The sequence below is a fragment of the Methylobacterium sp. E-045 genome (assembly GCF_022829685.1).
GTDB lineage: Bacteria > Pseudomonadota > Alphaproteobacteria > Rhizobiales > Beijerinckiaceae > Methylobacterium.
Window position 1 is genome coordinate 57525 of record NZ_JAKSYE010000094.1, and the last position, 96784, is coordinate 154308.

Below are 96784 nucleotides of genomic sequence, written 5' to 3' on the forward strand. Positions count from 1 at the left end.
GCCGCCTCCGAGGCTCCGGCGAGCCAGACGGCGCTGCCGCTCTGGCTGCTGCTGGTGGGGCGGGACGCGGTCCACCGGCGCTGGGGCCTCGTCACCGGGGCGGGTCTCGTCTGGACGGGGTTCGGCGCCGCCCTCGTGATCGACGCCCTCGACGGGGCCCTCCACATTCCCGACCGCTGGTTCGGCCTCCTCCTCGTGTTCGAGGCTTTGGGCTCCTTCGTCCGCGGCCTCGTCGCCAGCGGCGCCGCGCGCCGGCTGCGCCTCCTCAAGGCGGCGCTCCTCCTCGTGGTGGCGGTGCTGACGATGCTGGCCTCGTCCTCGAGCACGTTCCTGCTGGCCATGCTGTTCGGGACCGCCTTCCTGTTCGACGGCCTGTCGCGCTTCGCGCTTTCCTATGTGCTCCGCTTCCCGGGCTGGCGCCTGTCGGCGGCGCATGGGGTGCTGGGGGTGGCCCTCGGCATCATCACCCTGCAGCCCTGGCCCACCTGGTACGCCGGCACGGTCGGGTTCTGCATCGGCGCCTTCCTGATCCTGGCCGGAATCAAGCTGGCGATCCTCGGGCTGCGGTTGCGGCGCCCCCCGGCGGCCGCCGGACCGCGCGCGGCCGGGACCGGCACGGAGGTGCTGACGGTCTATGTCTGGACGCCCACCGGAACGGCGTCGATCCCGGTCCGGCAGCGTCTGGTCCACCGCTACGTCATCTCGGTGAACGGGCGCGGACACATCTCCACCGGACACGCGGCCCTGGAACTGGGCGACGGGGGCGGGGAGGGGGCGCTCTATGTGAGCCACTACCCCGCCGTGGAGATCGACCGCTCCCCCGACAACCTGCGCGCCAGTCTCCGCGCCGGCCCGGAGAACAACGTGCCCGGCCGCTTCCTGCCGAGCTACCGCGCGGAGGCGGACGATTGGTGCGAGGCCACCGTGAAGGTCACCCTTCACGGCATCGACGGGGCGCGCCTGACGCGCTTCTGGGCCGCCTATCGCCGCGACGCGACCTACAACCTCGTGGGCCGGAACTGCTCGACGGCGGTGGCCTGCGCCCTGGACGCCGCCGTGGAGGGCGCGTTCAGCCGGGCCGGCAAGCCGTGGCGCAAGCTCGCCCAGGCCGCGATGAGCCCGGAATTCTGGGCGGCCGCCCTCCTGCGCAACGGGGCCGGCGCGATGACGTGGACGCCGGGTCTCGTGCTCGACTACTCTCGGGCGCTCAGCGCCCTCATCGATCCCGTCTCGCCGGTCCCGGCCATCAGCTGGGACGGCGTGAGGCGGCGGCTCCTGCGCAACTGGCGGGCGGAGGCGGTGGCGCGGATGCGGAGCCTCGCCCGGCGGCGGTCTCCGGCCGCGTGACGGGAGCGGGCCGGTCCGAGATCCGGTGTGCGTACGGTCACAGCTACGCTGGGCCTCAATGAGGGGATTGCCTTCCTCGTTGGCGGAGTGCGGATTTCGCAACGGCCGACCGATAGGGCGACGCTGCCGGCCGGCTGTCTGGTCGGCAGGCCGCGTCACTCGCCCAGCCGGTCCCAGAGGCGGACGACGGCATGTCGGGCATCGATCGCGCTTCTGAAAGCGACCGTCTGGATGGGCAGGCTGTACGAGCCGTCGTCGACAGGGATGAGGCGGTCCTTGGACAGGTGCTCCACGGCGCTGTCCGGCAGCCACGCGATCCCGTGACCCGCCACAGCCATGTCGCGGAGAACGTCCGCCATATCGCTCTCGATGACCCGCCGGCCGATCAGCTTGCGCGGCGCAGCCTCGAGGATGAGCTCGACCAAACGGCTGAAATAGACATCCGAGGAGTACATCAGCAGCGGCAAGGGTTTGGTTGCGCTGCCGGGGAGCTCCATACCCCCACGCTTGAGAAGTTTCGGCGAGGCGTAGGGGCGCAGTTCCTCCTGGTGGATCACTCTCTGTATGTATTGATCGGGATCAAGCTGAATCGGCTGCTGAGCAGTGGTAAAGCAGATGAGAATGTCGACGCTGCCGGCGATGAGCGCGGTAATCATGTCATGGACGTTGCCGGATACGAGGCTGCAACTCAGTGCGCGGTCGCGCGACCATGAATGCCACCACTTTGGTAGGCTCGCCGTCGCGATGGCATAGGGGAGCGCGAGCCGCACATGATCGCGGGTCGGTGTACCGGCGAGTTCCCCGCGCGCATCGGCGACCTGTCCCAGGATTTCGGTCGCATAGGTACTGAACCGTCGACCGGCCGGGGTCAGCCGGGTTGGAAAAGCCGTCCGGTCAATGAGGGTCGTGCCCAGCCAATGCTCCAGTGACTGGATGCGACGACTAAACGCCGCCTGCGATGAATGCCGAACCTCGGCGGCACGAGTAAAATTTCCGATTTCAGCCAAAGCAACAAAGTCTTGAAGCCAGCGAACATCCACAACCGTCAATCCTCAGCGTTTATCTCTCGCTTATTGTCATCCATCTAGCACTAGAGAACCGCAATGCAAAATTTGCATTGGACGGACGCTCTTGCCTCCGACAGATTGCCGGCGACCCCACGGGAACAAAGCGCGTCAGAGGCGCCGCCGAGCACAGAGTTTCTATCATGAGAGTTTGCATCTTAGGCGCTGGGGTGATCGGTCTGACGACCGCGTGGGAGTTGGCCGAGCGGGGCTATCAGGTGACGATCGTGGACCGCCGTCGCGAGCCGGCAGCGGAAACGAGCTTCGCCAATGGGGCGCAGCTTTCCTACGCCTTCGTTGCTCCGCTCGCTTCGCCGGAAACCCTCGCCAAGCTGCCGGGTCTCCTGCTTTCATCCGCTGCTCCGATTCGTATTCGCCCGACTTGCGATCCGGCTTTCATCCGGTGGGGACTCGAGTTCCTCGCCGCCTGCAACACCCGCAGCGTCGATGCCACGACCCGCGCCCAGCTCGCGCTGGGGGCGTTGAGCCGGACCGTGCTGGCCGACCTGACGCAGCAGGAAGCGCTGTCTTTCGGTCTGCGGACAGCCGGCAAGTTGGTGGTGTACCGGAAGGCCAAAGGCTTCGAAGCCGCCAAGGCACAGGCCGAGCGCCAAGCCCGAGTCGCTGAGGGCGGTCAGGAGGTGTTGTCGGCAGCGGCGTGCCTGGCCCTCGAACCCTCGCTCAAGCTGAGGCCCGACGAATTGGCGGGCGGCATCTATACCCCGAGCGAGCAGGTGGGCGACTGCCGTCTGTTTTGCGACGACCTTGCGGTGCGGTTGAGGCGGCGCAACAACGTCTCTTGGCAGCTTGGCACTCACGTGCGCGGACTCGTGGTCCGGGAAGGTCTCGTGAAGGGGGTCGAGACGAGCCAAGGCTTGATCGACACCGACCTGGTCGTGCTGGCGCTCGGCGCCGGAGCACCGCATCTGGCCCGGCAGATGGGCTTTCGCCTGCCCATCTATCCGATGAAGGGGTACTCGATCACGGCGCGGCCCAGCCTGGGCGCGGCACCGCTACGCCATTCCGTGACCGACCTCGATCGCAAGATCGTCTATGCGCCTCTTCGCGAGGACGGGAACGATGTGGTTCGCGTGGCCGGGATTGCGGACATGGTCGGGTTCGATCGCCGTGTGGATGAGCGACGGCTGGCCGATATGACGCGGCAGGCGGCCGACACCGTGAACATCGATCTCGAGAGCGATGTGCTGCCATGGGCCGGTCTGCGTCCGGCGACGCCGGATAGCCGACCGATCATCGGGTGGTCTCCGGTGCCGAACCTTTTCCTCAATACCGGTCACGGCGCTCTCGGCTGGACGCTGGCCTGTGGATCGGCCCGCCTCGCGGCGCAGATGATCGGCAAGGAGGGGCCGGGGGGCGATCCCGCCTGGTTTGCCCTCGGCCGCAGCAATAAGGCGCCTTGAGTGGTACGGCTCGCCATCCGGCGGCCGGGCAGCCTCCCCCCAACCCAGACGGAGACCTCTTCGATGAGTGACTTGGTTCGTTATCCTTCGCCGCTGCCGGCCCCCCTCTCCAAGGCGGTGCGTGCGGGGCCGTTTCTGTTTCTCTCGGGTCAGACCCCGAAGAACCCTGATCTCACGCCCCTGCGCGGTGACATCAAGGCTCAGACCGCGAATACGCTCGATGCCATCAAGGCGACTCTCAATGAGTTTGGACTGGACCTCGGGGCTGTCATCCGTTGCACGGTATGGCTATCCGACATCGGTTTGATAAAAGATTTCAATGAAATCTACATGGATTACTTTCGAGATTCACTGCCGGTGCGCAGCACGGTGGAGGCCAAGCTGGTGAACGGCGTGGATGTGGAGATCGAAGTTACTGCGATCATGCCGTGATTCAGCTCTCGGAGCGTCGGCTGCTTGTGAAGCGGGCCGCCTTGCGAGAGGTGCGGGATGCTCGCTCTCCTCCTTGGGCACGACTTTCCGAACGGCCGACGGATCGCTGCTTCCGGATCACGCCGAGGGCTGTCCGCGCGGGTGTCATACCAGACCTCGATGAGTCTGACTCATCGAGGTCTGCCCGCGCGACTGCGCGGCGGCGGTCGTCCGCCGGATCTCACTGACCCTGACCTATGGGTCAGAGTCAGTGAGACTTGGTATCATGGAGTGAAAGCAACCCGGCAGCGGGTCCCCAACGTCGGAAAGTCACCACGCGATCGGTGTCGCCCCGTCTGAGCTGTTTTCCAACGCTTCGCCTCATTCCGAGGTGCCGCGCGGCGGCCTCGGACGAGCCCTCCGGGGATCGGGCGACGCTTGGAGGGTTCCTTCGAAGTCCCTTGCTCAAGCAAAGGGCGCCTCAGGATGAGGAGGTCCGATAGGATGATCGGCTTTAGAGCATTTTCCGTAATCTCTGGATCACGGAAAATGCTCTAACATACTGTGTGGGCGCATTTTCTTCACGCGAGCCGGCATCCACCTCGCTTGAAAATGCTCTAGTATGAAGATCCACCGATAAATTCGATTGAACACTCCATCGGCACATGCATCAAGGCCGAAGATACCTGTGTGCCGTTCCGGACGGAGCGGCTGAGACGGCGCGTCATCGGCCTATACCCTCGGCTCCGATGACGGAGACAGCCGCGTGTTGCCGCCGCCCGGCGCTTCGCGTCAACGTGCCGGGCGCGACGCCGCTAGGGCGCGGGAGAGGGCCAGCATCACGGCGAGGGTGTCCGCCTCGTCCTGCTCGGCGCCGTGATCGCTGAGCTTGACGATCACCGTGCCGGTGTCGCGGTTGATGTAGACGTACTGCCCGTAGACGCCGATGGCGGAAATGTCGTCGTCGCCCTCCGGCACGTGCCACCATTGCGCCGAGTAGGGCCAGCCGTCGACCTCCCGGCGGGCGGGGGTCTCGATCCGCTCGATCCAGCGTGCCGGAACGATGCTCGCGCCGCCGACGCGGCCACGGTCGGCCACCATCAGCCCCAGGCGGATGAAATCCCGGGCCACGGCGTTGAGGCAGCAGAAGGCCTTCTCCGTCCCGCCCGGCCGGTCGAGATTCCAGGTCGCGTTCGCCTGCGCGCCCATGGGCTTCCAGATCCTCTCCGAGAGGAGGTCGGCCAGGGGCTTCTTCTCGACCTCCGCGAGGATCAGGCCGAGGATCTCGGTGTCGATGCTGCGGTACTGGCCCGTGCTGCCGGGCTTCGACGACAGGGTGGCGTGGTCGCGCACGAAGGCCCGGATGTCGCGGGTGAGGTATAGGCCGGCGGTGCCCGTGAGCGGGTCCCACGGGTCGTAATTCTCCGGCACCGCGAGCCCGCTCGTCATGTCGAGGAGGTCGCGGACGGTGATGCGGCCGAAGGCCGGCTCGGCCCGCAGATACGGCAGCAGGGTCGCCACAGGGTCGGTCTCGGCGAGTTTCCCCGCGGCGATCGTCTGGCCGACCAGGAGCGAGACCACCGATTTCGCCACCGACCAGGACGGGAACAGCGTCGCCGGCCCCGCGCCGGGGCGGTACCATTCATGGATGAGGATTCCGTCCTGGGTCACCAGCAGGGCGTTGGTGTGGGTCGCCTCCAGCATCTCCGCCAGGGGAACGCTGCGTCCCTTCCAGGAGACCCGGGGGGGAAGCGCGGCGGACCGGACGGGCAGGGCGCGGGACGAGGCCGCCGCCGCCACCTTCCGGCTCGAGAACCACGTGCCCACGGAGGAGGGGTCGACGATGGCGAGGGCCGCCAGGGTGATCGGGTTCGGCACGCCGAGCAGCGGGCCGATGGCGGCAGCCAGCCCGCCGAGCGCCAGGGCGCCGATCAGCGCCCCGGCGAGCCAGGGGCGGCGAAAGCGGGGCCGGAGGCGGACGAATCTCGACATCACCGCTCAGTGAGGCGCGGTCTGGCCCGAGGCGAGGATCGTCACGCCGACGGCGATCACCGCGATCCCGATCATCATCGGCAGGGTGATCGGCTCCTGGAACAGCAGCGCGCCGCCGAGCGCCGCGCCGACCATGCCGACCCCGGCCCAGATCGCGTAGACGATCCCGATGGGCAGCATGTTCATGCTGTTCGACATCAGCCAGAACGCCGTGCCGTAGCCCAGCACCACGACGATCGTCGGCAGGGGCTTGGTCAGGCCGTCGGCGGCCTTGAGGGCGAGGGTCGCCGTGACCTCGGCGCTGATGGCGAAGGCGAGGAGGAGATAGGGGTTCATCGGCGAGGCGTCCGTGCGGTCGGCGGGCTGAAAGGCGGGGTCGGCGGCCATCCGCATGGCGATGTCCGCGTCGTGTCCGAGGCCGGAATCCACCGGTACGGCACAGGTCGTCCAAGAACACGAAGGCCGTTAATGTCACGTGTGGATGGCGCATGAAACGCCGCCCGATGGCGGTCGAAGCCGGGGCCGCGTGGCGGTGGCGGTCCGCCGATCCAGCACAGGCGGTCCGGGGGGCGCGCGCCGAAAGCGGGGTCCGTCCGTCGATGGCGTCTTGCTCCGATCGGGGTCTCACGGCACAGATCGGGATCGCCTGCGCGCGATTTCCCCGGCTTACCCGAGCCGGCGTGTCCACGGGGGAGCATCCCGGCACGATCCTCGTCGCCACCGAGACCATTCCCCTCGCCATGTCCCTCTCCCCGCTGCGGAATCCGACACCATGCGCATGACCCTGACCGCCTTCCTCCTCATCGCCCTCACCGGTGCCGCCCTCGCGCAGCAGGTGGACGAGCCGCCGATCCAGAGCCCGCAGGACGCCGCCTGTCGCGAACAGGCCAGAGCGCAGGTGTTCAGCGCCGCCAACCCGAGCAATCTCAGCCTCTACGACCTCGGCTCGCAGATCTATCACGCCTGCATGGCCAGCTATCACGGCGCCGGCCCGAACCCGGACCGCAAGGATCGCCGTTTCTGAGGTTGGCTAAGCCCTTCCGCCTCAACGATAATCGGTGGGCGTCAGGCTGTGCCGGGCGATCTTGTCGTAGAGGGTCTTGCGCGGCGTGCCCAGCGATTCGGCGGCGGTGCGGACGTCCCCGCCGGCCATGATCAGCTCCTCGCGGATGAGGCCGCGTTCGAACCGGTCGACCTGTTCGGCCAGGGTTCCGGCGGTGGCGGCTTCGGGCGGCGAGACCTCGTGCTGCCCGAGGCCCAGGGCGTGACGCTCGGCGAAATGGCCGAGTTCGCGCACGTTGCCGGGCCAGTCGTGCCGGCGCAGATGCTCCCGCACGGCCGGTGTGATCGGCGCCGGCTCGCGGCCGAAGCGCGTCGCCGCGCGGGTCAGGAATTCCTGGAACAGCAGCATCACGTCCTCGCGCCGGTCGCGCAGGGGCGGGATCGCGATCGTGATGACGTTGAGGCGGTGGTAGAGGTCGTCGCGGAAGGTGCCCTGCGCGGCGGCCTGGCCGAGATCGACCTTGGTGGCGGCCACCACGCGCATGTCGATGGGGCGGATCTCGTTGGTGCCCAACGGCTCCACCGCCCGTTCCTGCAGCACCCGCAGGAGCTTGACCTGGAGACCGAGGGGCATGCTTTCGATCTCGTCGAGGAACAGCGTGCCGCCCTGCGCGTGCTCGATCCGGCCGACCCGGCGCTTGAGGGCACCGGTGAAGGCGCCGGCCTCATGGCCGAAGAGCTCGCTCTCCACGACGCTGTCGGGCAGCGCCCCGCAATTCATGGCGACGAAGTTCCGGCCGGCCCGCCGGCTCCAGCGATGCAGGGCGCTCGCCACCACCTCCTTGCCCGAACCGGTCTCGCCGAAGACGAGCACGTCCACATCGGCCTGGGCGACCTCCCGCACGAGGCGGCGCAGGCGCACCATCTCGGGTGAGATGCCGAGGAAGGCCGGGTCCTCCTCCACCGCCGCCTCGAGCCGGGCGCGCAGGCTGCGGTTCTCGAGGACGAGGCGCCGCCGCTCCAGGGCGCGGCGCGCCGAGACGACGAGGGATTCGGCCGGATAGGGCTTGGCCAGGAAGTCGTAGGCCCCGTCGCGCATGGCGCCCACCGCCATGCGGATGTCGCCGTGGCCGGTGATCAGGATGACCGGCAGTTCCGGATCGATCGCCTTGATCCGCCCGAACAGGGCGATGCCGTCGAGATCGGGAAGGCGCACGTCCGTGACGACGAGGCCGGGTGGGTCGGCGAGGATCGCGGCCAGCGCCGGTTCGGCGGCTCCGAAGGTCTCCACCATGAACCCGTCGAGTTCCAGGCTCTGGCGGTTGGCGCGGCAGACATCCGCTTCGTCGTCGATGAAGACGACCCGTTCTGCCGACCCGCCCGCACCCTCTTGAACGCTCACGGGGTCGTCTCCAAAGGGGCTTTCGCCAGTTCCATCCGAAACACCGCGCCGCCGGCCGGATCATCCAGGGCGTTCAGGCTGCCGCCGCAATCCTCGACGATTCCGCGTGCGATGGCGAGCCCGAGCCCGAGCCCATCGGATTTGGTGGTGAAGAAGGCATCGAAGACCTGAGCCCGGATGGTCTCGGGCAGGCCCGGCCCGGTATCGCGCACCTCGATGGCCACACGATTCTCAGGCGCGTCCCGCACCAGGATGGAGACCTGTGGATCGCTGCTCCCCGCCGCCGCGTCGAGGCCGTTCTGCAGCAGGTTCACCACGACCTGTTCCAGGCGCGGACCGTCGCCGAGGACGCGCAGGCTCGGCGACGGACTCTCTGCCGACAGCGCGATCCCGGTCGCCCTTGCCCGTGCCTCCACCAGTTCCAGACTGTTGGCGAGGATGTCCGCCAGGGCCACGGGCTCGCGCCGGGGCGACGAGCGCCGGGCGAATCCCTTGAGCTGCCGCGTCAGCCCGCCGATGCGGTCGGTGAGGCGGCCGATGGCGAAGGCGTTCTCCGCCGCCTCCTCGCCCCGGCCCCGCCTGACGAGGATCGCCGCGTTGTCGGCGTAGGAGCGGATGGCGGCCAGCGGCTGGTTGATCTCATGCGCCATGCTCGCGGCGAACTGGCCCAATGCCGCGAGCCGACCGGCCTGTGCGAGTTCGCGGCCGAGGCGCTCGCGCTCGGCTTCCGCCTGCCGTCGTTCCTCCTCCGCCCGCCGTCGTTCCTCGATCTCCAGCCGGAGCATCCTGTTGGCGTCGGTGAGCTCCAGCGTGCGCTCGCGGACGCTCTTTTCCAACTCCTCCCGGCGCGCCGCGGCCTGGGCGAGGTGCTGGCGGGTCCGCCGCCGACGGCCCGAAAGGGTCGCGATCCCGATGCAGGCGAGTCCGGTGCCGAGGGCGGCGATGATCCAGGCCTGCACCCGCTCGCGGTCGACGGCGGAGCCCACGGGCGTCAGGGTATGGAGTCGCCAGTCGGTGCCCGGAATGGCGGCGTCCAGGGCCAGGGCGGTCCGCGCCGGCCGCGATCCCCGGCCGACGCGGACGAGGTCCTGCATCCCCCCGACGGGATGGAGCGGGAGCGCCGAGAGCGGCGCTTCGCCGAATTCCAGCGCTGCGCGGATGCGCTTCCGCTCGTCGTCGCCGACCTCGCGCAGGGTGGCGAAGCTCCAGGCGGGATCGCTCGCCACGAGGACGATGCCCCTCGCATCGGCCACGAACACTCCGTCTCCCGATTGCCGCCACGCGGCCTCGACCCCGTCGAACTCGATCTTCACCACGACGACGCCGCCGGCTTCTCCGATCCGTCGCGACAGGTAGAGCCCCGCTCGGCCGCTGACCGTGCCCAAGGCGAACTGCGACCCGGCGCCATCGGCCATGGCCTGCCGGAAATAGGGTCTGAACGCGTAGTCCCGGCCGACGAAGCTGCGCTCGGCCTCCGCGTTGCTCGCCGCCACGGTGATCCCGTCGGGGCGAATGACGTAGATCACCGCCGAGCCCGTGGCGGCCGCCACCTGGGCGAGGCGCTTGCTGACCTGCTCGACCATGGCCGGCGTCGGCGCCGGCCCCGCCACGGCGGCGATCTCCGGGTCCGCCGCGAGAGCCAGGGGGAGCGAGGCCTGTTTCTGCATTTCGGACCGCAGGGCGCCGACCTGCAGAGCCAGAGTCGACTGTGCCGTGCGGCGCAGGTCGGCCAGCGCCCAGCGTTCGGCGGCCCGTCCGGCCAGCCACGCTGCGACCAATACCAGGACGAGGCTGGCGGCGAGGACGAGGCTCCGTCGCGCGTGTTTCAGGAGGCCGCGATCGGTTCCCTCGCGAGGCGGGACATTCGACGTCAACAGGCATGCTCCAGTGCGAAATCCCGGACGGCATTTCGCGACCGTGTGCGGAATTTCGCATTCGACGGGACGAAGAGGTCGGTGGCCATCTGAAAAATATGTCTCAAATCAATATCTTAACGAATTATTTCGGGCGTTCCCGATCTGGCACGGCGGTTGCCATTCTCAAATCGAAACGCAGGCCTGCGTTCATCGCAGGCCTGCGAGCCGAAGGGATCCAATCCCGGACGCCAAGACCAAGAGACGACGAAGCCCGGACACGCCGGCCCTTCGATCCGAACCGATCGATTCCCAAGGGAGAAACCCGCCATGGTCGCCATACCGTCACCGCTCACCGCGCCGCATGCGCCGGCAAAGCCGAAGCCCCTCTATCGCACCCTGTATTTCCAGGTGCTCGTCGCCGTGGCGATCGGCATCACCCTCGGCCATTTCTACCCTCAGGTCGGCGCGGACATGAAGCCGCTCGGCGATGCCTTCATCAAGCTCGTCAAGATGATCATCGCGCCGGTGATCTTCCTCACCGTCGTCTCCGGCATCGCCGGCATGACCAATCTCGAGAAGGTCGGCCGCGTCGGCGGCAAGGCACTGATCTACTTCCTCACTTTCTCGACGCTGGCCCTGATCGTCGGCCTGATCGTGGCGAACCTCGTCCAGCCGGGCGCCGGCATGCACATCGATCCGAAGTCCCTCGATCCGAAGTCGATCGCGATGTACGCCGACAAGGCGAAGACGCAGTCGATCACCGACTTCCTCATGAACATCATCCCGACCACGGCGGTGGGCGCCTTTTCGGGCGGCGAGATCCTTCAGGTCCTGTTCTTCTCGGTGCTGTTCGGCTTCGGTCTCGCCTTCCTGGGTGATCGCGGCAAGCCGGTTCTCGACATCATCAAGGTGCTCTCGGAAGCCATCTTCGGCGTCGTCAACATCATCATGAAGGTCGCTCCCATCGGTGCCTTCGGCGCCATGGCCTTCACCATCGGCAAGTACGGCATCGCCTCGCTCGCCAACCTCGCCTACCTCGTCGGCGCCTTCTACCTGACCTCGGCGATCTTCGTGCTCGGCGTCCTCGGTCTGGTGGCCCGCTACAACGGCTTCTCGATCATCAAGCTTATCCGCTACATCAAGGAAGAGCTGATGCTCGTCCTCGGGACCTCGTCCTCCGAGTCGGCCCTGCCCTCGCTGCTGGAGAAGATGGAGCGTGCCGGCTGCTCGAAGCCCGTCGTCGGCCTCGTGGTTCCCACCGGCTACTCGTTCAACCTCGACGGCACCAACATCTACATGACCATGGCGGCGCTCTTCATCGCCCAGGCGACGGACACCCCGCTGACCTACGGCGAGCAGGGTCTGCTCCTCCTCGTGGCGATGCTGTCCTCGAAGGGCGCGGCGGGCGTCACCGGCTCCGGCTTCATCACCCTCGCCGCGACCCTCGCGGTGGTCCCCTCGGTGCCCGTCGTCGGCATGGCGCTGATCCTCGGCGTCGACCGGTTCATGTCCGAGTGCCGCGCGCTCACCAACTTCATCGGCAACGCGGTCGCCTGCATCGTCGTCGCCCGCTGGGAAGGTGAGGTCGACGACGTCAGGCTCGCGGCCGCCCTCGGGGGCAGCCCGATCCCTCTGGCGAGCGAAACGCCGGTCTACCAACCGGCCCTCCAGCCGGCCGAGTAACGGTCCCCGATCACCGCCCGGCGGAGGGGGCACCCCCTGTCCCGGGCCGATGCGGGACGCAAGGATATGGCGGCGCCGTCGTCGATCATCGGACCCATGCCGCAGCCGTTCTGGCTGCGGCATGGGTCGGGGACGCTCAGGGGGCGGGCGTCAGGGTGAAGACGTGGTCCGCCCCCGCGATGGTGGCTGGGCGGTGGGCGACGATGATCCGGGTCATGCGCAGGTCGCGCAATGCCTCGGCGATGACGGCCTCGGTGGCCTCGTCGAGGTGGCTCGTCGCCTCGTCGAGGAACAGGATTTCGGGCCGGCGATAGAGGGCGCGAGCCAGGATGACCCGCTGTTTCTGGCCGCCCGAGAGGGTGGAACCCATGTCCCCCACCAGAGTCTCGAACCCCATCGGGGTGCGCTTGATGTCGGTGAGGATCGCTGCACGCGCGGCACATTCCTCGATCCATCCCGGATCGGGCCGCTCGTCGAAACTGGCGATGTTCTCGGCGATGGATCCGGCGAAAAGTCCGTCGTTCTGCATCACGCCCGCGATCCGGCGACGGTAGCTGGCCGCCCCCAGGGTACGGATCTCCTGATTGTCGACGAGAATCCTCCCCTCGCTCGCGGGCAGGAGGCCCATCATGATCTTCATCAGCGAGGTCTTGCCCGAGCCCGACGGACCGGTGATGGCGAAGCTCGTCCCTGCCGGCACGTCGAGGCCGAGTTCGCGGAAGATCCAGGGCTCGTCCGCGCCGTAGCGGAGGGCGAGATCCCTCACCGAAACGGACCCCGGCCGGTCCGTTGCCGGCGCCAGGGCGGGGGAGGCCGGTTCCAACGCGGAGCCGGAGCCCTCCTCGGGCTCGCTCATGACGATGTCCGAGAGCCGGTCGGTCTGGACGTTGAGCATGCGCAGCTGGAAGCCCGACTGGATCAGGTTGCCGATCCGTTGCGAGAACTGGTCGCGATAGGCGAGGAAGGCCACCAGCATGCCCAGCGTCATCGACTGGTCGATCACGGCCCGCGCCCCGAGAACCAGGAGCAGCAGCCGGTCGATGCCGAACAGCAGCTCGTTGGCCCGGCCGAAGACGAGGTCGAGGCGCTGGAGCCGCAGCCGGGCGTTCAGCGACGTGACGAAGTGGTTCATCCAGGTGCCGCGGCGGCGCTCGCGCAGGTCGAGGAGTTTCACGCTCGCCATGCCGCGCACGGTCTCGATGAAGTGGCTCTGCTGGCGCGCCTCCGCGACGATCGCCTCCTCGGTGCCCTCGCGGTAGGAGGCGTAGGCGGCGATCCGCAGCGCCGCGGTGAGCGCTGTCGAGGCGACGACGACGAGGGAGAGCCAGCCGCCATAGACCACCAGCATGGCGAGCATGCCGATGGACATGATGCCGTCGAGCACCGCCTGGACGAGGTCGGTGGTGAGCCCCTTCTGGATCGTCGCCAGGGAGCCGAAGCGCGAGATCACGTCGCCGACGTGCCGCTTCTCGAAATAGTCCAGGGGCAGGCGCGAGAGGTGGTCGAACAGGCTCCCCGACCATTGGTAGTTCAGCTTGGTCCCGGTGAGCATGATCGCCCAGGTCCGCGCCACCGAGAGGACGAGTTGGACGACGAGCAGCAGGGCGAGGCCCACCGCGACCACCAGCAGCAGGTCGAGGTCGGCATTGACGATGACTTCGTCGATGACGATCTGGGAGGCGATCGGCATCAGGATCGCCACGAGTTCGATGCCGAGGGACAGGGCCAGGATCTGGGCGAGGGCCGGGCGAATGCCGCCGATCGTCCGGAACAGGTCGCCCAGCCCCAGGCCGCGCTGCCGCTTCTCGCGCACGAAGCTGGTGGTCGGGCCCGCCTCCAGGGCGACGCCCGTGAACTCCCGCGAAGCCTCCGCGAAGGTGACCTTGCGGCGCCCGCGGGCGGGATCGTGGATGACGATTCCCTTTCCGTTCACGGCCGTGAGCACGACGAAGTGGTTGAGCCCCCAATGCAGGATGCAGGGCGTCTTGAGCCTGGGCAGATCCTTCAGTTCCGCCCGCAGCGCCCGGGTGGCGAGCCCCATCGAGCCCGCCAGGTCGATGAGATTGCGCAGGGTCATGCCCTTGAGGGACAGAGCGTGGCGGCGGCGCAGGGCGCCGAGATCGACGTGGCGGCCGTGATAGCCGAGCACCATGCCGAGGCAGGCCATGCCGCATTCGGCGGCCTCCGCTTGAAGCAGCACGGGTACGCGCCGGCCGAAGCCGAACTGGAGGGTGTTGAGCAGGCTCACGCTTTCATCCGCCCCGGGTTACGAGATCGACGCTGCGCTTGACCCGGTAGAGCGGGTCGAGCAGCCAGCGGTAGAGGGGGCGCTTCTCAAGGGCGATATCGGCCTCGACCCGCATTCCGGCTTCCAGGCGGCGGCTCTCGCCATAGGCGATCACGCTGTTCTCGTCCGGCCGCACGATGATGCGGTAGATGCCGTCGCCGTTCTTCGCCTTGGCACCGGCGGCTTCCGGCAGGTCCGCGGCCTCCAGGGGCGCCCGGGTCACCTCGGTGACCGTGCCGCGATAGAGGCCGAAGCGTTGGAAGGGGAAGGCGGCGTAGCGCAGCATCACGGCCTCCCCCGTATCGATGAAGCCGATGGCCGACGATTCCACGAACAGGTTCGCCTGCAGCCGGCCGTCGCTCGGCAGCAGCGTGAGCAGGGTGGCGCCCGCCGCCACGCCCTGCCCGGCCTGGACCCGGATCGAGGTGAGGATGCCCTTCTCCGGCGCCCGCACCTCGATGGCCCGGCGCGCCTCGCTCTCGGCCCGCTGCTGCTCCAACTGGGCGGCGGTGCGGTCCATCTCGGCAAGGTCGCGGGCGAGCTTGTCGTCGAAAGTGGCGAGCGTCGCCTGCAATTCACCGACCTTGCCGATGAGCTGCAGGCGCGAATTGCGGAACTGGGCGAGCTGCGAACTCGCCTGCAGGTAGAGATAGTTCTGGTTCTGGAGATCGGCCGAGCGGGCAAAGCCGTCTGTCACCGCCTTGGCGAGGACATCGACCCGCTCCTTAAGGGGCGGTATCAGCTTCTCCTGCAACTGGACCTGTTCCTCCAGTTGCCGCGACTGGGACTGGAGATTGTCGATCTGCTCGGCAAGCGAACGCTTCTCCGTCTCGGCCATGGCGGAGCGCAGGCGGGCTTGCGCCTCGATCGTCTCCTTCTGCTTGGCCAACTGGTCGATGATGCGCTGCTGGGTCGGGCCGTTGGCCGACACGGCATCGAGGTCGAGGGTGTAGAGCAACTGGCCTTGGACGACCCGCTCGCCCTCCTTCACCCCCGAGGCGCTGACGCGTCCGGCGACGGGACTCGCCACCGTGATGAGGCCGACATCCGGCGTGAGCATGCCGAAGGCGTGGATGCGGCGCGTATAGGTGCCGAAGACGACGTAGAGGAGCGTGGCGATCGTGATCAGGATCGTGATCCCGGTCATCAGCCGGATCGAGAGCGGCTGCACGATCTGCGTCTCGCCCAACCAGGAATCCCGTCGTGCCTGGGTGACTTCTGCGCGAAAAAGCGGCGACGTCATCGGATTCGGCGGTCCTCCTCGCCCGAGGGCGGCGTTCTTCGACGGTCAGGCGTCTTTGCACGAGAAGCGCGGCGGGCCTACTGGCCCGCCGCGCTTATTCACCGATCAAGATTGATGCGGACAGAGGGTTCAGTGGCCGCCGAGAAGTCCGCCCACCGCGCCGAGAAGGCCGCCGACGAGGCCGGTTACCAAGCCGCCCACCTGACCGAGCACGCCGGAGACGGCACCCAGTTCGGCGGACAAGTCGAGGTTGAGGCCGAGGGAGAGGCCGCCGCCGACGGCGTCGAGTTCGGTGGCGTCGAGTTCGCGGATGGTATCGAGCTTCTGTGTCATGTCACATCTCCGGGATCAGGCGGCGCAGTCGTTTCGCGCCATGCCGAGAAAATCAGGAAAACCGGGTTTGGACGCTGGCTACTTGCCGCCGAGAAGTCCGCCGACGAGGCCGCCAACGGCACCGAGGAGACCACCGACGAGACCGCTGACCAAACCGCCGACTTGGCCGACCACGCCGGAGACGGCACCGAGTTCGCTCGAAAGGTCGAGATCAAGACCGAGGGAGAGACCGCCGCCGACCGCATCGAGCTCGGATGCATCGAGGGGGCGGATGGTGTCATTCGTGTTAGACATTGTTTCTCTCCAAAATAGATTCGATATATCGATCGTTTTTCTCAGTTCTGTGTTCGAAAGCAATCGAACTTGCTTTCTGTTATCCAGACTACACGTCCAGAGCCATCCATCAAGCCTCATCGTGGGCCGTCATTCCTAGGGCTGAACTGCGAACATTCTTTTTGTCGATTGATGACGGAATTGCGGCCCCTCTTGCGGCGGTGAGAGAACGACCGTCTCTTATGGTCAGATCTGCCTGAACTTGGCGATTCTTGCTGAGAATGAGACGAAAGCCGGAATTCTATATTATATCGGCTAATCCTTTGTTACAGCTGGCTTTTTCGAAGTTGATTGACTTTTTGTCGCACCCATAGGGTCCGGAGCGTCGAGGCTTGACTGTGTGGAATTTGTTTCTCTGCTGGCGGGTCGGAGCGAAAGCAATGATCTGCGGCCCTGCGGCGCGAGGCGTGTACGGAATGATGAATTTCGTTATAGAATGAACAAACAGCGGTCGCGCGACCCCGCGTCGGCGTGGCAATCATGGTCGGCAGGCCGGGCCGGACGACAAACATAAGACGTTTCACAATAGGCCTCGTCTCGCAGAATGCAGATTCGATGTATTGCATCCTTGCGTGCCGCATCGCTTTGCGGAAGGATGCGTGTCGATAGGCATTCGGTGGCGGTTGTCCGCCGAGTCGGTCTATCGTCGATTGCCGGTCGGATGCGCGGACGCATGGCTTGCATCGGAGCTTTAGGAACAAGTCCGGGGGCGGTCTGCAAAGGGAGGTTTTCGCATGCACCATGAACCCGTGAATGCGGATTGATCAGAGCGAATTCGGCTGCACCATCGAGCTCGACGGCGAGATCGAGGCGGTGCTCCAGACCAGCACGGGCCTCGGCTGGTCCGGGATCGGCTTCAGCGACATCATGCTTGGCAGCCAGGGGACGGTGTCCATGGTCCAGCAGGGCATACATTTCGCCCTCTCGCTGGCGCCGTCGAGTCAGCGCTTCCTCTGGTCGGGCCAGACTTACCATTTCTCGGAGGACAACATCATCGTTCTCGAGCCGGGGGCTGCCGTGGTCGAGAACTGGACCGGGCCGTTCCGTACGCTGACGCTGAGACTGGCTCCCGAAGCCGTCGAGCGTATCACCGACGTCTCCCTCACCAAGTCACGGGTCCGGACCCAGTTCGTTCCGTCGCGGTCAAAGATCGCGGTGAGCCACCTGTTGCAGGCCGTATCGGCCGACCTGGAGACGGGATGCTCCAGCGGGCCACTGTTGGTGGAAAGCGTATCGGCGACGTTGCTGCAGCTGTTCTCGGACTCGGAGGCGACTCCCCGCCGCGCCGGCCCTACGCTGACTTCGGCGCAGGCCTCGACCCTTCGCGAACTGATCCTCGCAAACCTCACCGAACCGCTGAGCCTGCAGCACCTGGCGGACGCCGTCGGCACCAGCGTCGGCCATCTGGTTCGCGCCTTCAAGACATCCTTCGGCGTGACGCCCTATCAGTTCATCCTGCGCGAGCGGGTCAACCGGGCGCAGGACCTCATCGCCAGCGGAACGCTGAGCCTCAGCGAGATCGTGCCCCTGGCGGGATTCAACGATGCGAGCCAGATGTCGAAGACCTTCCGCCGGCTCACTGGTCAGCCGCCTCGCGCCTTCCTGCGCCGTGCACGGAAGGCCCGGTCCGCCGGCTCGTCGGACGATTAGGCCCCGCCTGCCAGGAGTTCTGGTCGTCCCCCCATTCCACGGCGATCGGTGCCGATCCCGCCACCGCGCACGCCCCTGCGATGGCCCTTCACCGATGCGATCCGGTTGCAGGGCGTGAGCGTCGACCGCGCACTGAACTGCCCTGCGCTGCGGGGTATCGATCTCACCATCGCGAGCGACACTACGGCGGGATTCGTCGGCCGTACCGGGTCGGGACGTCGATGCCGATCCTCGCGGGCGCCCCCGAGATCATCCTGCCGAGGATGGCCGCTGGAACAACTTTGCCCGACTGGGTGCCTCCGGCTCGCCATCGCGCATCCGGAATGCGGGACCGCATGGCCTGTCCGGCCCGACGCTGCGGATCCTCACCTGTCGTCATCGCATCCCGGTCCATCAATCCCCGCTTCGGGCCCACGAGGCCGAAGCGTTCACCGGGCCTTCAGCACCACCCGGCAGGCGGCGGGAAGGGCCGCCATGGTCATCGGCGGCTTGGGCCTCACCGGCTTCGTCGATTTCGGCGGGTTCAGCACCGCATCGCTGAACCAATAGGCGAGTTCCTCGCCGCAGCCATCGCCGGGGGGCGGCGGAGCCTGGTCCCCGCACTGATCGTCCCCGGCCGGGCAGGAGAGGCGGATATGGTAGTGGTAGTTGTGCCCGTACATCGGGCGCACCTTGTTGAGCCAGGAGCGGTCGCCACCCGCTTCCCGGCACAGGGCTTTCTTGATTGCCGGGTTGACGAAGAGGCGCGCGACCTCCGGCTGCTGGGCCGTGAGGCGGATCAGCTTGAGGTGCTCCGGCGTCCAGACCTGCTGATCGATGTCGAGACGGTCCGTGCGCACCACGTTGGTGGCCGAGGTCTCCTCGCGCTCCGCGCGGGTCATGCGGTGGTCCGGCATCGGTGTCAGCCAGATATCGGCGTCGAGGCCGAGCTGGTGGGAGGCGTGGCCCGTCAGCATCGGTCCGCCGCGGGGCTGGGACATGTCGCCCACGAGAAGGCCGTTCCAGCCGACGCGGGGAGCCTTGGCGGCCAGCCGCTCGATGAAATCCACCAGATGCGGCGTGCCCCACATCCGGTTGCGCGAGAGGCGCATCACCTGCCAGGTCGGCCCGTCATTGGGCAGGGCCTCGCCGCCGGAGAAGCATCCCTTGGCATAGGAGCCGTAGGGCCGGGCCGGGCCGGGAGCCGGTGTCGTCACCCGTCCGAACAGGGCTTTGGCCGGCGTCGACGGCGCATCGGGATCGGCCAGGGGCGGAAGCGGCTTGGGGTTCACGCTGCCCCTGTCCTGGGCCTGTGCAGCCCCTCCGCAGACGAGGAAGGCAAGGGCCGCGAGGCGGAACGAACGTGAGGTCAGGTGCATGGCGCCAACCTAGTCCATCGGCCGTCGGCCCGTCGAGAGCTCTCCGCTACTCCGCGGGCGAGACCGCGATCCGGATCGAGTCCGATTTCGCACCGCTGACGACGATGAGGATGGGGGTGGTGCCGAATTGGAACCGGACGCTCTTCGAGACGCCCGGACATCCGGGCCGCATCGTGCTCGCCACGGGTTTGCGCGTCGTCGTGGCGTCCTGGCTCACGTCGATCCAGGCATTGTCCGACAGGGTCACCTGATACAGGCCGGGCGTGACGACGGGCGGTATCTTCAGGCTGCCGCCGAAGGTGCCGGGCTTCGGTTCCCGCGAGGGGGGCAGGGGAAGATCGGCCTCCGCGGTCGGCTTGAGCGCCAGGACGGCGCCCGGCATCTCGGCGGAGAGGGTCGAGCCGGATTCGAGCCGGGGCAGGGAGGGCGCTTCGAACCAGGCCTGCTCCCGCAGGATCGGCCAGTCGAACGCGGTGCAGGCGGCGGGATCGGAACCCGTCTGCGCCCGCGCCTGATCGGGTGCGAGGCCCGCACCGGATACGAGCACAAGTGCGGCGATGATCGGGAGCATTCTGCGCATGGCCACTGTCCTGTGAACGGTCGCGGCCCCCTCGACCGTGAAACGGTCTCCCGGCCGGAATGGTTTCCCTCGGCGGGCCGCTCCTCGCAAGCGACGAGCCGGTCGCCGCGACACCGCCGCAGCGGTGCGGACCCGGCCATCACCCATCGTCCGGCTCCTCCACATCCTCGGAGACCGTGCGGCGCACGCCCCAGCCGCGCAACGTCTCGTTGAGCTCGTCGAGGACGAAATGGCGGGCGCTGTCGCGGTCGTAGCCCTCTTCGAGATAGGACTCGTATTCGGTGAAGACGTGACGAGCGAAGGCGACGAGGGCGAGCCATGCCGCGTTCTCGGGGCTCGCATTCCGCAGGCCCGGACTGGCCAGCGCCCGCGCGAGGACGGAATCCGTCTCGAAGGCGGGCAGGCGTGGAGCAAGGATGCGAAGCGCTTCGCCGACGGCTTCCGCGCGGGTCATCGCGGGGTCACCCGGTAAGTCCCCCCTTGACGTGGTGCCCGGCGGCGATCCGATCCGTGAGAGCCGTCAGGGTTCCGGAGACAACGTACACCATGTGGAGACCGACGAGGCAGTCCAGCTCTCGGTCCGGCGAAGAGCCCGCGTTCGAAAACCTGTTCGACCATCCGTCCCGAATCCCCCGTCCGACTGGACGGGGGTGGCACGTACCGCCAAGCTCGACAAGCGATGAGCTTGGCGGGCGAGGCACTTCAGGCGGCGACGCCGGTTCCGATCGGACAGGTCACGCCGGTGCCGCCGACACCGCAATAGCCCGCAGGGTTCTTGGCGAGGTATTGCTGATGGTAGCCCTCGGCGAAATAGAACGCATCGAGCGGCTTGATCTCGGTGGTGATCTCGCCAAAACCCCGGTCCTTCAGGGCCTCTCCGTAGGCCGCACGAACTTGTCCGGCCGTCTCGGCCTGCGCCTCGTTCGCCGTGTAGATTCCCGAGCGGTACTGCGTGCCGACATCGTTGCCCTGGCGCATGCCCTGGGTCGGGTCATGGCTCTCGAAGAACGTCTTGAGGACCGCCTCCAGGGGGCGCACGGTCGGATCGTAGACGACGAGGACCACCTCGTTATGCCCGGTCATACCCGAACAGACCTCCTCGTAGGTCGGGTTGGGCGTAAACCCGCCCGCGTAACCCACCGCCGTCACGACGATTCCATCCGGCAATTGCCAGAACTTGCGCTCGGTGCCCCAGAAGCAGCCGAGCCCGAGGACGATCTGCTCGCTTCCCTCGGGATAGGGACCCTTCAGTGGATGGCCATTGACGAAATGAGTGTCCGTGGTGGGGAGCGGCGTCGAGCGGCCGGGCAGCGCGTCGGCGGCGTTCGGCATTTCGGGACGTTTGCGGAAGAACTGGAGCATCGGGGCCTCCGTGAGAGGGCGGGATGTCCTCTATATGGGGTATCGGACTCCCTTCCTGAATGCCCCGTGTCGAAACGGCCATGCCTCACGGTCGAGGTGTCAGGGCCGGCTGAGAAAGCCGATCGGCTCGCGGGGCGGCTGGCCGAGCCAGAGCAGGAAGGCCCCGAGGCCGAGGCCGAGGAGGCAGGCGGGGGCCAGGGTCAGCGGCAGGACGAGGGCCTGCCACAGCCAGGGCGCCACGCTCTCCACAGAGCTCTGGAGCGCGCTTCCGCGCTCCTGGAACAGGGTCATCAGTAGGTCGCTCAGGCTGGTGACGCGGAGGCCGTTATTGGCGACCGAGCGCGCGCCATCGTAGACGAGGCCGACGAAGCCTGCCGCGAGGACGACATATCCGAGGAGGCGGCTGAGAAAGCGGAGCATCGCGGCTTGCACATACGCCGGCTCCCGTGCCGGCCCTGCCGGGTTAGGGGGCTTCGCTGCGTGGCGCAAGGTCTCCGGGAGTCTCGCGCGCAATGGCCGCCACGGCCCGCCATTGCGCCGTGCGATGGCTCCATGGCACAGCCCACCGCAGCCACCTCCAGCGGATCATCGCCTTGCCGACCGAACCCGAAACCACCACCGGACTGGTGATCTTCGATTGCGACGGGGTGCTGGTCGACAGCGAGCCGCTGAGCCTTGCGACCCTGACCGCTGGGCTCAACCGGATCGGCGTCGTCATCGACGTGGATACGGTGAGGGAGCGCTTCGCCGGCACGTCGATGACGTCGATCATGGGGCATATCGAGCGCGATTTCGGGATCGTTGCCCCGGACGGCTTCGTCGAGGCGGTGAAGGCCGAAACCCTTCGCGCCTTCGACCGCGATCTCAGCGCCATGGACGGGATCGCCCGGGTGGTGCGGGCGCTGGAGCTTCCGAGTTGCGTCGCCTCCAGCAGCGATCCGGCGCGGCTCGCCCATTCGCTCGGCCTCACCGGCCTGCTGCCCCTGTTCGAGGGCCGCATCTTCTCGGCGACCATGGTCTCGCGCGGCAAGCCGGCACCCGACCTCTTCCTCCATGCCGCCGCCGAGATGGGTGTCCCTCCCGGTCGTTGCCTCGTGGTGGAGGACAGCGTGCCGGGCGTCACGGCGGCGCGTGCCGCCGGGATGCGCGTCCTCGGCTTCACCGGCGGGGGCCATTGGCTGCACGACGCCACGGGGGCGGACCTGATCGCGGCCGGCGCCGAACGGGTGTATGGCCATCATCGCGACCTCGCCGGTCTGATCGGGCGCGCGACCGCATCCGCCTGATCCCGGCTCCTTCCGAAGAAACCGCCTGCGCTCCGTAGATCTGCGCGTCATTCATGCCATGTGGGTGCACGCATTCGGAAGATGCATCCGTTGACGAGGCGGTGGGCTGCTATCATTCTAGAGGTGTGGTTCCGGGGCGGATGGCTTGGGCCACCGCGGTGATTTGAAGTGTGTAGCTTGCGCCGCGTCATCAAACGCTAAAGCACTACGGAGCGTTCGCGCCTCGTGGTCCTTCATAGAAAGGATGACTTGCCGTGATTGATCGATCGTCGTTCCAAGTTCTTCTGCATGCCTGCTCTCGCTGTCGATGCTGACCGACCCGTCAGATCGAACCGCTTTCAGCAACTGGCCCCCAGGCCGCGTCAGGAGTTCACGACATCATGCCCCACTTCCACCAGCACGACGCTCATCGGGCGTTGAACCGATTGCACACGCCTGATGCCCAGGCGGATCATCTCCAGGCCCGAGCCCGCAACCGGCTTCATGCCGCCCCGCCGCCACGGGTGATCGAAGTCGGCGAAGTGACGGCCGGCATCGCCGTACCCGAACGGGGCGGCGTGCGATTCTTCTCGTCAGGACGCGATTTCGATCCCCTCGACGGGCTCGTCTTCCGCAGCGTCGAGCAGGCCGCAAAGGCGGCCCGGGCCCGTTTCGCGGCCCGTCGCGCGCCGCGCAGGCAGGGCGCCTCGCCCCGCCCCGATCACGTCCCGCCCAACGTGGTCCTCGACTTCCATCGGGCGGCGTACGGGCGCTGAGCCTTCGTGTCCCGTCAAAGGCGGGCGTCCCCCCGGAGCAACTCGTTCATTCGTTGCCGGCGGTGTCCGGCAGGGCCGTGCCCTTCTGCCGCCGCCGGCGCTCGGCTCGGGCGAGTTCGGCCGCGTTGGTAAATCCTGTTGCCAGGGCGATATCGGCCGAGCTCAGCGCGCTCTCGCGACGGAGCCGATGGGCCCGGTCGAGGCGCAAGGCGAGATAATGCTGGTGAAGACTGATACCGATCCGGTTCCTGAAGAGCAGTTCGAGCTGCCGGATCGAGACGCGGGCGAGATCGGCCAGGGCCTGCCGCGATAGCGGCGCCTCCAGATTGGCCTCCATGGCGGCGAGGACCCGGAGCAGGCGCGGGTCGCGCACCCCGAGCCGCAGGCGCAGGTCCATCCTCTGCGGGCTCAGACCTTCCCGGATCTGATTGTGGAGGAACCAGTCGCTGACGCCGTTGGCGAGGCCCGGACCGTGGTCGCGTTCGATCAAGTTGAGCATCAGGTCGAGGGCCGCGATGCCCCCCGAACAGGTGATCCGATCGTCCTGGATTTCGAACAGGGAGCGCACGACCTCGATATCCGGGTAGCGTTCCTCGAAGGCGGGAACATGCTCCCAGTGGAGCGTGCAGCGGCGCCCCGTCAGCAGACCGGCGCGAGCGAGCAAGTAAGGCCCTCCGGAAATTCCGCCGAGCGTGATCCCGCGCCGGGCGAGATGGCGAAGCCAGGCGGTCAAGGCCGGATCGTCGAAGGCGGCGGGATTTCCCCCCGCACAGACGAAGACCCGGTCGGCGTCGAGGTTGGTGTCACCGACATCGACATCCGGCAGGATCGCAATCCCGTTGGAGGCCTGGACGGCGCCTCCGCCCGGTGCCGCATGCCACCAGCGATAGACTTCGCTGTCCAGGAGGGTGTTGGCCGCCCGCATGGGCTCGACCGCGGCCGCGTAGGACATGAGCGGAAAGCCGGGCAACAGGATGAAGCCGACCGTCATCGTCGCCGGCTTTTCCGGCGCGCCGGCGTTCCGATTCGATTTCGAAAGATGGGGCGTTGGGGGCCGGCTGCTCATTTCTGCGCGAATTGTCCGAATGACGTCGCAAAATGCAAGGGGTACCGGCCGGCGATACGCTACCCAGGGGTTCACACGCCGCAGCCAGCCCCGGAGCATGTCCCGCCATGCGCTATTCCCTCCTCAGCGTCATGGGTCAGGCCCTGCGCGGCCAGCGCGATTGGAAGCCCCAATGGCGCGATGCCACTCCCAAGGCCGAGTATGACGCCGTCATCGTCGGCGGCGGCGGCCACGGCTTGGCGACCGCCTACTACCTCGCCAAGGAACACGGCATCACCAACGTGGCCGTGCTGGAGAAGAGCCATGTCGGCTCCGGCAATGTCGGGCGCAACACCACCATCGTCCGCTCCAATTACGGGCTCGCCGGCAATATCCCGTTCTACGAACGGTCGATGAAGCTCTGGGAGGGCCTGGAGCAGGACATCAACTACAATGCCATGGTGAGCCAGCGCGGCGTCCTGAACCTCTACCATTCGGACGCGCAGCGCGATGCCTATGCCCGGCGCGGCAACGCCATGCGGATGGCGGGCATCGACGCCGAGCTCCTCGACCGCGAGGGCGTCCGGGGAATGGTGCCGTTCATCGATTTCGACAATGCGCGCTTTCCGGTGAAGGGCGGTCTCCTTCAGCGCCGGGGCGGCACGGTGCGCCACGACGCCGTGGCCTGGGGCTATGCCCGCGCGGCCAGCGACCGGGGCGTCGACATCGTTCAGAACTGCGCCGTCAGCGGCATCCGCCGCGAGAACGGCCGGGTGGTGGGGGTCGAGACGAGCCGCGGCTTCATCCGGGCGAAGAAGGTCGCCCTCTCGGTGGCGGGCTCGACATCGCTGCTGGCCGCCATGGCCGACCTGCGCCTGCCGATCGAGAGCCACCTGCTCCAGGCCTTCGTCAGCGAGGGTGTGAAGCCCCTCATCGACACGGTGATGACCTTCGGGGCCGGACATTTCTACGTCAGCCAGTCGGACAAGGGCGGCCTCGTCTTCGGCGGCGATATCGACGGGTACAATTCCTACGCCCAGCGCGGCAACCTCGCCACGATCGAGGACGTGATGGAGGGCGGCATGGCCCTGTGGCCGGGCCTCGGGCGCCTGCGCCTGCTGCGGCACTGGGGCGGGATCATGGACATGTCCATGGACGGCAGCCCGATCATCGACCGTACGCCGATCGACGGGCTCTATCTGAATGCGGGCTGGTGCTACGGCGGCTTCAAGGCGACCCCAGCGGCGGGGTTCTGCTTTGCCCATCTCATCGCCCGCGACACGTCCCATGAGGACGCCGCCGCCTATCGTCTCGACCGTTTCGCCACCGGCCATCTCATCGACGAGAAGGGCATGGGCGCCCAGCCCAACCTGCATTGAGGGAGAACGATCATGCGTATCCGATGCCCCCATTGCGGGACACGCGACAACGGCGAGTTCAGTTATCTCGGCGACGCCGCGCCGGTCAGGCCCGACGGCATGGAGGCGGATCCCGCCGCCATGCACGACTACGTCTACCTGCGCGACAACCCGGCGGGCCCCCATCGCGAGCTCTGGTATCACGCCGCCGGCTGCCGCTCCTGGCTGGTGGTCGATCGGGATACGCGAACCCATGAGATCACCGGGGTGTCCTCCGCCCGCGACGTGGCGCTGAGCCGCCGGACAGGAGAGGTCGCATGAGCACGATCACCCTTCGGGACGCCGCCTCCCCGAGCGGCGCGCCCCCGGCGACGGCTGCCGGCCAGGGCTTTCGCACAGCGACCGGCGGCACGATCGACCGGCGCCGTGCCCTGGACTTCACCTTCGACGGCCACCGCTACAGCGGTTTCCAGGGCGATACTCTGGCCTCGGCGCTGTTGGCCAACGGCGTGCGGCTTGTCGGCCGGTCGTTCAAGTATCACCGCCCGCGCGGCATCCTCACCGCCGGTTCGGAGGAGCCGAACGCCCTCGTCGAACTGCGCTCGGGCGCGCGCCGGGAGCCGAACACCCGCGCCACCGTGGCCGAACTGTACGAGGGACTGGAGGCGTCGAGCCAGAATCGCTGGCCGTCGTTGAAATACGACGCCCTTTCGGTCAACGCCCTCGCGGCGCCGGTCTTCGCGGCGGGCTTCTACTACAAGACCTTCATGTGGCCGGCCGCTCTGTGGGAGAAGCTCTACGAGCCGATGATCCGCCGCGCTGCCGGCCTCGGTCGGGCCGCCCATGCGCCGGATCCCGACACCTACGACAAGGCCTTCGCCTTCTGCGACGTGCTGGTCATCGGCGCCGGACCGGCCGGGCTCGCCGCGGCCCTGGCCGCCGGACGCTCGGGTGCGCGCGTGATCCTCGTTGACGAGGATCACCGGATGGGGGGGCGCCTGCTCGCCGACCGGCGCGAGATCGCCGGCCGATCCGGGGCGGATTGGGCGGCGGAGGCCCTCGCCGAACTGGCAAGCATGCCGGAGGTCCGCCTTCTCAGCCGGACCACCCTGTTCGGGGTCTACGATCACGGCGCCTACGGGGCGGTCGAGCGCGTCGGCGATCACCTCGCCGTGCCCGCCGCCCATGCGCCGCGACAGCGCATGTGGCGGATCACGGCAAGGCAGGCCATCCTCGCCGCCGGAGCCATCGAACGCCCGCATGTCTTCGGCGGCAACGACCGGCCCGGCGTGATGCTGGCCGGTGCGGTGCGGACCTACCTCAACCGCTACGGCGTGCTCCCTGGCAGAACCATCGCGATCTTCACGTCGGGCGACGACGGCTGGCGCACTGTGGCCGATGTCGTGGCGGCGGGCGGACGGGTGGCGGCGATGATCGATTCCCGCGCCTCGGTGCCGGCCGAATTGCGCCGGGTCGCCGAGGCCGTCGGCGCTCAGGTGATCTGCGACGGATATGTCACCGGCACGAAGGGGCATCTCGGCCTCGAGGCGATCGAGGTGGTGGACACCTATGCCAGTCGCCAGACCATCGCCTGCGACTGCCTCGCCATGGCCAATGGCTGGAACCCGATCGTGCATCTCGATTCCCACCTGTCGCGGCGCCCGGTCTGGGACGAGGCGATCCATGCCTTCGTGCCGGGCGCGCTTCCCTCCGGCATGGTGGCCGTCGGGGCGGCGGGCGGTGCCTTCACCCTGGCCTCCTGCCTCGAGACAGGCGGCCGGGCCGGGGCGGAGGCCGCCTCCGCCTGTGGATTCGCCGGCACCGCGCCCGAGACCCCGAAGACCGATCCCGACAGCGTCGCCCATACACCGCTCTGGCGGGTGCCGGTCTCGAAGGGCAAGGCCTTCGTCGATTTCCAGAACGACGTGGCGGCGTCCGATGTGGAACTCGCCCATCGCGAGGGCTTCCGCGCGGTGGAGCTCCTGAAGCGCTACACCACCCTCGGCATGGCCACCGACCAGGGCAAGACCTCGAACCTCGCCGGGCTCGGCATCATGGCGGAGCTCACCGGCCAGCCGGTCGCGAGCGTCGGCACCACGATGTTCCGGCCGCCCTTCACCCCCGTCGCCATCGGCGCCTTCGCCGGGCATCACCGGGGCAAGGATTTCCGGGCGACCCGGCACGTCCCCTCCCATGCCTGGTGCGAGGAGCAGGGGGCGGTCTTCGTGGAGACCGGCCTGTGGCTCCGCCCGGCCTACTTCCCGAAGACCGGCGAGAGCGACTGGCTGGAAACGGTCAATCGCGAGGTGAACACCGTGCGCGCCCATGTGGGCGTTTGCGACGTGACGACGTTGGGCAAGATCGACATCCAGGGCCGGGATGCCCTCGCCCTCATCGAGCGGGTCTGCGCCAATCCGTTCGGTACGCTGCCCGTGGGCAAGGCGCGCTACGCCGTGCTCCTGCGCGAGGACGGCTTCGTCCTGGACGACGGCACCGTCGCGCGGTTGGGGGAGACCCATTTCGTGATGACGGCCTCCACGGCCAATGCCGCCAAGGTCATGCAGCACCTCGAATTCTGCCACCAATGGCTGTGGCCGGAACTCGACGTGCAGATGGTCTCGGTGAGCGAGCAATGGGCGCAATACGCCGTGGCCGGCCCGCGCGCCCGCGACACGTTGCGGGGCGTCGTCGATCCCGGTTTCGACCTGTCGAACGAGGCCTTTCCCTTCCTGGCCTGCGCCGACATTACGGTCGGCGGAGGCATTCCCGCACGGCTGTTCCGCATCTCGTTCTCCGGCGAACTGGCCTACGAACTCGCCGTGCCGGCGGCCTATGGCGATGCCGCCTGGCGGGCGATCATGGCGGCCGGCTCGGCCCACGGCATCACGGCCTACGGCGCGGAGGCGCTCTCGGTGATGCGCATCGAGAAGGGCCACGCGGCCGGCGCCGAGATCAACGGCCAGACCACCGCGCGCGATATCGGCCTCGGCGGCATGCTCGCCAAGAAGAAGGATTATGTCGGCCGCCTGATGAAGGAGCGGCCGGCCCTGGTCGATCCCGAACGGCCGATCCTCGTGGGGTTCCGCCCGGTCGACCGCAGCCAGCGCCTGCGCGCGGGGGCACGTTTCCTCGCCATCGGTGCCGCCCCGAGCCTCGCGGCCGATGAGGGCACCATGACGTCCGTGGCCTATTCACCGAGCCTCGGCCGCTGGATCGGGCTCGGCCTGATCCGGCGCGGCCCCGAGCGCCACGGGACACGGGTCCGCGCCTACGATCCGGTGCGTGACGGGGACATCGAAGTCGAGATCTGCTCACCGGTCTTCGTCGACCCGAAAGAGGAGAAGCTGCGTGTCTGACGGTATCGAGACGACATGGCGGCCGAGAAGCGCCTGGGCGGGGATCGCACCGGTCGGCCGGCACGGACGTCCGGGCGGTGAGCCCGGCATCACCCTGACCCTGCGCGAGGACTTCGGGCTCGCCACCCTGATCGCGGTGAAGGGCCGGACCGACGCCCTGCGGCAGGTCTTGGACGAGCGCTACGGTTTGTCCCTGCCCGATACGGGGACGGCCGGCCTGACAGGAGAGCGCGGATTGGTCTGGTCCGGACCGGACCAATGGCTCGCGCTGTTCGAGACCCGTCGTGAGATGGTGGGCCTCGTTCAGGCCTTGCAGGGGCTCGCTGCGGTCACCGACCAGAGCGACGCCCGCGCGATCGTCCGCGTGTCCGGGCCGGACGCCCGGGCTTTCCTCGCCAAGGGCCTCGCCATCGACCTTCATCCCCGTGCCTTCCAGCCGGGGCAAGTCGCCGTCACGGCCCTTGCGCATATGGGTGCACAGGTCTGGCAGCGGGACGCCTCCCCCACCTACGATCTTGCCGTGGCACGCAGCTTTGCCGGCAGCGTCTGGTCGTGGCTGAGCCATGCCGCGGTGGAGTTCGGCTACGATGTGCGCAACGCCGCGCCGTAAACCGGCGCGATGGCTCAGCCGCGCGGGTAGACGATGATGGACAGGTAGGTCATCGGCGTCTTGATCAGTTTGGCCGGCCCGTGGGACGCCGCCGAGTCGAACAGGAGCGAGTCTCCCGGCTGCAGGGTGTAGTCGTGCTTGTCGTGGCGATAGACGACTTCGCCGGTCAGCATATAGATGAACTCGGTCCCGGCATGGCGAAACCCGGTATAGGATTCGGCATCGTTTTCCAGGGTGATGAGGTAGGGCTCGACGACGATCTCACCGCGCAGGCCCGCCCCGAGAAGCTCGTAGAGATGGCCGGCCTTCGTCCCGCGCCGCTCGATGACGACACCCTGCCCGCGCCTGACGAAGGAGCAGTCACGGCTCTCCTCGAAGGCCGAGAACAGCACGGTGATGGGCACGTTCAACGCCTTCGCCACGGCGTTGATCGACGACAGCGACGGTGAAATCTGACCGTTCTCCATCTTGGAGATCATGCCGGGCGAGATCCCGGCCGCCGTTCCGAGATCGGCCACCGAGAGGTCGCGCTCGCGCCGGAACAGGCGGATCTGGTGGCCAAGCGCCCGCTCGAGTGTCCGCTTGTCGTCGACCGGTGCGTTCGAGGCGGTGTTCAGCATCCGGTTTCTGATCTCGTCCTGATCGCGACACGCATCGAGCACGAGGCAGCATGTCGGCATACGCTTCTCGTCTAGCACCGGAATATCGCACCGAACAGATTGCGCGATTGCCGGTGAGGCGATCCGACTCAATCCTTGTCGATGACAGGATGTGCGCACGTCGTTCACCGGTCCTGACAACTCCGGCCAGGCCCGCCCGTCGAACGGCGAAACCCGTCCCGGTGAAGAACACGGTGCGCATCCTTGGCGCGCCAGCGGACGGGGGCTTCAGATGTCAGTTCCAGTGCACCTCACGCTGAGGCGGACGAGCGTTTCGGCCTCGCCGTCCCCGGAGGTCGGGGGTCAAGGTGTCGAAATGGTTGGGCGTGGGGCGGAGCCGTAGGACATCACGGCACGCAGGCGCGCGATCCGGTAAGCATCGGGGATCGACAGGGCCCAGACGAACACGCCGGCGGCGTGGCGACCGATCACATCTATATCCGGCGAAGCGAATTTCGTGGTCAGCCACGCTCCCACGAGGGTGAAGAACGCGAATCCCAGGCCGCGTTGCGCCTGCCCGACCAGCACATGGCCCATACCGGGAAGCACGATGGCGGCCGCGAGGACGTGATAAGGGTTAGGCTGCGGCGCGCGCACAGGTGTCGTCGGATCCATGGACTGTGCCTTCTCCGGTGAGGCTCCGGACGAGGTCGGTGGCCCGGGCGAGCAGGGGCCGTAGCTGCTCTGGACCGATCCGCGTCACGGGAAAGCGATTCTCGCGCAGGAGCAGGTAGGCACCGCGATCGCCCTGGCAGAGCTGGCTCACGATCCGGATTCCCCGGGGCGTGAGCAGCACTTCCTTCACGCGTGGCTCGGCGAGGATGGTCGCGACCGCCGCGCAGGCGCGGTCGAGGATTGGTCCGGCACCGGGCGATCCCCGCACCAGCGTCTCACCCGGCCAGCCCTCCGGCACGTCATAGCGCGCCGGGAGGCTGTCCGCAGGGGCGTAGAATTCGGCACCCACCACGCGCCTGAGGACGTCGACCGTGCCGCGAACGCCCGTCGCATGGTGCACCGAGACGCTGAGCCAGAGTTGCGGCAGGCGACGGAAGGCCAGGGCTTCGGGGATGACCCGAATCTCGACCGGCAAATCCAGGAACCGGCCCCCGAGGGTCCCGAAGCCCGTCGGGTCGCGGCCATGGACCGGCTCCGCCAGAAGCTCTTCGCAGGGCCGGAGCATCCCGGCCCGTTCCGCCGAGGCCGTCCGGCTGCGACGGCAGAGTGCGTAGCTGGCGGCACCGAGGATCGGAAGGACGAGGAGGTCGATCATGCTGGCCTCAATAGCCGCGCGGCTTCGGCCAGTGCATCGTGAACTGGTCGCCGCGACGGACATACTTGTAGCGGTGCAGCACGAACCAGGCCGAGGCGATGATGTAGAAGGTCATCATCGCGACGAGCTGCGTCCCGTAGCCGAGGAAGACTGCCACATAGGTTACGCTGCACAGGAGCAGCAGCAGCAGGCACGGCAGCGGGTGAAGCGGATGGACGTAGCCCCTCTGAATGGTGCCGAGGGGCCATTTCCGCCGGAACAGGACGATGGAGAGCGCCATCAGCGTGTAGCCGAGCAGCCCGGACAGGATCGAGAAGGTGATGGTCTGGTCGAGCGGCGTCGAGACCGCGAACATGATCGCCACCGGCACGAAGAAGACGATCGACCGGTAGGGGGTGTGGTAGGCGGGGTGCACCGCACCGAACCAGGCCGGCATGTAACGGTCGCGTCCCATGGCGAACCAGGCCCGTGAGGCGTCGTTGATGCAGCCATTGGCCGAGGCGACGGTGGCGAACAGGGTGCCGAAGAACAGAAACACTTCGAGCCAGCGATTCCCCGTGAGACGCCCCGCATCGTAGAGCGGCGTCACGGCCTGGCCGAGATATTCCCAGGGCATCAGCCCCGAGCAGACGTACCAGGTCGCCGTGGCGGCGATCAGCAGGGTCATCATCCCCGTCATGGTACCCAGCGGCAGGGCGCGGGCGGGCGAGCGCACCTCCTCGGCGGCCTGCGTCGTGCCCTCGATGCCGAGATAGAACCACAGGCCGAAATGCATGGCGGCGAGGATGCCGAGATTCCCGTATGGCAGGCCGACCAGGAGGGCATCGTGCTGCAGCACGGCGCCCGGCGCCCAGGGCTGGGTCGCCACGAAGAGCACCACGATGGCGAGGAAGGCCGCGGCCGTGATCAGCAGGTTCATCGTCAGCGATGCGAGCACGCCGCGATAATTCAGGAAGGCGAGGGCCACGATGGTGAGCACCATGTACGCGCGCTTGTCGACGGTGCCCGCGACACCGAGATTGGCCATGAACGCTTCGAGCAGATCCCCGGTCACGATGGCGTTCGAGACCTCGAGCATGGTGTAGGCCATCACGAGGTAGAGGCCGACATTGAAGGCCGCGAGCGGCCCGATGATGTGCTTGGCCTGCGCGTACTGGCCGCCGGCGGCGGCCACCGTGGAGGTGATCTCGGAATCGATCATGGCCACGCAGGTGTAGAGGATCCCGGCGAGCCAGCAGGCGGTCAGCGCCGCGATCGGCCCGCCCTTCCCCACGGCGAAGTTCCAGCCCATGAACTCGCCCACCAGCACGATCCCGACGCCGAGCGCCCAGACGTGGCCGGGCCCGAGCACGCGCAGGAGCGCGATCTTCCGGGCGGGTGCCGCGCCCGCCACCGACGACACGTCGGGCAGCGAGACCTTCGGGGTCTGGAAGCCCGGCTGAGAGGCGGCCTGAACATCCTGCATCACGACCTCGCTGCCTGTTCGCCGACATCGGCATCCACGATCTCGCCCTCTTCGGACGAGAGGAGGTAATCCTCTCCGAAAGCTCGGTTGGTGCGCACCAGATCGACGGCCATCCAGAGCGACAGGGCTCCGGCGATCGCCCAGGCGCTCCAGTTCATGATCTCGACCATGACGAATATCCTCGCAGGACAGGAACGGGCCGACCGTGACCGCGGCCGATGAGGCTCAGCGCGGTTCGACGGTCTTGGTCGGGGCATCGTCGCCGAAGCGCTCGGCGATGACGTCGCGGTACTCGTGGTCGGAGTAGCGGAATATGAAGACGAAATAGGCGACGATGATCAGCGCCGTGAATGCCAGTGCCGTCCAGTTGAAGTTGTAGTCGAAGCGCGTGCCGATGATCGTGGCGGCCTTCTCCGGTGCGATGCCCAGCTTCTCCCATTGCGCCGCCATCACCGCGTTCTGGCCCAGGGATTCCCAGGATGGGTTCGGATACTCCGTCGTGGTCGTGCCGCCGCCGGCCAGTTTGAGCCAAAGCGGCAGGTAGAGCGTGATGAAGACGAGGACGAGCATCAGGATCGCGTCGAAGATCTGCCCGACGATCGGCTGACTCGGCGGCTCGTAGGGACCCTTCTTCATTCGGTCGCTCCTTTGTGCTGCCGCGCTGTGCGGATCTGATCGAGGTAGTAGATGTCGGTGCCGTAGATCGCGGCCTTGTCTTCGCTATAGTGGCGGATCATCGCGAAGGTGGATGCTGTATTGAGGAAGAGGACGATGGCGCCGAGGATCGCCATCGGAATCAGCAGATCAGCGCCGTCGAAGGCCTTCCACATGCTCCAGAACGTGAAACCATAGATCAGCCAGACGGCGACCACCGCGACGATCGCGGCCGCGCCGTCGCGTCGGAACATGGCTGAGATGCGGGGATCCTGACTCACGGCACGTCCTCCCGGGATTTTCTTTTTGAGAACCGAGGGTTCCTTTCCGGAAAGATCCTGCTGGAAATGGGCCCTTGTCAATGCCTAAAATGATGTCGCATTGCACAAGAAATGCATTTTTATGCTTGTTTCTTGGTAGTGCCGATCGCGTTCAGCCGGGTCTCCGATGGCGCGGAGGGGAGGGCATTGGCCCGCTCTCGTCCCGCTCCGTGCCGGCGCGACGTCGCCGCGTCCTTCGTCCCATGGGACTTGACGGCCCCGGGATTTTCGCGAAACCCTATTTCCTGACGGGAATTGATGATTGTCCCGTCGAGCCGCCGCTCTCGTCGCGACGGTCTGCATGGCCCGCCTTTGTCGGCGAATGAGCGCGTCACGGCGAAGACTGACGCCTGGCACCTCAGTCTTGCAGGTCAGACCGCTTGCTGGTCATCGGTTTGGTCAGGCGAATTTTCCTCCGACCCACGCTTTGTCAACGACCTTTCCCAATCCGAAGGGGCTCACGCACGAGCATCTGACTGACGCACGAGACAAAACTTTCTCAGGAAGAATTTTTTGTGACCGTCAGTTGACGTCCTCGTGGGAATGTGAGAGCAACGATCAAGGTGCTCGATGGAAGCGGGAAAGTGCGATGTGCGGTATAGTCGGGTTGTACTTGAAGAACTCAAAGCTTGAGCCGCAGCTCGGCTCGCTTCTGTCCAAGATGCTCGCGACCATGACGGACCGCGGTCCCGACAGCGCCGGCTTCGCCGTTTACGGATCGGACGGTGACGGCGTGAAGCTCACCCTGCGTGGTCCGGATCAGGCGGCGCTGAAGAAGGCGATCTCCGGACTGGAAGACGTCTTCGCCCTCACCTTCGAGAAGACGGAACGCGACACCCACACGGTCCTCTCGGTGCCGGCCGAGCGCGAGGAGCGGATCCGCGCGTGGCTCAAGGACGAGGCGCCGGGCATCGACGTGGTCAGCGCCGGTCGGCGGATGGAGATCTACAAGGAGGTCGGGCTGCCGGCCGCCGTCGCCGAGCGGTTCGATCTCGCCGGCATGACCGGCACCCATGGCATCGGCCATACCCGCATGGCCACCGAGAGCGCGGTCACCACCAACGGTGCGCACCCGTTCTCCACCGGCATTGACGAATGCCTGGTCCATAACGGCTCACTGTCGAACCACAACGACATGCGCCGCCGCCTCGAGCGCGAGGGCCTCACCTTCGCCACCAAGAACGACACCGAGGTCGCGGCCGGCTACCTGAGCTGGCGCATGCGCGAAGGCGCGTCCCTCAAGGAGGCCCTGGAATCGAGCCTGTCGGATCTCGACGGGTTCTTCACCTTCGTGGTCGGCACCGAGACGGGCTTTGCCGTCGTGCGCGATCCCATCGCCTGCAAGCCTGCGGTGATGGCCGAGACCGACGATTACGTGGCGTTCGGCTCCGAGTACCGGGCCCTCGTCGGTCTGCCCGGCATCGCCTCCGCCCGCGTCTTCGAACCCGAACCCGCCAAGGTCTACGCCTGGGAGCGTCACTGATGTCGTCCTACGATCTCAACCAGGCGCCCCTGCGCGACCTCAACCGGGCGCTGCACGCCCTGCGCCCCGACACCAACGAGACCCACTGGACCATCACCGGCCCGGATGGCCGCCACGCCATCGCGGTGGGCCTCGATGCGCCGATCTCCGTCGAGATCGAGGGGAATGTCGGCTATTACTGCGCCGGCATGAACAAGCTCGCGAGCGTCGTGATCAACGGCAATGCGGGCGTGGGTGTCGCCGAGAACATGATGTCGGGCTTCGTCCATGTGCGCGGCGACGTCAGCCAGTCGGCCGGCGCCACGGCGCATGGCGGCCTCCTCGTGGTCGACGGCAATGCGGGCGCGCGCTGCGGCATCTCGATGAAGGGCATCGACATCGTCGTGAAGGGCTCGATCGGCCACATGTCGGCCTTCATGGCCCAGGCCGGGACCCTGACCGTGCTCGGCGATGCCGGCGAGGCTCTGGGCGATTCCCTCTACGAGGCGCGGCTCTACGTGCGCGGCTCGGTCAAGAGCCTGGGCGCCGATTGCATCGAGAAGGAGATGCGCGACGAGCACCGCGAGCAGCTCTACGCCAAGCTCCAGGCCGCTGGCCTCGCCGGTGAGGTCAATCCGTCGGAGTTCCGGCGCTACGGCTCCGCCCGCCGCCTCTATCATTTCAACGTCGACAACGCCGGAGCCTACTGATGGCCGAGACTCCCAAGGACCCGACCCTCAAGGATGCGCGTCCTTTGCCGCGCACCAAGCCCCGCTTCTCGGCGACCTTCACTCCCGACGTCATGTCGGAGATCCGCCGCGCCGCCGCCACCGGCATCTACGACATCCGGGGCGCGGGGGCGAAGCGCAAGCTGCCGCATTTCGACGACCTCCTGTTCCTCGGCGCCTCCATCAGCCGCTACCCGCTGGAGGGGTACCGTGAGCGCTGCGGCACCGAGGTTGTGCTGGGCGCCCGCTTCGCCTCGAAGCCGATCCACCTCAAGACCCCGATCACCATCGCGGGGATGAGCTTCGGCTCGCTCTCGGCCCAGGCCAAGGAGGCGCTCGGGCGCGGGGCGACGCTCGCCGGCACCTCGACCACCACCGGCGACGGCGGCATGACGCAGGAGGAGCGCGGGCATTCGCAGACGCTGGTCTACCAGTACCTGCCCTCGCGCTACGGCATGAACCCGGACGACCTGCGGAAAGCGGACGCGATCGAGATCGTGATCGGCCAGGGCGCCAAGCCCGGCGGCGGCGGCATGCTGCTCGGCCAGAAGATCACCGAGCGTGTCGCCGGCATGCGCTGCCTGCCGCCGGGCGTCGACCAGCGCTCGGCCTGCCGCCACCCGGACTGGACCGGGCCGGACGATCTCGAGATCAAGATCGAGGAGCTGCGTGAGATCACCGACGGCGAGAAGCCGATCTACGTGAAGGTCGGCGCCTCGCGGCCCTATTACGACACCGCGCTGGCGGCCAAGTCGGGCGCCGACGTGGTGGTGCTGGACGGCATGCAGGGCGGCACGGCCGCCACGCAGGACGTGTTCATCGAGCATGTCGGCATCCCGATCCTGGCGGCGATCCGCCCCGCTGTGCAGGCGCTGCAGGATCTCGGCCTGCACCGGAAGGTGCAGCTCATCGTCTCGGGCGGCATCCGCTCGGGGGCCGATGTGGCCAAGGCCCTGGCGCTCGGTGCCGATGCCGTCGCCATCGGCACGGCGGCGCTCATCGCCCTCGGCGACAACGACCCGCGTTGGGAAGCCGATTATCAGGCCCTCGGCACCACCGCCGGCGCCTATGACGACTGGCACGAGGGCAAGGATCCCGCCGGCATCACCACGCAGGATCCGGAACTGGCCAAGCGCCTCGACCCCGTCCTGGCCGGACGGCGGCTGGCCAACTACCTCGCCGTGATGACCCTGGAGGCGCAGACCATCGCGCGCGCCTGCGGCAAGAGCCACCTGCACAACCTCGAACCCGAGGACCTCGTGGCGCTCACCATCGAGGCCGCCGCCATGGCCCAGGTGCCGATGGCCGGCACGGGCTGGATTCCGGGCAAGACCGGCTTCTGAGCACAACGAAGGGCCGTCCCACGGGGGCGGCCTTTCCCTTCGACAGCACGGCCGAGCGGGCCGCCCGATTCAACGCAGGGTGACGCCATGAACACGGATCTCGAAACCGTCGCGAAAGAGCGCGGCATCAAGTACTTCCTCGTCTCCTACACGGACCTGTTCGGCACGCAGCGCGCCAAGCTCGTCCCGGCTGCGGCCATCGCCAGCACCTGTCGAAACGGCGCCGGGTTCGCAGGCTTCGCCACATGGCTCGACATGAGCCCGGCGGATGCCGACCTCCTCGCCGTACCCGATGCCGCCGGTCTGATCCAGCTGCCCTGGAAGCCGGAGGTCGGCTGGCTGCCCGCCGACCTCGTGATGGGCGGCAAGCCGGTGGAACAGGGGCCACGCAACATCCTCAAGCGCCTGATCGCCGAAGCGGCCCGCGACGGATTGCAGATGAAGACCGGCGTCGAGTGCGAGTTCTTCCTGATCACGCCGGACGGGTCCGAGCCCGCGGACATGGCCGACCGGCAGATGAAGCCGTGTTACGACCAGTCGGCCCTGATGCGCCGCTACGACGTGATCACCGAGATCTGCGACGCCATGCTGGACCTCGGCTGGAAGCCGTACCAGAACGACCACGAGGACGCGAACGGACAGTTCGAGATGAACTGGGACTACGACGACGCTCTCGTCACCGCCGACAGGCACGCCTTCTTCAAGTACATGACCCGCTCGATCGCCGAGAAGCACGGCCTGCGCGCGACCTTCATGCCCAAGCCCTTCATGGACCTGACCGGCTCCGGCTGCCACGCCCACGTCTCGCTCTGGCGGGGCGAACGCAACATCTTCGCCGATGCGTCGGACGAGATCGGAATGTCGCGGGAGGGCTATCACTTCATCGGCGGGCTCATTCACTCAGCCGATGCGCTCGCCGCCATCACCAACCCGTGCGTGAATTCCTACAAGCGCATTAACGCCCCGCGCACCACATCCGGCGCGACCTGGGCTCCCAACACCGTGACCTATACGGGCAACAACCGCACCCACATGATCCGTATCCCCGATGGCGGCCGCTTCGAGTTCCGCCTCGCCGACGGGGCGGCCAATCCCTACCTGCTCCAGGCGGGCCTCCTCGCCGCCGGCCTCGACGGCCTGCGCAACCGGCGCGATCCGGGCCAGCGCCTCGACATCAACATGTACACGGACGGCCATACGGTGGAGGGCGTCAAGCGTCTGCCGCTCAACATGCTCGACGCCATGCGGGCGCTCGAGAAATGCGACGTGCTCAACGAGGCCTTGGGCTCGTTCGTGCCGAGCTATCTCAAGCTCAAGACCGAGGAGTGGAACGCCTATTCGCGTCACCTCACCCAGTGGGAGCGCGACACCACGCTCGACTGCTGAAGCCCGGACCGCCCGCCGGTCCCGGCGAAGGAATTCGCACGAGCCGCCCCCGCCCCCCGCGCGAAAGCGGTTCCCGGCCGGACGGATTCCGGCGGGATCACGCTTGATAAGAACCGCAGTCAAGGACATACCGCTTCCGGTTGCCGGCCCCGAGATTTGGGCGCATGAACCGGCTGATCTCGGCTTTTCGGTCCGAAATAGGCGACGGCGGGCGGGAAGAGCTCTGTGGACCAGGACGATAGCAGCGCGGGAATCGAGTCCGATCGTCGTGCAGCCCTCGCGCGCTACGGCATCCTCGATACGGAGGCCGAGGCGGATTTCGACGATATCGTGAAGGCTGCGTCGGCGGCCTGCGATATGCCGATCTCCCTGATCTCCCTGCTCGACGGGGACCGGCAATGGTTCAAGGCCGAGACGGGTTTCGGTCAGCGGGAGACCCCGATCTCCTCGTCGATCTGTCGCCACGCCGTCCAGGAGCCGGACGCGGTGTTCGTGATTGCCGACACGACCCGCGACGAACGGACCTCCGCGAACCCGTTGGTCACCGGCGACGCGCATGTGCGCTTCTATGCCGGCGTGCCGCTGCAGACGCCGAAGGGCGTCAACCTCGGCACGCTCTGCGTCCTCGACACCAAACCGAACAGCCTGAGCGCGGCGCAGAGGCTGATCCTGCAGACGCTGGCCAAGCAGGTGATGGCCCTGCTCGAACTGCGTCGCGCGTTGCAGGACCGGCGCGAGAGCGACCGCCTCAACAAGGCGATCCTGGAGAGCGCCGTCGATTACGGCATCATCTCCATGGATCTGTCCGGCCGGGTGACGAGCTGGAACACCGGCGCTGAGCGCGTCATCGGCTGGAACGAGGCCGAGATGCTCGGTGAGCCCGCCCATGTGTTCTTCACGCCCGAGGATATCGAGATCGGCGCGCCCGAGCAGGAGATGGGCGCCGCGCTGCTGCACGGGCGGGCCAGCGACGAGCGCTGGCACAGGCGCAAGGACGGGACCCTGTTCTGGGGGCTCGGCGAGATGATGCCGCTGAGGAACGAGGACGGGCATCCGGAGGGATTCATCAAGATCCTGCGCGACCGCACGGAACAGCGCCTCGCGAACCAGAAGCAGCGGGACGACGCGGAGTTCATGCGCAGCGTCCTCGCCTCGTCGGCCGATTGCATCAAGGTGATCGACCTCGACAACCGCCTGACCTTCATGAGTGAGGGCGGAATGCGGGTGATGGAGGTGAGCGACTTCAACGCGATCCAGAACTGTCCCTGGCCGGATTTCTGGCAGAACGAGGGCAATGCCGACGCTCGCGCGGCCCTCGCCGCCGCCAAGGCCGGGGGGACCGGTCATTTCCAGGGGCAGGCCAACACCATGGCGGGCAATCCCCGCTGGTGGGACGTGCAGGTCACCCCGATCCTCGATGCCGAAGGCCGCCCCGAGCGGCTGCTCTCGGTCTCCCGCGACATCACCGTCCAGAAGACCGCCGAGCAGCGGATCAGCGCCAGCGAGGCGCGCTGGCGGGGATTGTTCACCAGCATGCAGGAAGGGTTCTTTCTCGGCGAACTCGTCCGTGATGCGGCCGGGCAGGCCTGCGATTACCGCCTCCTGGAGATCAACCCGGCCTTTGCTAAGCAATCGGGCCTTTCGCAGCAGAGCGTCGGCCGTACCATTCGAGACTTCGTTCCCGAGATCGACCAGGGGCTGATCGACCGCTATGCAAGCGTGGTCGATACCGGCGAACCGAGCCTGTTCGAGATCACCGTGCCCCGCCTCGGTCGGACCTTCGAGGTCCGCGCAGGGCATGAAAGCGGCCAGCGGTTCAGCTGCCTCTTCCTCGACGTCACCGAACGCAAGCAGGGCGAAACCCGCCGCCTTGCCATCGCAGAGCTCGGCGACCGCCTGCGTGACCTGAGCGACCCGGTGGCGATCGCGTCTGTCGCGGCGGAGATCACGGGCCGGACCCTGGGACTGTCCCATTCCGGCTACGGAGCCGTGGACCCGGAGCGCGAGACGATCCTCGTCGGTCGGGGGTGGTCGACCCCCGGCCTTCCTCGGCTCGACGGAACCCGCGAGTTCCGTGACTTCGGCTCGTGTATCGACGTGTTGAAGGCCGGAACGGCTTTTGTGATCGAGGATGCCGCATCGGATCCGCGCACCGCGTCGGATGCAGCTTCGCTGACCGATATCGGCATCCGTTCGCTCGTCGACCTTCCGGTGATGGAGCACGGACGGGTCGTTGCCGTATTCTACGCGGCCAAGGACGTTCCGCACGCCTGGACCACCGAAGAGACCGGCTTCATTCGCAACATCGCCGACCGGACGCGCGCCGCCATCGCACGGATCGAGGCCGAGGCGCAGCAGCGCGTGCTCAACCTCGAACTCAGCCACCGCATGAAGAACATGCTGGCGATGGTGCAATCCATCGCCACCCAGACCATGCGGAACGCTACCGATGTCGTGAGCGCCAAGGATGTGCTGGCGGGGCGCCTGATCGCGCTGGGCAAGTCCCATGACCTGCTGCTGGGCGGGTCGCTCGGCGATACGCCCTTGAAGACGCTGATCGAGAGTGCCCTGGAGGCTCACAAGGACAAGCCCGACCGTTTCTCCATTCGCGGACCGGCCCTGAACGTGGGCGCCAAGGCCGCGATGTCGCTGGCCCTCATCCTCCATGAACTCGCGACCAACGCCGCCAAGTACGGCGCCCTCTCCACCGCGAGAGGCAGCGTCGCCATCGTCTGGGAGATATGCCGGAGCAAGGGCGACGGCGGCGATCAGGTGCTGATGCGCTGGGTCGAAGCCGGAGGGCCGCCGGTCAGTCCGCCCACCCGCACGGGGTTCGGCACACGGTTGATCGGGCGGGGCCTCGCCGGCAATTTCGGCGGCGAGGTCTCGCTCGATTATCGCACGGCCGGTGTGGTCTGTACGCTCGAGGCGTCGCTCAAAGGTTTGCAGGCCGTGGATACGCCGCCCGACTTTCGTTAGGGACCCGCGAGAACCGGAAGGCCGCTTTCCCGAAAAGCCGACTGCCGGTCAGGCAGGGAGCCGGGTTCAATCCGCCCGGATCTGGGCTACGCCGGAATCCTTGGAATTGAGCGCACAGCCGCAGGTGAACACCCTGGTGCCGCTGTCGGATCCCCGCGAGACCGGCTCGCAGGTGAGGAGATGCCGGAGCTGCGCCTCCAATTGATCCTTCTGATACGGCTTCTGCATCACCGGCACCGTCCGGTAGGCCGGCTCCAGTCCTGCGGAACCGTAGCCCGTGGCGAACAGGAACGGAATGCAACGCTCGAACAGCTGATCGGCCACGGGATAGCTGCGCGTCTCGCCGAGATTGACATCGAGGACGGCCACATCGAAATCGCCGGCCTGAAGTTGCCGCAACGCCTGGTCGAGGCGCATGGCAACCACGACCTCGCAGCTGAGATCCAGCAGCATGTCCTCGACGAGCATCGCCACCAGACTTTCGTCCTCCACCAGCAGGACGCGGCGCCCCTCCAGAATGCTCATGAGGCCGAACGCCCCGTCACGATATCCTGTCCATGCCACCCCAGCGCGGTCAGCGGGATATCCAGTCGGCAGACGAGTCCGGCCGGTGCGAGATCGAGTACGGCACGACCGTCGAATTCCAGCGGCAATTGCCGCTCGATCAGCCGGGAGCCGAAACCCTTGCGCGCCGGAGGGACCACGTCCGGGCCGCCCGTCTCCGTCCAGGTGAGAGACAGGTGATCGCGTGAGCCGTCGGACGTCAGCGTCCATGTCACCGCGACCCGGCCTTCGGGAACCGAAAGGGCGCCGTATTTTGCGGCATTGGTCATCAGCTCGTGCAACGCCATCGCCAACGTCACGGCGACCTTGGGATGGAGGCGGGTATCCGGACCGGTGATTCTGAACCGCGTCCCGTCGGTCTCCGCGACCGCATGGGGAGCGATCGCCCGCTCGACGACGCCGACGAGGCTGGCGCTCTCCCAGTTGGATTCCGTCAGGACATTGTGGGCGTTCGACAAGGCCGTGACACGGGCGTCGAACACGGCACGGGCCGGCTGGTCGGCGACGTTGCGGAAGGTCTGCGTCGCGATCGACTGGACGGTGGCCAGGGTGTTCTTTACCCGGTGGTTCAACTCGTTCGTCAGCAATTTCTGCCGCTCGGCCGCCGCCTTCTCCTCCGTGATGTCCCGGACCTCGATGATCGTGCCGATGATCTTGGCGGCATCGTCGCGGATGGGGCTTGCGGTAAAGCCGACGGGATAGAAATGCCCGTCCTTGTGGACGAACACCTCCTCGCCGCGTTCCTGGTTGTTCTCGGGGAAGGCCCGGTCGATGGCGCATTCCTCCAAGGGGAACGGACGGCCATCGGGATAGGTATGGTGGACGATGTCGTGCAGCGGGCAGTCTCGCGCGAGTACCTCTCCGACGCTGAAGCCCGTGAGCAGTTCGGCCGCGCGGTTCATGTAGACGCAGTGCTGCCGGTCATCCATCAGGAAGATCGCCACCGACGCGTTGTTGAGCACGGCATTCAGGCGGCGCTCGGTCTCGTGGAGCTGCGACCCGCGGCGCAGGGTCGGCAGGGACATCGAGGCTTCGGCGGAGGAAACGAGTGGCGGCCGGATCGGCACGAGGCAGGCTCTCTGCGAGGATGGGCAGGCACCCGGTGGTGCGATGCAAGATCTTAGCGGCTTCGATCAGGTCCGGCGAGGAAAGATCGGGCGATCCCCGATATCCTCGAACACCGCCAGGCGAAAGCGTGAGGGGCGAAGGTTTGTTCCGCGTCACGGACTTCGACGGTTGATCCGGCACCGGATCTGGCGATGGAGCGGGTGCGACGGCGGGACTTTTCCGGGACGTCACAGCGCCGTCGTCCCGGACGATCGCGTCGCGACGGTTCCACGTGTCTCATTGAGAGTGGGGTCGATGGACGGATCGGCCTCGCAACGCAGGCCGGGTGGGGGTCGCATCCGGACGGTCGGACGCCATGCCGCAAGCGGGGATGAGGATTAGACTCTTGATCGGCATGGGATCCGCCCGAGTTCCGGGCACATGCCAAATTCTCCCGCCCCCCACACGACGATTCCCGACCCATGCACGGTGGTCTGCCTGCATTTCCTTGGGGGAAGCGCTCGGGAATGGGAGCCCGTCGCGGCGTTTCTCGACGGCGTCGCTCGCGTTGTGGCCCTCGACCTGCCGGGTTTCGGCGATGCGGCCGGCGTATCCGGCTACTCGGTGGAGGCGATGGCGGATCATGTGGCGGCCGGGATCGCCGCTGCCGATCCCGGCCGCCGCTGGTATCTTGCCGGCCATAGCATGGGTGCGAAGGTCGCCCTGGCCCTCGCCCGGCGCGCCGAGGACGGTGAGCCGGATCTGGCGGGGCTCGCCGGGTTGGTACTGCTCGGCGGCTCACCGCCGAGCCCCGAGCCGATGTCCGACGACAAGCGGCGGGAGATGATGGAATGGATCTCCGCCGATGCGGAGACCCGCCGTCGCAAAGCTGGAGAGTTCATCGACCAGAACACCGGTGCTCCCCTCGGCGAACCGCTTCGGACCCGCGCGGTGGAGGATGTCCTGCGCGCCGCTCCCGCCGCCTGGACGGCGTGGCTGCGCGACGGCTCCCGCGAGGATTGGAAGCGCCGGATCGGCATCCTGCGCATACCGGCCGTGGTCGTCGGCGGAACCGAGGATGCCGATCTCGGCACCCCCGCGCTGAAGGCCCTGACCCTTCCCCACTTGGCCCATGGCCGGCTTGTGACCCTGGACGGTGCGGGACATCTCTTGCCCCTGGAGCGGCCGGAGGCCGTTGCCCGCCTCATCGGGGGCTTCGTCTCCGAGGAGCCGTTTCAGAAGTCCGAGGCGCCGACTCTGCCGGAGCCCTATCGCGCGCTGATCGAATCCGACCGGGTGAACGCACGCCTGCGCGCGGCGCTCCTCGCCCGCGCCGAGCCCGACGACCCGGCTTACCAGCCCGGATGTCTCGATTCGGTCGAGCTCGCGCAGCTTCGCGCCGTCGTGGACAGGGTGTTGCCGCAGGACGGACGGGGCCGGATCGATATCGCGGCGCGGATCGAGAAGCGGCTCGCTGCCGGAACCGGAGACGGATGGCGCTTCGCCATGCTGCCGGCGGATGGCGCTGCCTACCGCGCTGCCCTGCGGACCCTGGATGCCGCTGCGCGATCCGTCCACGGAATGCGCTTCCTGTCCCTCGACGGCGCCGGTCAGGACGCGGTCCTGGAGGCGGTGGCCGCCGGCGAGCCGGGGTCGCACGAGGTGCCGGAGGGGGGACTCGATGCCGAGGGGATGACCCTGTGGTTTGAGGATCTGCGCAGCGACGCGGTGCGGCTCTATCTCGCCCACCCCGCCAGCCTCGCCCGGATCGGGTTTTCCGGGATCGGCGCGGGCGGCGACGATGCGCAAACCCTGCCGGGCTTCCTGCGCGTCGGCATCGCCGACCCGGAACCCTGGGAACCCACCGCTCTCGGGGAGACCGGACGATGAAGCTCGATGCGATGCGTCGCTACGCAACCACCGACACCGTCGATGTCGTCGTCATCGGCACGGGCGCGGGCGGCGCGCCGGTGCTCGCCCGCCTCGCGGCGGCCGGGCTGAAGGTCGTCGCCCTGGAGGCGGGGCCGAACTTCGATCCCGCGCGGTTCGCCTTCGACGAGACCCTCGCCGACGAGATCTACTGGACCGAGGAGCGCCTCAGTGGCGGCTCGACGCCGGAGGCGTTCGGCGCAAACAACAGCGGAACCGGTGTCGGCGGCTCCACCCTGCATTGGGGCGCGTTCACGCCCCGAGCCGACGAGCGCGACCTGCGCCTCTACTCCGAGACCGGGATGGGGGTGGATTGGCCCCTCGATTACGACGACCTGCTGCCGTTCTACGAGCGCGTCGAGGCGTTCATCGGCGTGTCCGGCCCCGCCGAGTACCCCTGGGATGCGAGCCGGCGCTATCCGCTCTCCCCGGTCCCGCGCAACGCGCCGGCGATGGCGATGGCGACGGCCTGCGACCGGCTCGGCCTGCGCACCGCGGACTCGCCAGCGGCGGTGGTCTCCCGCGACTTCCCCCAGGAAGGCGGTGGCCTGCGCCGGGGCTGCATCAACTGCGGCTATTGCCACCAGGGCTGCCGCAACGGCGCCAAGACCAGCATGGACGTCACCTACCTGCCCCATGCCGTCGCCAACGGCGCGGAAATCCGTCCCGATTGCCGGGTGCATGGGCTCGAACGCGACCGCGAGGGCCGGATCACCGCGGTGATCTACCGGCACGACGGCGTCGATCATCGCCAGCGTTGCGCGGCGGTCTATCTCTGCGCGGGAGCCGTGGAGACGCCCCGGCTCCTCCTGCATCTCGGGCTCGCCAACGGCAGCGGTCAGGTCGGCCGCAACTACATGGGCCATGTGGCGACCCAGGTCTGGGGAACGTTCGAGGCCGAGATGCGGATGAACCGGGGCTATCCCTCCTCGCTCATCAGCGAGGACATGGTCCGCCCCGAGGATGCGGATTTCGCCGGCGGCTACCTGATGCAGAGTCTGGGCGTCCTGCCCGTCACCTGGGGCAATTCGGTGGCGCGGGGGCGCGGCCTGTGGGGGCGGGCGCTGACCGAACATCTCCATCGTTACAACCACATGGCGGGCATCGGGATCAACGGCGAGACCCTGCCGTGCGACGCCAACGTGCTGAGGCTCGCCGACGAGGTGGACGCGTTCGGGATGCGCAAGGCCCGCATCGATTTCGGCTATTCCTCCAACGAGGACCGGCTGAACGTCCATGCGACGCGGACCATGACGGCGATCTGGGAAGCCGCCGGCGCCACCGACATCTGGGTGCTGGAGCGCGTGGCCCACACGATCGGGACGTGCCGGATGGGCCGGAGCGGCGACAGCGCCGTGGTCGATCCCGAGGGCCGGAGCTTCGAGATCCCGAACCTCTGGATCAGCGACGGCTCGACCTTCCCGAGCTCATTGGCCGCCAACCCGGCACTGACCATCATGGCCTTGGCCCTGCGCTCGGCCGAGGCGTTCCTCGGCCGTCCCTCTTGAGGGAATTGGGGGGAACGCGACCGCCATTCCCCGGTTGGATTCACCGCAACGCGACGAGGTTAAAAGCGCCATGACCACGACGATTTCCACGAAGAATGCCCGCGCGGATTCGCATGGCGCAATCGCCCTCGCCAAGGGTGAACGGGTCGCCATGCGGATGTGGCGTCACGAGCCGCCGACGGACGACAAGCCGAGCGCCAGCCGTCCCTACGAGACCGTGGGCTACGTCATCTCGGGCCGGGCGGAACTCGTGCTCGGCGGCGAGACGGTGACCCTGGAGCCCGGCGATTCCTGGCTCGTCCCGGCCGGGGCCGAGCACAGCTACACGATCCTCGAAGAGTTCACGGCGGTCGAGGCCACCGCGCCGCCGGCCGCGTAGCCTTTCATACCCGCCGAACCCAGCGCGGCGATGTGAGACCAGACATGAGAAGGGCCGGATCGATCGCGATCCGGCCCTTTTCGCTATCCTGTTCTCGAAGGAAGGCCCGCCCTACGCGCCGCCCCACTGCATGGTCAAGCCGCCATCCACCACCAGGGTATGGCCGGTGACGTAATCGGCATCGTCCGAGGCGAGGTAGAGGATCGCCTTGGCGATCTCGTCGGGCTGGCCGGCGCGATGCCACGGAATCCGCTCCAGGGAGGCTTCGAGCTTCTCGGGGTTCTCGAACCGGTCGCTGGTCATCGGCGTCTCGATGAGGCCGGGGGCAACGTTGTTGACGTTGATCTTGTCTTCCGCGAGCTCGCGCGACAGGCTGCGGCAGAGCGAGCCGACACCGGCCTTCGACATGCCGTAGGGTGCGCTGTCCGGCGTCGGCAGGTGCTGGGCCACCGACGAGACGATGACGATCTTGCCGCGCCCGCCATTGGCCCGGCGCACCTTGATGAAGGCACGGGCGCAGAAGACCGGCCCCATCAGGTTGACGCGCAGGATCTGTTCGAGCTTGCCGTCGTCCATCTCGGCCACCGGCATGCCGCTCATGGCCTGACCGGCATTGTTGACGAGGATGTCGAGGACGCCGAACTCGGCCGCCACCTTGGCGAAGGTCGCCTCCACGGACGCCGGGTCGCCGACATCGTCCTGGATCACCAGGCATCTGCGCCCCGCCGCCTCGACCCGGCGCGCGGTCTCGCGTGCGCCCTCCGCATCGGTGTTGTAGGTGATCGCCACGTCCGCGCCCTCAACCGCGAACAGCTCGGCCGCCGCCTGTCCGATACCGGAATCCGCCCCGGTGATGAGCGCGCGTTTACCCTGCAGCTTCATGTCCATTCCGTCTGTGCGAGAAGGGGTGCGCGGCCCTCTCGCGGCCGGCGATCACCCGTGTTCTCAGGACAATGGGCATGGGAAAACGCGGTTCCCGGGGTGCGGCATCGGTGGGGAGGGGCGTCCCTCCCCGGACTCAGGTGATCACGCTCGGCTCGCTGCGCCCCGTGATGCCGGCGATGTCGGCGATGTCGCGCGCCGCCTGGACGACCGGGGCGAGGATGGAATCCGGAGCCAGATCGAGGCGGTCCGGGGCGTTCTCGTAGCGCTCGATATAGACCCTCAGGGTCGCCCCCGCCGTGCCGGTGCCGGAGAGGCGATAGACCACGCGGGCATCCTCGGCGAAGCTGATGCGGATGCCTTGCTGCGCGGTCACGGAGCCGTCGACCGGGTCGACATAGCGGAAATCGTCCGCCGCCGAGACGGTGAGGTCGCCGAAGCGGCGGCCGGGCAGGCTCTCGATCTGCGCGCGCAACCCCTCCATCAGCCGGTTGGCGCGCTCGGATTCGATCTCCTCGTAATCGTGGCGGGTGTAGTAATCGCGGCCGAACGCGGCCCAGTGCTCGTGCACGATGGCGTCGGCGCGCTTGCCCGTCGCCGCCAGGACGTTGAGCCACAGCAGCACGGCCCAGAGCCCGTCCTTCTCGCGGACGTGGTTCGAGCCGGTGCCGGCGCTCTCCTCGCCGCACAGGGTGATGAGGCCGGCATCCAGGAGGGTGCCGAAGAACTTCCACCCGGTCGGCGTCTCGAAGGCGGGAATGCCCAGCGAGGCGGCGACCCGGTCGGCCGCGCGGCTCGTGGGCATCGAGCGGGCGATGCCGGAGAGACCGGAAGCGTAGCCCGGCGCGCGATGGGCGTGGGCGGCCAGGATCGCGAGGCTGTCGCTCGGGGTGACGAAGAGGCCGGGCGCCACGATCATGTTGCGGTCGCCGTCCCCGTCCGAGGCCGCGCCGAAATCCGGCGCGTCCGCGCTCAGCATCAGGTCGTAGAGCTCGTGGGCGTGGACCGGGTTGGGGTCGGGGTGGTGGCCGCCGAAATCCTCCTCCGGCGTGCCGTTCACCACCGTTCCGGCCGGGGCGCCCAGCGCCCCTTCCAGGATGGCGGTGGCGTAGGGGCCGGTCACCGCGCTCATGGCATCGAACCGCATCCGGAAGCCGGAGGCGAACAGGCGGCGGATCGCGTCGAAATCGATGAGTTCGGCCATCAGTTCCGCGTAATCGGCCACGGGATCGATGACGAAGACCACCATGCCGTCGATCCTGGCCTCGCCCACCGCGTCGAGGTCGAGGTCGGGCCCATCGGCGATGCGATACTCGGTGAGCGTCTTGGTCCGCTCGTAGATCGCAGCGGTGACGGATTCCGGCGCCGGGCCGCCATTGGCCGCGTTGAACTTGATCCCGAAATCCCCGTCCGGGCCGCCGGGATTGTGGCTCGCCGACAGGATGATGCCGCCGATCGCCCCGTGCTTGCGGATGACGCAGGAGGCCGCCGGGGTGGAGAGGAGCCCGCCCCTGCCGACGAGAACCCGGCCGAAGCCGTTGGCGGCGGCGAGCTTCAGGGTCGTCTGCACCACCTCGCGGTTGAAGAAGCGGCCGTCGCCGCCCACGACCAGGGTCGCCCCGTCGCGGTCGGGAATGATGTCGAAGATGGCTTGGACGAAATTCTCGACGTAGCGGGGCTGTCGGAAGACGGGAACCTTCTTGCGAAGGCCCGAGGTTCCGGGCTTCTGGTCAGAGAATGGCGAAGTCGGCACGTGCCTCGAAGTCATCCGCGAAAGCCCCTCATTGTCGGCGGGGACAACACAACGGCTGGTCCCTGCCGGTCAACCGCCCAGGGTATGGGAAGGGAGAAAGATTCTCGGGAGCCGCCTCATCGCGCCGCTGCCCCGAGCGCTTTCTCACGGCGCAGAAGTCTGGAGGGCGATGCGACGCCTTCGGCGAAGGAGATCGTCAGGACGGTGATACCCGCCTCGTCGATGATCTCGTAGGAGCGGTCCAGGGCATCGCTCAACGTCGCGCCGCCGACGAGCGCATCGGCGACGATCTGCTTGATGCCGATCACGACGTCGTTGCGCAGTTCGTCCACGGAGTCGAACGCGTCCCCATCCCAGTCGCGATGGAGCCCGTCGCGATCGCGCAGGTTCAGAAAGTACCGCGGCATGCCGACCTCCTTGCCGTGACGACGCCCTCGGGCACTGCCCGGGACCGCCTCTCGATGCGACCGCGCACGAAACCGGATGGCGATCCTGATCCCGGTGTTGTCTCCGGGTCCGGAATGCCTGGGAAATACTCCCGGTCACGGTCGGTTCCCGTTCGGACCACGACGACGCAGCGGGAGCGTTGCGAGAGACGTTCAGACCACAGCTTGCCCTTCCAGGCGAAGATAGCCGGGTTTGAACTCGGCGAGGGATTTCAGCCTGGACCAGTCCAGGATCCTGAGAGTCTTGCCTTTGAGTTCGATCAGTCCCCGGCGTCGCAGCTCCTGCAGCGACCGGTTCACGTGCACGGTCGTCATTCCCGTCGTGTCGGCAAGTTCGTGCTGCGTCATGGGGAGATCGCAGCTGTCTTCCGTGGCGAGGCCCACGGCCCGCATTCTCACGAGGAGCTCGCAGAAGAGATGGGCGATCCGTTCGAGGGCCGAACGGCAGCCGATGTTCACCAGCCATTCGCGCAGCGTCGCCTCGTCGATGAGGGCGGCGATGCGCATCGCCCGGGCGATCACCGGATGATCCTCCGTGATCTCCCGCAGGACCAGGGTGGACATGCGCGCGACTTTGCAGGGGGAGAGGGTCGCGATCGTATGATCCAGGCGGTTCAACAGGGTGATGTCGAGATCGCAGGTATCCCCCGGCACGAGGTAGGCGGTGATCTGGCGGGCGCCGTTGGCGCGCTGCTTGAAGCGGCACCCGATCCCCTCGGTGATGAGGATGATCTCGCTATGCGGCTCGCCTTCACGGGCGAGGTTGGTGCGGGCGGGGACGTCGCGGGCGGCGGCTGCGATCCGATGAAGCACTTCCCTGTCGGCTTCGCTGAGCGTCACGAAGCCTTCGAGTTTCCGGGCAAACGGATTGGACACGCTTTCCATCGTCTTCGAGACTATATTCCGCGACAATGTTGAACATCTCTATCGATGGGTATCGAATCTTGAACTCTATCGATGGGCGCCGAATTTTGCTTGGATTAGCACTCTTCGCGAGGCGCCTGCAACGAAGCGTGGCACCGAAAGCGTACGGACCGTCATCACCATGAAGCCGTCGCCATCATACCCAAGTCGTCGTCAAGCTTCGGGTTCCGTCGGCCGGCGAGACGGTGATGGTCTACATATTCCGAAGAGCAGACGAGGATGTTTTCGCGCATCTGCCCGATCCGAACCCACGGGGGCGTGTCGACATTTCGCCGCACCTTCGATCTCGATCGTGACATTTTGGGAGGGTCGCTCCTCATCGATGCCGTGAAGGGAGCAATTCATCGGGAGAACAAGCTCGATGAAGCGGGTCATGTGCCGTATCCAGGATCGCGGACGCTCTCTGCTGCCTCATCACTCAAGAATAGCATGGTCATGACGATCGTTTGTCGGCCCTGACTGGAGCATTGCCTGCCGTGCGGACGGGATCGACGCTCGCTGTGGTCCTGTTCGACTAGATAGGGCGGCTTTTCAGGATGGCGGGCGGTGCGGGCTGCCATCGGCCCGCAAGCGTCCCCGCTGGTTCCCGCATCGTCGACGGTTCACGGCTCAGGTGTGACGTCGTCCGTGATCAGGCGACGATATTCGGCTTCCGGGATGCCGTAGCTGTCGCCCGCGATGAGTTCGAGCTTTGCCCTGTCGATGATCTCGATGTGGGACCTGCGCGCCCGGATCGTGCCGGCCCCCTCGAGGATATGGATCGTCGTCGTCACGCCGGGGCGATGGACGCCGAGCATGACGGACAGGAACTCGTGGGTGATGGGAAACTCGTCCTTTTCGACCCTGTCGCGGCACATCAGCAGCCAGCGGGCCAGCCGCTCTTCCAAAGTATAGCTCCCGTGCGACAGGGCCGTCTGGGCGGTGAACAGTTGAAAGATGTGAGCGTAGCGCATCATCAGTCTGCGAAACGCGGGTCTTTCTTCGATCAGGGAGCCGAACGCGGCCTTGCTCAGTCGCAGGGCTTCGCCTTCGATCTGGATGAACGTTTCGTGGGGCGTGGATTCCACACCGAACAGCAGCGGCAGGCCGGTCGCGCCCTCGGAGCCGATGATGCCGACCTCGATCCGCCTGCCGTCCCGCGTGCCGACGACGACCGAGGCGACCCCCCTCTCCAGGAAATGCACGTGGGTCAACGGCTGGTTCGGTTGGACGAGGACGTCTTTCCGGTTGAGCGTCACCCGTTCGAGGACGGGATCGATGGCGGCATAATCGTCGGGTTGCATCCGGGACAGGAGGCTGTTGCGCGCATGTTTCTGGGATGGAATGACCATGTGAGCGACCCGAAGACACGGCGTTCCAATGATGTGCCGCTGATCAACGCCGAAAGTCGATCATGGCATAGCAACGCCGCTACGGTTTCGACAAACGAAGCATATTCATTTGTCGAATGTCATCATCGTAGAAATTTATATGCGCAACTGTACCTCTGACTTGTCCGGGGCGTCCCGTCAAGTCCTCGACATCGGGCGTTCGAAGCAGGTGGGATGCTTGTTGGCCTGCTTTGATTGCGATGTTGCCCGCTCCGGCCTCATCGCCCCAATGCCCGAATACGTTGCGCGGTGAAGATGTGCTCGACCGACAATGTGTCCGACCCATGAGTGTGGCCGCGGGGCGGGGTGTCGTCACCTGTACCATGTGCGGGGGGGGCATGGCATCATGAGCCGCCCCCGGTCCGGGCCCCGTGCGGTGATGGGATGTCCTTCGCGTCGGCGTGGGACTTGCTTGCTCAACCGGGTGCGCGCGGCGGGCGGGGGAATGCCGTTCCTCACGCCCGTCGCCGCGCATGGGCGGCCTGTTCGGCGAGGGGTGGTTCCGGCCAAGCTTTCCCGGCAGAACGGTGGCGCCCCGGCGGGGCCGGTCGTCGGGCGAGACGTCGAGCGACCGGACCGTCGCCGCAGCGAATCTTGGAACGGAGAGATGCGTGCCTAATTTCCTCAAAGCGATCATCATGACGGTCGTCGCATTCGGCTCGATCTATTACCTGACCGGTAATTCGGCGATGGCGATGGGGCTGTCGCTCATTCCGCTCCTGCTCGGCCTGGTGAGGGTGATGCACGGATTCGCCTATAGCCTTGCCGCCCTGTGTCTGATCGGTGCGGTGGCTTGGTCCGTGGCCCCCGCCGAAACGAAGACGATGGTCCGGGCCGAGGTGGAGAAGACCGGGGTCAAGATCACGGCGCCGTGACGGCGGCGAGGCCATCGGCGTCCGGCCCTCCCGCGGCTTTGGCGCGCTCGACGGCGATCTGATAGGGTCGCGCCGGGCACGCGGGCGGGGATTGCTGCGATGGAAGAGGGCAGGGGCGGAGCGGCCACGCATCTGTTGATCGTCGACGACCACCCCCTCTTCCGCGATGCGCTGGCGAGCGCCGTCCAGCGCGCCTTTCCCGAGGCGGCCATCGACGAGGCCGAGGGGATCGCCGGCGCCATGGCGGTCCTTGCGGCCGACAGCACCGTCGATCTCGTGCTGCTCGATCTCTCGATGCAGGGCGTCGCCGGTTTCGACGGCCTCGTCTCGATCCGCTCCCGCTTCCCGCGCGTTCCCATCCTCGTCGTGTCCGGCCTCGACGATCCGCGCATCATGCGCGAGGCGCTGGAACACGGCGCGGCCGGGTTCGTGCCGAAGGCGGTGGACAAGGCGACGCTGACACGGGCCATCGCCGACGTGCTCGGCGGAGGCCTGTCGATCCCCGCCGCCCTGTCGGAGTCCGCGGCCGGCCCGGCCCCTCCGGCGACCCATCTCGCCGAGCGGATCGCCCGCCTGACGCCGCAGCAGCTGCGCGTCCTCCTGATGATCCGGCAGGGGAAGCTCAACAAGCAGATCGCCTACGAGCTCCAGGTCGGCGATTCCACCGTCAAGGCCCATGTCTCCGAGATCCTGCGCAAGCTCGACGTCATCAGCCGGACGCAGATCGTGATCGAGACGGCCCTGCTCGATTTCGACCAGATCCGGATGCCGCAGGCCGGATGAGCCGTGGGCGCCGGTCCCCGGCCGTATCCGTGGGCAGCGCCTCGTCACGGTTCGCCCTCACGGGAATGTGCCTGCGCGGAGGACGGACCGCAGGGGGCTCTGGCGTTGCATCCATGGCGGGCATGGCCGAAGACGGTGCCGCGCGAAGGCGCGGCGAACGATGATACGAGGTACGTCGGCAGATCGATCACGGTGCGTCGCCGCCTCGACCCACTCCTCCATCCGATGAAGCGAGTTCGATCATGATGAGTTCGACGTTGAAGTCCCTCCTGGTTGTCGGGATGCTCGCCGGATTGCCGGTGACGCAAGCCTCCGCCGCCGTCGGCGGCCGCATCGGGGCCTGCAAGCAGGACATGAAGGCCAAGGGGCTGAAGGGCGACGAAGCCAAGACCTTCATGAAGTCCTGCAAGGTCGATGCGCGCAAGGCGTGCAAGGAGGAGGCGAAATCGGCGGGTTCGGACAAGGCCGACCGGCATGCCTTCATCAAATCCTGTCTGAAGGGCGGCGACGCCCCCGGAGCCGCCACCGCCCCGGCCGCGCCGGTGGCGCCCGGCTCGACCGTTTCCCCCGGCGCGGCGCCGGCTGCGACCCCTCCGGCCCCTAAGCCCTGAAGCGCCAGACGCTGCTGCGCTTGATCTCCGCATCTTCCAGGGATCGGCTCACCGGCACCTCGTAGGTGGCGAGGACGTCGAGCCGCTCCTTCGGAAGATAGGAGCGGCCGGGATCGCCGACGAGGATGGTGGCGCCCTGCCGATGCAGGGCGGCCAGCCAGTCGGTGACGCGGGCGGCGATGTCCCGCTCGTAGAAGATGTCCGCCACCAGGATCGTGGTGACGCCGAGATCGGCAGGCCGGGAACCGATGAGATCGTCGGCGACGGGCGTGATCATGCCGCCGACGCCGTTGGCCCCGGCATTGAGACCGATGGCGGCGATGGCGAAGGCGTCGAGGTCGCTCGCCGTCGCATGGGTGGCGCCGGCGAGCGTCGCCGCGATCGCCACCAATCCCGAGCCTGAGGCGAAATCGAGGATGCGCTGCCCGGCGACGAGATCCGGGCGGTCGAGGATGTGGCGGGCCAGGGCCTGCCCTCCCGCCCAGGCGAAGGCCCAGAACGGCGGCGGCAGGCCGATGGCGTCGAGCTCGTCCTCGGTCTTCTGCCACAGCTCCGTGGCCTCGTCGGCGACATGCAGCACGATCTCCGGCGCGTGGGGCACGGGCAGGAGCCGGGTATTGGCGCGGATGAAGGCGAGGGGATCGACCGAGGGCGTCATGAGCGCAGGAGATCCGCGTAGAGGTCCGACACCGCCCGCATTACCGCATCCTCGGTGAAGCCGCCCTCGATCACGCGCCGCCGCGCGGCCTCCCCCATCCGCGCCGTGAGGAGGGGATCGGCGGCGAGCCGGACCATCGCGGCGGACAGGCTCCGCGCGTCGTCGGGCGGCACCAGCACGCCTTCGATCCCGTCGCGAACCAGCGTGCGGCAGCCCGGCACGTCGGTGGTGAGGAGGGCGCGCCCGCAGGACGCCGCCTCCAGCAGCGTGCGCGGCAGGCCCTCGCCGCCCCGCGAGGGCAGGCATCCCACATGGTGCTCCGCCCACACGCCGGTCACGTCGCGGGTGGGGCCATGCCAGGTGACGCCGTCCCGGCTCCAGGAGCGCAGCGTTTCCTCGGGGATCGCCCTCCGGTTCGAGGCGTCCGGTGCCCCATAGAGGGAAAGCTCCACCGCCACTCCCTCCGCGCGGGCGAGGCGCACCGCCTCCACGGCTGTGTCGATGCCCTTCGACCACAGCATCCGCGCCACGATGGCGATGCGCAGGGGCGGCGAGGGCGGTTGCGGGTCCGGCGAGAACTGCGCGGGATCGATGCCGGCCCCGCCGACGATGGTGACCGCCGTATCGGCGGGGTCGAGGCCGAGGGCCTGAGCATCGTCCGGATTCTCGAACAGGAACCGGGTCTGTTTCGAGGCGAGGGGGCCACGGATGAGCTGGCGCAGGGCGAGGCGGCCCAGGCGGCCCGCGACGTCGGCGCGCGCGCCCATCAGGCCGAGCCCGGTCAGGGCGTAGACCCGGCCTGAGATACCCGCCATCGCCGCCGCCGTTCCACCCACGAGGATCGAGCGCAGCGCGATGCAATGGACGATGTCGGCCTTCAGCCCCTTCAGGATCGCCGCGAGCTGACCCGCCGCATAGCCCGCCGCCATGGGGTTGAGGCTCGAACGCTCGGCCTCCAGCTCGACCACGCGCGCGCCCGTCGCCTCGATGACGGCCCGGTGGGCGCGCACGCGGGTCACCACCGCCACGGACAGGCCCATCGCCACGGCGGCCCGCGCCATGGGCAGGAAGTGCGAGGCGAAGAACCAGTCCTCGGTGACGACGAAGACGAGCCGCTTCATCGGCGGGGAGGAGGGCGACGGGGACGGCGAAGGGGACGTGGCCATGACAGGCGCTGTAGCACGCCGCCGCCTCGCAGGAAGCCGGACGGAAGGGTTGGGTGGAGGACGGTCCGGACGGGACATCGCGCCGCCGGACGAGGCAGGAACGCCGCCCCCGCCTCGCCGGTTGACCGTTCCTGACAATCGACGGGAGGCGGGGGATGGCGGCGGATCGCGAAGAAGACGGTGTCGTCGCCGATCCCCGGGATGCCGCCATCGAGGCGGGACTGGCCTATGTCGATGCCGACCGGCCGGGGCTGACGCGGCGCAGGAGCGGAACGGGCTTTGCCTATCGCGACGCCAAGGGGAAGGCCGTCCGCGACCCGAAGATCCTGCAGCGGATCCGGTCCCTGGCGATCCCGCCGGCCTATACCGACGTCTGGATCTGCCCGCGTGCCAACGGCCACATCCAGGCCACGGGCCGGGACGCCAAGGGGCGCAAGCAGTACCGCTACCATCCCGATTTCCGGCAGGCGCGCGACTCGACGAAGTTCGAGCACATCATGGCTTTCGCCGACGCCCTCCCCGGTATCCGCGCGCGGGTGGACGAGGATATGGGCCGTCGCGGCCTGTGCCGCGAGAAGGTGCTCGCCACCGTGGTCCACCTCCTCGAAGCGACCCTCATCCGTGTCGGCAACGACGATTACGCCCGCACCAACAAGAGCTACGGGCTCACCACCCTGCGCGATCCCCATGTGACCGTGGCGGGTGCGGAGCTGACGTTCCGCTTCAAGGGCAAGAGCGGCAAGATGTGGAACCTGTCGGTGAAGGACCGGCGCGTGGCCCGCATCGTGAAATCCTGTCAGGACCTGCCCGGCCAGGAGCTGTTCCAATACGTCGACGACGCGGGCGAGACGCGGGACGTCACCTCGGCGGACGTGAACGCCTATCTGCGCGAGATCACCGGACAGGAGATCACCGCCAAGGATTTCCGGACCTGGGCCGGCACGGTGCTGGCCGCCCTGGCCCTGCAGGAATTCGAGGCGTTCGACAGCGAGGCCAAGGCCAAGAAGAACCTGCGCGCGGCCATCGAGAGCGTCGCGGCGCGGCTCGGCAACACGCCGACCATCTGCCGCAAATGCTACATCCACCCCGAGGTTCTCGACGGCTACCTGGAGGGAACACTGCTGCTTCAGGTCGCGGACGCGGTGGAGGACGAGTTGCGGGAGGATATCGCCCGGCTGAAGCCCGAGGAGGCGGCGGTTCTCGGATTGCTCCGGGCGCGTCTCGACGCGGCGAAGGGAAAGGTTTCGGTGAAGGCCAAGGTCACGCCGAAGAAGGGGAAGGCGGCGCGGCGCCGAGGGCGATCCGGAACGGCGGGGTCCGGGGCGCGGGCCGCGGCATAGGCCGGGCTTTGTGCTTCTGCCCCTGTGGAAGGGGCAAAGATCTTGCCCCCATCACGCCGACCTCTGTCCACTCATAGTCTCTGGCAAGCAGAGCGCGTCCCTCTCCCCCTTGTGGGGAGAGGTTAGAAGTGGGGGTGGTTCCGCCGGCCTCCGCAGCGTCAGGTCGCCCGGCGGTTTCACGCAGCCGGCGCGTCCCCTCGCGACCCTTCAGTGGCGCGCCATAGTCTCGATGATGGTCTTGTGGCCATGGTGGCCGGACTCGCCCTTGCTCGGGCGTGGCGTCTCGCTCTCCACCACGGGGGCCAGACCCAATTGCCGGGCGAGGCAGACGAGGTCCTTCAGCCGCCCGGTCTGCGTCTTGCGGCGCAGGTTGAGCCGATGGGTCTCCACGGTGCGGACACTGAGGCTGAGGCGGCGCGCCACCTCCTTGTTGCTGAAACCGGCGCTGAGGAACCGCAGGATCTCCGCCTCGCGCGGGGTCAGCCCTTCGCCGCCTTCCACCGGGCCGGATGCCTGCGTGTCCGCAGCGCCCGCATGGGCCAGGCGCACGATCGTCGCGCTGATCTCCCGCGGGGTGGCCGATTGCGCCACCATCGCATCGGCTCCCGCCTCGAGGAGGCTCCGCAGGGTTTCGGCGGCCAAGCTCTGGAAGGCGGCCAGCACGCGCAGCCCCCGATGACGCTTGAGGGCGGTAATGCGCGCGAGGGCGCTCTTCGACGCGGTCTCGGACAGGAACACCAGGGCGACGACACTCTCGGTGCCCGGACCGCCCAGCGGCAGGTCGGCCTCGCTCACCGTATGCAGGCTGGGCTCATGTTCCAGGAATGCCCGCAGGACAGACCCGAGCCCCATCGGTTCGTCGATGATCAAAACCCCCACGGCCTGGTTCATGCCGCTCCCCCCTCTGTCCCATCGCGAAACATCGCGGTCGGGCTGGTCAAGAGCAGTTCAATTCCCGTTCCATCGGATTCTTCATCGTATTCGCATCGAACCGCATGAATACCCGGGTCCAGATCGCGAAAACATGCCCGAAAGCCGCGTCATCTCGATTGACGCGGCCGGATGCGCAGCCATGGACCACGGGCACCTGTCTCTACGGGGAACAGTCCGGTTCGAAATGGGATTGGGATCAGCCCGCCCGGGCGAGGACCAGATCGGAGGCGGCGGAGATCACCCGGTTGCGCCCCGTGGTCTTGGCCTCGTAGAGGGCGATGTCGGCCCGCTTGATCATGGCTTCGATCGTATCGCCCTCGCACCATTGGCTGACACCGAAGCTGCAGGTGAGGCGGATCGGGGTCCGGGCGCCACGGATGCGCAGGGACTCCACGACGCTGCGCAGCCGAGAGGCGAGCGCCTCGGCATCGTTTATCGACCGGTGCGGAAGCACGATGCCGAACTCCTCGCCCCCGAGCCGCCCGACGATGCCCTCCTCCGCGATGGTCTTGCAGACGCTCTGGATCGCCGCATCGCCGACATCGTGGCCGTATTCGTCGTTGATGCGCTTGAAATGGTCGATATCCACCAGGATCGCCGCCATGTCGCCGTGGTTCCCCACACGATCGGCGGCGTCCTGCACGCGCTGCAGGAAGGCGCGACGGTTGAGGAGGCCGGTGAGCGGGTCGGTCTCGGCGAGGCGGATCAGCTCGCTCTGCATGGTCGTCAGGCGGTCCGCCGCCCGCATCCGGGCATGCAGCTCCTCGGCGCCGGGGGGCTTCTCGATGAAATCGTCGGCACCGCTGTCGAGGGCCTCGGCGAGATTGCGGGAATTGCGGGCCGAGGACATGGTGATGACGTAGAGCGGCCGGTTCGTTTCGGCGATCAACCGTGCCGACCAGCACAGTTCGAGGCCGCTCAAGGGCCGGACTTCCAGGCTCGAGATCAGGACACGCACGGTCGGCGTGTAGGTTACGAAGTCGAGGGCCGCCTGTGAGTCCGTAAAGACATCGACCGTGTGGCCCTGCGGCTCGAGCATGCCGGCAACGACCTTCAGGACAACGCGGCTCGTATCGACGATAACGATGTGCATGTCGTGGTCGCCCGCCCCGAAAGCTTATGATGTCCGCCAGCATGGCGGCGACAGATTAATATGTTCCCAAGACGACGTGCTCACATGAGTCGATCCGGGGCCGGGCGAGGGAAGGAGCGCCGTGTCCGCGCCGCATCCGGGAGAGACCTTCCTTGAAGACGACGTCGAGGACCCCGTGCGGGCTCTCGATGCCCCGGTGGCTGCGGATGGCGTGGGCAGCGACGAGTGAACCGTCCGACGGCGGTAAAACCCCGATCCCCGGCCGTTCCCGGAAGGACCGGAGGTCGGCATCGCGGGGCGGGGGTCGCCGTCCCGCGACGCTTCCGCTCCCTTCGGGGTGATCGCCGCGCCGAGGCGCGGCCAGTGCCAAGGAAACAGAATATTCTCGGTGTGCCGCGGCGGGCCGAAAGATTGTCCTTGTCCACGTCTGGAAAAGGCATTTCCATTCCTTTGACTGTAGCCTCCATTTGGATGAGATTACATTTATCGATGTCGAAGCGTAGGCAAGATGCTGTGATCTGCTTGCTGCAATAATGTATTCATTTGCGGCTTATGCTTCGAGAGAATGCCTGACTCCTCACATTCGCGGATAGATCTATGACCCGCCAGAGCCATTTCGCCCCGGAGCCGATCCGTTTCGCCTATTGGGTGCCCAACGTGTCCGGCGGCCTCGTCATCAGCAAGATCGAGCAGCGCACCAGCTGGGATGCCGACTACAACCGCAAGCTCGCCCAGATCGCGGAGGAGGCCGGGTTCGATTACGCCCTGACGCAGATCCGCTTCACCGCCGGCTACGGGGCAGAGTTCCAGCACGAATCGGTGGCGTTCAGCCACGCCCTGCTGGCGGTGACCACGAAGCTCAAGGTCATCGCCGCGCTCCTGCCCGGCCCGTGGAATCCGACCATCGCGGCCAAGCAGATCGCCACGATCAGCCAGCTCACCAACGGGCGCATCGCCATCAACGTCGTGTCGGGCTGGTTTTCCGGCGAGTTCCGCGCCATCGGCGAGCCCTGGCTCGACCACGACGAGCGCTATCGCCGCTCGGAGGAATTCATCCGGTCCCTGCGCGGGATCTGGACGCAGGACGACTTCACCTTCCGCGGCGATTTCTACCGCTACACCAACTACACCCTGAAGCCGAAGCCGGCCGACCCGCAGCCCGAGATCTTCCAGGGCGGCTCGTCGCGCGCGGCGCGCGACATGGCCGCCCGCGTCTCCGACTGGTACTTCACCAACGGCAACACCCCGGAGGGCATCCGGGCGCAGGTGGACGACATCCAGGCCAAGGCCTCGGCCAACGGCCATTCTGTCAAAATCGGCGTCAACGCCTTCGTCATCGCCCGCGACACGGAGGAGGAGGCCCGCGCCGTCCTCCAGGAGATCATCGACAACGCCGATCCCGATGCGGTGAAGGCCTTCGGCCACGAGGTGAAGAACGCCGGCAAGGCCTCCCCGGAAGGGGAGGGCAACTGGGCGAAATCGAGCTTCGAGGACCTTGTCCAGTATAATGACGGCTTCAAGACCAACCTGATCGGCACCCCCGACCAGATCGCCGAGCGCATCGTCGCCCTCAAGGATGCGGGCGTCGATCTCGCGCTCCTCGCCTTCCTGCATTTCCAGGAGGACGTCGCCTATTTCGGCGCCCACATCATTCCGAAGGTGAGGGCGCTCGAAGCCGAGCGCGAGCGCCGGGCCGAGGCCGCTTGAGCGGCCTTTACAACGCCCCCTGACGAGAGCCGAGCATCCCCTCTCCCCGCACGCGGGGAGAGGGCCGCGGCGACCTCGTCGTCGGCGCGGCGAGGCGGCAGCCGACGGTGAGGGGGCGGTGCCGACCGAGCCTTTTCCGGCGATGCCCCCTCACCCTCGCTTCGGCTTCGCCTCCGCTTGCCTCGCCCCCGACGAGGGGGGCTCGGCCCTCTCCCGGCACGCGGGGAGAGGGGGATCCGGCTGAAGCTGCCCGACCTATCGCTCCCTGCCCAGACGCGACGATTTTTTGCCCGATACCCCGGAGCCCCTCATGAACATCGCCGTCAGCGCCCAGTCTCTCGAAACGGCACGGGGCGCGCCGCCCGTGCCCCGGCCGACCGCCCCCGCCCATGTCATCCGCGACGACGCCGAGGCGATCCGGGTCGCGCATGCCCTTGCCGGGGCGTTCCGCGAGGGCGCGTCCGAGCGCGACCAGACCAACCGGCGGCCCTATGCCGAGCTCGACGCGTTCTCGCAAAGCGGATTGTGGTCGATCAACGTGCCCAAGGCCTACGGCGGGCCGGAGGTCTCCTACAAGACCCTGGCCCAGGTCGTCGCGATCATCTCGGCCGCCGATCCCTCGATCGGCCAGATCTCGCAGAACCATCTCGGCATCGTCGCGGCGATCCGCACGGTGTCCGACCCCGAGCAGCAGGCGCTGCTGTTCGGCGAGGTCCTGAAGGGCACCCGCTTCGGCAACGCGTTCTCGGAGATCGGCACCCCGCGCGCCACCGACTTCAAGACCCGTTTCGTCGATGACGGCGACCACGTCATCGTGCGCGGCAAGAAGTTCTATTCCACCGGCGCGCTCCTCGCCCATCTCGTCCCCATCGTCGCCCTGGATGACCAGGGGCGGGCCTGGTACGCCATCGCCGACAGGGGCGCGCCGGGCCTGACCGTCATCGACGACTGGTCGGCCTTCGGGCAGCGGACCACGGCGAGCGGCACCGTCCTCATCGACGACGTCCGGGTGCCCAAGACCCATCTCGTCCCGGCCTGGAAGGGCTACGAGCAGCCGCGCTCCGACGGCGCCGTCTTCCAGATCATCCAGGCGGCGGTGGATGCCGGCATCGCCCGCGAGGCCATCGACGACACCATCGCCTTCGTCCGCACCAAGACCCGCCCCTGGGTCGATAGCGGCCAGGACCGCGCCTCCGACGATCCCTATACGATTCAGGCGATCGGCGAGCTGACGATCCGCCTCCATGCGGCCGAGGCCATCCTCGACCGGGCCGGCCTCGCCCTGGACGAGGCGGTGGCCAACCCCAGCGCGGAGACGGTCGCCGCGGCCCAGCTCGCCGTCGCCGAATCGAAGGTGCTCACCACCGAGATCGCGGTGCAGGCGAGCAGCAAGCTGTTCGAACTCGCCGGGACCCGCTCGACGCTGGCCGAGAGCAACCTCGACCGGCACTGGCGCAACGCCCGCACCCACACCCTCCACGACCCGGTGCGCTGGAAATATGCGATCATCGGCAACCACGCCCTCAACGGCGTGAACCCGCCGTTCCACGCCTGGAGCTGACGGTCCCCAGCGGCGAGAAAATCCGCTAAAGGGCGGGCATGACATCCGCCCCCCTCGTCCGCTTCGCGCCCTCGCCCACGGGCTACCTCCATATCGGCAACGCCCGTCCGGCGCTGCTGAACGCCCTATTCGTGCGGGCGCGGAACGGGCGCTTCCTGCTGCGCCTCGACGATACCGACCGGGAGCGCTCGACGGAGGCCTTCGCCACAGCCATCGCGGAGGATCTGGCCTGGCTCGGGATCGTGCCCGATCTCTTCGCCCGCCAGTCGGACCGCTCCGCCATCCACGACGCGGCGGCCGAGCGGCTGAAGGCGGCAGGCCGCCTCTATCCCTGCTACGAGACCCAGGAGGAGCTGGAGCGCCGCCGCCGGCGCCAGCTCGGTCGCGGCCAGCCGCCTATCTACGACCGGGCAGCGCTCAAGCTCACCGACGACGAGCGCGCGGCGCTGGAAGCCGAGGGGCGCACGCCGCACTGGCGCTTCAAGCTCGATGCCCGCACCGTCGCCTGGGACGATCTCGTGCGGGGGCCAGCGCATGTGGATTGCGCCTCCCTCTCGGACCCGGTGCTGATCCGCGCCGATGGCAGCTATCTCTACACGCTGCCCTCCGTGGTGGACGATGCCGAGATGGGGATCACCCATGTCATCCGCGGCGAGGACCACGTCACCAATACCGGCGTGCAGGTGCAGATCTTCGAGGCTCTGGGCCAGCCGATCCCCGTCTTCGGCCACCACAACCTGCTCACCACCGCCGATGGCGAGGGCCTGTCGAAGCGTCTCGGCCACCTGTCGCTGAGGGGCCTGCGCGAGGCGGGCTATGAGCCCGGCGCGGTGCGCTCGCTGGCCGTACTCACCGGCTCGGCCGAGGCGGTGCGTGCGGTCCCGAGCCTCGACGAACTCGCCGCCCTGGTCGATCTCTCCCACATCTCGCGGGCCCCGGCGAAGTTCGATCCGCAAGAACTCGACGGGCTCAATGCCCGCCTGATCCATGCCATGCCCTACGAGGCGGCGCGCGAACGCCTCCTCGCCCTGGGTATCCCGGATGACCGGGCGCAGGCGTTCTGGACGGTGATCCAGCCGAACCTCACCAAGGTCGGGGACGCCGCCGAATGGTGGCGGATCGTGGCCGGGGAGGTGACGCCGGTCATCGCGGATGCCGGCTTCCTCCAGGCCGCGTCCGAGGTGCTGCCGCCCGAGCCCTGGGACGGCCAGACCTGGAAGGCCTGGACCAATGCGGTGAAGGAGAGGACCGGCGCCAAGGGCAAGGCCCTGTTCATGCCCCTTCGTCTCGCGGTGACGGGGCTGGAGCACGGGCCGGACCTGTCGGGCCTGCTGCCCCTCATCGGTCGGGATACGGTGGTGGCCCGGCTCGGCGGTCGAGACTGACAGAATCGGCCCGAAAAGCGGATCCCGCTTCTCAGACCAGTGCCGGTCGGCCTCGTACCCCCTCCGGTCGATCGCTTCGGTCCGTATGCCCGGAGCAGGCTCCCTCTCCCGTGTGGGAGAGGGTTGGGGCGAGGGCCGTGCCCTCTCCGGAACGGTCACACACCTCACCCTGTCCCTCTCCTTCCAGGAGAGGGAACCCGCGCTCGCCGGACACCGAATGCAGCGGCCGGAGACGGCCTCAGGCCGCCCGCACGGTGTCGAGGAAGCGGCGGACCTCGCCGTTCAGGTGCTCGGACTGGCGCGAGAGGTCGCCCGCCGCGCCCAGAACCTGGGATGCGGCGTGGTGGCAGGCGGGCGGCCTCGGCCCGCTCCGGCGCGGTCCGGTGTCAGTCGCCGCCACCCGCCGCATGAGGCAGGATCGCGTCCCGTTCCTGGAGCAGATGTCCCAAGAGCCGTTGCGCCGCCTGGCTCGGCGGTCGTCCCGCCGGGCGGATCAGCATCGTCTCGATGGGCAGGCGCGGCCGGAACGGTCGCAGTACGATGGGAAGGCCGGTGAGGTCGCGGGCGGGAAGGGGATCGACGATGGCGATCCCCAGCCCTTCGGCCACGAGGCCGCAGCGCGCGGACGTATACTGCGCCATGAGGCCGAAGCGCGGGAGGATGCCGGCCGCCGCGAAGGCCGTCTCGATCGCCTGCTGGAACACGCCGGTTCCGCCCGCGATCAGGGGCTCGTCGGCGAGATCGCCCACCTCGATCACCCGCCTGGCCGCGAGGGCGTGTCCCCGGGGCAGGGCACAGACCGCATCGATGGCGAGGAAGGGCTCGCAGATCACGCCCGCATAGCCGGAGCGGGGCCGCACCAGGCCGAGGTCGCATTGCCCGGAGGCGGCCCAGGACCAGATCGTCTCCGGTGCCGGCACATGAACGGCGACGCGGATGCCCGGCGAGTCCTCGTTCAAGCGCCGGATCGCCCGCGGCAGCAGCCGCGAGGCCAGGGAGGGCTGGCAGGCGACGCGCAACGGTCCCGTGCCGAGGTCGCGGATCTGGCGGGCCGCCTGGGTCAGGTGGTCGAGCCCCGCATAGGTCCGCTCGACCTCGCGGGCGAAGGCCTCTCCCTCCTGCGTCGGCAGGGCGCTGCCATGGCCGCGCACGAACAGCGCGAAGCCGAGATCGGCCTCGAGCAGCGCCATCGCGCGGCTGATATGGGGCTGTCCGATGCCGAGCGCGGCGGCGGCCCGCGTCATCCCGCCATGGCGCAGGACCGCGCGGAAGAGATCGAGGTGGGCGGGGTTCATCATGCCTGTTTTGCATGGATATCGAAGGGTTGAGTATTTGACGGCATGAGCGCGGGGTGGTTGTCAAGGCGTCCGCGCCGGGTTCTCTCCGGTTTCGCGGCACGATCAGGCTGGGACGACGCGATGCAACGGAATACGGCGGGGTGGGGCAGCGGCCTTCTGGGCGTCATCATCTTCAGCGCGTCCCTGCCGGCGACGCGGGTGGCGGTCGGCGGCTTCACGCCGATCTTCCTCACCTCGGCGCGGGCGGTGATCGCGGCTCTCCTCGGCGCGGCGATGCTCCGCGCCCTGCGGCAGACGCGGCCCGAAAGGTCCGATCTCGCCGCGCTGGTCATCGTGGCCATCGGCGTCGTGGTCGGCTTTCCCCTCCTGACGGCGCTCGCGCTCCAGCACATCACATCCGCCCATTCCATCGTCTTCATCGGCCTCCTGCCGCTCGCCACCGCCCTCTTCGGCGTGATCCGCGGTGGGGAGCGGCCGAGCCCGGTCTTCTGGCTGTTCTCCGGCATCGGCGGTCTCACGGTGGCGGGCTTCGCGCTGCTGCAGAGCGGGGGCGGCTCGCTCACCGGCGATCTTTTGATGGTGGCGGCGATCCTGCTCTGCGGCCTCGGCTACGCGGAGGGCGCAACCCTCTCGCGCCGCCTCGGCGGATGGCAGGTGATCTCCTGGGCCCTGGTCCTGTCCCTGCCGGTGATGGCCGTCATCGCCCTGGCGAGCCTGCCCTCTTCCTGGAGCGGCATCGGCCTGTCGGCCTGGATCGGCCTCGCCTACGTCTCGGTCTTCAGCATGCTGGTGGGATTCGTGTTCTGGTATCGCGGGCTGGCCCTGGGCGGGATCGCCGGCGTCGGGCAGCTCCAGTTGCTGCAGCCGTTCTTCGGCCTGGCTCTCGCGGGCCTGCTCCTCCACGAGCCCGTCGCCCCGAGCATGCTGGCGGTGACCGGCCTCGTCGTTCTCTGCGTGGCGGGGGCCAAGCGCTATGCCTGAACTCCTCCTCCTCACGGCCCTGGCCCTGGCGGCCGGGGCCAGCGTCGTCACGCAACAGGTGCTCAACGCCAATCTCAGGGCGGCTCTCGGTTCGGCGGCATGGTCCGGCTTTGTGAGTTATGCCCTGGGCCTGGGCTGCATGGCGGTGTTGGCCGTCGTCTTGCGCGATCCCCTGCCGTCCCTCGGGGCCGCAGCGCGCATCCCGTGGTGGGGCTGGAGCGGCGGGGTGTTCGGAGCCCTGTTCATCGGGCTCTCCATCGTCCTCGTACCGAAGCTCGGGGCCGCCACCTTCATCGCGCTCCTCGTCACCGGGCAGATGCTCGCAGCGGTGACGGCCGACCATTTCGGCTGGCTCGGCCTCGTCCAGCGCTCCCTCGACATGCCGCGCCTCGCCGGCATCGCGCTCCTGATCGGCGGCGTCATCCTGATCCGGCGGTGATGCTCAGGCGATCCGCGACACCAGGATCTTGTCCACCCGGCGCCCGTCGAGATCCACCACCTCGAAGCGCCAGCCGGCGATGTCGCAGGTCTCGCCGGTCTCCGGCAGGCGCTGCAGCTTGGCGATGACGAGGCCGGCGGCGGTCTCGTAGTCCCGGCTCGATTCGATCTTGATGCCGAGCTGGTCGGCCATCTCGTCCACCGGCATCCAGCCGGCGATGAGCCAGGACCCGTCCTGGCGCTGCACCGCCTCGGGCTCGGGATCTTCCGAATGGAACGCGCCCGCGATGGCGTCGAGGATGTCGGCCGGGGTCACGAGGCCGTCGAAATGGCCGTATTCGTCGTGGACCAGGGCCATCGGCACCTCCGCCGCCTGGAGGGCGGTGAGGGCATCGAGGGCGTCGAGGGTGTCGGGGAGCACCGGGGCGCTGCGGATATAGGCGCGCAGGTCGAACCGCTCGTTCTCGATGAGCGCCTTCACCAGTTCGCGCACCTGCACGACCCCGAGCATGTTGTCCGGATTGCCCTCGCCGACCGGGATGCGCGAATGCGGGCTCGACACCAGCATGGCGCGGATCTCCTCCGGCGCCTTGTCGAGATCGATCCAGTGGACGTCGGTGCGCGGGGTCATGACGCCCCGCACGGCGCGGTCGCCGAGACGCAGCACCCCGGCGATCATCTTGCGCTCGTCGGTCTCGATCACCCCCGCCGTCTCGGCCTCCGCGACGATGGTGCGGATCTCCTCCTCGGTCACGGCGCTGGGGCTGGAGGCTTCCTGGCCGAACAGCCGGAACACCGCGCGGGTGGAGGCGTCGAGGAGCCAGACCGCCGGGAGCGCGATCCGCGAGATCAGCCGCATCGGCCGGGCGACGAAACAGGCGATGCCCTCCGGGTCGCGCAGGGCCACATGCTTGGGCACGAGTTCGCCGATGATCACCGAGAGGTAGGTGATGATGGCGATGACGATCCCGTAGCCGAGGGGATCGGCCACGGGTTTCGACAGGCCCGCCTCGGACAGGATCTCGGTGAGGCGCTCGCCGAGCGCCGCGCCGGAGACGGCCCCCGACAGGATGCCGACGAGGGTGATGCCGATCTGGACGGCGGAAAGGAAGCGTCCCGGATCCTCCGCCAGGGTCAGGGCGGCCTGGGCGCCGGGCCGGCGCGCCTCCACCATCATGCGCAGCCGTGTTTTGCGCGACGAGACGACGGCGAGTTCGGACAGCGCGAAGGCGCCGTTGAGGGCGATCAGGGCGACGGCGACGGCGAGCTCGAACACGTTCGGTTCCGTAAGCCGGAGCCGCTTGGACCAAGCGTGCCGGACTTCCCCAGTTGGCGGCGATGACTCGCCTGTTGCCCAGTCGGCGGCGATGCCTCGCCTGTCGCTCCGGTGAGCGACGACGAGCGCCTAGATGAGGTGTCGCGGCGGGCGGGTCAACGGTCGGGGTCGGACGATGCGCCGGGAACGAGGGGCGCCAGGCGCGAAAGACGCAGCGCGATGGCCAGGGCGAGACCGTAGAGTCCGCCGAAGAAGGCGACGACCCCCGACCATCCCGCATGTTCGAAGAACCAGCCCCCCGCCGTGCCCAGCACCGACGAGCCGAGGTAATACAGGCACAGATAGACCGACGACGCCTGCGCCCGGTCGCGCAGGGCCCGCCGCCCGATCCAGGAACTCGCCACCGAATGGGCGCCGAAGAAGCTCACCGTGACGACGACGATGCCGGCGATGATGAGGGGCAGGCGCTCCGACAGGGTCATGAGGATGCCGACGAGGCCGAGCAGGATGGCGAGCCACAGCACCCTGCGCCGCCCGAGGCGGCTCGCGATCTCGCCGGTGACCGCCGAGCTGAACGTGCCGGCGAGATAGACCACGAAGATCGCGCCGATGGCCGATTGGCTGAGGTTGTAGGGTGGATCGAGCAGGCGGAAGCCGACGTAATTGTAGACGCTGACGAAGCCGCCCATGAGCAGGAACGCTTCCGCGAACAGCCAGGGCAGGCCGGGATCGCGGAAATGCTGGCCGAACGTGCCCGGTACCTGGCGCCAGCGCATCCGGTTGGCAAGGAAGCGCCTCGAGGGCGGCAGGCCGCGCCAGAACAGGATGGCGGCGAAAAGCGCCAGAACCCCGATGGTCCCGAGACCCACGCGCCAGGAGGCATGGTCGGTGACGATGCCGGCGATCAGGCGGCCGACCATGCCGCCCATGGCATTGCCGCCGATGAGGAGCCCCATGGACAGGCCGATGGCGCGGGAATCCATTTCCTCGCTGAGATAGGCCATGGCGACCGCCGGCAGGCCGCTCGCCGCCAGCCCCGTGAGCGCGCGCAACGCCAGGAAGCCGTGCCAGCTCGGCACGATCACAGCGATGAGGGTGAGGATCGCCGAGGCGAAGAGGGAGGCGACCATGACCGGCTTGCGCCCCCACACCTCGGAGAGCGGGCTGACCACGAGGAGCGCCAGGGCCAGCATCGCGCAGGGAAGCGACAGCGACAGGCTGCTCTCGGCCGGCGAGACGTGGAACGTATCGGCGAAGACCGGCATCAGCGGCTGCACGCCGTAGAGCACGGCGAAGGTGGAGAAGCCCGCGGCGAACAGGGCGAGCGTGGTCCGACGAAAGATCGGCGTCCCCGCCGTGATCAGGCGGTCGCTCTCCTCGGCCATGGTCGCCAGCCTCCTGATGTCGCGCTCGCCGGGCTGCAAGTCGCGCGGCACGTCGCGTCGCGGGAGTGTTGGGGAAGCACGGAACGGCACGGGCCGCACCCCTCTTTCGAGACATGCGGCCCGTACCGTCACGATAACGCAGCTCCTCGGGGCTTGTATGAGCCGGCTTATGCCGTTTCAGGTCGATCGATTCAGATACGCGACAGTTAAAGCCGGGATTACTGACGCGAGTCCCCTCTCCTGTAAGGAGAGGGGACACCTCCCGATCCTCGCACCCGAGGAGAGCAGTTGGATCGTTCTTCTACTTGGGCGGCGCCTCGGCGCTCTCGCCCTGCTGCTGGATCAGCGGGGTGATGCGGCGGACCGTGACCCGGCGGTTCTCCCGCGAGGCCTCCTGGGTGTTCACCTTCAGGGCTTGCTCGCCGTAGCCCTGGGTCGTGAGGTTCTCCGGCGGCACCTGGAAGTTCTGGCTGAGGACCGTGGCCACCGACTGGGCGCGACGATCGGAGAGCGACAGGTTGTCGACCTCGCTGCCCACCGCATCGGTGTAGCCCTCGATGAGGAACACTTCCTGCGGATTGGCCTTCACCGCCTGGTTGATCGCCGCCGCGATGTTGCCGAGTCGCGAGGCCTGATCGGGCGTGACGTCGAACGATCCGGTATCGAAGGTGATCGTGTCGATGTCGACGCTGCGCATCCGTGCCCGGAGCTGCGGGCTGTAGCGCACCTGGTCGAGGGTGTAGCGCCGATCCACCGCCGCCACCGGCGGGGCGGACAGGGCCTCGTAGACCTGCCGCTCGTCGGCCCCTTCGTAATTTACCACGTAGCGGTCGCGGGGGATGCGGATGTCCGGCGGCGGCAGGTCGACCACGTCCTCGTAGATGGGACGCTGCGGACCACCGAATCCGTTATCGATGATCACGACCTCGCGGCCGTCGCGGAAGCGGCGCGAACGGCGCACGAGGCGGCCGTCATCGTCCACCACCGTCACGATCTGGATGCCGCCCGGACGGTCGAGATAGGTGATCGTGTCGCCGCCGCGGCGCTCACTGCGATAGGCCCCGCGATCGAGATACCGGAAGCGCTCGTTCTCGTCGTGACGAATGAAGTAATTGTCGCGGTCCCGCACGATGATCCGGCCGGGCTCGCGAATATAGGTCCGTCCGCCCTCGTTGAACTCACGCCGGTCGCGACGGACTTCGTCGTAGCTGCGCACATCGTTGCCACGGAAGCCGCCCTCGACATAGCCGGGCCGGCCCGGCCGGTTGAACACGTCGCGGCGATCACGCTCGTCCTTGCGCTCGAAAGCCTCGCGGCGTTCGCGGTCGCGCCGCTCGATCTCGCTGCGCCGCTCGGGATCGCCCGCTGCCGGGCGGTTGGCCGTGCCGGGCCTGTTGTCGTCCGGCCCGCGCCGGTCGTCCGTTCCGCGCCGATCGTCCGGCCCGCGTCGGTCATCCGCTCCACGCCTGTCGTCCGGGCCGCGCCTGTCGTCGCGGTCGTTCTTGTCCTGCGCCTGACCGGGCGGGACGAAGGGCTTTCCCGGAACGCCCGGCCGGGCATTGGGAGGCGTCTTCGCGTCGGGGGCTTTCGTATCCGGCGTCTTGGCGTCCGGCGTCGCATCCGGCGCGCCGCGACGGGCGGGGTCGGCCTTGTCGTTCCGGTCCGGCCTGTCGTTCCGGTCCGGCCTGCCCTCGCGCTCGGGCTTGTCCCCGCGCTCGGGCTTGCCGCTCGGGTCGGGTTTGCCGCTCGGATCCGGCCTTTCGCCACGCTCGGGCTTGGCGCTCCTGTCCGGCTTGTCGCCGCGGTCGGGCTTCTCGGGCCTGTCCGGCTTCTCGTTCCGGTCGGGCCTGTCGCCGCGCTCGGGGCGGGCAGGACGATCGGGCGTCGCGTCGCGCTCGCGCGGAGCCGGGGCCTCCTTCGGCGCCGGCTTGGCGGGGGTCGGATCGGGATTGCGCTCGCGCGCAGCGGGAGGAGCCGGCCGTTCGGCCGGTGCGCGGTCGGGCTTCTCGGGACGGTCGGGGCGGTCAGGCCGCTCGGGACGGGCGGGCCGCTCGGCCGGGGCACGCTCTTCTCGGGCGGGGGCCTTCTCCTGGCGTGGCTCGGGACGCTCCGCCCGCTCGGGGCGTTCGGCCCTCTCAGGGCGTTCGGCGCGCTCGGGACGTTCGGCCCTTTCTGGGCGCTCTGCACGCTCCGGACGTTCGGCTCTCTCCGGCCTGGCCGGGCCGCCGCGGGGGGCATCGCCGCCTCCGCGCGGATCGCCGCGCTCGGCTCCCGGACCCGCCTGCGCGAGCAGCATCACGCCCGACCCGCCTCTGTCCGGACTGGCCGAAAGGGGGCCCGACAGGATCAGGGCCGGCAGCATGGTGCTGGTCAGAAAGAGCAGGCGGGTGGTCCGCATGGATGGTCACTCACAAACGTGGACGTGGCCATCGGAACCGAATGGAGCCCGGATGGTTCCGGATTCCGTGTCGGATCATTCACCGGTATTCCGCCATCCCGCCGTGGTCATCGGCGGCGCGGATCCAAAAGACCGTTCTCCGCCAAGACGTTGCCCGAGGATGCCGGGCCGGATCGGTGATCTCGCAGAGGATGCGGCATCGGCCGCACCGCGGCACGGCGACGACCGTCAGGGCGTGGTCGACCGGGCCGGGGTCGCGATCATGTTCGGCGCGATGATGCGGACGTTCGGACGCGCTTCACCGCCTGCGACCGCCGCCACCGCCGTCGCGCCCGGATTGGCTTCGACACTCGCTCCTTCGGGGAGCATACCGGCCTCGGAGACGACCGCGCCGTTCCGGTTCGCGGCATCGGCGGCGAGGATTGCGGCGGTCTTGTCCGCACGGCCCGCGAGGGTGACGCGCACCTTCGGCCGCGACATGGCTTCCGCCTGCATCGGCGTGACGAAGATGTCGCCCTTGTGCCGGACGAGCATGCTCTCGGCCTTCACCAGGGACTGGGCCCAGGTCTGGTTCGCCTTCTTGCACGAGCAGTCCGGCGTGAAGCTCTTCTGGAACTTGAAGGCGTTGGCGAGGGAAACATAGGCCCGGCTGCCCTTGACCGACGCGGCCTGTTTCAGCCCGTCATCGCCATTCGGCATCGAATAGGCCACCGCCTCCGTGCCGGGGCACAGGGCCTGGCACAGTTCGTTGGCACCTTCGCGGCCATCGGGCAGGTTGTTCATCGGGAAATAGGCGCCGTCGCAGGTGCGGACGCAGACCACCTGCGGCCCGCCCCGTCCGCGCTGCTCGCCCACCGCGCCCTCGACGATCTTCGGGCCGGTCTCGGCGCAGGAGGAGGCGATGGCCGCCGTGAGCTGGCGCCGCCGGGCGGCGGTGACTTCGCCGTTCTCCGCGCCGTAGCCGGCCTGGAGTGCCCGGATGCGCTGCTCCACCGCGCCGCATTGCGGGGGGCGCGAATCGAAGAACAGGAACTTGCCGCCCTCGCAGTTCAGGGTCCGGTAATAGGCCTCGAGCCGGCCGATCTCGTTCTGCAGGGCGCGGGCGGTGTTGGCGCCGTCGCTCATATTCGCGAGTTCGAAGCGGTATCGCTGGCACTGGGCGTTGGGCGCCTGCGCCTGCACGGCCGTCCCGAACGCGATGGCGGCCATGGCGGCGCCGAGCGTTGCGACGAGCTTGCGGATCTGAGGAAGGATCAGCGGCATGACCTGTCGGGAACGGGTGTGAGGCTGGGCGGTTCCGGCCCTCGGGCAGGGTACGGAAGAACGCGTTTGCAAAGGATGTCTAACCGCCCTCGCGAGACCGGGACAGTGTTCCCACATGCCCATCGGCAAACTTGAGGGGAATGGTGCGATGATGTGTCTTCGGAGTCTCACAAGCCGGGCGGTGGCGGCGGGGTTGGCGGCGTTCGTCATGGGCGGGACGGCAGCGCGCGCCGACGATACGGACCGGATCTTCGACAAGTCCACCGTGTGGCGTCCGCTCACCCCCGACGACAAGCTGGTGGTCTACGGCATCGACGACCCCGAGGTCGCCGGGATCGCCTGCTGGTACACGCAGCCCGAGAAGGGGGGCATCAAGGGTACGCTCGGCCTCGCCGAGGACGTCTCCGACATCTCCCTCGCCTGCCGCCAAGTCGGCCCGGTGTCGTTCAAAAATCCGAAGGACAAGCTCAAGCAGGGCGACGTCGTGTTCAGCGAGCGGCGGTCGCTGATCTTCAAGTCGATGCAGATCGTCCGCGGCTGCGACGCCAAGCGCAACACGCTGATCTACATGGTCTATTCCGACAAGGTGATTCAGGGCTCACCCAAGAACTCCACGACGGCGGTTCCGCTGATGCCGTGGGGAACCGCCGAGGCGCCGCCCCGCTGCGGCGATTTTTTCAAGGGCTGATCCGGCGCGGAGGCGGCGTCGGTATCGGGCCGGGCCGCCTAGAACACGGCGGGGTCGGTCCTTGCGGGTCAATCTTTGCGGGTCAATCTTTGCACGTGATGCGGATCGGCGGTTCGACGGGCGTCCGCGTCTCCGGCTGGGCGATCGCACCGGTATGGTCTTCCGGGGCGGCGAGGCCGAAGGAACCGGCCACCGCGAAGCCTTGCGCCTCGCACCAGGCATCGGCCACGACCTGCCCGCAGGAGCCGCTGCCGGCCGCCAGGCATTCACCGACGCCGTAGCCTTCGCCGGCGGGGATCAGGAAGGTCTTCTCCGCATGGCCCGGGACGCGGGCCGGGGTCTCGCCGTCACCGATGGCGAGGGCGGCGGAGGAAAGGAGGGCGAAGGCGCAGAGAGCGCCGAGACCGGCAGCCGAGCGTCGCATGGGCAGTGACCTTGATGACGGGATCCACGAAAGGCGGGATTCACCGGATGGGAGGATTCGCGTTTGGGAAAATCTCGGCGGCGTCGGTAAACAAATCCTTTCCGGATCGTCGCGACCTCGACCGAACCTCTTCCGGCGTCGTTCTCGAATTCATCACCGTTTTGGGGTAGCGCAGTTGGTCGGCAGGGTCCGTCGCCTCCGTGCAACACGTAGGTGCTTGGCGTCCGGCCGATCCGGTCATCGCGGCTCCGGGGCGCTCGCCCCGCGACTCGTAAAAGTTGATCGGTTCTCGGGATTTAGGGCATGGGGACACGCGGCCTCCGCAGGTGGCGGGGCCGGCGCGTTCCAGGGTTACGAAAGACGGTTTCATGGCGCCGATGTTGCGGCTCTACAACACGCTGACCCGCGAGAAGGCGCCCTTCGCGCCGATCGATCCGACGCATGTGCGGATGTATGCCTGCGGGCCGACGGTCTATGACGCCGCCCATATCGGCAATGCCCGGCCGATCATCGTCTTCGACCTGCTGTTCCGGCTGCTGCGCCACCTCTACGGCGAGGCGCACGTCACCTATGCCCGCAACGTCACGGACGTGGACGACAAGATCAACGCCCGCGCGGCCGAGCGCGGCATCACCATCCGCGACCTCACCGACGGGACCCTCGCTGCCTTCCACGGCGACATCCGCGACCTCGGCGTGCTGATGGCCGAGGACGTGAACGTGGCGGGCGAGCGCCCTCGCTTCGTCGAGCCCCGCGCCACCGACCACATCGCCGAGATGCATGCCATCATCGACGGGCTCGTGGCGTCGGGCCATGCCTATGTGGCGGAAGGCCATGTGCTGTTCGACGTGCCGGCGATGCCGGATTACGGCGCCCTCTCGAAACGGCCCCTCGACGAGATGGAGGCCGGCGCCCGCGTCGAGGTGGCGCCGTACAAGCGCTCGCCCCTCGATTTCGTCCTGTGGAAGCCTTCGAAGCCCGGCGAACCGTCATGGCCCTCTCCGGCCGGCATCGCCGAGCCGGGGCGGCCCGGCTGGCACATCGAGTGCTCGGCGATGGCCTGGAAGCATCTCGGCCAGACCTTCGACATCCATGCCGGCGGCATCGACCTGATCTTCCCCCATCACGAGAACGAGGTGGCCCAGTCGCGCTGCTGCTTTGCCACCGACGTGATGGCCCATGTCTGGCTCCATAACGGCTTCCTCCAGGTGGAGGGGCAGAAGATGTCGAAATCGCTGGGCAACTTCATCACCCTGCGCGACGTCCTGAAGGACTGGCCCGGAGAGGTCGTGCGCCTCGCGATGCTGAAGACGCATTACCGCCAGCCCATCGACTGGACCGTGCGCGGGCTGGAGGAGGCGTCCAGGATGATCGACCGCTGGTACGGCGTCGTCGGCGACGTGGCCGCCGGCGCCGAGGTGCCGGCCTCCGTGGTGGAGCCGCTCCTCGACGACCTCAACACCGCCGCCGCCCTCGCCGAACTGCACCGCCTCGACGACCCGGCGGCATTGAAGGCCGGGGCGGGCCTCCTCGGCCTCCTCGGGCGGACCCAATCGGCGCGGGCGGACAGCGCCATCGCCGCCGCCGGCGTCGACGTGGCGGCGGTGGAAGCCGCGATCGAGGAGCGCCGTGCGGCCCGCGCCGCCAAGGACTGGGCCGCCTCCGACCGCGCCCGCGACGCGCTCGCCGCCATGGGCGTCACCGTGAAGGACAACAAGGACGGCACGACCACGTGGAGTGTGGCGCGATAGCCGCGGATGCCGATGCAGAGTCCGGAGACGCCGCATCTCATCTTCGACGGGGGAAATTCTGCGGGATAGAAAACATACTTTCATCTAAGCGGCCTGAGATGCAAGGATGACGGCATGAATAACGAGCGGTCGGCACATGCTCCCTTCGAGGTTTCGGAGGGGCTTCGCGAGATCGGGCAGGCCATCAGGGCCGCGCGACTGCGTCGTCGTCAGCCTGCATCCGATCTCGCGTCCCGCGTGGGGGTCTCCCTCCCGACATTGCGCAAACTCGAGAGAGGCGATCCCACGGTTTCGCTCGGCGTCTTCGCCAGGGCCGTCTGGACTCTGGGCCTGTTCCCGGCCGTCCGGCGCGCGGTCAGTCCCGAGAACGATCACCTGGCCGCTTCCATCGAAGCCAGCCGCCTGCCCAGCCGCGCGCGTCGCCCGCGCGACGTGAACCTCGATGACCTCTGACGTCTACGTCCATGTCCGCCGCGAGGACGGCACCACGGATCTCGTCGGCCGCTACCGGCTCGTCACGCCGGCGGCCGGTCGGTCCTACGGCGAGTTCGCCTATGTCGGGTCCTGGCTGAGGAACGGTCATGGCCGGGCTTTCGCCCTGGACCCGGAACACCTGCCGCTTCGGCCGGGGCCGTTCACGAGCACCGGCCGTGGCCGACTTCCGGGCGTCCTGGCGGATGCCACCCCGGACCGTTGGGGTCGACGGCTCGTCGAGCATCGTCGGCCTCACGACTCTCCCCCGATGATGCCGTCCGACTGGTTGCTCGCCGCCGGAGACGAGCGCGTCGGCTGCCTCGCCTTCTCCGAAACCCCGGCTCCCCCGTCACCGCGTCCGGGCTACGCGGCTGAGGCCGACCTCGACGGCATCGCGGACGGGTTCGCGCGTCTGGAGCGAGGCGAGGCGGTCGAAGGGCTGGCGGCCCGCCTCTGGACGGCGGGGATGAGCATGGGCGGTGCCCGACCGAAAGCCGTCATCACGTACGAGGGCGCCCTATGGATCGCCAAGTTCCAGAGGCGCGACGACACCTACGACCAATGCGGTGCCGAGCACGCGACGATGCGTCTGGCCTCCCGTTGCGGGATCGACGCCGCCGAAACCCGGGTTCTCGCCGTCGGCCCCCGCAAGGTCGTCCTGGTGAAGCGCTTCGACCGCGATGCGGTCTCCTGCCACCCGACATGCCACTACATGAGCGGATTGACCGCCCTCGGATTGGAGGAAACCTCCGATTCCGGTTCCTACCCCGACCTCGCCCTGTTCCTCCTCCGACACGGGGCGCGGCACGTGTCCGACCGCCATGAACTGTTCCGCCGCATGGTGTTCAACGTTCTGTGCGGCAACCGGGACGATCACCTCAAGAACCACGCCTTCCTCCGATGCGGCCACGCGTGGCGGCTGTCCCCGGCCTTCGACGTGGTCCCTCAGCCGGACATGGATCCCCAGCAAGCCATCGGCGTCGGTCGATCCGGGAGCTACCCGACGACCGGCAATTGCCTGACCCGGGTCGAGGATTTCGATCTCTCGCGGGACGACGCCCGAGACGTCGTCGCGACCCTCGCTTCCCGCATGCGCTCCTGGCGTGCCGACTTTGCTGCCGACGGCGTCGACGATGCGACGGTCAGGCGGCTCGCACGCGCCTTCTCGAAAGACCTCGACTGACCTCCCGCGCGGCGTGATGGAAGGCGATCTCGTCGAGGTACGGCATGAGGTCCGGCCTCATCCCCCATCCCTGCGATCCGCCTCCTCAGCGACAGGGCCGGCCCGGATGGCAGTGCGGGTTCCCACCCGATGGCGGAGCCTGCCTCTGCTGGCGCTGAGCCGCCTGCTGTTGCTGCTGTTGCTGCATCATCTGCTGCCGCTGGGCGGCCTGGTGCTGCTGGTGCTGGGCCTGCATCTGTTGGCGCTGCTGCATCTGTTGTTGCGCCTGCATCTGCTGACGCTGCGCCTGTTGCTGCTGCTCCATCTGCATGCGCTGCTGCTGGCGGTTCTCCTGGATCTGCTGCCGCTGCATCATCTGCTGCTGCTGGGCCTGGCCCTGCTGGCGCCGGGCGGCCTGCTGCTGCTCCATCTGCATCCGTTGTTGCTGGCGGGCCTCCTGGATCTGAAGCCTCTGCTGCTGGCGTTGCAGGGCATCGGAATCCGGGCCGCGCCGCGGCGGCTGGCCGGGCGCTTCGCGCTGGGAGTTAGCCGGCCACCGTCCGGCACGCTCGGGGCCGCTCGGCTCGACGCCCGGCCGGGCCACCCGATCACGGCCCGGACGACCCTCGCGGGCGCGGTCGTCTCGCGACCGGTCGAGGGCGGGCCGCAGGTCCGGTCGTTCGGTTCCGGCAGCACGGGCGGCGTCCCGGCGCTCGATCCGCTCCCGGCGCAAGGCCGCGCGGTCGGCGGGATCGGCGTTGCTGCGGCCGGCTCCGGGGCCGGCCGGGATGGCCGCGTCGCGGCGGTCGATGCCGGCCTTCCAGTCGGGGCCGGTCCTGCCGTCCCCCGCGCGGACGCGGTCGGGCGGTCCGCCGACGTTACCGGCGGGGCGCCTGTTCGCCACCGGCCTCGGCTCGGGCAACGCCTTCGCGTCCGGCCGTCCGGCGCGCGAATCGGGGGCGGTTACCGCAGGGAGCGGCCGGTCGCGGCGGGGTCCGTCTGCGCTGGGGCCGGCATCGTGACGGCCGGGGCGGTGCGACAGGGACGGCGGCAGCGCCACCCGGGCGGCGAGAGCCGCCGCCCCGAGACCGGCGGCACCGCCGACGAGGGCCGCCGCCGAAGGTCCGCGCGGCCGCTCGATGACGCGCCGGTTGATCTCGTTGATCACCACGGTGTTGTGGATGTTCCGGTAGATGACGTTGTCCGGCGGCGCGACGATGTAGGCGGGCGCGATCACATAGGCCGGAACGGGCGCGAAGAGCGGGACGGGGAGCGCGAACAGCTCGTCCTCGGGCGGCGGCGGCGCGATGTCGACGATATAGGCCGGGCGGGGCGCCAGCACGCCGGGCGGCGGCGGGGGCAGGGCATAGTCCGGGTCGTCGAAGGCGATGACCTGACGGTCGACATAGGCCTCTTCCTCCGGCGGCGGCGGGGGTAGGTCGAAGGAGAGGGCGGTGAAGGCTTCGGGGGGCCTCGGCGGGGCGGAGAGGCGGGCGAGGCGCCGGCGTGCATCCGCCGCGTGCGGTCCGCGCGGGTAGCGCGAGAGGTAGGACCAGTAGGCGTCCTGCGTGCCCGCCGACAAGGCGCGGCGCCAGGTCAGCGCCTCGCGGCGCGCGGCGACGATGGCGCGCACGCGCTTGGCCATCGGGTCGTCGGGATAGGCCCCGAGGAAATCCTGGTAGCCCTGCAGCGTGTCGCGCTCGACGGCGACCGAATAGGCGTCCCGCGCGCCGATGTCGCGCAAGGGGCGGTCGCGCAGGGCCGCGATCTGCTCGGCCTGCGCCGGGACGGGCGCGTCGGCATTGCGCTCGAAGAACACGAACGGCACCTCGATCTTGGCATCGTCCCAGGGCATGGCCGCGCCCCGGGTGGTCTCGTTCACCCGCAGGCGCACCCGGTCGAAGAGGGCCGCCGGCTGCAGGCCGCCCTCGCGGATCATCTCCACCAGGGCCTGCGCATAGGCGCCATAGGCCCCCGTCTCGGGCTGCGCCACGGTGCCGGGCGCCGCGTTGTAGGCGATGAGGCTGCCGGGCTCGGCCTCCACCAGGGCGAGGCCGCCGGCCAGCGGCTCCCCGGTCTTCACGAACGGGTTGGCGCGGGCCGCGTCGAGCACGACGAACCGGGCCTTCAGGGGAACGGTGGCGAGGCGCTTGATGTAGTCCGAGACCCGCAGGGCCGCGACCGGAACGTCGACGGCGGTGGCGATGCGGGCATCCACCGGGGCGAAGAAGGTCTCGCCCTCGAGCTGCAACCCGTACCCGGCGAGGTAGACGAAGGCCACCGTGTCCGGCCCGGAGGCCGCCGCCTTGTCGAGGAAGTCGCGCAGGGCCTTGCGCAGGGCGTCCTCGTCGAGGTCGCGCGCACCCACGACGTCGAACCCTGCCGCCTGCAGCGTCTGCGCGATCAGGCCGGCATCGTTGGCGGCGGTGGCGACGGGCGCCCCCTCATAGGCGCCGTTGCCGACAACGAGGGCGATGCGCTTCTCGGCCTGTTGTGCCTTTGCCGGCACGCAGATCAGCAGGGCGGAGAACAGGGCCGCGAAGACGGCGACATAGCGGGACAGGACCATCGCCGGGAACCTCCGTCGCCGCAGGCAGCGGCGACCGCCAATCCTACGGGGCATCGCGGACGACCTGAACGCGATCGGGCGCACCATCGGGGAGAATTCCGCGATCGTCCAGGGCGGCCCGGAATCAGCCTTACCAAATCCTCGATCCGACCGCGCCCGGCGGCCGCCTATTGCTTGGCGCGGTTGATCAGCGCCTGGAGCGCCCGCGCCACGGGTTCGGTGACGTTCTTGCGGTACTTCTTATGGACGAGCTGGCCGTTGTGATAGATGTCGTGCTCCACATAGAGCCGCTCGCCGTCCCACCGCACCACGTTGTCGGTCTCGGAGGTCTCCGTCACCCCGAGGTCGTCGCGCAGGGTGATGTTGCTGGGCTGTGTCAACATATCGGATCCTTTCAAGCGTTTCTGGCGCGATGGACGTGGGCGGGGTCCGCGTCCCGCGAGGCGGGCCATGCGGAACGGGTCCGCGTCATGCCGGCGAACCGGGATATCCCTCGCCCGGCCGTGGTGGCACGCATCTCACCCATCCGGCCCCAGCGCCCCGTTGTCCCTTCGGTGGATCGCATGGCGGTCGCCCACGATCCTCTCGCCGATCTTACGAAGCGGCGGCGCACGATGCCAGCACGAAGCCGGTCTCCATCGCTCAACGCACGGTCACTTGGTTCTTGATCCGCTCGTAGGTCGACCGGCTCAGGACGCGTTTCGACAGGAGCTGATCCACCGAGGCATAGGGCCGGCGCTGGGCGATGGCGCGGCCGATCATGCCGCCCCCCTTGAGGCCGTTGAGCTCCGCCACCGAGGCGGTGTTGAGATCCACCACGGAGACCGCCGCCGGCCCGGCATTGTCGCTGGCCTGCTGCGTCTCGGACGGGAGCGTGGTCAGGGGAGGGCTCTCGGCCAGGGGCGCCACGGGGCCGCCATAGGGGAGGGGGGCCGGGTTCGGCGTCGAACTCGCTCCCTCCGGCGGCGTGGGCAGTGTCTGTCTCGGCAGCGGACGGATCGGAGACGGCGGCAGGACGGCTTGCGGGGCCGCGGGCACGGGAGCAGCGGGCGCGGGGACAGCGGGCTGGGGCGCGGCGGGCTGCGGAGCGGAAGGCGCCGGCTCCGCGCGACGCTCGGGCGGCGCGGGCGCGGGTGGCTGGGGAGTGGCCTTGGTCGGCTCGGTGCGTTGCACGGGCGGCGCCTGATCGTCACCGCCCTGCGGCCAGAAGGCCTGGACTAGGCCCGCCAGCGCCGCCGCGACGACGAAGAGCACGACCACCCGTAGAAGAGTCGAACCGCTGAGCATCCAACCCGCCTCACGCGCGCACGTCAGGTTAAAGTCTAACATGGCATAGAAAGCAAAGTCTTGCCGTCATGCCCGATGTCCTCAGGCATCTGCGCGGGGAAACGTGCTGGTTGAAACCGCCCGTCGCATGAGGCTGCGGCGGGAACGCCGCCGGGAAAGCCCATCCTGCACCCTACGACGCATCGACGGACGGGGCCCGTCCCGGCATGGTCCGCCGCGATGTCCGCCACCTCCTTCGCCCCTTCGCTGAACCGGTTCGTCGTCGAGCGCGTGGGCGCTCTGCGCTACCTGCCGGCGCTCTTCCGCCTCGTTCATGCCGCCAGCCCCCGCCTGCTGATGGCGAGCCTCGCCCTGCGCCTCGTCCGGGCGAGCCTGCCGGTGCTGATGCTCTATCTCGGCAAGCTCATCCTCGACGCCATCGTCGCGGAGCATGCCCGGCCCCATCCGGCCGGAACCGGCCTCGCCGGCTGGATGGCGGACCCCGCCCTCAGCCGTCTCGCCGGCCTCGTCGCCCTCGAGCTCGGCCTCGCCATCCTGTCCGATCTGCTCGGGCGGCTGAGCACCCTCACCGACGGGCTGGTCGCCGATCTCTACGCCAATGCCGCCACCCTGCGGCTGATGCGCCATGCCGCCGCCCTCGACCTCGAACAGTTCGAGGACAGCGCCCAGCAGGACCGGCTGGAACGCGCCCGCCGGCAGGTGACGGGGCGCTCCAACCTGCTGTTCCAGCTCTTCGGGCAGGGGCAGGATCTCATCACGCTCGTCGCCTTCGGCATCGGTCTGGCCGCCTACGCCCCCTGGCTGATCCTGCTGCTCGCCGGCTCCCTCGTCCCGGCCTTCCTGAACGAGCTCTACTTCAACCGGCAGGGCTATCGCCTCGCCTGGACCCGCACCCCCGAGCGGCGCCAGATCGACTATCTGCGCTATCTCGGCGCCAGCGTGGAATCGGCCAAGGAGGTCAAGCTCTTCGGCCTCAACGCCTATATCGCCGAGCGCTACCGGATCGTGGCCGCCAAGCTCCTGGCCGACAACCGGGCGCTGGCCATCCGCCGGGCCGGCTGGGGGGGCCTCTTCGCGGCTCTGGGTACGCTGGCCTATTACGCGGCCTATGCCACCATCGTCTGGCGCACGGTGGCGGGCGCCTTCTCCATCGGCGATCTCACCTTCCTCGCCGGCTCCTTCCAGCGCCTGCGCGGACTGATCGAGGGCCTGCTGCTGGGCTTCTCGCAGATCTCCTCGCAGGCCCAGTATCTCGAAGACCTGTTCTCGTTCTTCGAGGTGGTGCCGCTGATCCGCTCGCCGGAGCACCCGGTGCCGTTCCTGCAGCCGATCACCCACGGCATCGTCTTCGAGGAGGTCGGGTTCCGCTATCCCGGCACCGAGTCCTGGGCGGTCCGGTCCTTGAGCTTTCATCTGGCCGCCGGGGAGGTGCTGGCCCTGGTCGGCGAGAACGGGGCCGGCAAGACCACCATCGTCAAGCTCCTGACCCGCCTCTACGACCCCACCGAGGGCCGCGTGCTGCTCGATGGCCGACCGCTCTCAGACTACGACCTCGACGACCTGCGCGCCCGCATCGGCGTCATCTTCCAGGATTTCGTGCGCTTCGACTTCACCGCGTCCGAGAACGTCGCCGTCGGGCGCATCGACGAGCGGGACGATGCCGCCCGCATTGCCCGCGCCGCCGGGCGCAGCCTCGCCGACGGCGTCATCGGACGCCTGCCGCTGGGCTACGACCAGCCGCTTGGCAAGCGCTTCGCCGAGGGCGTCGATCTCTCCGGCGGCGAGTGGCAGAAGATCGCCCTCAGCCGGGCCTATATGCGCGAGGCCGAGATCCTGATCCTCGACGAGCCCACCGCCGCCCTCGACGCCCGCGCCGAGTTTGAGGTGTTCCAGCGTTTCCGAGATCTCAGCCGGGGGCGCAGCTGCGTGCTGATCTCGCACCGTTTCTCCACCGTGCGCATGGCCGACCGCATCCTCGTCCTCTACGGGGGCAAGGTCATCGAGGCCGGAACCCACGAGGAGCTCCAGGCGAGGGGTGGGCGCTACGCGGAATTGTTCGAATTGCAGGCCGCCGGCTATCGCTGAGGCGCCGACGGGTATGCTTCCGCGACAACACAGGGGTGAAGCGACCTCCCGCGCGGCCCGAGGGCGTTGCATCTCGTCTCCAGAACCATCATTGCACGAACCAGATTTTCGGGCCGTTCGGCTTGCCCTCCCCTGGATGAGGCAAAGCCGAAGAGTCGGCAGTTCGACACCGTCCGTGATCGTCCAGACATGAGAATAGTAACATGAAGACGCGCGCTGCGGTCGCGTGGGAGGCCAAGAAGCCCCTCACCATCGAGACCATCGACATCGAAGGCCCCAAGGCCGGTGAGGTTCTCATCGAGTTGATGGCCACCGGCATCTGCCACACCGATGCCTACACCCTGTCGGGCCTCGATTCCGAGGGCAAGTTCCCGGCGATCCTCGGGCACGAGGGCGCGGGCATCGTCCGCGAACTCGGCGCAGGGGTCACGGACCTGAAGGTCGGCGACCACGTCATCCCGCTCTACACCCCGGAATGCCGCAGCTGTAAGTCCTGCCTGTCGCAGCGCACGAACCTCTGCACCGCGATCCGCTCGACGCAAGGTCAGGGCGTGATGCCCGACGGCACCTCGCGCTTCTCCTGCGTCTCCACCGGCGGCAGCCCGAGCGGGTCGAACACCCTGTTCCACTACATGGGCTGCTCGACCTTCTCGAACTTCACGGTCCTGCCGGCGATCGCGCTGGCGAAGATCCGCGAAGACGCCCCCTTCGACAAGATCTGCTACATCGGCTGCGGCGTCACCACCGGCATCGGCGCGGTGATCTACACCGCCAAGGTCTGGCCCGGCGCCAACGTCGTGGTGTTCGGCCTCGGCGGCATCGGCCTCAACGTGCTTCAGGCCGCCCGGATGGTGGGTGCCGACAAGATCATCGGCGTCGACATCAACCCGGACAAGCAGGAGATGGCCCGCAAGTTCGGCATGACCCACTTCATCAACCCCAGGGAAGTCGGCAACGATCACGTGGTCTCGGCGATCCTCGACGTCACGGGCGGCGGCGCGGACTTCTCGTTCGACTGCACCGGCAACGTCCACGTGATGCGCCAGGCGCTGGAATGCTGCCATCGCGGCTGGGGCGAGTCCATCGTCATCGGCGTCGCCGAGGCCGGCAAGGAGATCTCCACCCGTCCGTTCCAGCTCGTCACCGGCCGCGTCTGGAAGGGCTCGGCCTTCGGCGGAGCGCGGGGCCGCACCGACGTGCCGAAGATCGTCGACTGGTACATGGAGGGCAAGATCAACATCGACGACCTGATCACCCACACCATGCCGCTCGAAGACATCAACCACGGCTTCGACCTCATGCACGAGGGCAAGTCGATCCGGTCGGTGGTGGTTTACTGATCCCATCCAGACGAAACGCCTCGACCCTCCCCCCTCTGCGGGGGAGGGTGCCTGCGGAGCAGGCGGGAGAGGGGACGACCTCTCCGGACAGGGCGCTCCCCTCTCCCGACCCTCGCTGACGCGAGGCCCACCCTCCCCCGCAGAGGGGGGAGGGAGGAGCCCGTACCGACCATCGCCCCCATCAGGAGATCACCGCATGGAAACCATCTCGAAGGCCCGCGCCCATGGCGGCACGCAGGGCGTCTACAAGCACGATGCCAAGACCACCGGCTGTCCCATGACCTTCGCGGTGTTCGTGCCGCCGCAGGCGGAGAACGGCCCGGTCCCGGTGCTCTGGTACCTGTCCGGCCTCACCTGCACCCATGCCAACGTCATGGACAAGGGCGAGTACCGCCGCGCCGCCGCCCGGCACGGCGTCATCATCGTGGCCCCCGATACCAGCCCGCGCGGCGCGGACATTCCCGACGAGGCCGGCAACTGGCAGTTCGGTTCGGGCGCCGGCTTCTATGTCGACGCGACGGAGGCGCCCTACGCCGCGAATTACCGGATGTGGAGCTACGTCACCGAGGAGCTTCCCGCCCTCATCGCCGAGAACTTCCCCGCCGACATGTCCCGCCAGGGCATCTTCGGCCATTCCATGGGCGGCCACGGCGCGCTGACCATCGCGCTCACCTATCCCGACCGCTTCAAGTCCTGCTCGGCCTTCGCGCCCATCGCCCAGCCCTCCACCGCTGGATGGTCGAAGCCCGCCTTCGAGAAGTATCTCGGGACGAACGAGGCGGCCTGGCGCGCGCATGACGCCACCGCCCTGATCGAGGACGGCAAGCGCTTTCCCGAATTCCTCGTGGACCAGGGCACGGCCGACAGCTTCCTCCAGGACGGCCTGCGTCCCTGGCTCCTGGAGGAGGCCTGCAAGAAGGCCGGCATCCCCCTGACGCTGAACATGCGCGAGGGCTACGACCACTCCTACTTCTTCATCTCGACCTTCATGGACGACCACATCGCCTGGGCCGCCGACCGTCTGAAGTAAGGCCTTCACCCGTCACCCCATCCCCGGCCCGTCGCGCCGGGGATGGGCTCCATCGGCCGTCATCCGGGACAGGCCTTCCTCCGCCACGCACAGCGTCGCGTCGAGAACGGGCCCCCTTCCTCATCGGGTTCCGCCCCGCCGATCTGCGGGCTCACGCCCCGAATCCACATCGTTCCGGCCGCCGACAGCTCCCGCAGGCCGAGCGCGCCCCTGCATCACAACCTGCGCGGTCTGTGTCGAACCGGCAACGGCGACCGGCCAAACGTCTCGGGTCTCTTGCCGCCGCGCGAGCCCAAAGCTACGGCGTGAGGGCGAATACATGTTGTATTACAGTAGTTTATCATAATTCTAAACAAGGCTGCAGATCAAGCCTCGCCATGTCCGCGAGCCCGTTCTGCTGCCCATCATCCGGAGCCGAGCCGTCCATGCCGTCCCCCTCATTCTCCCGTTCCGCCGTCCTCGCGGCCGGGGTGTCGATCACGGTGCTGGCCCTGACGGGAGCCGGCTCGGCACAGGAACGGGCCGTGACCCTCGATACCCTGAGCGTCGAAGGCTCGGGCGCAGGCAACGGAGCGGGAGCGGGCAACGGGCGGCGCGCGCCGGAGACCGCTCGCGGCCCGGTGGACGGCTACGTCGCCACCCGCAGCGCCACGGCCACCAAGACCGACACGCCGATCATCCGCACGCCGCAATCGATCAGCGTCGTCGGCGCCGAGCAGATCAAGGCACAGGGCTCCCAGACCCTGTCCGAGGCCGTGCGCTACACGCCGGGCATCTACGCCAACCAGTTCGGCCCCGACACGCGCCTCGACTGGTTCCTGATCCGAGGCTTCTCGGCCACCGAATCCGGCCTGTTCCGGGACGGGCTCCAGCTGTTCCAGACGTCGTTCGCCAACTTCCGCATCGACCCGTTCGGCGCCGAGCGCATCGAGCTGCTGCGCGGCCCCGCCGCCACCCTGTTCGGCGGCAGCCCCGTGGGCGGCCTCGTCAACATCGTCTCCAAGCGCCCGACCCTTGAGCCGCTCCGCTACCTCGAACTCGGCGGCGGCTCGTTCAGCCAGCGCTACGCCGCCTTCGATCTCGGCGGCCCGGCGGACGAGTCCGGCCACTGGTTCTACCGCCTCACCGGCCGCTTCCAGAACGGCGACGCCCAGGTGAACTTCGCGCCGGAAGATCGCTACTACATCGCCCCGAGCTTCACCTATAAGCCCGACGGCGCCACCACCTTCACGGTGCTGACGAGCTTCCAGCGCGACGAGACCGGGGGCGCCGGCCAGTTCCTTCCCTATGCCGGCACGGTGCGCAACAACGCCTCGGGCTTCCGCATCGACCGCAAGCTCAACGCCAGCGACCCGCTCATCGACCGCTACACCCGCAACCAGGCCAATCTCGGTTACGAGTTCGAACACCATGTCGACGATGTCTGGACCGTGCGTCAGAACTTCCGCTATTCGTTCACGGAAGTCAGCGACCAGCGCTACGTCGCCAATGGTTATACCGATGCTTCGCAGACGGTGCTGAACCGATACGGTTTCCAGACTACGCCAAGAGCGGGGATCTTCACCGTCGACAATCAGGCGGAAGCCCGATTCAACGACGGCTACTTCGGCCACACTCTGCTGATGGGCGTCGACTACAAGCGCTATAGCCTATCCGATACCCAGGCTACGAGCTTCACGGTGCCGCCTCTCAGCGTCCTGTTCCCGCGCTATTACCAGGCAGCCGGGCCAACGGCTCCCTACCGGGTAGCAAATCAGCAACTTCAGCAGGTCGGGCTCTACCTTCAGGATCAGGTGGCCCTGACCGATCATCTTACGTTTCTGATTGGTGGACGTCAGGATTTCGTTGAGAACAACGTCGTCAACAAACTGCCTGGAAGTGTGTCGACACAGATCAACGAGAGTGCTTTCTCCGGCCGACTCGGCCTGATCTACAATTTCGACAACGGTCTTGCGCCCTACGTCACCTACGGAACGTCCTTCAATCCGACGGCCGGGTTGCTGGCCGGCAATGTGCCGGCCAAGTCCGAGAAGGGCGAGCAGATCGAGGTCGGAGCCAAGTTTCAGCCCGTGGGCTGGAACACCCTGTTCACGGTGGCGGCCTTCGATCTCGTGCGCGACAACGTTCTGACCGCCACCGCACAGGATCCCTTCGTCAACATTCAGTTGGGCAAGGTCCGCTCCCGCGGGTTCGAGGCCTCGGCCGTGGCGACCCTAGCGGAGGGGCTGAACCTCACCGCCTCGTACACGATCTATGGTCTACGCACGATCGAGGGCGCAGGCCCAACTGATCCGCGCATCGGCTTCGTGCCGGTGGGCATCCCCGAGAACCTTGCCTCGCTCTGGGCGGACTACACGATCCCGCTCGGCGACTTCAAGGGTTTCGGCTTTGGCGGCGGCGTCAACTATGTCGGTCGCTCCTTCGCTAACATCGACAACACGCTCACCGTGCCGGAATACGTCACCTTCGACGCGGCAGTGCATTATGACTACGCCGGTTGGCGCGCTGCCGTGAACGTCATCAACATCGGTGATCGCCGCTTCGTCTCGTCCTGCTCATCGGAGGCCGCCTGCTTCTACGGCACCCAGCGCAAGGTCGTGGCGAGCGTCTCCTACAAGTGGTGAGCCCGTCCCTCATGCGATGAGAGACGTCCCGATCCCGATGAGCCCGGCTCATCGGGATTTTTTGCGGGGGGGCGTCAGGATTTGGTCGGCGCCCAGAGTCCCAGCGCCGAGGCATCGACGGGGCGCGGCAGCAGGCCCTCGGCGCGGAACGCGTCCGCGATGGTCTGCTGCTCGGAGAGCCCCTCGCGGGTCACTGGCTCGACGATGTAGGTGCGGCGGGCATTGGCCTTGGCGACGATGGCCGGATCGAGCTTCCACAGGGCGCCGAGGCGGGTGGCGGCCTCGTCGGGATTGGCCTTCACCCAGGTTCCGGTGTCGCGCAGCTTGGCGAAGACGACGTCGAGGATGTCGCCGTGCTTGGCCGCGTAGTCGTCGGAGGCGAGGTAGTAGCGCTTGTAGAGCGACAGGCCGGTGCCGTCCTTCAGGATGCGGGCGCCCGATTGCAGTTCGGCCGCCGACAGGAACGGGTCCCAGGCGACCCAGGCCTCGACCCCTCCGCTGGCCAGCGCCGTGCGCCCGTCCGCGGGGGTGAGATAGGCGGGCGTGATCGCCTTGAACGGAATCCCCTCCGCCTTCAGGGCGGCGAGGAGCAGGTAGTGGCTGCCGGCGCCCTTCGTCACCGCGACCTTGCGGCCCTTGAGATCCGCCACCGCCTTGATGGGGGAATCGCCGCCGACGACGATGGCCTGCGCAGCCGGCGAGGCGGCCTCCTGCGCCACGTAGGTGATCCGCGCATTGGCGGCCTGGGCGAAGATCGGCACCGTGTCGGCCACGTCCGCCGAGAGGTCGATCTGGCCCGCGTTGAGCGCCTCCATCACCGGCAGACCACTGGTGAATTCGTGCCAGGTGAGGCCGACCTTCAGGGGCTCCAGCGCCTTCTCCAGGCTGCCGTCCTGCTTCAGCAGGGCGATCAGGGTCGAGGATTTCTGGTAGCCGATGCGGAGCGTCCTCGGCTCGGCGGCGCGCGCGGCGCCCGGAGCGAGGGCGAGAAGGCTCAGCGCGGCGGCGGCCTGGAGCGCGTGACGACGATGGATCATGACAGGAGGTCTCGCGGGCGACAGGTCAGGGATGCTTATGGATGGGATCGACCCAGTGGACCGTCTCGGGACGTTCCACGGGTTCGACATCGGTGATGTTCACCACCACCGCCTCGTTGTCGGAGCGCACCAGGACGCAGTTCAGGGGCTGGTCCGGATCGGCGTTGATCTCCTGGTGCGGCACGTAGGGCGGCACGAAGATGAAATCGCCGGGGCCGGCCTCGGCCACGAATTCGAGCTTGTCGCCCCAGCGCATGCGGGCGCGGCCGGAGACCACGTAGATCACGCTCTCCAGGGCGCCGTGATGGTGCACGCCGGTCTTGGCGTCGGGGGCGATCGCCACGGTGCCGGCCCAGATCTTCTGCGCGCCGACGCGGGCATGGTTGATCGCCGCCTGCCGGAACATGCCCGGCGTCTGGGCGGTGTTGGAATCGAGCTTGTCGCCGGGGATCACCCGCACGCCGTCGTGCTTCCAGCGCTCGTTGGCGGGCGCCGCCTCGTGGTCATGCGCGTGGTCGTGGTCGGAAGGGGCGTGGTCGTGGCTGTGGTCGGAAGGGTCGTGCATGGGTCCGGTCCTCGGCGGCAATCGTGTCAACGTACCGCGGCGGCGGCCGGTTCGAAGCTCCGGTCGAGGATGAGGTCGGCGCGCGGCGCCCGCGCGGCGGGGATCAGACCGGAGCGGACATAGAGGTCGATGTTGCGCTGTTCGTCGGCGATTACTGAATCGTCGATGGGCACCGCCCGATATTCCGCCCGCGAGAACCAGCGCAGGGGCACGGTCTCCGGCAGGCCGATGAGCTTCGACCAGACCGCTGCGTAGGGGGCGGGATCCTTCAGCGCCCATTCCCGTGCCTTCACGAGGCGGCTCCCGAAATCGGCGAGCTGCGCCCGCTTGCTCTTCAGGGCGGCGTCGGAGGCCACCGCGAAGCTCAGCCCCGGCGTGATGCCGTTGCCGTCGCGGACGACTCGAGCGAGGCCGGCGAGCTCGGCCGTAGAGGTGTAGGGCTCCCAGGTCGACCACGCATCGACGCTGCCGCTGGCCAGTGCGATCTTGGCATCCGCCGGCGGCAGGAAGCGCAGGGTCACGGCATTGGCCGGCAGGCCCGCCTCCTCCAGGGCGGCCAGCACCACCTGATGGCCGATGGAGCCGCGATTGGTGGCGATGCTCTTTCCCTTCAGGTCGGCCACGGTCCTAATCGGCGAATCCTTGGCCACGAGGATCGCCAGCCCGTCCTGCTTGTTGCGGAAGGCGACGAAGGCCTTCACCGGGACCCCGGCGGCGGCCGCAAAGGTGAAGGGCGCGTCGCCGACCCCGCCGGCATCGATCGCTCCGGCGTTCAGGGCTTCGAGGAGGGGGGCGGCGGCGGGAAACTCGCTCCATTCGAGCCGGTAGGGCAGGTCGGTGAGGACGCCGGCCGATTCCATGAGCGCGCGGGCGTTGCCGCGCTGGTCGCCGACGCGAAGGACGGTCTCGTCGGCGCGGGCGAGGCCGGTGAACGCCAGCAGGGCGAGGATGGCGATGAGCGCGCGCATCAGGCTGCCTCCGCCCGCGCGCCACGCTCGCCGAGGAGTCGCTTGAAGGCGGGGATCAGGTCGCGGCCATAGGCGATGGCATCCTCCAGCGGGTCGAAGCCGCGGATCAGGAAGGTCCGCACCCCGAGGTCGTGATAGTCGAGGAGGGCGTCGGCCACCTGCTCCGGCGTGCCCACGAGGGCGGTGGAATTGCCCGAAGCGCCCGTCTCGCGGGCGATGGCGGTGTAGAGCCGCTTGTCGAGGCGCGAGCCCTGGGAGGCCGCCGCGAGCAGGCGGCGCGACCCCTCGTTCTCGGGCGCGGGTGCCGGGCCGAGTCCCCTGGCGGCGCGGGTGGCGCGGGTGCGCGCCAGGATGTCCTCGGCCCTCGCCCAGGCCTCCTCCTCCGTCGCGGCCAGGATCGGCCGGAACGACAGGCTGAACCGGGGATCGCGGCCATGGGGGGCTGCGGCCGCCCGGACCTTGGCGATCGCCTCCCGCACCTGATCGAGGCTCTCGCCCCACAGGGCGTAGGTGTCGGCGTGCCGTCCGGCCACCGCGATGGCGGCGGGCGAGGCCCCGCCGAAGAAGACCGGGATTCCGCGCGGGTCCACCGGCTTCACCTCGGAGAATCCCCGGTCGATCCGGTAATGCGCGCCGGCGAAGTCGAACGGCGCCTCGGCGGTCCAGACCTGCCGGGCGATGGTGAGGAACTCGTCGGTGCGGGCGTAGCGCTCGTCCTTGGTGAGGTGGTCGCCGTCCTGGGCCAGTTCCCGGTCGTCGCCGCCGCTGATGGCGTGGATGGCGACGCGCCCGTCCGTCAGCTGGTCGAGGGTCGCGAATTGCCGCGCGGCCACGGTGGGCGCGGTGAAGCCGGTGCGATGGGCGATCATCAGGCCGATCCGGTCGGTCACCGCCGCGATCTGGGCGGAGAGCAGCAGCGCGTCGGGCTGGGTCGCGTAGAAGGCCACCAGGATGCGGTCGAACCCGCCCCATTCGTGCGCCTGGGCGAGGAGGCGCAGGTAGTCGCGGTCGATGGCGGGTCCGGAGGCCGCATGGGTCTCGGAGGTGTAGCGGGGGGCGGCGAAGCCGATGAACTCGACGGCGTCGGCTGGAAGGAAGCTCATGGCGATCTCCTTGTCCGTGTCGGAAGGGGCGGTGATGTCAAAGCCCGAGGGCGGCGCGGCCGGCGGACACGCGGACCGCATCGGCCTGCGGCCAGTGGATGCGCCCGCACAGGACGTCGCGCAGGTGCCGCTCCAGCGGGTTCGCCCGCGACAGGCCGGGATTGCCGGCCAACTCCACGGCACGCTGGACCACCTGGATCGCGTTCTCGGTGACGGTGGTCTTGAGGAATCCGGATTCCGCCACCGAGGGGCAGGTGCCCCCGTCCACGTCCGCGGCGACGCTCCGGATCAGGCGGGCGTTGAGGCTGAGCAGCCGCTCATTCTCGCCGATGGCGTCCTGGAAACGCGGCAGGGTGGCGAGGCTCTGGCCGAGGCTGCCGGGCTTGCGGTCCCTGGCGAAGGCGATGAACCAGGCCTGCGCCGAGCGGGCGACGCCGTCGTAGAGGGCCGACAGCATCGTCGTGCTCCAGGCCTGCTGGTCGGTGTCGGGCTTGCGCCAGCCTTCGGGCGGGCGAAGGTCCACCGCATGGTCGGCCGGCACCTCCACGTCCTCGAAGATCACGTCGTGGCTGCCGCTGGCGCGCAGGCCGAGATGGTCCCAGGTCTCCTCGATGCGGATGCCCGGCGAGGTCATGGGCACGAGGATGTTGCCGATGCGCGGCTCGGCCTCGTCGGTGCGGACGAAGACGAGGCCGTGGGTGAGGGCCGGGCTGCCGGTGGAGTAGATCTTCCGGCCGCTGATCCGCCAGCCCGCGGCCGTCGCCCGCGCCACCGTCTCCGGCAGGCCGCCCCTGGCGGGGGTGCCGAGTTCGGGCTCGACCCGCAGGGCGTTGATGAGCGCGCCGTCCTGCACCGCCGCGCGGCCGAGGCGGTCGGCGATCGCCCGGGGCCAGTTCTCCCGCGCATGGATCAGCCCGTGCTGGAGGAAGTGCATGGTGACCACCAGAGCGGTGGAGGGCTCGCCCCGCGCCAGGGTGCCGACCACCATCGCGGCCTGGCCGAGGCCCGCGCCGCCGCCGCCGAGCCGGCGCGGCACGATCAATCCCGGCAGGCCGGCATTCCGGAGGTCGGCGATGTTGTCATGCGCGAATCGGCCGGCGCGGTCATGCCCCTCGGCCCGTTCGGCGAAAAGCCGGGCGAGCCCTTCGGCGGTGTCGCGCAGAGGCGGGGAGAGGATCATGGGGAGGCGGGATTCTTCGGACGGATCGGAGGGGCGGGGCTCACGGGGCAGGCCCGCTTGAGGACCATAACCAAGCGACCCAATGGTCTCGCCGATGACCCGCCCTGTCAACGAGAACGTTCTTTTTTAAGAACGCCGGATCGGAGAAGGCCCTTACTGCCACCGCTCCCTGCGCCGAAAGTCGTTCCCCCGAAACAGGGAGGCAAGGGGAGGACTCGTATCCCGAGCCCCGCCGGCCGTCATCTGGTTCGCATTCGTTCGGCCGGGATCGTTCGACAAAACAAACGGGCCGTCGGCGCGGACGGCGGCGCTGCGGCCAGCGGCGGCGGCTCGGCGGCGTCGAGATCGTCGGGGTCGGGGCTGGCGGCGGAGGCGAACTTGGCGAACTCCCAGCCGTCGACCCAATCCTGCCGCTCGGCGGATTCCTCGCCGCCCGGTGCGTGATCGATGGTCTCGCCACGCCCGTAGGCTTCGAAACCCATCCAGTAGACATCCGGCGTCGCAGCGCTCGTCACGGCATTCTCCCTCTCCGGGGATGCTCATGCCACGGGACGGTGCGCGCCACATCCTCCGGATGAGGGAGGGAGGTCGTGGATATCGGCGCGCGAATGGCGCGGTCAGGGGGCGACGCCCTCGCGGGTGAGGAGGTGGCGCTTGCGGGCGACGCCCCAGCGATAGCCGGAGAGCGAGCCGTCCGAACGGACCACCCGGTGGCAGGGAATCGCCACGGCGATGGGGTTCGCGCCGCAGGCCCGCGCCACGGCACGGGTCGCGGCCGGCGCGCCGATGGCGCGGGCGATCTCCGCATAAGTCGCGGTGGTGCCGATGGGGATCTTGCGCAGGGCGTTCCAGACCCGCTGCTGGAAGGCGGTGCCGCCGATGTCGAGCGGCAGGTCGAGACCGCGCGAGGGGCAATCCACGAACCCCACCACCTGCGCCATCCACGCCTCGAAGGCCGAGTCGCCGCCGGTGAGGTCGGCCTTCGGGAAACGGTCCTGGAGGTCGCGGACGAGGAGGTCGGGATCGTCGCCGAGCAGGATGGCGCAGAGTCCCCTGGCCGTCGCCGCCACCAGGATGGCGCCGAGGGCGCATTGGCCGATGCCGAACCGGATCGCGACCCCTTCGCCGCCCCGGCGGTAGATGTCGGGGGCCATGCCGAGGCGGTCCGTCGCGTCGGCGTAGAAACGGCTCGGCGAGGCATAGCCGGCCTCGTAGATCGCCTGCGTCACCGAGTCGGCCTGGCTCAAGCCCGAGGCGAGGGCCTTCGCGCGCCGTGCCGCCGCATAGGCCTTCGGCGTCACGCCGGTGACCGCCTTGAACACCCGGTGGAAATGGAACGCGCTGAGACCGGCCGCCTCCGCCAGCGTCGCGAGGCCCGGCACCGTCTCGGATCCGTCGATGAGGCGGCAGGCGCGGGCGACGGCCTCCGCCCGGCGCATGGCGAGGCTCGGTTCGTCGGGCCGGCAGCGCTTGCAGGGGCGAAAGCCGGCCCTCTCCGCCTCGGCGCAGGTGGCATGGAAGCTGACATTCTCGCGCCGCGCCGGGCGCGCCGCGCAACTCGGCCGGCAATAGATGCCCGTGGTGCGCACCGCATAGACGAAGCGGCCATCCGCGGCCTCGTCGCGGGCGGCGAGGGCGGCCCATTTCGCCCCGTCGTCGCCGTCGAGGCGGCGGCCTGTGGCGGGCAGGAGGTCCGGGCGGGATATCGATTCGGGGGCGGACACGGCGTCGATCTCCTGGCCGGGCGACGACGGCGCGGGGAGCGCCGCCGCCTCAGGTCGTCATACTGGCCCCGGGGATCGCCGGCTGCATCCCGGTTCTTGCTCCCGCTTTCGCCTGTCCCGGTGTCAGGCCGTCCTCGGCGCGCCGACGGGGGCGGATTTCGCGCGCGTGCGGGTCTGGAACCGCGCCACCTTGCGGGCAACGAGCGCGAACACACCCGCCAGGGCGATCATGGCCGCATCGAACCAGAGGAAGCGCGGGTCGTGCCGCAGAAGGGCGCTCGGCAAGGGCGCGGCGGCGGCGGCGAGATCCACCAGAGCCACGGCGAGGAACAGGGCGGCGGTGACGAGGGCCATTTCCCGCCATGCGGCCCGGTGAGGCCGGAACAGCGGAACCACGCCCATCACGATCCAGGCCGCGAAGAAGGCCCGGACCTCCCAGTCGAGGCGGTCCGCGAGGCCGGGAGGGAGCACGCGGTTGGCGAGGAAATACACCGCGATCGCCGCCGGCAGGCCGATGACGGTGCCGATGTTGAGGGCTTGCACCACGCGAAGGCCGAGAAACGAGGTCTCGCCGGGTTTCGGCAGCCGGGCGACGGACCACAGGATCAGGCCGCTCGCCACCATGACGCATCCCATCAGGCCGCAGAGGAAGAACAGGATCCGCAGGGCCGGCCCGGCGAAATGGGCCTCGTGCAGGCCGACCATGGTGGTGAAGGTCTTGGCCGCCGGTTTCAGCCCGCCCTGCAGGATCTCGACGATCTCGCCGGTGGTGCCGTCGAAGGCGATCTGCGGATGCTGGTGGGCGAGCCCGTGCGGCTCC

Annotated in this window: 89 protein-coding genes (1 of these 89 running past the window's edge); 38 read left to right on the plus strand and 51 right to left on the minus strand. The window is 68.3% G+C overall.

Going from position 1 to position 96784, the window contains the following annotated elements:
* A protein-coding gene (locus MKK51_RS18345) for an HdeD family acid-resistance protein (protein ID WP_243979404.1) crosses the window boundary here: on the plus strand, positions 1-1347 show its 3' portion. Its footprint begins 156 nt before the window's first position; the window shows 1347 of its 1503 coding nt (coding positions 157-1503); the start codon falls outside the window, past its left edge; its stop codon occupies positions 1345-1347.
* Positions 1348-1502: 155 nt separating this feature from the next.
* Here the strand turns inward: MKK51_RS18345 and MKK51_RS18350 are convergent, their stop codons facing one another.
* Positions 1503-2387 (minus strand): LysR family transcriptional regulator, encoded by an 885-nt coding sequence (locus tag MKK51_RS18350; RefSeq protein ID WP_243979407.1) that lies wholly within the window; start codon positions 2385-2387, stop codon positions 1503-1505.
* Positions 2388-2554: 167 nt separating this feature from the next.
* Between MKK51_RS18350 and MKK51_RS18355 the strand changes: the two genes are divergently transcribed.
* Positions 2555-3832 carry a D-amino acid dehydrogenase gene (locus MKK51_RS18355; protein WP_279601210.1) on the plus strand — a complete coding sequence of 426 codons (1278 nt, stop codon included), beginning with the start codon at positions 2555-2557 and terminating at the stop codon, positions 3830-3832.
* Between the two features lie 63 nt (positions 3833-3895).
* The gene (locus tag MKK51_RS18360; protein WP_243979410.1) at positions 3896-4264 is read left to right on the plus strand and encodes a RidA family protein; all 369 of its coding nucleotides are present in this window, start codon (positions 3896-3898) and stop codon (positions 4262-4264) included.
* Positions 4265-5035: 771 nt separating this feature from the next.
* Here the strand turns inward: MKK51_RS18360 and MKK51_RS18365 are convergent.
* Positions 5036-6235 carry a serine hydrolase domain-containing protein gene (locus MKK51_RS18365; RefSeq protein WP_243979412.1) on the minus strand — a complete coding sequence of 400 codons (1200 nt, stop codon included), beginning with the start codon at positions 6233-6235 and terminating at the stop codon, positions 5036-5038.
* 6 nt (positions 6236-6241) lie between these two features.
* Positions 6242-6628: a DMT family transporter gene (locus tag MKK51_RS18370; RefSeq protein WP_243979414.1), complete on the minus strand. Its 387-nt coding sequence runs from the start codon at positions 6626-6628 to the stop codon at positions 6242-6244.
* A gap of 379 nt (positions 6629-7007) precedes the next feature.
* On the opposite strand from MKK51_RS18370, the gene MKK51_RS18375 reads away from it, so the two are divergent.
* Complete coding sequence (locus MKK51_RS18375) at positions 7008-7259, plus strand: hypothetical protein (protein WP_243979416.1); 252 nt, start codon at positions 7008-7010, stop codon at positions 7257-7259.
* A 21-nt stretch (positions 7260-7280) separates the two neighbouring features.
* Here the strand turns inward: MKK51_RS18375 and MKK51_RS18380 are convergent, their stop codons facing one another.
* Both MKK51_RS18380 and MKK51_RS18385 read right to left on the minus strand, forming a co-directional pair.
* Positions 7281-8639 carry a sigma-54-dependent transcriptional regulator gene (locus tag MKK51_RS18380; RefSeq protein ID WP_243979418.1) on the minus strand — a complete coding sequence of 453 codons (1359 nt, stop codon included), beginning with the start codon at positions 8637-8639 and terminating at the stop codon, positions 7281-7283.
* A complete protein-coding gene (locus MKK51_RS18385; protein WP_243979428.1) occupies positions 8636-10513 on the minus strand; it encodes an ATP-binding protein in 1878 nt (625 codons plus the stop codon). Before MKK51_RS18385 ends, MKK51_RS18380 begins: the two co-directional genes overlap by 4 nt.
* Positions 10514-10822: 309 nt before the next feature.
* On the opposite strand from MKK51_RS18385, the gene MKK51_RS18390 reads away from it, so the two are divergent.
* Positions 10823-12178, plus strand: a complete 1356-nt coding sequence (locus MKK51_RS18390; RefSeq protein ID WP_243979430.1) for a dicarboxylate/amino acid:cation symporter — start codon at positions 10823-10825, stop codon at positions 12176-12178.
* Between the two features lie 136 nt (positions 12179-12314).
* Here the strand turns inward: MKK51_RS18390 and MKK51_RS18395 are convergent, their stop codons facing one another.
* The 4 genes from MKK51_RS18395 to MKK51_RS18410 all read right to left on the minus strand — a co-directional run bounded on the left by MKK51_RS18395 (position 12315) and on the right by MKK51_RS18410 (position 16335).
* Positions 12315-14426: a peptidase domain-containing ABC transporter gene (locus tag MKK51_RS18395; RefSeq protein WP_243979432.1), complete on the minus strand. Its 2112-nt coding sequence runs from the start codon at positions 14424-14426 to the stop codon at positions 12315-12317.
* A gap of 4 nt (positions 14427-14430) precedes the next feature.
* A complete protein-coding gene (locus MKK51_RS18400) occupies positions 14431-15708 on the minus strand; it encodes an HlyD family secretion protein (protein WP_243979434.1) in 1278 nt (425 codons plus the stop codon).
* A gap of 129 nt (positions 15709-15837) precedes the next feature.
* Positions 15838-16041, minus strand: a complete 204-nt coding sequence (locus MKK51_RS18405; RefSeq protein ID WP_243979436.1) for a hypothetical protein — start codon at positions 16039-16041, stop codon at positions 15838-15840.
* A 78-nt stretch (positions 16042-16119) separates the two neighbouring features.
* The gene (locus MKK51_RS18410) at positions 16120-16335 is read right to left on the minus strand and encodes a hypothetical protein (protein WP_243979438.1); all 216 of its coding nucleotides are present in this window, start codon (positions 16333-16335) and stop codon (positions 16120-16122) included.
* A gap of 792 nt (positions 16336-17127) precedes the next feature.
* On the opposite strand from MKK51_RS18410, the gene MKK51_RS18415 reads away from it, so the two are divergent.
* On the plus strand, positions 17128-18024 hold the full coding sequence (locus MKK51_RS18415; protein ID WP_243979440.1) for a helix-turn-helix domain-containing protein: 897 nt from the start codon (positions 17128-17130) through the stop codon (positions 18022-18024).
* 428 nt (positions 18025-18452) lie between these two features.
* Here MKK51_RS18415 and mepA read toward each other — a convergent pair whose 3' ends face one another.
* From mepA to MKK51_RS18440, 5 genes are all read right to left on the minus strand, one after another.
* The gene (gene mepA, locus MKK51_RS18420) at positions 18453-19382 is read right to left on the minus strand and encodes a penicillin-insensitive murein endopeptidase (RefSeq protein WP_243979442.1); all 930 of its coding nucleotides are present in this window, start codon (positions 19380-19382) and stop codon (positions 18453-18455) included.
* A gap of 46 nt (positions 19383-19428) precedes the next feature.
* Positions 19429-19962 (minus strand): hypothetical protein, encoded by a 534-nt coding sequence (locus tag MKK51_RS18425; RefSeq protein ID WP_243979443.1) that lies wholly within the window; start codon positions 19960-19962, stop codon positions 19429-19431.
* 139 nt (positions 19963-20101) lie between these two features.
* Positions 20102-20416 carry a DUF2293 domain-containing protein gene (locus tag MKK51_RS18430; protein WP_243979445.1) on the minus strand — a complete coding sequence of 105 codons (315 nt, stop codon included), beginning with the start codon at positions 20414-20416 and terminating at the stop codon, positions 20102-20104.
* A 248-nt stretch (positions 20417-20664) separates the two neighbouring features.
* Positions 20665-21324 carry a peptide-methionine (S)-S-oxide reductase MsrA gene (gene msrA, locus MKK51_RS18435; protein ID WP_243979447.1) on the minus strand — a complete coding sequence of 220 codons (660 nt, stop codon included), beginning with the start codon at positions 21322-21324 and terminating at the stop codon, positions 20665-20667.
* A gap of 99 nt (positions 21325-21423) precedes the next feature.
* Positions 21424-21744: a PetM family of cytochrome b6f complex subunit 7 gene (locus tag MKK51_RS18440; RefSeq protein ID WP_243979449.1), complete on the minus strand. Its 321-nt coding sequence runs from the start codon at positions 21742-21744 to the stop codon at positions 21424-21426.
* Positions 21745-21950: 206 nt separating this feature from the next.
* Between MKK51_RS18440 and MKK51_RS18445 the strand changes: the two genes are divergently transcribed.
* Together MKK51_RS18445 and MKK51_RS18450 are read left to right on the plus strand one after the other, a co-directional pair.
* Positions 21951-22610: an HAD family hydrolase gene (locus MKK51_RS18445; RefSeq protein ID WP_409565720.1), complete on the plus strand. Its 660-nt coding sequence runs from the start codon at positions 21951-21953 to the stop codon at positions 22608-22610.
* 380 nt (positions 22611-22990) lie between these two features.
* A complete protein-coding gene (locus MKK51_RS18450) occupies positions 22991-23365 on the plus strand; it encodes a hypothetical protein (RefSeq protein WP_409565716.1) in 375 nt (124 codons plus the stop codon).
* 46 nt (positions 23366-23411) lie between these two features.
* On the opposite strand, the gene MKK51_RS18455 is transcribed toward MKK51_RS18450, so the two are convergent.
* Positions 23412-24431, minus strand: a complete 1020-nt coding sequence (locus MKK51_RS18455; protein ID WP_409565717.1) for a GlxA family transcriptional regulator — start codon at positions 24429-24431, stop codon at positions 23412-23414.
* Between the two features lie 107 nt (positions 24432-24538).
* Here MKK51_RS18455 and MKK51_RS18460 point away from each other — a divergent pair, with 107 nt between their 5' ends.
* The 4 genes from MKK51_RS18460 to MKK51_RS18475 are packed head-to-tail and all read left to right on the plus strand — an operon-like array spanning position 24539 to position 29734.
* Positions 24539-25789 (plus strand): sarcosine oxidase subunit beta family protein, encoded by a 1251-nt coding sequence (locus MKK51_RS18460; RefSeq protein ID WP_243979459.1) that lies wholly within the window; start codon positions 24539-24541, stop codon positions 25787-25789.
* A gap of 12 nt (positions 25790-25801) precedes the next feature.
* A complete protein-coding gene (locus MKK51_RS18465; protein WP_243979461.1) occupies positions 25802-26089 on the plus strand; it encodes a sarcosine oxidase subunit delta in 288 nt (95 codons plus the stop codon).
* A complete protein-coding gene (locus MKK51_RS18470) occupies positions 26086-29124 on the plus strand; it encodes a sarcosine oxidase subunit alpha family protein (protein ID WP_243979470.1) in 3039 nt (1012 codons plus the stop codon). Before MKK51_RS18465 ends, MKK51_RS18470 begins: the two co-directional genes overlap by 4 nt.
* Positions 29117-29734 (plus strand): sarcosine oxidase subunit gamma, encoded by a 618-nt coding sequence (locus tag MKK51_RS18475; RefSeq protein ID WP_243979472.1) that lies wholly within the window; start codon positions 29117-29119, stop codon positions 29732-29734. Before MKK51_RS18470 ends, MKK51_RS18475 begins: the two co-directional genes overlap by 8 nt.
* 14 nt (positions 29735-29748) lie before the next feature.
* On the opposite strand, the gene MKK51_RS18480 is transcribed toward MKK51_RS18475, so the two are convergent.
* The 7 genes from MKK51_RS18480 to MKK51_RS18510 form a co-directional block, all read right to left on the minus strand.
* Positions 29749-30354 (minus strand): helix-turn-helix domain-containing protein, encoded by a 606-nt coding sequence (locus MKK51_RS18480; RefSeq protein WP_027171621.1) that lies wholly within the window; start codon positions 30352-30354, stop codon positions 29749-29751.
* A gap of 342 nt (positions 30355-30696) precedes the next feature.
* Positions 30697-31008 (minus strand): hypothetical protein, encoded by a 312-nt coding sequence (locus MKK51_RS18485; RefSeq protein ID WP_243979474.1) that lies wholly within the window; start codon positions 31006-31008, stop codon positions 30697-30699.
* Positions 30971-31663: a hypothetical protein gene (locus tag MKK51_RS18490; RefSeq protein WP_243979476.1), complete on the minus strand. Its 693-nt coding sequence runs from the start codon at positions 31661-31663 to the stop codon at positions 30971-30973. The genes MKK51_RS18485 and MKK51_RS18490 overlap by 38 nt, the downstream gene beginning before the upstream one ends.
* A 7-nt stretch (positions 31664-31670) precedes the next feature.
* Positions 31671-33128, minus strand: a complete 1458-nt coding sequence (locus MKK51_RS18495; RefSeq protein ID WP_409565718.1) for an APC family permease — start codon at positions 33126-33128, stop codon at positions 31671-31673.
* Positions 33128-33298 (minus strand): hypothetical protein, encoded by a 171-nt coding sequence (locus tag MKK51_RS18500; RefSeq protein WP_197030985.1) that lies wholly within the window; start codon positions 33296-33298, stop codon positions 33128-33130. Before MKK51_RS18500 ends, MKK51_RS18495 begins: the two co-directional genes overlap by 1 nt.
* Positions 33299-33353: 55 nt before the next feature.
* Complete coding sequence (locus MKK51_RS18505; protein ID WP_243979478.1) at positions 33354-33764, minus strand: hypothetical protein; 411 nt, start codon at positions 33762-33764, stop codon at positions 33354-33356.
* The gene (locus MKK51_RS18510) at positions 33761-34036 is read right to left on the minus strand and encodes a hypothetical protein (protein WP_243979480.1); all 276 of its coding nucleotides are present in this window, start codon (positions 34034-34036) and stop codon (positions 33761-33763) included. The genes MKK51_RS18505 and MKK51_RS18510 overlap by 4 nt, the downstream gene beginning before the upstream one ends.
* Before the next feature lie 655 nt (positions 34037-34691).
* Here MKK51_RS18510 and MKK51_RS18515 point away from each other — a divergent pair.
* The 5 genes from MKK51_RS18515 to MKK51_RS18535 all read left to right on the plus strand — a co-directional run bounded on the left by MKK51_RS18515 (position 34692) and on the right by MKK51_RS18535 (position 42000).
* The gene (locus MKK51_RS18515) at positions 34692-35585 is read left to right on the plus strand and encodes a class II glutamine amidotransferase (RefSeq protein ID WP_243979482.1); all 894 of its coding nucleotides are present in this window, start codon (positions 34692-34694) and stop codon (positions 35583-35585) included.
* Positions 35585-36274 (plus strand): protein glxC, encoded by a 690-nt coding sequence (locus MKK51_RS18520; protein WP_243979484.1) that lies wholly within the window; start codon positions 35585-35587, stop codon positions 36272-36274. Before MKK51_RS18515 ends, MKK51_RS18520 begins: the two co-directional genes overlap by 1 nt.
* On the plus strand, positions 36274-37635 hold the full coding sequence (locus MKK51_RS18525; protein WP_243979486.1) for an FMN-binding glutamate synthase family protein: 1362 nt from the start codon (positions 36274-36276) through the stop codon (positions 37633-37635). Before MKK51_RS18520 ends, MKK51_RS18525 begins: the two co-directional genes overlap by 1 nt.
* Positions 37636-37722: 87 nt before the next feature.
* Positions 37723-39021 (plus strand): type III glutamate--ammonia ligase, encoded by a 1299-nt coding sequence (gene glnT, locus MKK51_RS18530; protein WP_243979488.1) that lies wholly within the window; start codon positions 37723-37725, stop codon positions 39019-39021.
* 225 nt (positions 39022-39246) lie between these two features.
* A complete protein-coding gene (locus tag MKK51_RS18535) occupies positions 39247-42000 on the plus strand; it encodes a PAS domain-containing protein (protein WP_243979498.1) in 2754 nt (917 codons plus the stop codon).
* A 66-nt stretch (positions 42001-42066) separates the two neighbouring features.
* Here the strand turns inward: MKK51_RS18535 and MKK51_RS18540 are convergent, their stop codons facing one another.
* A complete protein-coding gene (locus MKK51_RS18540) occupies positions 42067-42525 on the minus strand; it encodes a response regulator (RefSeq protein ID WP_243979500.1) in 459 nt (152 codons plus the stop codon).
* Positions 42522-43589, minus strand: a complete 1068-nt coding sequence (locus MKK51_RS18545) for a sensor histidine kinase (protein ID WP_243979502.1) — start codon at positions 43587-43589, stop codon at positions 42522-42524. Before MKK51_RS18545 ends, MKK51_RS18540 begins: the two co-directional genes overlap by 4 nt.
* Before the next feature lie 463 nt (positions 43590-44052).
* Between MKK51_RS18545 and MKK51_RS18550 the strand changes: the two genes are divergently transcribed.
* The 3 genes from MKK51_RS18550 to MKK51_RS18560 all read left to right on the plus strand — a co-directional run bounded on the left by MKK51_RS18550 (position 44053) and on the right by MKK51_RS18560 (position 47427).
* Positions 44053-45501 (plus strand): alpha/beta hydrolase, encoded by a 1449-nt coding sequence (locus MKK51_RS18550; protein WP_243979504.1) that lies wholly within the window; start codon positions 44053-44055, stop codon positions 45499-45501.
* Entirely contained in the window at positions 45498-47048 is a 1551-nt protein-coding gene (locus tag MKK51_RS18555) for a GMC family oxidoreductase (RefSeq protein WP_243979506.1), read from the plus strand. Before MKK51_RS18550 ends, MKK51_RS18555 begins: the two co-directional genes overlap by 4 nt.
* Positions 47049-47118: 70 nt before the next feature.
* Positions 47119-47427, plus strand: coding sequence for a cupin domain-containing protein (locus tag MKK51_RS18560; RefSeq protein WP_243979508.1), 309 nt, complete (start codon positions 47119-47121; stop codon positions 47425-47427).
* Positions 47428-47538: 111 nt separating this feature from the next.
* On the opposite strand, the gene MKK51_RS18565 is transcribed toward MKK51_RS18560, so the two are convergent.
* The 4 genes from MKK51_RS18565 to MKK51_RS18580 all read right to left on the minus strand — a co-directional run bounded on the left by MKK51_RS18565 (position 47539) and on the right by MKK51_RS18580 (position 51393).
* Positions 47539-48309, minus strand: coding sequence for an SDR family NAD(P)-dependent oxidoreductase (locus MKK51_RS18565; RefSeq protein WP_243979510.1), 771 nt, complete (start codon positions 48307-48309; stop codon positions 47539-47541).
* A 136-nt stretch (positions 48310-48445) separates the two neighbouring features.
* Positions 48446-50077 carry an alpha-D-glucose phosphate-specific phosphoglucomutase gene (locus tag MKK51_RS18570; protein ID WP_243979512.1) on the minus strand — a complete coding sequence of 544 codons (1632 nt, stop codon included), beginning with the start codon at positions 50075-50077 and terminating at the stop codon, positions 48446-48448.
* 101 nt (positions 50078-50178) lie between these two features.
* A complete protein-coding gene (locus MKK51_RS18575; protein WP_243979514.1) occupies positions 50179-50469 on the minus strand; it encodes a DUF6894 family protein in 291 nt (96 codons plus the stop codon).
* A 192-nt stretch (positions 50470-50661) separates the two neighbouring features.
* Positions 50662-51393, minus strand: a complete 732-nt coding sequence (locus MKK51_RS18580) for a Crp/Fnr family transcriptional regulator (protein ID WP_243979516.1) — start codon at positions 51391-51393, stop codon at positions 50662-50664.
* 258 nt (positions 51394-51651) lie between these two features.
* On the opposite strand from MKK51_RS18580, the gene MKK51_RS18585 reads away from it, so the two are divergent.
* Positions 51652-51891 carry a hypothetical protein gene (locus MKK51_RS18585; protein WP_243979518.1) on the plus strand — a complete coding sequence of 80 codons (240 nt, stop codon included), beginning with the start codon at positions 51652-51654 and terminating at the stop codon, positions 51889-51891.
* A 143-nt stretch (positions 51892-52034) separates the two neighbouring features.
* On the opposite strand, the gene MKK51_RS18590 is transcribed toward MKK51_RS18585, so the two are convergent.
* Positions 52035-52763, minus strand: a complete 729-nt coding sequence (locus MKK51_RS18590; protein WP_243979520.1) for a Crp/Fnr family transcriptional regulator — start codon at positions 52761-52763, stop codon at positions 52035-52037.
* Positions 52764-53440: 677 nt separating this feature from the next.
* Between MKK51_RS18590 and MKK51_RS18595 the strand changes: the two genes are divergently transcribed.
* The 3 genes from MKK51_RS18595 to MKK51_RS18605 all read left to right on the plus strand — a co-directional run bounded on the left by MKK51_RS18595 (position 53441) and on the right by MKK51_RS18605 (position 55071).
* Positions 53441-53677, plus strand: a complete 237-nt coding sequence (locus MKK51_RS18595) for a hypothetical protein (RefSeq protein WP_243979522.1) — start codon at positions 53441-53443, stop codon at positions 53675-53677.
* Positions 53678-53776: 99 nt separating this feature from the next.
* On the plus strand, positions 53777-54460 hold the full coding sequence (locus MKK51_RS18600) for a response regulator (protein WP_243979524.1): 684 nt from the start codon (positions 53777-53779) through the stop codon (positions 54458-54460).
* 242 nt (positions 54461-54702) lie between these two features.
* Positions 54703-55071: a PsiF family protein gene (locus tag MKK51_RS18605; protein ID WP_243979525.1), complete on the plus strand. Its 369-nt coding sequence runs from the start codon at positions 54703-54705 to the stop codon at positions 55069-55071.
* Here MKK51_RS18605 and MKK51_RS18610 read toward each other — a convergent pair.
* Positions 55061-55729: a class I SAM-dependent methyltransferase gene (locus tag MKK51_RS18610; RefSeq protein ID WP_243979527.1), complete on the minus strand. Its 669-nt coding sequence runs from the start codon at positions 55727-55729 to the stop codon at positions 55061-55063. The genes MKK51_RS18605 and MKK51_RS18610 overlap by 11 nt on opposite strands.
* Entirely contained in the window at positions 55726-56895 is a 1170-nt protein-coding gene (locus tag MKK51_RS18615; protein ID WP_243979528.1) for a glycosyltransferase family 4 protein, read from the minus strand. Before MKK51_RS18615 ends, MKK51_RS18610 begins: the two co-directional genes overlap by 4 nt.
* A gap of 155 nt (positions 56896-57050) precedes the next feature.
* Between MKK51_RS18615 and MKK51_RS18620 the strand changes: the two genes are divergently transcribed.
* Positions 57051-58235 (plus strand): DNA topoisomerase IB, encoded by a 1185-nt coding sequence (locus MKK51_RS18620; protein WP_243979530.1) that lies wholly within the window; start codon positions 57051-57053, stop codon positions 58233-58235.
* 207 nt (positions 58236-58442) lie between these two features.
* Here the strand turns inward: MKK51_RS18620 and MKK51_RS18625 are convergent, their stop codons facing one another.
* Positions 58443-59126, minus strand: coding sequence for a response regulator transcription factor (locus tag MKK51_RS18625; protein WP_243979532.1), 684 nt, complete (start codon positions 59124-59126; stop codon positions 58443-58445).
* Positions 59127-59364: 238 nt separating this feature from the next.
* Positions 59365-60261: a diguanylate cyclase domain-containing protein gene (locus MKK51_RS18630; RefSeq protein ID WP_243979543.1), complete on the minus strand. Its 897-nt coding sequence runs from the start codon at positions 60259-60261 to the stop codon at positions 59365-59367.
* Positions 60262-60858: 597 nt separating this feature from the next.
* Between MKK51_RS18630 and sfnG the strand changes: the two genes are divergently transcribed.
* From sfnG to gltX, 3 genes are all read left to right on the plus strand, one after another.
* Positions 60859-61968: a dimethylsulfone monooxygenase SfnG gene (gene sfnG / locus MKK51_RS18635; protein ID WP_243979545.1), complete on the plus strand. Its 1110-nt coding sequence runs from the start codon at positions 60859-60861 to the stop codon at positions 61966-61968.
* A gap of 310 nt (positions 61969-62278) precedes the next feature.
* The gene (locus tag MKK51_RS18640) at positions 62279-63529 is read left to right on the plus strand and encodes an SfnB family sulfur acquisition oxidoreductase (protein WP_243979547.1); all 1251 of its coding nucleotides are present in this window, start codon (positions 62279-62281) and stop codon (positions 63527-63529) included.
* Between the two features lie 38 nt (positions 63530-63567).
* Positions 63568-64914, plus strand: a complete 1347-nt coding sequence (gene gltX, locus MKK51_RS18645; RefSeq protein ID WP_243979549.1) for a glutamate--tRNA ligase — start codon at positions 63568-63570, stop codon at positions 64912-64914.
* 238 nt (positions 64915-65152) lie between these two features.
* On the opposite strand, the gene MKK51_RS18650 is transcribed toward gltX, so the two are convergent.
* Both MKK51_RS18650 and MKK51_RS18655 read right to left on the minus strand, forming a co-directional pair.
* Positions 65153-65323, minus strand: a complete 171-nt coding sequence (locus MKK51_RS18650; RefSeq protein ID WP_243979599.1) for a hypothetical protein — start codon at positions 65321-65323, stop codon at positions 65153-65155.
* Positions 65301-66212, minus strand: a complete 912-nt coding sequence (locus tag MKK51_RS18655) for a LysR family transcriptional regulator (protein WP_243979551.1) — start codon at positions 66210-66212, stop codon at positions 65301-65303. The genes MKK51_RS18650 and MKK51_RS18655 overlap by 23 nt, the downstream gene beginning before the upstream one ends.
* Before the next feature lie 120 nt (positions 66213-66332).
* On the opposite strand from MKK51_RS18655, the gene MKK51_RS18660 reads away from it, so the two are divergent.
* Positions 66333-67193: a DMT family transporter gene (locus MKK51_RS18660; protein ID WP_243979552.1), complete on the plus strand. Its 861-nt coding sequence runs from the start codon at positions 66333-66335 to the stop codon at positions 67191-67193.
* Positions 67186-67632, plus strand: coding sequence for a DMT family transporter (locus MKK51_RS18665; protein WP_243979555.1), 447 nt, complete (start codon positions 67186-67188; stop codon positions 67630-67632). The genes MKK51_RS18660 and MKK51_RS18665 overlap by 8 nt, the downstream gene beginning before the upstream one ends.
* 3 nt (positions 67633-67635) lie before the next feature.
* Here MKK51_RS18665 and MKK51_RS18670 read toward each other — a convergent pair whose 3' ends face one another.
* The 4 genes from MKK51_RS18670 to MKK51_RS18685 all read right to left on the minus strand — a co-directional run bounded on the left by MKK51_RS18670 (position 67636) and on the right by MKK51_RS18685 (position 73953).
* Positions 67636-68907 carry a hemolysin family protein gene (locus MKK51_RS18670; RefSeq protein ID WP_243979557.1) on the minus strand — a complete coding sequence of 424 codons (1272 nt, stop codon included), beginning with the start codon at positions 68905-68907 and terminating at the stop codon, positions 67636-67638.
* 155 nt (positions 68908-69062) lie between these two features.
* On the minus strand, positions 69063-70292 hold the full coding sequence (locus tag MKK51_RS18675; RefSeq protein WP_243979596.1) for an MFS transporter: 1230 nt from the start codon (positions 70290-70292) through the stop codon (positions 69063-69065).
* 301 nt (positions 70293-70593) lie between these two features.
* Positions 70594-72690 carry an OmpA family protein gene (locus MKK51_RS18680; protein WP_243979559.1) on the minus strand — a complete coding sequence of 699 codons (2097 nt, stop codon included), beginning with the start codon at positions 72688-72690 and terminating at the stop codon, positions 70594-70596.
* Between the two features lie 228 nt (positions 72691-72918).
* Positions 72919-73953, minus strand: coding sequence for a DUF2865 domain-containing protein (locus tag MKK51_RS18685; RefSeq protein ID WP_243979560.1), 1035 nt, complete (start codon positions 73951-73953; stop codon positions 72919-72921).
* Positions 73954-74104: 151 nt separating this feature from the next.
* Here MKK51_RS18685 and MKK51_RS18690 point away from each other — a divergent pair, with 151 nt between their 5' ends.
* Positions 74105-74641 (plus strand): CreA family protein, encoded by a 537-nt coding sequence (locus MKK51_RS18690; protein ID WP_409565721.1) that lies wholly within the window; start codon positions 74105-74107, stop codon positions 74639-74641.
* Positions 74642-74723: 82 nt separating this feature from the next.
* Here MKK51_RS18690 and MKK51_RS18695 read toward each other — a convergent pair whose 3' ends face one another.
* Positions 74724-75065, minus strand: a complete 342-nt coding sequence (locus MKK51_RS18695) for a hypothetical protein (protein WP_243979562.1) — start codon at positions 75063-75065, stop codon at positions 74724-74726.
* Positions 75066-75433: 368 nt separating this feature from the next.
* Between MKK51_RS18695 and cysS the strand changes: the two genes are divergently transcribed.
* The 3 genes from cysS (at position 75434) to MKK51_RS18710 (ending at position 78473) form a co-directional block, all read left to right on the plus strand.
* The gene (gene cysS, locus MKK51_RS18700; protein ID WP_243979564.1) at positions 75434-76816 is read left to right on the plus strand and encodes a cysteine--tRNA ligase; all 1383 of its coding nucleotides are present in this window, start codon (positions 75434-75436) and stop codon (positions 76814-76816) included.
* A gap of 114 nt (positions 76817-76930) precedes the next feature.
* Positions 76931-77269 carry a helix-turn-helix domain-containing protein gene (locus tag MKK51_RS18705; protein ID WP_243979566.1) on the plus strand — a complete coding sequence of 113 codons (339 nt, stop codon included), beginning with the start codon at positions 76931-76933 and terminating at the stop codon, positions 77267-77269.
* Positions 77259-78473, plus strand: coding sequence for a type II toxin-antitoxin system HipA family toxin (locus tag MKK51_RS18710; RefSeq protein ID WP_243979568.1), 1215 nt, complete (start codon positions 77259-77261; stop codon positions 78471-78473). The genes MKK51_RS18705 and MKK51_RS18710 overlap by 11 nt, the downstream gene beginning before the upstream one ends.
* Positions 78474-78558: 85 nt before the next feature.
* On the opposite strand, the gene MKK51_RS27245 is transcribed toward MKK51_RS18710, so the two are convergent.
* From MKK51_RS27245 to MKK51_RS18725, 3 genes are all read right to left on the minus strand, one after another.
* Entirely contained in the window at positions 78559-81021 is a 2463-nt protein-coding gene (locus tag MKK51_RS27245; protein WP_279601211.1) for a caspase family protein, read from the minus strand.
* Positions 81022-81188: 167 nt separating this feature from the next.
* A complete protein-coding gene (locus tag MKK51_RS18720; RefSeq protein WP_018041891.1) occupies positions 81189-81404 on the minus strand; it encodes a hypothetical protein in 216 nt (71 codons plus the stop codon).
* A gap of 259 nt (positions 81405-81663) precedes the next feature.
* Entirely contained in the window at positions 81664-82308 is a 645-nt protein-coding gene (locus MKK51_RS18725; RefSeq protein WP_243979576.1) for a ComEA family DNA-binding protein, read from the minus strand.
* Between the two features lie 219 nt (positions 82309-82527).
* Between MKK51_RS18725 and MKK51_RS18730 the strand changes: the two genes are divergently transcribed.
* From MKK51_RS18730 to MKK51_RS18745, 4 genes are all read left to right on the plus strand, one after another.
* A complete protein-coding gene (locus tag MKK51_RS18730; protein WP_243979577.1) occupies positions 82528-84393 on the plus strand; it encodes an ABC transporter ATP-binding protein in 1866 nt (621 codons plus the stop codon).
* A gap of 203 nt (positions 84394-84596) precedes the next feature.
* Entirely contained in the window at positions 84597-85733 is a 1137-nt protein-coding gene (locus tag MKK51_RS18735; RefSeq protein WP_243979578.1) for an S-(hydroxymethyl)glutathione dehydrogenase/class III alcohol dehydrogenase, read from the plus strand.
* Positions 85734-85929: 196 nt separating this feature from the next.
* Positions 85930-86763, plus strand: coding sequence for an S-formylglutathione hydrolase (fghA, locus tag MKK51_RS18740; protein WP_243979579.1), 834 nt, complete (start codon positions 85930-85932; stop codon positions 86761-86763).
* Positions 86764-87188: 425 nt separating this feature from the next.
* On the plus strand, positions 87189-89387 hold the full coding sequence (locus MKK51_RS18745) for a TonB-dependent siderophore receptor (RefSeq protein ID WP_243979580.1): 2199 nt from the start codon (positions 87189-87191) through the stop codon (positions 89385-89387).
* 74 nt (positions 89388-89461) lie between these two features.
* Here MKK51_RS18745 and MKK51_RS18750 read toward each other — a convergent pair whose 3' ends face one another.
* From MKK51_RS18750 to MKK51_RS18785, 8 genes are all read right to left on the minus strand, one after another.
* On the minus strand, positions 89462-90424 hold the full coding sequence (locus tag MKK51_RS18750; protein ID WP_243979581.1) for an aliphatic sulfonate ABC transporter substrate-binding protein: 963 nt from the start codon (positions 90422-90424) through the stop codon (positions 89462-89464).
* 25 nt (positions 90425-90449) lie between these two features.
* Entirely contained in the window at positions 90450-90989 is a 540-nt protein-coding gene (locus MKK51_RS18755; protein WP_243979582.1) for a cupin domain-containing protein, read from the minus strand.
* Positions 90990-91015: 26 nt separating this feature from the next.
* A complete protein-coding gene (locus MKK51_RS18760; protein WP_243979583.1) occupies positions 91016-91957 on the minus strand; it encodes an ABC transporter substrate-binding protein in 942 nt (313 codons plus the stop codon).
* The gene (locus tag MKK51_RS18765) at positions 91957-93060 is read right to left on the minus strand and encodes an LLM class flavin-dependent oxidoreductase (protein WP_243979584.1); all 1104 of its coding nucleotides are present in this window, start codon (positions 93058-93060) and stop codon (positions 91957-91959) included. The genes MKK51_RS18760 and MKK51_RS18765 overlap by 1 nt, the downstream gene beginning before the upstream one ends.
* 37 nt (positions 93061-93097) lie before the next feature.
* On the minus strand, positions 93098-94240 hold the full coding sequence (locus tag MKK51_RS18770; RefSeq protein WP_243979585.1) for an acyl-CoA dehydrogenase family protein: 1143 nt from the start codon (positions 94238-94240) through the stop codon (positions 93098-93100).
* A gap of 239 nt (positions 94241-94479) precedes the next feature.
* Entirely contained in the window at positions 94480-94755 is a 276-nt protein-coding gene (locus tag MKK51_RS18775; protein ID WP_243979586.1) for a hypothetical protein, read from the minus strand.
* Between the two features lie 102 nt (positions 94756-94857).
* Positions 94858-95946, minus strand: coding sequence for a bifunctional DNA-binding transcriptional regulator/O6-methylguanine-DNA methyltransferase Ada (gene ada, locus MKK51_RS18780; RefSeq protein ID WP_409565722.1), 1089 nt, complete (start codon positions 95944-95946; stop codon positions 94858-94860).
* A gap of 141 nt (positions 95947-96087) precedes the next feature.
* Positions 96088-96784 (minus strand): PepSY domain-containing protein (locus MKK51_RS18785; RefSeq protein WP_243979587.1); only part of this gene is annotated, 697 nt, incomplete at its 5' end.

Bases quoted from the DNA above. Each gene is read 5' to 3' on its own strand.
- MKK51_RS18640 (WP_243979547.1), top strand. From the start codon at position 62,279: ATGAACATCGCCGTCAGCGCCCAGTCTCTCGAAACGGCACGGGGCGCG.
- MKK51_RS18510 (WP_243979480.1), bottom strand. From the start codon at position 34,036: ATGTTCCGACGCGACGGCGCGGCCGCGATCGTCGCGGTGGTCGCCGTC.
- MKK51_RS18450 (WP_409565716.1), top strand. From the start codon at position 22,991: ATGCCCCACTTCCACCAGCACGACGCTCATCGGGCGTTGAACCGATTG.
- MKK51_RS18355 (WP_279601210.1), top strand. From the start codon at position 2,555: ATGAGAGTTTGCATCTTAGGCGCTGGGGTGATCGGTCTGACGACCGCG.
- MKK51_RS18625 (WP_243979532.1), bottom strand. From the start codon at position 59,126: ATGAACCAGGCCGTGGGGGTTTTGATCATCGACGAACCGATGGGGCTC.
- MKK51_RS18665 (WP_243979555.1), top strand. From the start codon at position 67,186: ATGCCTGAACTCCTCCTCCTCACGGCCCTGGCCCTGGCGGCCGGGGCC.
- MKK51_RS18505 (WP_243979478.1), bottom strand. From the start codon at position 33,764: ATGAAGAAGGGTCCCTACGAGCCGCCGAGTCAGCCGATCGTCGGGCAG.
- MKK51_RS18770 (WP_243979585.1), bottom strand. From the start codon at position 94,240: ATGATCCTCTCCCCGCCTCTGCGCGACACCGCCGAAGGGCTCGCCCGG.
- MKK51_RS18465 (WP_243979461.1), top strand. From the start codon at position 25,802: ATGCGTATCCGATGCCCCCATTGCGGGACACGCGACAACGGCGAGTTC.
- MKK51_RS18565 (WP_243979510.1), bottom strand. From the start codon at position 48,309: ATGAAGCTGCAGGGTAAACGCGCGCTCATCACCGGGGCGGATTCCGGT.
- MKK51_RS18610 (WP_243979527.1), bottom strand. From the start codon at position 55,729: ATGACGCCCTCGGTCGATCCCCTCGCCTTCATCCGCGCCAATACCCGG.
- MKK51_RS18375 (WP_243979416.1), top strand. From the start codon at position 7,008: ATGCGCATGACCCTGACCGCCTTCCTCCTCATCGCCCTCACCGGTGCC.
- MKK51_RS18605 (WP_243979525.1), top strand. From the start codon at position 54,703: ATGATGAGTTCGACGTTGAAGTCCCTCCTGGTTGTCGGGATGCTCGCC.
- MKK51_RS18650 (WP_243979599.1), bottom strand. From the start codon at position 65,323: ATGCGGCGGGTGGCGGCGACTGACACCGGACCGCGCCGGAGCGGGCCG.
- MKK51_RS18730 (WP_243979577.1), top strand. From the start codon at position 82,528: ATGTCCGCCACCTCCTTCGCCCCTTCGCTGAACCGGTTCGTCGTCGAG.
- MKK51_RS18555 (WP_243979506.1), top strand. From the start codon at position 45,498: ATGAAGCTCGATGCGATGCGTCGCTACGCAACCACCGACACCGTCGAT.
- MKK51_RS18575 (WP_243979514.1), bottom strand. From the start codon at position 50,469: ATGCCGCGGTACTTTCTGAACCTGCGCGATCGCGACGGGCTCCATCGC.
- MKK51_RS18595 (WP_243979522.1), top strand. From the start codon at position 53,441: ATGACGGTCGTCGCATTCGGCTCGATCTATTACCTGACCGGTAATTCG.
- MKK51_RS18440 (WP_243979449.1), bottom strand. From the start codon at position 21,744: ATGCTCCGCTTTCTCAGCCGCCTCCTCGGATATGTCGTCCTCGCGGCA.
- MKK51_RS18415 (WP_243979440.1), top strand. From the start codon at position 17,128: ATGCGGATTGATCAGAGCGAATTCGGCTGCACCATCGAGCTCGACGGC.
- glnT (WP_243979488.1), top strand. From the start codon at position 37,723: ATGAACACGGATCTCGAAACCGTCGCGAAAGAGCGCGGCATCAAGTAC.
- MKK51_RS18690 (WP_409565721.1), top strand. From the start codon at position 74,105: ATGTGTCTTCGGAGTCTCACAAGCCGGGCGGTGGCGGCGGGGTTGGCG.
- MKK51_RS18360 (WP_243979410.1), top strand. From the start codon at position 3,896: ATGAGTGACTTGGTTCGTTATCCTTCGCCGCTGCCGGCCCCCCTCTCC.
- MKK51_RS18710 (WP_243979568.1), top strand. From the start codon at position 77,259: ATGACCTCTGACGTCTACGTCCATGTCCGCCGCGAGGACGGCACCACG.
- MKK51_RS18570 (WP_243979512.1), bottom strand. From the start codon at position 50,077: ATGACTTCGAGGCACGTGCCGACTTCGCCATTCTCTGACCAGAAGCCC.
- MKK51_RS27245 (WP_279601211.1), bottom strand. From the start codon at position 81,021: ATGGTCCTGTCCCGCTATGTCGCCGTCTTCGCGGCCCTGTTCTCCGCC.
- fghA (WP_243979579.1), top strand. From the start codon at position 85,930: ATGGAAACCATCTCGAAGGCCCGCGCCCATGGCGGCACGCAGGGCGTC.
- MKK51_RS18760 (WP_243979583.1), bottom strand. From the start codon at position 91,957: ATGCGCGCGCTCATCGCCATCCTCGCCCTGCTGGCGTTCACCGGCCTC.
- MKK51_RS18685 (WP_243979560.1), bottom strand. From the start codon at position 73,953: ATGCCGCTGATCCTTCCTCAGATCCGCAAGCTCGTCGCAACGCTCGGC.
- MKK51_RS18370 (WP_243979414.1), bottom strand. From the start codon at position 6,628: ATGCGGATGGCCGCCGACCCCGCCTTTCAGCCCGCCGACCGCACGGAC.
- MKK51_RS18400 (WP_243979434.1), bottom strand. From the start codon at position 15,708: ATGACGTCGCCGCTTTTTCGCGCAGAAGTCACCCAGGCACGACGGGAT.
- MKK51_RS18745 (WP_243979580.1), top strand. From the start codon at position 87,189: ATGCCGTCCCCCTCATTCTCCCGTTCCGCCGTCCTCGCGGCCGGGGTG.
- gltX (WP_243979549.1), top strand. From the start codon at position 63,568: ATGACATCCGCCCCCCTCGTCCGCTTCGCGCCCTCGCCCACGGGCTAC.
- MKK51_RS18630 (WP_243979543.1), bottom strand. From the start codon at position 60,261: ATGCACATCGTTATCGTCGATACGAGCCGCGTTGTCCTGAAGGTCGTT.
- MKK51_RS18520 (WP_243979484.1), top strand. From the start codon at position 35,585: ATGTCGTCCTACGATCTCAACCAGGCGCCCCTGCGCGACCTCAACCGG.
- MKK51_RS18405 (WP_243979436.1), bottom strand. From the start codon at position 16,041: ATGACACAGAAGCTCGATACCATCCGCGAACTCGACGCCACCGAACTC.
- MKK51_RS18725 (WP_243979576.1), bottom strand. From the start codon at position 82,308: ATGCTCAGCGGTTCGACTCTTCTACGGGTGGTCGTGCTCTTCGTCGTC.
- MKK51_RS18495 (WP_409565718.1), bottom strand. From the start codon at position 33,128: ATGCAGGATGTTCAGGCCGCCTCTCAGCCGGGCTTCCAGACCCCGAAG.
- MKK51_RS18735 (WP_243979578.1), top strand. From the start codon at position 84,597: ATGAAGACGCGCGCTGCGGTCGCGTGGGAGGCCAAGAAGCCCCTCACC.
- MKK51_RS18765 (WP_243979584.1), bottom strand. From the start codon at position 93,060: ATGAGCTTCCTTCCAGCCGACGCCGTCGAGTTCATCGGCTTCGCCGCC.
- MKK51_RS18540 (WP_243979500.1), bottom strand. From the start codon at position 42,525: ATGAGCATTCTGGAGGGGCGCCGCGTCCTGCTGGTGGAGGACGAAAGT.
- MKK51_RS18365 (WP_243979412.1), bottom strand. From the start codon at position 6,235: ATGTCGAGATTCGTCCGCCTCCGGCCCCGCTTTCGCCGCCCCTGGCTC.
- MKK51_RS18720 (WP_018041891.1), bottom strand. From the start codon at position 81,404: ATGTTGACACAGCCCAGCAACATCACCCTGCGCGACGACCTCGGGGTG.
- MKK51_RS18500 (WP_197030985.1), bottom strand. From the start codon at position 33,298: ATGGTCGAGATCATGAACTGGAGCGCCTGGGCGATCGCCGGAGCCCTG.
- MKK51_RS18680 (WP_243979559.1), bottom strand. From the start codon at position 72,690: ATGCGGACCACCCGCCTGCTCTTTCTGACCAGCACCATGCTGCCGGCC.
- MKK51_RS18545 (WP_243979502.1), bottom strand. From the start codon at position 43,589: ATGTCCCTGCCGACCCTGCGCCGCGGGTCGCAGCTCCACGAGACCGAG.
- MKK51_RS18525 (WP_243979486.1), top strand. From the start codon at position 36,274: ATGGCCGAGACTCCCAAGGACCCGACCCTCAAGGATGCGCGTCCTTTG.
- MKK51_RS18590 (WP_243979520.1), bottom strand. From the start codon at position 52,763: ATGGTCATTCCATCCCAGAAACATGCGCGCAACAGCCTCCTGTCCCGG.
- MKK51_RS18425 (WP_243979443.1), bottom strand. From the start codon at position 19,962: ATGCGCAGAATGCTCCCGATCATCGCCGCACTTGTGCTCGTATCCGGT.
- MKK51_RS18750 (WP_243979581.1), bottom strand. From the start codon at position 90,424: ATGATCCATCGTCGTCACGCGCTCCAGGCCGCCGCCGCGCTGAGCCTT.
- sfnG (WP_243979545.1), top strand. From the start codon at position 60,859: ATGACCCGCCAGAGCCATTTCGCCCCGGAGCCGATCCGTTTCGCCTAT.
- MKK51_RS18695 (WP_243979562.1), bottom strand. From the start codon at position 75,065: ATGCGACGCTCGGCTGCCGGTCTCGGCGCTCTCTGCGCCTTCGCCCTC.
- MKK51_RS18550 (WP_243979504.1), top strand. From the start codon at position 44,053: ATGCCAAATTCTCCCGCCCCCCACACGACGATTCCCGACCCATGCACG.
- MKK51_RS18410 (WP_243979438.1), bottom strand. From the start codon at position 16,335: ATGTCTAACACGAATGACACCATCCGCCCCCTCGATGCATCCGAGCTC.
- MKK51_RS18460 (WP_243979459.1), top strand. From the start codon at position 24,539: ATGCGCTATTCCCTCCTCAGCGTCATGGGTCAGGCCCTGCGCGGCCAG.
- MKK51_RS18455 (WP_409565717.1), bottom strand. From the start codon at position 24,431: ATGAGCAGCCGGCCCCCAACGCCCCATCTTTCGAAATCGAATCGGAAC.
- MKK51_RS18705 (WP_243979566.1), top strand. From the start codon at position 76,931: ATGAATAACGAGCGGTCGGCACATGCTCCCTTCGAGGTTTCGGAGGGG.
- MKK51_RS18755 (WP_243979582.1), bottom strand. From the start codon at position 90,989: ATGCACGACCCTTCCGACCACAGCCACGACCACGCCCCTTCCGACCAC.
- MKK51_RS18390 (WP_243979430.1), top strand. From the start codon at position 10,823: ATGGTCGCCATACCGTCACCGCTCACCGCGCCGCATGCGCCGGCAAAG.
- MKK51_RS18615 (WP_243979528.1), bottom strand. From the start codon at position 56,895: ATGGCCACGTCCCCTTCGCCGTCCCCGTCGCCCTCCTCCCCGCCGATG.
- MKK51_RS18585 (WP_243979518.1), top strand. From the start codon at position 51,652: ATGTTTTCGCGCATCTGCCCGATCCGAACCCACGGGGGCGTGTCGACA.
- mepA (WP_243979442.1), bottom strand. From the start codon at position 19,382: ATGCACCTGACCTCACGTTCGTTCCGCCTCGCGGCCCTTGCCTTCCTC.
- MKK51_RS18470 (WP_243979470.1), top strand. From the start codon at position 26,086: ATGAGCACGATCACCCTTCGGGACGCCGCCTCCCCGAGCGGCGCGCCC.
- MKK51_RS18480 (WP_027171621.1), bottom strand. From the start codon at position 30,354: ATGCTGAACACCGCCTCGAACGCACCGGTCGACGACAAGCGGACACTC.
- MKK51_RS18675 (WP_243979596.1), bottom strand. From the start codon at position 70,292: ATGGCCGAGGAGAGCGACCGCCTGATCACGGCGGGGACGCCGATCTTT.
- MKK51_RS18430 (WP_243979445.1), bottom strand. From the start codon at position 20,416: ATGACCCGCGCGGAAGCCGTCGGCGAAGCGCTTCGCATCCTTGCTCCA.
- MKK51_RS18485 (WP_243979474.1), bottom strand. From the start codon at position 31,008: ATGGATCCGACGACACCTGTGCGCGCGCCGCAGCCTAACCCTTATCAC.
- MKK51_RS18620 (WP_243979530.1), top strand. From the start codon at position 57,051: ATGGCGGCGGATCGCGAAGAAGACGGTGTCGTCGCCGATCCCCGGGAT.
- MKK51_RS18490 (WP_243979476.1), bottom strand. From the start codon at position 31,663: ATGATCGACCTCCTCGTCCTTCCGATCCTCGGTGCCGCCAGCTACGCA.
- MKK51_RS18580 (WP_243979516.1), bottom strand. From the start codon at position 51,393: ATGGAAAGCGTGTCCAATCCGTTTGCCCGGAAACTCGAAGGCTTCGTG.
- MKK51_RS18515 (WP_243979482.1), top strand. From the start codon at position 34,692: ATGTGCGGTATAGTCGGGTTGTACTTGAAGAACTCAAAGCTTGAGCCG.
- cysS (WP_243979564.1), top strand. From the start codon at position 75,434: ATGGCGCCGATGTTGCGGCTCTACAACACGCTGACCCGCGAGAAGGCG.
- MKK51_RS18660 (WP_243979552.1), top strand. From the start codon at position 66,333: ATGCAACGGAATACGGCGGGGTGGGGCAGCGGCCTTCTGGGCGTCATC.
- MKK51_RS18600 (WP_243979524.1), top strand. From the start codon at position 53,777: ATGGAAGAGGGCAGGGGCGGAGCGGCCACGCATCTGTTGATCGTCGAC.
- MKK51_RS18655 (WP_243979551.1), bottom strand. From the start codon at position 66,212: ATGATGAACCCCGCCCACCTCGATCTCTTCCGCGCGGTCCTGCGCCAT.
- MKK51_RS18560 (WP_243979508.1), top strand. From the start codon at position 47,119: ATGACCACGACGATTTCCACGAAGAATGCCCGCGCGGATTCGCATGGC.
- msrA (WP_243979447.1), bottom strand. From the start codon at position 21,324: ATGCTCCAGTTCTTCCGCAAACGTCCCGAAATGCCGAACGCCGCCGAC.